The following is an 82,615-nucleotide window of genomic DNA, read 5'->3' on the forward strand; positions in this document are numbered from 1 at the left end:
AGAAGAACTATGGAAACACGTTTTTCTGAACTGTATTGCCTATTTGATATTGAACATACATTTACAAGAAGGCTAACTAGTCTACAATCACGACTGGACCAAATTATTCTTACCCACAATTTACACTATTTTGAAATTAACTAGTACCACGGGTAACTACATTATAAAGTGAAACTCAATTTCTATAATTTTGTTATCTTGAAAAATCGGCAAACAACTGAAAGTAATATTGGTTTGAGAAAATAAATTGGACAATATTATTACGGTCTCTAAAAGATAATCTGTTATATTCACAAAATAATGATTTTTTTTGCTAGTTATATCAATAAAAGAAACATCAATATCTTTGCCATGAATATTCGACAAATGTTGTTTTACTTGCTCTAACAATGTATCAAGAAATATATTTTTTTCCATAAAAACGCTTCCCTTTATTCAGAAATTATAGTATAATTATACCATACAATCAATAAAAAGGAGTTTTCTATTATGAAGAAATGGATTTTCTCATTTATCTCAATATTAATTATTATTCTTCCATCAATGTCTGTACAAGCTATTACATTGGGTTCGGACAATATCAGCCCTTACAGCACCTCCTATGGAAATGGCGGGGTATCTAAAATAGAAATAACAGGAAATAGAAATAACGTTTGGTGGTATGTCAAACCGTCTACTTCTCACGCATACACTTTCAATGGGGGTATCAGCGTTTTATTTACAAATGGAACATCCGCTTATTATCCAATAACAAAATCTGGAAGAGGCGGCCAATCAGTAAGCGACATTATTTATCTAAACAAAAAAATCAAAAGAGTATCTCTGAATGGAATAGCCTATGGGTTAGGAGGTATCCAAATAACACTTCCTAATTCAGAAACAAATAGTTATGCCGGTGGAGGATCAGGTATGTCAAAACCTAATGACACAATAATTGCCGTTGAATAATTAATTACAAAATACTAAACACCAAACAAATTATAGTACATATACAAACCGAAATCAGTAAAAAAGTTCCATATTCCAAGGGACTTTTTTTTACTGGTTTCAGACCAGCTTCAGCGCTTGTCCTTTCTATCTGGCCACTTTCTCATTACCATCCCGAATGTTCGCAATCAGTTGCGCCTTCTTTGGAAAATTCTCCATGTAGGAATGCATATCATTGGTATGGAGAATGCTGATATCTGTAAAATTCATACTATTTCTTCTTATTTTTTGCTTGTTTGAGCAATTCCTGCACACGCGCTTTTTTATCCTGCTTCACATTAGAATTCTTCTCATGATAGCGTGTCACCAGGGCCTTCCCCTTATCGTCTAATTGATATTTTCCCATTGTTTTCTCCTCTTTTTTTATCTCTTATTTGTTTATAATAAACTTCCACAGCTAACTGGAACTGTGGAAGCTCTACATAGTCTGTTTATTACTTATAAGCTCGACCCATTCATGTGTTTCACACGCGCCGAAATTTCCTTGTGACGGCCTTTTACCATCGGACGGGCCTGTGGATTGCCTAGATAACCACAAGTTCGTTTAACAACATCCACCGACTTAGGATCGCTATTCCCGCAATTTGGACACTTGAAGCCACGCTCCGTCGGCTCAAAATCACCTTCAAAATCGCAAGCGTAACAATGGTCAATCGGAGTATTGGTTCCCAAGTAACCAACACGGTCATAAGCATAGTCCCAAACAGCTTCCAAGGCCTTTGGATTTTGTTGCAGCACAGGGTATTCACAGTAATGGATAAATCCACCACTGGCACCTACAGCAGGATAAATTTTCTCAAAGTCCAGTTTTTCAAACGGTGTTGGATTTTTGCGTACATCATAATGGAAACTGTTAGTGTAATATTCTTTATCTGTAATGTCCTTAACGATGCCAAATTTCTCTGTATCCATACGGCAGAAGCGGTCTGTCAGGCTTTCAGATGGTGTCGAATAAACTGAGAAATGATAACCATATTCATCCGACCAATCTTCAACCAAGTTTTTCATTTTCTTGATAATATCCACCGTGAAATCTTTTGCCTCTGGGTTGTTCTCCCATTCGCCACCGTAAAATACGGTTGCGACTTCATACAAACCAATGTACCCCAAAGATACGGTTGCTCGACGATTTTTAAAGACTTCATCTACTGCGTCTGTCTTAGCCAAGCGTTTGCCGAATGCTCCATACTGATAGAGAATTGGTGCATTGGCAGGTGTCGCCTCTTTCACTCGTTCCACACGATAGATCAGGGCATCCTTGGCAATGGCCATGCGTTCTGCAAAGATTTCCCAGAACTTATCCATATCTCCTGCAGACTCCATAGCAATCCGTGGCAGATTGACGGTCACGACACCCAAGTTCATCCGACCAGATGTCACATCCTGCCCATTTTCATCCTTCCAGCCTTGAAGGAAAGAACGGCAGCCCATTGGCACCTTGAAAGAACCTGTCAACTCAACAATCTTATCATAAGAAAGCATATCTGGATACATACGCTTGGTTGCACATTCAATCGCCAATTGCTTGATGTCATAGTTTGGAGAATCTGGCTCCAAGTTCAAGCCACGCTTAACTGTGAAAATCAGCTTAGGAAAGATAGCTGTCCGACCTTCGCGTCCCAGACCCTTGATACGAATGTTCAAAATCGCTTTTTGAATTTCTCGCTCAAACCAGGATGTTCCTAGGCCAAAACCGAGTGAGGTAAAGGGTGTTTGTCCATTGGAAGTAAAAAGGGTGTTAATTTCATACTCCAAAGACTGCATAGCGTCATAGATGTCTTTTTGCGTTTTAGCACGCGCATATTCTTCTTGCTTGTCTGCTAACACCCAATCCTTGGCGTCTTTCAAATGCTTTTGGTAGTTAAGTTCCGCATAGGGCGCCAAAACTTCATCAATACGGTCAGCTGAGCAACCACCATATTGACTAGAAGCCACATTGGCAATGATTTGTGAAATCTGAGCCGTAGCTGTTTGAATTGATTTTGGACTTTCTACATCCGCATTTCCTATCTTGAAGCCCTGTGCCAACATCCCTTTAAAATCAATCAAACAACAATTAGTCATTGGTGTATAAGGGCTGTAATCCAAGTCATGATAATGGATGTCCCCCTTTTGATGGGCATTGGCCACATGAGCTGGCAATAATTTGAGACCGATTGACTTGCCAACAATCCCCGCTGTCAAATCCCGCTGGGTGTTGAAAACATCCGCATCTTTATTAGCGTTTTCATTGACCACAGACTGGTCCTTGCTCAACAGCTTATGAATTTCAAAATTAATATCGGTAGCCTGATGAAGGCGAAAATCACGGCGTGTTCGGTATTGAATATAAAGCTCCGCCAAATCATATAAATGAGCCTTTAACAATTCCTGTTCAACGACCGTTTGAATTTCGTAAATTTGAATATCTTTCTCAAATCGGCGACCAATTTCAGCCAAAACAGCTTCTAATACTATTTTCAAACCTGCTTCTGAAACAGGATGTTCTAATTCTTGGTTTGCCCGCCGAAGAGCAGAAAAAATCTTATCCTGGTCAAAGGATACTGTCCGTCCATCACGTTTCAAAACCAATAATTCTATACTCGGTAAGACATTTTCTTGCACATTCATCTGACAAACCTCCAAAATTCTTCACTTCTATTAGTGTAGCACTTCACAAAACAAAAATCAATATCTTGTGTAAAAAAATATAAAAATAGAAAAATTACACTAAATATAGACTTCGTTTCTGAAAAACAAATGAAAACAAGAGCCTATTCTGACTCTTGTTTTCTAGTCCATAAAAAGTACAGGTTAATAGCACAGGCCACTAAAATCACAGCAGGCCAAAGCAAATTTAACAAAGGAAGTTTACCGACATTGTAGGCAATATAGAGAGTATTCCACACTCCAACAAAATGATAGTGCTATTATACTACAAACGACCATTGATGTCCTTTATCTGCCGCTCCATTTTCCGATGGTTTAGGAAAAATAGCAGAGCGTAAATCAAGACAAAGATAAACCAGAAAAAGAGAAGGGCCCCAAGTTTCACGGGAAACCAACCAGCCAAAATGCCCAGCGGTGTGAAGCCTAAAGCTGTGATTCCAAAATGCGTTGCCGTCATTCGTAAAAGGCTCCAGTCCTGTTCAAAAATCTTGTCTGCCAGCTGGAACAAGAGACCGATTGCCGCCCAAATGGCTACACAAATCATCATGACGGTTACTTGACTAAAGTTGCTCAGGTAGTAAGCCCCCATGGTTGAAAAGGGATTGAGAGGGAGGTAGGTTCCCTGTCCGAAGACGGCTGATGTGATAAAAGTGTGGTAAAATGAAACATATAAGACCTCCAATTGAGTGTGGTAATTCCTGTTAGAAGTTGATTGTTTTTTTATTCTAGTGTACAGGTAAATCCACGAATTCTCAACTGGGGGTCTTTACATATTGTCTATACTTTCATATTCTCTCCTTTCTCTTTCCGCCCCTATTAAACACCATTTCTCGAGTGGTTTCAAGGGCTTTTGGCTATGTGGTCGATTTCCTGCACTAAACGGCAAAAAAGCCAGAACAGTTGTCCTGACTTAGTCATTCTTTAGAAATGTTATCCCCGTCACTATCTGCCAAGCTGTGATAGGATAGACGGTTAAGCGTTCATAAATGGCCATTACCGCCACTTGATTTTCTGCGATTGCCGTCTGCAACAATCCTGCAGCGACAAAACCACACAATCCGAGAAAAATACTACTGGAGCGATAAACCATTTTTTGATCGGGCAGGAAAAGACCTGTCAACAGCAAGATGCTATTGCCCATCATAAAGGACAGACGTGCCCCAAATCCATGCAAACCATCCTGACCAGGTACACCGCCTTGGAAGAAACCAACCAAGAGACTTCCTAGACCAAAGAGGGTGACAATTAGCAAGAAAATGATGGCTAAAATCGGATATCTCTGCCTCATTTTTGGGAACATAAGCAGAGCATAGGAGAGGACAAAGCCAATCGCAGTTAGAATAAAGCCGCTATTCATGACAATCGCCCAATTTGAAAAGTTTTCTGGCACACCAGCTACCTGCTGGCCATTGTATACCCCAAGAGCTGAAATAAACTGCCGACCATAGACATAGCTAAGCGGATAGCCCGTTCCAATGGCAGCGATTAATTCGGTTCCTAGGTAAATACTGGCATTTATTAGAAAGCCAATGGCTCCCCATTTTTGTAGATTTTGTACTCTCATCTTTTTCCTTACTTACTTTCTCTTGGCATTTTGCCACTAGACTTATTTAAAATCTGTAATTTTTTCTGCCTCAATACGAACAGAGTCGAATCCTGGTTCTTTGGCTTTTCCAATTGAAACCATCAGAACGGGAATATAACGGTTTGGATCCAATTCAAAAGTCGCCGCCATCTCCTCAGGGTCAAAACCTGACATAGGATTAGTGTCATAACCGTGAGAACGTGCTACTAACATCAACTGCATAGCAGCTAGACTAGCGTCCATTTTGACGACCTCTCTCATCGTAGCTGGTGATAAGGCATCATACATACTCTTAATCGCAGGCACCTGATAGTCTCGGACTTCAGGAGGCATCTTACCTTCCGCTACAGCTCAGTCATAGATAACTTCTGTGCGGTCCTGGGGCTTGATATCTGCAAAGATTAAAATTACCGCTGAAGCAGTGTCGACTTGTTTGGTATTAAAGCGTACCATGGGACGCAACTTGGCCTTAGCAGCTGCGCTTTCCACAACCACAAAACGCCAAGGCTGCAAGTTCACAGAAGATGGAGCTGTAGTGGCTTTGTTCAGCATTTCAAGCATTTCTTCGTGGTCAATCGTCACAGTCTCATCATATACTTTGATAGACTTGCGACCAAATATAATCTCATTAAAATCATTAGTTACCATACACGATTATCTTCCTTACATTAGCGCTGTTTTTACATGGGAAAGTAGAGCATAGGTTGTTGCGGGGAAAGCAAAAATCATGCGATTTAAATCTGTTGCTGTCAACCGTTGATTGATAATCAAGGTCAGCAAATTAATCATCTCTCCTGCTTCATGCCCAATCAAGGCCGCACCCTTCAAGGTCTTATCACTTCCTACAATCAGCGTAAAGTGAGCTTCTGTCTCCAACTTAGTTTGGAATTTTAATTGTTGTCCAAAGGGAATCTCTACAATCTTGTACTGTTCAGGATTTGCTTGGGCCTCTGCAACCGTAACACCAACTTGAGCCAGACGTGGTAGCGTGAAAACGACATTTGGAACAACTGGATAGGCAATCGGAGCTGGATTGCCCAAAATATGCTCCGCAATGTAGCTAGACTCAAAGCTAGCAGTCGGTGTCAAGCGTGGAATTGTTTTAGAAACCACATCACCAGACGCGTAGATATTGGATAGAGATGTCTGCATGAACTCATTCACCTTGATGCCAGTGCGATCAAAATCCACTCCAACCTCTTCTAAGCCTAGACCTTCTACATTTGAGACACGGCCTGTGGCGTCAATAATGGTGTCTGTCTCGATTTCTAAGCCCTGAGCTGTTTTGACAAGAAGACCACTTGCTGTTTTTTCAGCTGAAACAACCGCTTGATTGAAATGGAAGCTAACACCATCGGCGATCATTTTATCAATGACACTAGCTACCATTTGTTCAGGATAGGCTGCTAAAGCACGATCTGCAAACTCGATGATGTGAACTTCTGAACCCAGTAGCGAAGCCATTGTCGCAAACTCTAGCGAAATAATCCCAGCACCGATAAAGACGATTCTTTCTGGCATATGGTCCATATCAAGAAAGGCACGGCTGTCTTGGAACCATTCATTCCCAGGGACATTTAGTCGAGCAGGGCGTTGACCTGTTCCAATCACGATAAAGTCTGTGGTAATTTCCTTATCATCAACCATCACTGTGTGAAGATCTTTTAACTGCCCGTGTCCTTTTAAAAGATCAATTGACAGGCTGGCAAACATACCTTCTAACATAGGAGAGTAGGTTGGAATTTCCTCTTTTTTATACGCCATCAATTTTTCCCAGGAAATCTCACCTGTTTTGGCAATCCCTGCTTTTTCATACCGTGCCAAACCATCCATAAATTCAAATGGACTTTCTAATAAAAACTTGGCATTACAACCGTAGTTTGTGCAAGTTCCTGCTGTGATATCTTTTTCGACAATGGCTACTTTCTTGCCAGCCTTTGCTAAATCAACCGCAGCATGCCAGTTGGCATGTCCTGAACCGATAAAGGTGACATCGTATTGATACATCGTTCTTCCTCCTTAATTTGTCAACATAGAAACAACTGTTTGGCCTAGGGTACGAGCAGATTGGGGATTTTGACCTGTCAAGATGCGATCATCCTGACGAACAACTGGTGTAAAGGCTGTCCCAATTTCAACCTTAGCCCCTTTTTCACGAAGGGCTGTCTCCGTTAAAAATGGTACCAAGGTTATGGTGCCGTTTAACTCCTCTTCTTGATTGGTAAAGCCTGTGACAATTTTTCCTGCAATCAAGGGTTGACCAGCCTCATCTTTGATTGGTAAGAGCCCTGCTACACCATGACAAACTGCTGTGACGAGACCTCCGTTTTGGTAAATCTGGCTTGCCAGCTCTGCTATTTCCACAGACTCTGGAAAATCCCACATAACTCCATGACCACCTGTATAGTAAATCAACTCGTAGTCCGTCGCCTTAACCTCTTCTGGTCGTAGCGTCTGACCGAGGGCACGATTGCGAAAATCAGCGTTTTTATAGTAAGTGCGGTCCACATCATCCATCATGGTCAAACTATGTGGGTCTAGGGGTACGTAGCCACCTTTTGGGCTGACAAAATCCGCTTCATAACCCGCTTTGACCAACTCATCATAAAAGTGGGTCAGCTCACTGATCCACAAGCCTGTCAACCGTTCATGCTCACCATATTGTTCTGTATTGGTTAGGACAATCAGTGCTTTTTTCATGCTTCCTCCTATTTTTAATCGCGCGCGATTGTTTTTTTGTTATGTGTCTAGTCTATCCCTATTCATTTGATTTGTCAAGGTAAAAGAATTTTGATAAGATATTTTTATCGTGCACGATTAGAAAGCGAGAAACCATGTCCGACTATCATTACTCAAAGCAGCTCTGCTATTCCTTCTACCAAGTCAACAAACTCTTTAATCAATTTTATCTGAAAAATCTCAAGGAATTTGACTTGACCTATACCCAGTACCTCGTGCTTGTTGTCCTCTGGGAAAAAGCTCCACTGACACTCAAGGAACTCGGTGAAAAGCTAGATTTGGCCAGCAACACCTTGACGCCACTTCTCAAGCGACTCGAGGCAAAGGGCTACATCCAGCGAAGCATTCCTCTGGGAGACAAACGACAACTCCTTATCCAGCTCACCGAAGACGGTCAAATGCTCCAAACCAGTCTTGAAGATAAGCTACTTTCCTGCTTTCGCCAACTCGATGGCCTGACTATAGAAAAAAAACAATCGTACGTCAAGTACAATCAGGAACTCATCGAGAGTTTACAGAACTATTTGGACTAATATATCCCCTGCTTTTCTCCATGGAAGCAGGATTTTTTGTTGCAAAAAAAGCCAGAACAGTTGTCCTGACTTAGTCTTTTATATCAACTTTTTTTATGTGAGGAAACGAAAACCTCTGGTGCTTTACTATTCAAACTCATCTAGCCCATCGAAGGCTCCGCTTGCCTTCAACTGCTCCAAATCTTCTAAGGACAGACTTGCATCCGACCTGTCAACTGCCCGTGTGACTTCTTCATAGTAGCGATGAGCCATCTTCTCAATAAAATCACGAGGATAAGGGTAACGATTGGTCGCAACCCACTCTTCCAACCAAGCCGTTAGTTCCTCAAGAGACTTATCCTGTTGAAAGAGAAAATACTGCATGAGTTCGCTAGCCTGTTCATCGTCCAAACCCAGATGATACACATACCAGCTAATCGGGGCAAATTGCGGATTTTGTCTTTCTAGTTCAGCATATATATCCAAAACCAATTGTTCCAATTGAAACAGTTTCGCACGCACGTCCTGATGATTTTGCATAGCCTGTCATCTCCCATTCTTTACTTTTTTCTTTCATCAGTATAGCTATGCACATCAAAAAAACAAGATTTTTACAAAAAAGGATTCAAACGTTCGTTCTTTGCTCAAAAAAGCCAGAACGTTTGTCCTGACTTTCATTGTCTTATATTTTTTTCTTCAACTCCGCCACTGCCATCATGACTTCCATTGGGGTCATATTGTAGATGTCCAGTTTTTCTAATTCTTTGAGGACTGGGTGAGAAGGTGTGTCTGCAAAGAGGTCGATTTGACCAGACGGTTCTGCCACCACTGATGGAGCTGGTTTTGCTGGTGCAGTAGGGGCTTGGTTTTCAAGCGTCTGCAAAATCCTATCCGCCCGCTGCAATAGCTCCTCTGGCATTCCCGCAATCTTAGCCACATGAATCCCGTAGGACTTGTCAGCTGGGCCTTGTGCAATCTTGTGGAGGAAGGTGACTTGACCGTCCTTCTCCAAGGTCGACACATGGACATTCTCTAAGTGTTCCAAGGTCTGGCTAAGGTCTGTCAACTCATGGTAGTGGGTGGCAAAGAGGGTCTTGGCTCCAATCTTGTCGTGGATATACTCGATGATAGACTGGGCCAGAGCCATGCCGTCGTAAGTGGCTGTTCCCCGACCCAGCTCATCAAAGAGAATTAGGGACTGGTCTGTCGCCAAGCGGACTGCCTTGTTGGCCTCCATCATCTCCACCATGAAGGTCGATTGACCGCTGACTAGATCATCTGCCGCACCGATACGGGTGAAGATAGCATCGAAAATCGGTAATTCAGCCTGATCCGCAGGCACATAGGAACCCATCTGCGCCATGATGACGATAACTGCCAACTGCCGCATATAGGTAGACTTACCACTCATGTTTGGACCAGTAATCAGTTGCATATGCGTATCGGTATTCAAGTGAATAGAGTTGGGAATGTAGGTCTGCTTGCCCATGACCTTCTCCACCACCGCATGACGACCACGGTTAATGGTCAGTTCTCTTTGATCTGTAAAGCGTGGACAAACCAAATGTTGCTGCTCCGCCACAACTGCAAAGGCCTGCAAAACATCGATGGTCGCAATGGTCCGAGCCAACTTCTGCAAGCGACCGATATACTTCTCAACCTCTTGGCGAATCCGCATGAAAATCTCGTACTCCAAGTTAGACGACTTATCACGCGCCTCCAACATCTGCCCTTCGATCTTAGCCAACTCTTCCGTTCCATAGCGCTCCGAGTTTTTCAAGGTCGCCTTACGGAAAAAATGACTAGGCACATTGCCCAGATTGGAATTGGTCACATGGAAATAATAGCCGTCTTTTTTGTTGTAATCAATCTTAAGATTGTTGATACCAGACGCTTCACGCTCCTTGGCCTCAACCTCCGCAATCCAGCCCGCCCCCTCACGCATAACCAGACGGTACTGGTCCAAGGTTTCATCAAAGCCCGTGCGGATGATGTTCCCGTCTGTAATAGCCCCTTGGGCTTCTGGGTCAATAGCAGAGCTGATGAGAGCGTGCAGTTCTGGGATTGGGTCCAATCCAGCCACCAGATTGCCTAGAGCAGGCTCATTGATTTGTTGCAAGATATTCTTGATTGCTGGGATATTTCCCAAAGTCTGGGAGAGCTGCAAGAGATCCTTGGGCATGGTTTTTCCAAAAGACACTCGGCTGGCCAAACGTTCGATGTCATAGACACCTTTTAAAGCCTCGACCAAGTCACTCCGTTCAAAGAAGTAATCCAGAAAGACCTGTACGACAGCCTGACGATTCTCAATCCGCTTAAGGTCAATCAATGGACGATCAATCCATGTCCGCAATAGTCGCATACCCATGGCTGTCTTGGTTTCGTCTAACAACCAGTACAAACTACCATGCTTCTTGCCTGTCCGACCGTTTTCAAGCAGATCCAGACTGGACTTGGTTGCATAGTCCATTTGCAGATAGTCCTTGATTTCATAATGGACCACCTTTTGCAAGTGGCTCAGATCTCGCATCTGAGTCCGATGTAGGTAGCTGAGGAGTTTACCTGCCGCAGCCTTTTCCAAGTCTGTCAGCGAATTGTCAATCAGCTGGACGTCTTCCGTCACCTCATCCTCAAAAGAGAGCAGGAGGTTCATCTGATTAGAAAAGACCTGCTCTTCTTCCTCAGATAAAGCATAGCCGATGACCAATTCACGTGCTCGTAAATTGCGGATTTCACCGCAAAGACTAGTAAAATCATCCAAACTAGTCACAAAAAACTGACCTGTTGACACATCCATATAAGAAAGTGCGAACTGCACTCCCTGACGGTCAATCGCAACCAAATAGTTACTGTCTGCTCCCATTTTGGACGAGTCTGTTACCGTACCAGGCGTGATGACCTGCACCACTTCCCGCTTGACCACGCCGACTGCCTGCTTAGGATCTTCCATCTGCTCAGCTATAGCGACCTTATGCCCCAGTTCAACAAGTGTGTCGATATACTGTTGTGCCGCGTGATACGGTACCCCCGCCATAGGAATCGGATTTTCCGCATTCTTATTACGACTGGTCAAGGACAATTCCAAAATCTGTGCCGCTTCTACCGCATCTTCATAAAATAATTCATAAAAGTCTCCCATACGGAAAAGCAAAAAAGCATCTGGATAGTTTGCTTTTATATCCAGATACTGCTGCATTCCCGGAGAAATTTTTTCTGTTGCCATCATCTCTCCTTGTTCTAATTCAAATAGTAGTTAATCTCCGCTTCAACTTGCTGAGCCGCTACATCATCTCGACAAATAACTAAAAGTGTATTAGCTCCCGCCAGCGTTCCCAAAATAGTCTCTGGCTTTTCTGCATCAATGATATTGGCCATCAAGGCCGCTTCTCCCAGTTCTGAATGAAGGACCAGAATAAAACTAGCCCTATCTACTTTATACGCATATTGTGCCAATAATTGGATAAAATTCACGCGCTCTTCTTCAATAGCTAAGGAATAAAATGATTGCCCATTCTCATGAATTTTTATCACTCCCAACTCACGTAAATCACGAGACAAGGTTGTCTGGGTTACCACTACCCCTCGAGCCTCTAAACCTTGCTGAATATCCGTTTGTCGCCCTATTTTTTCTTGACGAATCATGGACTTTATTAAATCATGTCGTCCTGCTTTATTCATCATTTTACCTCAAAATGTATATTTATAGAAATATTATAACACTTTTCCCCGCTATTAGCCTAGAAATGTGTTAAAATAGAATCAATAACTTTGGAGGAAATCCTATATGAATCAAAAACAAGTGATTGCAGAAAGATTGGCTGCCATCCTTCCGAGTTTGGAAGTGGAAGCTATCTACAATCTGCTAGAAAAACCAAAATCATCAGAAATGGGCGATATTGCCTTCCCAGCCTTCTCACTTGCTAAAGTGGAACGCAAGGCTCCACAGGCTATCGCAGCGGACATCGTTGAAAAACACGATACAACTGGCTTTGAGAAGGTTGTAGCTACCGGTCCTTACGTCAACTTCTTCCTGGACAAGGCTGCGATTTCCCACCAAGTCTTGACAGATGTTATTACTGAAAAAGACCAATACGGTAAACTCAACATTGGTCAAGGACGCAATGTAACCATCGACATGTCTAGCCCAAACATTGCTAAACCATTCTCAGTTGGACATTTGCGCTCAACCGTTATCGGTGATGCCCTTGCTAACATCCACGAAAAGCTAGGCTACAAGCCAATCCGCATCAACCACTTGGGTGACTGGGGTAAACAATTTGGTATGTTGATTGTTGCCTACAAACTTTGGGGTGACAAGGCTGCGGTCGAAGCAGACCCAATTTCAGAACTCCTCAAACTCTATGTGCGTATCAATGCTGAGGCGGAAGAGAAGCCTGAGTTGGACGACGAAGCACGTCAATGGTTCAAAAAATTGGAAGATGGCGATCCAGAAGCACACGAGCTATGGCAATGGTTCCGTGATGAAAGCTTGGTCGAATTCAACCGCATTTACGACAAACTCGATGTAACTTTCGACAGCTATAATGGCGAAGCCTTCTACAACGATAAGATGGACGAAGGTATCCAAATCTTAGAAGAAAAAGGACTTCTTCAAGAATCTAAAGGCGCGAGAATCGTTGACCTTGAGAGCTACAATCTGCCACCAGCCCTCATCATGAAAACAGACGAGGCAACACTTTACATCACACGTGACATGGCAACAGCTATGTACCGCAAACGCACTTACGACTTTGTGAAAAGCATCTATGTCGTTGGTCAGGAGCAAATCAACCACTTCAAACAACTAAAGGCTGTCTTGAAAGAAATGGATTTCGACTGGAGCGACGATATGACCCATGTTACCTTCGGTCTGGTTACCAAGGACAAGAAAAAGCTATCCACTCGTAAAGGAAATATCATCCTACTTGAGCCAACTCTAGATGAAGCTATTTCACGCGCCCTTACTCAAATCGAAGCTAAAAACCCTGACCTTGAAAACAAGGAAGAAGTGGCGCACGCAGTCGGTGTCGGCGCTGTTAAGTTCTACGACCTCAAAACCGACCGTGACAACGGCTACGACTTCGACCTAGAAGCTATGGTTTCCTTCGAAGGCGAAACAGGTCCTTATGTACAATACGCATACGCCCGCATCCAGTCTATCTTACGCAAAGCCAACTTTGTACCAAACGCAGAAAATGACTACAAACTGGCTGATGCAGAAAGCTGGGACATCATCAAGCACATCCAAAACTTCTCAAACGTTGTAGAACGTGCTGGTGACAAATTTGACCCATCACTTATCGCCAAATACGCTATCAACCTAGCTCAAGCCTTCAACAAGTACTACGCACACACTCGTATCTTGGATGAAAGCCCAGAGCGTGACAGCCGTCTAGCACTTGCCTACGCAACAGGACTTGTCCTCAAAGAAGCTCTACGTCTTCTCGGCGTAAAAGCACCAGAAAAAATGTAATCAAAGCCTTCGGCCATCAGCCGAGGCTTTTTTTCTACCACATTGCCTACTCTCGTTGCCGATTCCTTATCACAACAACTCCTTATCACAAATGAAAATCAAAAAGATTCATTTCAATTACGAATATATAGATGGGAGGTACACGTGATACCTCTACATCTACTACACAAGGAGAAATAATGAAAACATTCTTGAGAAGAAAAGGAATCGCCTGTCAGCTTCTAGCCGCCATTTTTATTGTCGGTATCAATTTACAATCCCCACCTTCAGCCTCAGCCAATGCAAGAGGAGATGACTATCCCTACACAGCAGTTGATGCAGTCGATCCATGGAGACTCTACACCCGTCAATGTACTTCTTTTGTAGCCTTTCGCCTCAGTAAAGTCAACGGTTTTGAAATCCCACCAGCTTACGGTAATGCGGATGTCTGGGGATACCGAGCGCAGCGTGAAGGGTATCGCGTGGATATGAGCCCTGCCGTGGGATCAGTAGCTTGGTGGACCTCCCCTATGCACGTTGCCTGGGTATCTAGCATCCAAGGTGACATGGTCGAAATCGAAGAATACAACTACGGTACTCGATACACCTACAATCGCCGTCTGATCCATAAGAACTCTGTCAGTGGCTATATTCACTTCAAGGACCTAGCTGGCTCTCCTGTCAGTCAGACCAGTCCTGCACCTACTCAGACGCACACATCTGGCTTAGCAAACAGTGGTACCTATACCTTTACCCAGCAAGCACCAATTAAAAATGAAGCCAAACAATCTAGCACAACCTTGGATTACTATTATGCTGGTGAGAGCGTACGCTACGACCAGGTTCTAACAGCTGACGGCTACCAGTGGATTAGCTACCTCAGCTACAGTGGACAAAGACGCTACATTCCTATCAAACAGGTACAGTCCTCCCCTGCACCACAGCAGCCAATTGTATCAACTCCTACAAAACCTCAAGGAACAATCCACATTACAAATATCAATCAAGCAGAGGGTAGTTTTGAAGTTATCGTCACCAATGTAAAATCTCCCAAGACTATCAAATCAGTATCTATTCCAATTTGGTCAGATAATAATGGGCAAGATGATATCATCTGGTATCCTGCTCAGCGACAAAGCGATGGCAGCTACAAGGTAAACGTTCAAGCAAGTAAACATAAAAATGACCGAGGACTCTACCACATCCATGTCTATTACACAGATTCCTCAAACCAACTCGAATTCATTACTGGAACTACAACTCAACTAACAGCAATATCTCAACAAACCAATCAAACAAACAGTAATTTACCAGCATCGGGTACCTATTATTTCAAGAGCAAAGCCATTGTCCGCAATAGCCCTAGTCAGTCCGCCAGTGAAATCACCTACTACGGTGCTGGTTCTTCTGTCCGCTATGACCGAGTTGTCACATCCGAAGGACGCCAGTGGATCAGCTATATCAGCTATTCAGGAGCCCGTCGCTACATCGCCATCCCATAAAACAAAAGAAACTGCAGGTTCACTATGCACCATGCAGTTTTTTAGATGATTAAATATCAGTAGAATTGATAGCTGTACTTGGTTTCTCTTTTGGCTTACGCAGATGGAAGAAAATAGTTACCCCAAAATAGATGGCAAATAGGACAACTCGAATAATATAATTCATCATTGCCTGCGCCTCTACTGACTGACGCATAACTGAAACCGTATAAATTTGCCCCAACCCTTTCTCACCAATAAAAGCGTAGGTCGAAAATAGGAGAGTTACAAAAAGATAACCCAGGTAGGTATAAGAAGCCTGCTCATTTTTCTTGAGGAAAAGCAGCACAATCGTCGCAATCACAGCAAGTAATAACACAACTGCAAATGCCTTATTGACAAGATTCGTCTGGAAATTGATAGACTCTCTCATGTAGGTAAAATATGCCTCATCAATCCCCTCAACATTAAAATTCTGCAACAATTGACGCATAACCGCCTCATCGTACTTCGCAAAAAATATATTAAAGCCACGCAATACGCTCGCAATAGATGACAGTACAACAAAAATATACAAATGAATCGGTCTTTTCATAATAGCCTCCTTTTTTCTATATTTTATACTCATATTTTTGTATTGTCAATCATATATTTCATTTGACTACAAATATAATTTTGTTATACTAAATTCAAAGGAGGAAAACTCATGAAGAAATTACCCACCTATATCGGAGTGATTATTTTTGTAGTTACGCTACTGATTAACTGGTTATTGCCAAGTCTTGCTAAAGTGCTGAATACATTTTTCATTTGGACTATCGTAGCCTGCCTACTCTACACCAGCTACTACTGGATTCGCTACTGGCTCTATGTCCGTAAACAGAGATAACAAAGGCTCCTCTAAGTTATACTTAGAGGAGTTCATTTTATTCTGACTTTTTATCAACCAAATGCACATTAACCCGACGATAAGTTTCTGTAAGGTCTAGCAATTCCGCTTCAATCTCTGGTGTCAATTGATCCGCCGTCATTCTCCAAGTCCAGTTACCACCAAGCGTATTTGGCAAGTTCATGCGAGCCGAACCATCCAAACCAAGTAGGTCCTGCATAGTAGCCACCGCCATAAAGGCAGGTGAACCAAAGAGCAGGCGGAAAAGAGCATGACTGACCGTTTCGCCCTCACGACGATTGCTGTACTTATCTAAGAATGCACGCGATTCTTTCGTTGTTTCATTTTCGTACCAGCCAAGAATCGTATCATTGTCATGGGTTCCCGTATATGCCACCACATTATCAGGATGGTTATGCGGCATTTCAATGCTGTCTCCTTCTGGATCAAAGGCAAATTGCAAGACTTTCATGCCTGGGAAACCAGTCCTTTCACGCAATTGAATGACCTTATCTGTCACAGTTCCCAAATCTTCCGCGATAATATTCAAGTCACCCAAGTGGTACTTGATGGTTTCAAAGAGTTCGAAACCTGGTGCTTCGACACGATAGCCATTTACAGCTGTTTCTTCCCCTGCTGGAATTTCCCAGAAAGAGGCAAAGCCGATAAAGTGGTCGATACGTACCATATCGTATATCTTAAAGGATTCACGTAAACGAGCAACCCACCAAGTAAATCCGTCATGCTTCATCGATTCCCAATCATAAATCGGATTGCCCCAAAGCTGACCAATTTCCGAAAAGGCATCTGGTGGGCAGCCTGCAACCACACTCGGCTTGCCTTCTTCATCCGTTTTAAAGAAATGTGGATTAGCCCACATATCGGCAGAATCAGCCGCGATATAAATCGGCATATCCCCAACAAACTCAACACCTTTGGCATTGGCATAAGCCTTTAAAGCCTTCCATTGTGAAAAGAATAAATATTGTGTAATGCGGTGATAATCGATTCGATCTGCCAACAAGTGACGATAATATTCCAAGGTATCGTGGTAACGTAAGCGAGCTCCTTGATCCTCCCAATCAATCCAGGGCTTATTATCAAAATGCTCTTTAATGGCCATGTACTCTGCAAACGTGTGCAACCAAAAGCCATTTTCCTCAGCAAAAGACCAGTAATCCTCTGGCACCCCCTCTGCCTTTATCGCTTTCACAGCCTTTTCCAAGACAGGACGTCGACCATAAAAAACCTTGGCATAATCCACTTCTGTATCCTTGTCGCCAAAGTCAATCCCAGCTACATCTTCCTCGGTCAACCAACCCTTTTCAATCAGAAAATCAAAGTCGATAAAATGAGTATTCCCTGCAAAAGCTGAAAATGACTGGTAAGGAGAATCTCCATAACTGGTTGTTCCCAAAGGTAAGATTTGCCAATAGCGCTGCTTAGTTCTTACCAAAAAATCAACAAATTCGTAGGCCGATTGTCCCATGGAACCAATTCCATATTTTCCTGGTAATGATGAAATGTGCATCAGCACTCCACTCTGTCTTACTTTCATAAGCTCTCCTATCTAATCCGCTTACAAGACGCAAACGTTTTCTCTTTTCATTATATACTGAAAACGGTAACAAATCAAGGGATTTTCCTTTAATTCTGTTCGTTCCTATACCATTTCATATTTCTCTTCATTAATATATACAAAAAAATTCTTATGTTTTTTAAAACTCAAAAAAAATTTTAAATTTTTTTATAAAAACGCTTGCAAACGGATTCAATCTGGTGTATAATGAAGTCAACTTAGGAAAACGTTTGCGCTATGCGGACGTCACACAAAACTATTTATCTTCGGAGGGAAGAAAATGAAACACAATCTCCTTAAGAGCGTTGCTCTTCTTGCTGCATCAACTGCTGTTTTAGCTGCTTGCTCAAACTCAGGTTCATCAACAGAGGCATCTAAGTCTGCTGAAGGTAGCAAAGAATTGACTGTCTACGTTGACCAAGGTTATGAATCTTATATCAACGACGTCAAAGCTGACTTCGAAAATGAAAATGGTGTGACTGTTACAGTTAAAACTGGTGATGCTTTGACTGGTTTGGATAACTTGTCATTGGACAACCAATCTGGTTCAGCTCCAGACGTTATGATGGCACCATACGACCGTGTAGGTAGCCTTGGTTCTGAAGGTCAATTATCTGAATTGACACTTGCAGATGATAGCAAAGCAGATGACACAACAACTGCTCTTGTAACAAACGGTGGTAAAGTTTACGGTTCACCAGCAGTTATCGAAACACTTGTTCTTTACTACAACAAAGACTTGTTGACTGAAGCTCCTAAGACATTTGCAGAACTTGAAACACTTGCTAAAGATAGCAAATACGCCTTCGAAGGAGAAGCTGGTAAAACAACTGCCTTCCTTGCTGACTGGACAAACTTCTACTACACTTACGGACTTCTAGCTGGTTACGGTGGCTACGTATTTGGCGAAAACGGTACTGATCCAAAAGACATCGGACTTGCTAATGAAGGTGCCATCAAAGCGATTGAATACGCTAAAACTTGGTATGAAAAATGGCCTCAAGGTCTTCAAGACGGTACTGCTGCAAACAACTTGATTAACACTCAATTTACAGATGGTAAAGCAGCTGCTATTATCGAAGGACCTTGGAAAGCAGCTTCATATAAAGAAGCTGGCGTAAACTATGGTGTAGCAACAATCCCAACTCTTGTAAACGGTAAAAACTACTCAGCATTCGGTGGTGGTAAAGCGTGGGTTGTTCCTACAGGCGCTAAAAACCAAGAAATGGCTCAAAAATTTGTTGACTTCTTGACTGCTACAGACCAACAAAAAGCACTTTACGACGCTACAAACGAAGTTCCAGCTAACACTGAGGCTCGTGAATATGCTGTAAGCAAAAACGACGAATTGACAACTGCAGTTATCAACCAGTTCGCTTCAGCTCAACCAATGCCAAACATCTCAGAAATGGGTTCAGTTTGGACACCAGCTGGTAACATGCTCTTCGAAGCTGCAAGTGGTGCAAAAGACGCTAAAACTGCTGCAACAGACGCTGTGAAAGCTATTGCAGACGAAATTGCTCAAAAACACAGCAACTAGTCAAGTTTAAAGTTGGACTGGGAGTTCCTCCCAGTCTACTTTATTACTTAACGATAAACTGAATAGATAAAATCGACCATCTATTCAGAAACTATATAAGGAGACTATGACTATGAAACAAAATCCAGGTAAGGCACTCCTTTTGTCCCTGATCCCTGGTCTCGGACAAATCTACAATAAACAAAAAGCCAAAGGATACATCTTTTTGGGTGTTACCCTTGCCTTCCTTGTTTATTTTATTGCAATTGCAGCTGGTGAATTAGGCAACTTGATTACCCTCGGTAGTGTTCGTGGACAAGATAATTCACTATTCATGCTGATTCGCGGTTCTTTCCATTTGATTATCACGGTTGTCTATCTCGCTTTCTATGCACTCAACCTAAAAGATGCACGTGATACCGCGAAACGATGGAATTCAGGGATGTCAGTGGCTACCACATTAAAAGAAATGGTAAAAGGTATCTATGAGAATGGTTTCCCATATCTCTTGATTATCCCATCATATATTGCGATGACCTTTGCTATCATCTTCCCAGTTGTCGTTACATTGTTTATCGCCTTTACAAACTACGACTTCAAACACCTGCCACCAGGTGCCTTGTTGGATTGGATTGGTATTACTAACTTTACAAACATCTGGAAACTAAGCACATTCCGTACAGCATTTGGCTCAGTACTTGGCTGGACAATTATCTGGGCACTCTGCGCTTCAACAGCTCAAATTGTTATCGGTATCTTAACAGCCATCATCGCAAATCAGCCATTCATCAAAGGAAAACGCATCTTCGGTGTTATCTTCTTGCTCCCATGGGCTGTTCCTGCCTTCGTAACTATCTTGACTTTTAGTAACATGTTCAACGATAGTGTCGGCGCTATTAACACACAGGTATTGCCATTCCTGAGCAAATTCCTACCATTCATCGATAATTTCCTTATCCCTTGGAAGACCGACCCGTTCTGGACTAAAGTTGCTCTCATTATGATGCAGGCTTGGCTTGGTTTCCCTTATATCTATGTTTTGACCTTAGGTATTTTGCAATCCATTCCAAACGACTTGTATGAAGCTGCTTACATTGATGGTGCAAGTGCCATTCAAAAATTCCGTAACATCACCCTTCCGATGATTTTAGCAGTAGCAGCTCCAACACTAATCAGTCAATACACCTTCAACTTCAACAACTTCTCTATCATCTACCTCTTCAACAATGGTGGTCCTGGTAGCGTCGGTGGTGGAGCAGGTTCAACTGACATCTTGATTTCATGGATTTATAAATTAACCACAGGTACATCACCTCAATACTCAATGGCGGCAGCAGTTACATTGATTATCTCAATGATTGTCATCAGTATTTCCATGATTGCCTTCAAAAAACTAAATGCTTTTGAAATGGAGGATGTATAAGATGAAAGTATCTGTAAAAACTAGACGCATACTCAATCAGACCTTAACCTATCTCTATCTGATTGTTCTGTCTGTTATCATCATCTATCCTCTCTTGATTACAATCATGTCCGCCTTCAAGTCTGGTAACGTGGTTGCCTTCAAATTGGATAGCAATATCAACTTTACACTAGATAATTTCAGTAAGCTCTTTAGCGAGACTCTATACGGAACCTGGTACCTCAATACGCTTATCATTGCTCTCTTGACAATGGTTATTCAAACAAGTATAGTGGTACTAGCGGGTTACGCTTATAGTCGCTATAACTTCATCGCTCGTAAGCAGAGTTTGGTCTTCTTCTTGATTATCCAAATGGTACCAACCATGGCTGCTCTTACCGCCTTCTTCGTTATGGCCCTCATGCTCAATGCGCTCAACCAAAGCTGGTTCCTCATCTTCCTTTATGTCGGTGGTGGTATCCCAATGAACGCTTGGCTCATGAAAGGCTACTTCGATACGGTGCCAATCTCACTTGATGAATCTGCAAAACTAGACGGTGCCGGTCACTTCAGACGTTTCTGGCAAATCGTCCTCCCACTCGTTCGTCCAATGATTGCTGTACAAGCGCTCTGGGCCTTTATGGGACCTTTTGGAGATTACATCCTATCCAAATTCTTGCTTCGTGAAAAAGAATTCTATACTGTAGCTGTCGGCCTTCAAACCTTCATCAGTGATGTGAAGAATATGAAGATTGCCTACTTTGCGGCAGGTGCCATTCTTATTGCCCTCCCTATCAGTATCCTATTCTTCTTCCTACAAAAGAACTTTGTATCTGGTTTAACAAGCGGTGGCGACAAGGGATAACCCTGTCCCACCTTTTCCCTTTTTAGGGAAAACATTGATATTTATGAAAGGTCCAACGAATGCTCCCATATCCTTTTTCCTATTTTTCTAGTATCTTCTCTCCAAGAAATATGTTTGCCAATCGTAGACTAATGAACCTTTGGCAACGGTTGTTTACAACGCTTTTTTTAGTGGCGCTCTTGCTCATTCCGAGCTCCCTACAGACTGTCAATCTCGAAACTTATCCTTTAGAAAATTTCGTAGAAGGTATCTATGCACCTCTGACAGATCAGGTCGTAGATGACCTCCGTCAACATGCAGTCATTGAAAACAACCACCTAACCTATACTGGAAATACTAACTGGGAGCAAGTGACATTTGGTGATACCGTTAGCTCTAGTTCTGACTTTACTTATCAATTCACCAATCAGTCTCTGACTATTCGTAAAGGAAGTGATATTCTAAGCGAATTGACTTATGAAGGTTTGAATACTGACGATTTTGCTAGTAAGGAGACCTTGACTGCAACCATCTCTAAAAAATGGTATCAAGCCAACCGAGCAGCTGTCGGACTGTCCATCACTCTTATTTCGACCTTTATTTTAATAACAAACCTACTCTTCATCCTACTAGGAGCCAGCTTCTTCCTCTTTTTGACTAAAAAGTCTCGTTTCTTCCATTTTGAAACGTTTGCAGAGTGCTATAATTTTGCTCTCAACTGTCTGGACCTGCCTACTCTTATAGCCTGTCTAATTGGACTATTTGGTCAACCTGTGACTACCCTTCTGACCATACAAAATATCCTATTTGTGCTATGCTTGTCATGGGTATTTTTCAAAACAAAATTCAGAGATGAAATCTAGGAGGTCTATATGCGTGCAACCATCAAAGATGTGGCTAAATTAGCTGGTGTCTCGCCATCTACCGTTACCCGCGTCATTCAAAACAGCTCTGCTATTAGTCAAAAAACAAAAGACCTAGTTAGAAAGGCTATGGCGGACCTCAACTACCATCCAAACCTCAACGCTCGAAGCCTAGTTTCTAGCTATACACAGGTTATCGGACTGGTTTTGCCAGATGACTCGGATGTTTTCTATCAAAACCCCTTCTTCCCTACTGCCTTACGAGGAATTTCTCAAGTTGCGGCAGATCATAATTATGCCATCCAAATCTCCACAGGAAAGAATGAAGAACAACGTCTAGAAGCGATTTCTCAGATGGTCTACGGCAAACGAGTGGACGGCCTCATCTTCCTCTATTCCAAGCCCGACGATCCATTGGTACAATTAGCTATCCAACACAAATTCCCCTTCCTCATTCTTGGTAAGGCGGATTCTCCATTCATATCACTAGTTGATAATGATAATATCCAGGCCGGCTTTGAAGCTACCAACTACTTCATCAATAAAGGTTACAAAAACATTGCCTTCGTCGCTGGTAACAAAGAGTTAGTCGTATCTCAAGACCGTTATACTGGTTACAAGAACGCCCTTAAATCGCACAATATTCCCCTGGATGAAAACAAGGTCAAGTTTGTGTCTGGCTTCCTTCTCGAAGACAGTGCCTATAAAATTTCTAAGAAATTACTCAAACAAGACCTGGATGCAATCGTCACAACCGACACTTCCGTTGCCGAAGGTGTTGTCAAATATCTCAACGAAGTCGGAGTCAAACTTCCTATCATTTCTTTTGACTCCGTCAAGCCAAAACTAGATATTGAAGCCTACGTTGACGTCCACGCTATTAAGCTAGGACGCGTCGCATTCAATACTCTGCACCAAATCATCAATGACAACAAGGAAGACAAGCAAGTCTGCTACCGACGTGTCATTCCACATACCATCACCGAACTCTAACTTAGAAAGGAGCCTTTTGGCTCATGGCATTACGACAATTCCAAGCATTCCTTGATGATGTAGCAACTATTCGCTTGGTCATGGAAAAACGATTCGACTCCGAACATATGAGCTTCTCACTCGAATCAAATGATGCTACGTCTCAACTTTCTATCCATTCCTGTCTAGAAGTAGACAATCTCGTTATCTATTATCTAACCAGCCTCCATGCATTGACATTGGATAAGGACTATACCATCTACGACCAGGACCGTAATAAAGCTGAACTCGGCTATGGTCATATCGTTCGCTCTACACTTTTTGAACAAAGTTATACATACAATGGCCAAGACTTGGGAGCAACCTATCGACCAGAGGCAACAACCTTTAAGTTATGGGCACCTATTTCTAAGCAAGTTTTTCTTGTTCTAGAAGGAAACCCACATGCAATGACTAAGGGAGCAAAAGGAGTTTGGGAAATTACTGTTGGAGGAGACCTAGAAGCGCACAGCTATCACTATCTCCACAAAGTAAACGGTGAATGGATTTCCGTTCACGATCCCTACGCCCTGTCTTCCACAGCCAACTCAGGTGACAGCTACGTTATCAATCCAGATAAACTTCATAAAACTCGTCGCGCTAAGACCCAACGACCTATCTCTCAGGCCATTCTCTATGAAATGAGCGTCCGAGATTTCTCATGGCAAAAAGAAGCTGGTTTCAAGCATCGCAGTCAATTTCTTGGCTTGACAGAGTCTCCTACCATGGATGGAATGAAGCTAGGAATGGATTACATCAGAGAACTAGGCGTTACCCATATTCAATTATTGCCTGTTTATGATTTTGGTAGTGTGGATGAAAATAAACCCCAAGCTGTTTACAACTGGGGCTACGACCCTATGCAATACAATCTGCCAGAAGGTTCCTATTCTAGCCAACCAAACGATCCTTACGCACGTATTCTAGAGCTACAAGAAGCTATCCAGGCCTACCATGATGCAGATATTTCAGTTATTATGGACGTTGTTTACAACCACGTCTATCATGCTGAAAAGTACGCATTTGAGCTCATCGTTCCAGGCTACTTCTATCGCTATGATGACCACGGCATGCGAACAGACGGGACATTCTGCGGTAACGATGTTGCCAGCGAGCGCAGTATGGTCCGCAACTACATCAAACAATCCCTTCGCCAATGGCTAGAACTCTATGGTTTTGATGGCTTCCGTTTCGACCTTATGGGTATTTTAGATAGCGAAACAATCAACCAGATTCAAACTGAATTATCTGCCATTCACCCAAATGTCTACCTCTATGGTGAAGGATGGAAAATGGCAACAGGCCTCGAATTTGAAAAGCTGGCTCACCAGTACAATGCAGAGCAGTTACCTGAAATCAGTTTCTTCAATGACGATTACCGTGATACCTTTAAGAAACTCTTGCTCAATCCAAACCGTCTAGTAGATAAGCAATTGCACGAAAAGGTACAACATCTCCTGACTGGTAGCCGATTAAGCCATTTCTTAACGCCTCAACAGTCCCTCAACTACATCGAATGCCATGATAATGCTACAGCATTTGACTATTTCCATATTGAGAATCCAAACTGGACACCTCAACAGCAGAAACGTGCTGCAAGTTTTGGTCTCCAGCTCATCTTAATCTCTCAGGGTATGGCCTTCATTCACAGCGGACAGGAATTTTTCCGTACAAAAGATGAAATAGATAATACTTACAATGTCCCTGACCGTATCAACCGTCTGGAGTGGACACGAGCTATTCGTTATAGGGAACATATCGAGTTCATTCAGGAATTAATTACCTTCCGCAAAAATAATCCAATACTCAGCCAGGATAACTACGAAAGTATTCAAGAAACTTGTGATTTCTACTGGTTAACTGAATATGTTCTTCGCTATCAAGTAACAAGTGAAGAAAAGACCGTTCAATTTATCATCAACTTTGCGGATAGCGACTTTACCTATGAACGTGAAAAAGATAAGGTAGTTCTCTACAACTATCCTCCAGTCGAAGAGCGTGATCAGCAAGAAATCACGATTGCAGGACAGAGTATTTGCATTTTAGAAGACAAATAAGACTTTAGACCGATGAAACACGATATAGTCTGAGGTATACTATAGTCAATCCTAAATATTTTTCATAATCTCCTTAAAACTCACTGGTCACTCTGGTGAGTTTTTTTGTGTGACCAAAAAACAACCCAGCATAAAGCTGAGTTGAGGCTCTTTACATCAATCCCATTATCTTCCGACCAATGCGTTCAATGTCATTCTGCATTCCTCTGAGTTCAAAGGTGTCTATAACAGGAAAATCAAATCGCTCAGCATATTGCTTGGCAGTCAGACAATATTGGTTGTTAAAATTGCGGTTACCTGAGCCAACAACACCCAGACAGAGCTCTGCATTGGTCCCCAAAGCGATAAAATCTCCGAGAGGATTGGTCAGAATTTCCACATCTCCGTTGTCCACTCCATTTCCACCTTCTAAGTAGGTTGGCAAAAAGGCGACAAAGGGTGCATCTAGCTGATAGAAAGGAATATCTTGCTTGACCAAATCTTTGACATGAACTAGCTCAATCTCCCAGTCAGTTTGAAATTGGAAAAAGGACTTTAGATGTTTCACAAAACTCTCTGTATTGCCACTCAAACTGATATAAACCAAATATATTTTCTTCTTCATACATTTCCTCTTTATAATAAAAACACTACATGTAGACTGTAAATACTATTTTACTCCTACATGTAGTGTTTGTCAATCAGTCACTTTCCACAAACCGACCAATAATATTGACGTTGTCAGCTACCGATACAAAGGCTTGAGGATCTGCTTTTTTCATAATTTGCTTAAATTCACTAAACTCCGCACGCGTGATAATAGTAATCAGTACCGTTTTTTGCTCATGGTTATAAGCACCCTCAGCACCGTTGATAATGGTCACACCGCGATTGAGCTTCTTATGGATTTTTTTGATAACTCGTTCTGGTTGATTGGTAATAATCATAGCCTGCATCCGCTTTTGCTTGACATAGATTGCATCTGTCATGCGGCTGGAGATAAACAGCGCAACCATTGAATACAGGGCATATTGCCAGCCAAAGGTCATCCCTGCAATCAACATAATCAGGATGTTGACAATCAAGGAAATGGCTCCAACTTGACGTCCCGTCTTCTTGCGAATAATAATAGAGACAATATCAGTACCACCACTGGATACATTGTTCCTAAGCGCAAAGCCAATCCCAGTTCCCAGCATGAGACCACCGAAAATAGCATTGACTAACGGATCCGTCGTCAGGGTAACTGGCGGCATAAATTGGATAAAGAAAGAACTGAAGGATACCGTAATAAAGGTAAAGATAGTAAATTTATAACCAATTTTATACCAAGCTAAGATAAGCAAGGGAATGTTCAGGCCATAGTAGACCACCGCAATCGGTACATTCCAACCAGCGTAAGAAGCTGCCAGAGCAGAAACAATCTGTGCAAGACCAGTAACTCCAGACGAATAGACATTCCCTGGTCGAAAGAAAAAATTGACTGCAATACTAGATAGGAGCCCATAAATAATGGACCCCGATATCCGTTCAGCATATTTTTCCCGAGAAATTCCCAAAATGACCGACCAAAACTTATTCTTTCTGGCCATTCTTATCAAGCGTACACGCTGTTTTCTGAAAAATTTATTCATTTTCAAGTGTAATGTTTAAAGCTAATTCCTCTAATTGTGCTGATACAACCGTACTTGGTGCCTGTGTCATCGGATCAGATGCCTTGTTATTCTTCGGAAAGGCGATAACTTCACGAATGTTATCCTCACCAGCCAATAACATGACAAAGCGGTCCAAACCGATAGCCAATCCACCATGTGGTGGGAAGCCGTAGTCCATAGCTTCTAGCAAGAAACCAAACTGCTCATGCGCATCTTCAGCAGAGAAGCCAAGCGCCTTGAACATCCGTTCCTGCATGTCTTTTTGGTTGATACGAAGGCTACCGCCACCGAGCTCATAACCGTTTAGAACAATGTCATAGGCAACTGCACGCACCTGCGCCAAATCACCATCCAAATGATGAGCTGTTTCTTCCGTCGGCAAGGTGAATGGGTGGTGGGCACTCGTATAGCGACCTTCTTCTTCAGACCACTCAAACATTGGCCAATCCACAATCCAGAGGAAGTTGAACTTACTTTCGTCAATCAAACCTTGCTCTTTTGCCAAGCGATTACGCAAGGCACCCAGGGTATTGTTGGCAACTTCCAATTCATCTGCCACAAAGAGAACCAAGTCCTTGTCTTCAAGTTGTAAACTTGCTGTCAAGTTTGCTGTAATGTCTGTCAAGAACTTGGCAACTGGGCCAGCTAGTTCTCCCTGGTCAACTTTGACCCAAGCAAGTCCCTTAGCACCAAATTGTTTAGCGTATTCTGTTAATTTATCAATATCTTTACGTGAGTAGCTATCCGCCGCACCCTTGACAACAATGGCTTTGACAACTGGTGCTTCTGAGAAGACTTTGAAGTCAACTTCCTTGACAGTATCTGTCAAGTCTTGCAAGAGCATGTCAAAACGAGTATCTGGCTTGTCTGAACCATAGAAGTTCATAGCATGGTCGTAGGCCATACGAGGGAATGGCAAGGTCACATCGATTCCTTTGGTATCTTTCAAGACCTTAGCAATCAAGCCTTCTACGATGTCTTGGATTTCAACCTCATTCAAGAATGAGGTTTCCAAGTCAACCTGTGTAAACTCAGGTTGGCGGTCACCACGCAAATCTTCATCACGGAAACACTTAACGATTTGGTAATAACGGTCGAAACCAGCATTCATTAAAAGCTGCTTAGTAATCTGTGGACTTTGTGGAAGGGCATAGAAGTGACCTTTTGACACACGAGATGGCACCAAGTAATCACGCGCACCTTCTGGCGTTGACTTGGTCAACATTGGTGTTTCCACATCTATAAATTCCAAGTCATCCAAGTAGTTGCGAATGCTGTGGGTTACAGCCGCACGCAATTTGAAGTTGTTAAGCATTTCTGGACGACGAAGATCCAAATAACGGTAACGAAGACGAGTGTCATCGCTGGCTTCAATGCCATCCTTGATTTCAAAAGGTGTTGTCTTAGCTGTATTAAGTACTGTCAAGCTGGTTACTTGCAGTTCAACAACTCCTGTTGGGAGGTTGTCATTAGCTTGCTCACGCTCCACAACCGTTCCTGTTACTTCGATAACAAACTCGGAACGAAGACTCTCCGCTTTTGCCATCACTTCAGCTTCAACTGACTCAGGGTTAATCACCAATTGCATAATGCCTTCACGGTCACGCAAGTCAATGAAAATCAGGCCACCCAAGTCACGACGGCGGCCAACCCAACCTTTCAAAGTAATTTCCTGTCCGACATGTTCCTTACGAACACGTCCAGCGTACATAGAACGTTTCATTTTCTTCCTCTTTTACTGATTTTATACTTATTCATTCTACCATAAAATGGCTGATTTTTGGGGGAAATTGCCGAGAAAAATCGAAAAACCAGCCCTAGTTGACTGGTTTACGGTATAACATATCCAAATGTGGGATATCATCCTCCAAATATACTTCAGAAACTGGCTTAAAGCCAAGCGATTGATAGAATTTTTCCAAATAGGCTTGGGCACCGATTTTAATCTGACTTTCCTTCCACTCGGTTGTTATGTAAGCGATAGCTTGCTCCATCATTGGCCGACCCAATCCTTTACCACGATGGCTTGGCTTGATGACCACACGACCGATGGAAACTTCATCATAACTTAGACCAGTCGGCAATATTCTCAAATAAGCCACTAACTCCCCATTGTCTGTTCCTAAAAGATGAAGACAACTTGGGTCTTTTCCATCTATTTCTGGATAGGGACAGGCTTGTTCCACGACAAACACATCTGTCCGAAGTGTCAAGATGGTGTAAAGTTCTTGTAAACTAAGTTGTTCAAATGTTTTTATTTCCCACGTCATACATTCCTCCTAGGGCAAAATGTTCCCTGCACTTCTGTAAATCTCATACCATTCTGGTCTCGTTAAGGTAATCTGGCTCGCTTGAGCAATCTTTGTCAAGCGTTCTGGGTTCATAGAACCCACAATCGTTTGAATCTTTGCTGGATGACGCAAAATCCAAGCTACGACAATTGTTTCATGTGAAACATTGTATCGCTCTGCTATTTCCCCAATAGTTTGATTTAAAAGAGCATAATCTGGATGGTTGGCAAAAATACCTCGTTGCAAATCAATCAAGAAAGGAGACCAGGCTTGGATAGTGATTTTTTTAAGCTGGCAATAATCAATCAGTCCACCATCACACATAGTCGCAGCATCATCTTTCATATTGACATGTAGTCCAGCATCAATCAAAGGCGTGTGGGCTGGAGAGAGCTGCAATTGATTAACTGCAAGCGGTTGATCGAGATAGGACTGTAATAACTCCATTTGGTAAATGTTTTGGTTGCTGACGCCAAAATGATGAACCCTCCCTGCTTTTTTCAAGAGATAAAAGGCTTCTGCCACTTCCTCTGCCTCCATTAGAGCATCCGGACGGTGTAAGGCGAGAACGTCTAAATATTCCGTATCCAAGCGCTTCAAAATCCCATCCACAGATTCCAAAATATACTCTTTTGAGAAATCAAAATAACCTTTACGAATGCCACATTTTGATTGGAGAAGCAGGTCCTCACGTTTCAATCCCGCCAATTTTGCCCCCTGAGCAAAACGGATTTCTGACTCACCACCACCATAAATATCCGCATGATCAAAAAAGTTAATTCCCTGTCCAACAACTGTATCTAACACTTTAGCAGTTTCCTGCTCGCTCAAACTAGCCATTCGCATACAGCCTAGACCAATTCGTGAAACTTCTAATCCTGTTTGTCCTAATCTTTGCATTTATCTTCTCCCTTGTAAACGCTTTTCATATTTCTTATTATAACAGAAAAACTCAGCCGAAACTGAGTTTTAGTTAAAACCATAAATTCTTTTCGCGATTTTATAGACGGCATTGGAAATTTTTCGACCTGGGTAACCGTAAAGGTTGGTTAATTGTCCGAGTAACCCTTTTCGAACGATTTTAAATAGAGCTGGATTATTATCCCGAATATAGTGCCAGAGTTCCTGCTTCTTCATCATATGCTCAGCAGTACCAGCACGATTGAGAAGAGCACAGGAGATAATGGTGGTAATTTCTACATGATTAAGCAAGTAACTTCGCAAATCAGGATTGTCAATCGCCTCCAAGTCTAAATTATCTACCAAAATTCGATTGACTTTTAACTGCTGGTCAATGCGCTTAATCATGACGGATTCATTGACAGACTGGTCATTTCGCCCAATAAAGTAACGATAAAAATCTACTGGCAGATAGAACATCGTTTTCACAGCCTGCAAAGGAGTAAATACAAAAATATTATCCACATAAAAAGTATGCTCTGGCAGAACAAGACCAACCTCACGCAGTAAATCTGTCCTGTAAATCAAGGAATGCATCATCATGTATTGCCCCTTGGAAAATGCCCCCACATCTTCCCAGCCAAAAATCCGATTTTCTGGTAAAACATCCTGATAAGACATGGATTTTTTGCGAGATTGTCCCTCTTTTTCATAAACAAAGTTGGAGATAAAAGCATCAACTGGCGTATTTTCATCTTCCAAAGCCTGCAAACTCTCTAGGATCTTCAAATAGGCCCTGGTATCGACCCAGTCATCTGAATCTACAACTTTAAAGTACTTCCCCTTGGCCTCACGTATCCCTGTATTAACAGCTCCGCCATGACCCTTATTCTCTTGATAAATAGCTCGTACATTCGAAAATTGATTAGCAAGTTCCTCTGCAATTTCCTGAGTCCGATCGGTCGAACCATCGTTAATAATCAGAATTTCAACCTTGTCCCCACCCATTACAAGGGAATGAACACAGTAATGAAGGTAGGCCTCCGAATTATAGCTCGGAATAGCAATGCTTAGTAAGGTCATCTTTCTCTCCATTTGACACAATTTGTTACTATTTTATCATATTTTTAGGAAAGTTGCAGAGGATAATTATTTTTCAAGGCCAACTTATTCACAACCTGTGGATAAGTTGTGGATTTCTAGAATATTCTGTGGATAACTACTATCAGTTTTTGGTGGTAATTGCTAGTTTTTCCACATCTCGACTTTGACTCCGTTTTATAATCACATCAAGATAATCAGCCAAGAAACTTCTCGGTGATGCTGCTTGCAAGGTCTGATAGGCTTGGCTTGGAAATACCTTCTCATCTAGCCAAGTCTGATCTAATTTTTCTCCTGAAAAATAAGCACGGTTGGCCGGCATGATAAATTGTGAAATAGCATCTGCCGTCTCGCCGTCATACCAACGCTCATCGTTTAACACATTGTGGACCATGATGTCACTGGTATTGTCAAAGACAGTTTGTAAGTAGGTAACGTGATCCTGCAAATTTGGATCACTAGGTTGGTGCTTTTCTGTCCACGAAGCCATATCAAGTTGAGTTTTTTGATAGTGAATGCTTGTATCATCAAGGCTCAATTGGCCGATAATAGCTGGATAAATAGAAAATGCTCCATTGACCACTTCAGTATAGCTGACTTGCCCCAAATCTTCTTCAACAATATTCTGAGAATGCGTGTGTCCAGAAAAACCAAATTGAATGCCATATTGATTGAACAAAGCCTTCAAATCGGCAGCATTATCCAAAGTGTACCCTTTTGTCAGCATAGCATGCTGTTGCAAGACATTGTGATGGACAACAGGTATCAGGCTCACTCCAGCTTCCTTAGCTGACTTAAGTTGTACTTCTATCCAATCCAAGGTCTCTTTTTTGATACGTCCATTGGTTGGAGGAGCTCCTTTTCCGTAGCCGTCAGAGTAGATGTTGCTGTCTATCATCAGAAACCAAGCATTTGAAAATGGCTTGGCTAGATAGCTCAATGAGTCTTTATCACGACTGCTAGCTTGTTGATAACCGTGATTGACAAATAGCTCTGCAAATTGCTGAGCAGTGACCTGATCCGTCACTATCTGCTGGTCTCCCTTAAAGGCCCTAGCCCATCCACTGGCAATATCATGGTTGCCAGGAATCACCAAAACCTCCGTTCCTTTTTCTTCAATCCGGGTAAAATATTGCGCCAACTCAACCATGCTCTGCTTTTCTCCATTAAGAGTCAAATCTCCACTGACTAGTAACAAGGAAGGATGTTCACGCTCAACCTGCTCAACCAAAGCCTCCATCCGCTCTTTTCCATAACGTAAATCCTTGCCAGCAGCTGTTTTTTCTATATAAGAAAATGCCTCTCCATCATCAAATAAATCCTGTGATAAATAATGCAAATCAGTGATAATCCAGATTTTATTCTGGTCTGTTAGTTCAACCTCGATATAGGATTGCTGACGCTGACCAGCAATAGCAGACCAAATCAAAACAATGACTGCAATAGCTCCTAACAATAATACTATTTTCTTCTTCATACCTTAAAAGTATATCATCTTAGAGATAGAGGGACAAGAAAAAGAAGCTCGACCTTCTTTCTGCCGAGCCTCTTGTATCTACAATTTATTTCTTAGCAAATCCTACTGCTTGTTCACCAGCCTGACGACCAAATACGATGATGTCTGCTACTGCATTACCACCAATACGGTTTTGACCATGAACACCACCAGTTACTTCACCAGCAGCATAAAGACCTGAAATTGCTGAACCATCTGTTTTCAATACTTCAGTATTGGTATTGATTTTCACACCACCCATTGTATGGTGAATACCAGGCGCAACTTTAATGGCATGGTAAGAACCAGTATTCAAAGCATGGTCCATACCTGATGTACGACCAAATGCCGCATCATTCTTATCTGCTACAGCCTTGTTCCAAGTATCAAGTGTTGTTTGAAGTGTGTCCGCAGGTAAGTCAATTTCTTTAGCCAAATCTGCAAGAGTAGCACCCGTTTTTACAAGTCCTTTTTCTTCGTATTGAGCAATAGCCTTCACACGATCTTTCAAGGCATCATCAAAGATAACGTAAGCGTAGTTAGGATCTAATGCATTAATCGCTGCTGAAACTTTATCACGAGTTTCCAATTCGTTAACAAAACGCTCACCTTTTGAGTTGACAAGGATAGCACCTTCGCCACGAACTGCTTCTGTAATCAAGTAAGAAGTTTCTTGCTCAACACTTGGGTGAATTTGGATTTGTTCCATATCAACAGTTGCTGCACCTTCTGATTCAGCAAGTGCAATACCGTCACCTGTTGAACCTTCTTGGTTAGTTGTAACATAACCTTTCAATGCTGGATTTAATTTAGCAACCATTTCCAAATCAGCACCGAAACCACCTGTCGCCAATACAACTGCTTTAGCTGAGATTTTCTTCGTTTCACCAGCAATCTTCACTTCAACACCTGTCACAGCTCCATCCTTGTCTTGGAGTTTTGTAACATCTGCATTGACAAAAATTGGTACTTCACGTTCAACAAGATTGTGGTAAAGACCATTTACCAAGTAGCCACCGACAGCTGAACCATCTGCAGGACGGTGTGTACGTTTTTCGCTCATACCACCAGTTGTAGTTAGGTTGCTAAGAGTGATCCCCATTCCATCCAACCAGTCAATTGCACTAGCAGAGTTATCTACAAGATAACGAAGCAATTCAGGATCATTAGTTCCTTTACCACCTTTAAGCGTTTCTTCATAGAATTTATCGTTTGTATCAGCAATGCCCTCCGCTTCTTGGAATTTGGTTTGTGAAGCATTCATACCAGCTGATGATTTAGCCGTATTACCACCGATAACAGGCATTTTCTCCAAGAGAGCAACACTAGCACCAGCGTCTTTAGCTGAGATAGCTGCCGACATACCTGCACCACCTGAACCAACAACGATAACATCGTAGCTATCTTTCAACTCAGATGGATCTGTATAAACTTTCTCAGATGCACCTGAAACAGCTTCTTCTGATGAAGAAGAAGTCGTAGATGATGAAGATGTAGCTGTCTTTTCAGACTTACCTCCACACGCCACTAAAAACAAAACAGCAAGTAGACTCATCAACAAGCCTAACCAAGCTTTCTTTTTCATATAAACCTCCAATTTTTATCTGATATTAGTATTATACAAGATTGTGAAATGTTTTTCAATCTGTTTTGAAATATTTTTCACAAGTCATAACCACCCGTGAAAACGGGTGGCTTGTACACCGGCTATAAGCCGTTTCTCTCCAGCGACGTCTAAAGACGTTCGCTGAACTTCGTTCAGGTTAGTGCTATAATTACTTGACTAATGCCCGTAACAACGGGCTTTTATCTCGTTCTAAAACTACCATCTGAAAATGGATCTTCATACTCTTTGACACTCAATTTATCAAGTGCAATGTCATTTTTCTCCTGCTCGCGAATATATTTCGCAACTGTCTTTTCATTCAGTCCAACGGTACTAACATAGTAGCCTCTGGCCCAAAACTTTCGATTTCCATACTTATATTTTAAATTAGCGTGTTTATCAAATATCATTAGAGCACTTTTGCTTTTCAAATATCCCATAAAATCGGAAATCGAAAGTTTCGGAGGTATCAAAACAAGCATATGAACATGGTCTGGCATCATGTGTCCCTCAATGATTTCCACGCCTTTGTATTGACATAGATGACGGAAAATATCAATTAAGTCCTGTCTAATTTTGTAGTAAATGGATTTTCTTCGGTACTTAGGTGTGAAAACTATGTGATATTTGCACATCCATTTGGTATGTGATAAACTGTAACTGGTTTTAGCCATTTCTTTTTCCTCCTTTATCTAACCTGAACAATTTGATTATAACAGGAAAAAGAAATGGAAGCTCAAAGCCTTGGCAGCCACCAGCATAGCTGGTGGTTTTCTTGTTTTTCTCTACGAGAAAAACTGGCTCGAAGCCATAATATAAAAATGTATGAAATTCACTTCATACATTCTTAAAACTATTTACTGCCCTTGAAGAGCTAAAAAATTCTCTATTTCGGATAGCGTTGCTTGACTCCCTTTACGAAGTATTCCAGATAGTTTACCCGATTTATGATAAGTTAAACTAGGAACCGTAGCAAGACCTTGACTCTGTCGAAATTGTTGTATTTTTCCATTCGGATCCGACTCGCTATCTAAATAGTAGATCGTCGCATGTGATTGCTCTACTGCCTCTGTTAACTTTGGAACAAAATCTCGACAATAAGGGCATGTCTCCCGACCTATGTATAATATAAATTCTTCCTCGTCTTGGACCTTTTGCTCCACTTCGTCTATCGAAATAGCCTGGTAACTCTTTACAGCCTTCACATAGTCTGATTCATTTGGCGTAGCCGCTGATTGAGATAGAAAGAAGGCCCCACCTACGACCAAAATAGCTCATAGCACTAGCAAAAAATACTTACGCCACATAATCCCTCCTCAAATACAGACAAAAAGCCCTTGTAAATAGGGCTTTTAAAATATCGATACAAATCTTAGAGCATTTTGTTGTAGAATTCTACGACAAGAGCTTCGTTGATTTCTGGGTTGATTTCGTCGCGTTCTGGCAAGCGAGTCAATGAACCTTCAAGCTTTTCAGCATCGAATGATACGAAAGCTGGACGGCCAAGAGTTGCTTCAACAGCTTCAAGGATAGCTGGAACTTTGATTGACTTCTCACGAACTGAGATCACTTGACCAACTTCAACGCGGTATGAAGGGATATCAACGCGTTTGCCGTCAACAAGGATGTGACCGTGGTTTACGAATTGACGTGCTTGACGACGAGTAGTTGCCAAACCAAGACGGTAAACAACGTTGTCCAAACGACGCTCCAAAAGAAGCATGAAGTTGAAACCAAGAGTACCTTGTTTGATTTTAGTAGCTTGTACGAACAAGTTACGGAATTGTTTTTCACCCAAACCGTAAGAGAAACGCAATTTTTGTTTCTCAGCCAATTGCAAACCGTATTCTGACAATTTAGAACGGTTGTTTGGTCCGTGTTGACCTGGTACGTAGTTACGACGTGCCAATTCTTTACCTGTACCTGTCAATGACAAGCCAAGACGACGAGCTTGTTTCCAAGATGGTCCTGTATAACGTGACATGTGTTATGTCCTCCTAAAAATAAAAATTTCCGTCATTTCGTTTCTCTTTTATTACGTCGTTAAGTCGGCTTGGCATACCTCGGTATAGCCTGCACCTCCTTGCCTACTACTAAAAGGAAACAAAAAGACTTGTCTGTAGGAAATAACGTTTTAAGCAAACCTGATTCGTGCAGGAGGCCTTCATCGAAACAGCAACGATTACTCTTCTTGCTGACCTTCTGTTGACGAGCTTCATTTTGCTCTGCTGTTATTTCACACAAAATTTAGTATAACACAAAAAAAAGGCTCTGTAAAGCCTTTTTTATCGTTCTTATTGCATTTCTTCCAATAATTCAACCAACTTATCCTTTTGAACCTGTCCTGCAAAAGAAACCTTGAGGGTCCCATCACTATTGATAAGGATATGTGTCGGAAAAGCAGCAATACCAAAATGTGTCATAGCCTGATCTTTGGTATCAAACAAGACTGGATAGGTCGCTCCTAGCTCACTAGCCTTCTCCAAGATCTCATCCTTGCTCACATCCGCAGGATTGGTATTCGCAAACTCAGCATCCTCAGGTGATGTAATTGACAAAAAGACAAAATCTTCCTTATCCTTATACTCTTGATAGACCTCCTCCAATTCTGGGATTTCTCTCTGACAAGGACCACACCAGGTCGCCCAAACATTGATGTAAATCTTTTTTCCCTTGTAATCCGCCAGATTGACATCCTTTCCATCCTTATCCTTTAGGGAAAAATCTAGCGTGACCGGTTGATTTGCCTGTAAAGTCGACTCAGTAGAAGACGGACTGACCAATGGTAAGAGAGAGCAGGCGGTCAAAACAAAGCAAGAAACAAGTAAGCAAACGACAATTGATACCAACTTTTTCATAAATAAATCCTTTCTATCCTACTGGAAAAAACGCACAAGATGTTGGAAGAAACCTGTTAAAATACTCAAGCCTATCAAGAGCAATAAATAGCCTGAAATACGCTTGGTCCAAGCCAAATAGTGCCGATTGTTCTTGAAGAAAGCCAACATTTTCTGAGAAAAGAAGGCAACCAAAATAAAGGGAAGAATAAAGCCAAGACAATAGACCAACAGCAAGATACCGCTCAACCAACCCTGCTGACTGCTAGCATAAATAAAAACAGATGCCAGAATAGGTCCTATACATGGAGTCCAAGAAAAACTAAAGGTAAAACCCATCAGGAAAGCTAGATATGGAGTGACCTGTTTCCCTGCTTGGTACACCTTATTTTTAGCAGAAAATTCACGCTCTAACACGGGAATATTGAACCAACCCAACTGCAAAATTCCCATCAGAACAATCAATAGACCACTAATAATCTGCAAGACTTGAGCATTTGCTTGTAAGACCCTGCTCAGCAAACTAGAGGCAAATCCCAATAAGAAGAAGGTCAGAGCAATCCCAACTACAAAACTTAGCGTATTTACGAGAACCTTCTTCTCTCCCTCTTTCCCCTCAGCTCCACCTGCTAATAAACCAACATAGATGGGTAAAATCGGCAGTACACAGGGTGATAAGAAAGACAAGAGTCCTTCTGCAAACAGAGCCAGAACTGTAAACCATTGAAATTCCATATAAACTCCTTTCTATCTAGCTCAAAAGACAGTATTGAAAACGTTTTTATGTACTAATATTGTAACACACCGCTTTACCTTAGTCAATATATCGTTTTGTTATAGTCGAATGAATTAGCTTTCAGACAAGGAACTGAGGTGCAGGCTGTACTAGAGTACGGCAAGCCGAAAGTGACGATGTATCAAAGTTAATTCAAATGACTGATATGTAAAGCCCTTTGTCAAGTAAAAACAATCGAACTGATTAAAAAATGAAAAGTATCTAGAAAGAGCCTAGTTCTTAGCTTCGGGCATTGGCCACTCTGATATTCGTGGATTGGTTACCTACAGGTCAATGGTTCTGCCGCGAGTCCTACTCTCTATAAGCGTGGATCACAATTGTGCCACTTAGTCGTTTCGTAGATGACTCAAACCTTGAAGTCCTAAACTCCTTCAAGATACTTTCCATTCAAACATGATTTCAATCCTTATTTCTGTCCAAATTCACCCAGTGATTTTGGATAGAAATAGGGATTCCTCATCGCTCTGCGATGATAAAACTTAATGGTCAAAAGTGTACATGAAAACAAGCGCTAACTTCAAGCTATTCTTCCTGTCATCATCCCCCAAATAAAACCAGACAATTCTCGTGCAATAGCTGTTTTAGCAACATTTTGTTTCTTATTTTTTCCTAGAACAAGTGTGCGATAACGTCTTCTTAAGCGTTCATTAGCCTTATCCGCATAAGCAATCACCTCCACTCGGTTTCCACTTTGTCTCCTTTTCAATTCTTTGGATTTATACCCAATCGTCCCCTTAGCCAATGATTGTGCAGCTTCTATCAGAAGTCGTCTCACATGGCTATTCCCAGCTTTGGTGATAGCACCTCTTCTCTCCTTGTCGCCGCTAGAATTTTCGCTAGGAGTTAGCCCAAGATAAGAAGCAAAATGTTGAGCTGTCGCAAAGCGATTAAAATCACCGATTTCTGTCACAATGGAAAGAGCAGTTAGTGTTTTAATGCCAATAAAGCAAGAAAGCCGTGAGACCTTCTCTTGGTAACTGTCGCTTTGACCCAGTTGCTCAATTCGTGCATCATACCGTTCTATTTGATCTACTAATTTCTCATAGGTCAATAGATATTCTGTCAAAATCTCTGCGTAAAGTCCATCAGGATTTAGGGAACGGAGCCAGCGGACATGTTTCTGTGTCCAATTACTGCTTCCCTCGGTATAGCGAAAATCATGTCGGAGACAGAAGGCAAGAATTTGTTGTTTGATTTTCTTCAGAGCCACTTTGTGGTCTGTTCTCATGCGGATATATTCTTTGACTTGTTCATCCTCAACAGTAGGAATATGAACAGGCCGATAGCTACGAAAGGCCAGAGCTTTTGCGAGCTGAGCTGCATCTTTTTTATCAGTCTTAACACGCTTAGATCCTTCCTTCATCACCGTTGTAGGCGCCATCACGATACAGGGAATCCCGTGAGCTTGTAGCTGGTGATATAGGGTAAATCCAAGACATCCGGCTTCGTAGCCACATAACACTTCTGCATCTTGACCATATAAACGACGAAGCTCATTCACATAGTTCACAATATAGCTAACATTTGGACCAACTTTAGTGCTATGTTTGAATTGATTCGCCATCATATCATAATAGCAGAGTGAAAAACTTTCTTTGTGAACATCCATTCCGATGAAAAGTGTGGTAAAATGAAACATATAAGACCTCCAATTGAGTGTGGTAATTCCTGTTAGAAGTTGATTGTTTTTTTATTCTAGTGTACAGGTAAATCCACGAATTCTCAACTGGGGGTCTTTACATATTGTCTATAAATCATACAAAAAAGCCTGCAATCACAGGCTTCCATTCCTAATCCAAATAATGAATCAAAATCTTTTCAGTCAAAATGTCTGAATAAGTATAAGATTCTACAAAGGTATTGTTTGGATCTTCAAATTCAACGATAAAGAGAGACTGATAAACCTCCACAATACGCCCCTGCTTATTCTTCTCACGCTTACGACCATTTTCAAGGGTCAATTCAACGATCTGCCCTTCATGGTCTTTAATATCTTGTTTGATTTGCTTCATTTTAGCAACATCTGTAAATGCATCACTCATTCTCTATCCATCCTCCCTCTTGGAAATACTTGCAAATTTATTGTATTCTTTTTGGAACATCAGTTCCACGGTACCACGCGCACCGGAACGGTTTTTCTCGATGATAACTTCAACCGTATTATTGGGAATACCACCGTCTTCCTGCTCACCGCGCTCATAATAATCATCACGATACAGGAAGGCAACGATATCCGCATCCTGCTCGATAGATCCAGATTCACGAATATCAGACAAAACTGGTCGCTTATCCTGACGCTGTTCCACACCCCGCGACAACTGACTGAGGGCGATAACAGGAACTTTCAATTCCTTGGCCAAAATCTTCAACTGACGGGAAATCTCAGAAACCTCTTGTTGTCGGTTTTCCCGACCTGTTCCCGTAATTAATTGAAGATAGTCAATCAAGATCAAACCCAGATTGCCCGTTTCCTGAGCCAACTTCCGTGAACGCGAACGAATCTCTGTAATCTTGATACCTGGTGTATCATCAATATAGATACTAGCCCGAGCCAGGTTAGCTTGAGCCACCATGTACTTATTCCATTCTTCCTGCGTCAAATGCCCCGTACGAATAGCCCTCGAATTGATAACTCCCTCTGAAGCGAGCATACGGTCAACCAAGCTTTCTGCACCCATCTCCAAAGAAAAGATGGCAACTGTCAAACCCAGTTTTGTACCGATATTTTGAGCAATATTGAGGGCAAAAGCCGTCTTACCAACCGCAGGACGAGCCGCAAGAATAATCAACTCTTCCTCATGCAGACCCGTTGTCATAGCATCAAGAGCAGGATAGCCAGTTGCAATCCCTGTAATATCCGACGTCTGCTTAGCACGAGTTTCAAGGTTGTCAAAGTTGATATTCAAGACATCATCAATCCGCTTGAAACCACTTCGACTGGCTCCCTCACTGACATCAATCAAAGCTTTTTCAGCATTGGCAATAATGTCATCTGAACCATCCGCACCCTCATAAGCCTGATTAACTGCATCCGTCAAACGGGCAATCAGTTTACGGAGATTAGACTTTTCAGCAACAATCTTGGCATAGAATTCAGCATTGGCTGCCGTCGGTACGGAACTAATGATTTCAGCCAAATAGGCCAAGCCACCGATATTTTCCAAATCACCATGGTTCACTAAATAGTTACGCATGGTAGTCGCATCAATTGCCTCATTTCTATCAGAAAGAGCAATCATAGCTTTAAAAATTAGCTTATGAGCATGTTTGAAAAAATCTTCAGCTTCGATGTATTCACGAACGAAGACCAACTTGCCTTCATCAAGGAAAATAGCTCCTAATACCGATTGTTCAGCTAGAATATCCTGCGGTTGCACCCGCAATTCATCCAACTCTGCCAAGATCTCACCTCCTCACTGGCTAGATAAATAATTAAGCTTCCTTAATACTCAAATTAATGATGCCTGTTACATCTTGATAGATTTTGACAGGAACATCAATCAAACCAAGGGCGCGAATTGGGTGGTCTAATTGGATATGACGTTTGTCAATCTTAATACCAAATTGTTTTTCCAATTCTTCAGCAATTTTCTTGCTGGTAATAGAACCAAAGGTACGACCATCTGGACCAACTTTTTCGACAAATTTCACTAAAGTAGCTTCCTCAGCCAACTTAGCCTTGATAGCCTCTGCTTCTGCAATCATCTCTGCATGAGCCTTTTCCTTAGATTTTTCCTGACCACGAAGGGCGCTAATAGCTTGGTTTGTTGCTTCCTTAGCCAAATTTTTCTTAATCAGGAAGTTTTGGGCGTAACCTGTTGGAACTTCCTTAATCTCACCCTTTTTACCTTGACCTTTAACATCTGCTAAAAAGATTACTTTCATATCTGTTCTCCTAATTTCCATTTATTTCTTCGCGGATTTTATCCGTCAACTTTTCACATACTTCTGCGATTGTCTGGTCATATACCTGAGCGGCAGCTAGGTTAAAGTGGCCACCTCCACCCATTTCTTCCATAATGCGTTGAACATTGATTTTACTATGACTCCTTGCAGAAATAGATACATACCCTTTGGTATTTCTTGTTACAACGAATACCGCCTCAATTCCTGCCATGTCCAATATTGTATTGGCAGCCTTACTCGGAATAATATTATCGTATTCTTTAGTATCATCTGCACACGCAATAACAACATTGGACTCAATTCTCTGCCCACTTAAAATCAGTTCATTGATTTGACGATATTCCTCAAAATCTGTCGCTGCAATCTGCTGGATTTCCAAGCTATCGCTACCACGAGTCCGCAAGTAACTAGCCACATCAAAAGTACGACTAGTCACACGAGAGGTGAAATTTTTTGTATCAAGCATAACCCCAGCCATCAATAAACTAGATTGAATGCGATTAAGTTTATGGTGTTTGTCATTCTGGAACTGAATTAATTCCGTTACTAACTCACTCGCAGAACTAGCACCACTCTCTATATAAGTCAAAACTGCATTATTTGGGAAATCTGTATCGCGACGATGATGATCAACCACCACAACCTGAGTAAATTGGTCATAGAAATCCTTATCCAAAGTCAAGCCAATCTTTGAATGATCTACCATGATTAACAACGACTGGAAAGTGACCATCTTCATGGCTTCCTCAACCGTTAGCAAATTAGAACAATTTTCATCACTCAACTTCTTGATAGCACGTGCAATATCTGGTGCCATTTCATCTGGATTATACACCGTATAGGCATTGTTCATAATATTTTGAGCAAAGTACTGCATACCGACCGCGGATCCAAGCGCGTCCATATCTAAATTACGATGTCCCACCACAAAAACAGCATCAACCGATTTGAGTTTATCTGATACAGCAGACATCATAGCACGAGTCCGCGTACGTGTTCGTTTAACGGAAGAAGCCGATCCACCGCCAAAGAAAAGTGGCTGTTTACTCTCATCATTTTCCTTGACCACAACCTGGTCTCCACCACGAACCTCAGCCATATTGAGATTTTGGAGCGCAACCTGTCCGATTTGGTGATGATTTTCATTACCATACGCCAATCCCATACTCAAAGTCAAACCTAAATCTAACTTTTTAGCCTCCTCGCGGAACTTATCAATAACTGAAAATTTATTCTCTATCAATTTTTCCAACACAGCATAATCTGTAAAGAAATAGAATCGATCCATTGTGCCGCGTCGATAGTAGATTCCGTAATCATGGCAAAATTCCGAAACAAATTGAGCCAAGAAGGAATTGACTTGGCTAATCTGTGAATCAGATACCGTGTCCTCGAGTTCATCATAATTATCAACTGAAATAATCCCTATAACAGGACGGCTTCCGATCAAACTATTTGTCGCTGAGTACTCTGATGAAGCATCAAAAAAGTAAAATAACCCTTGATCAAAATCAACGTTAACAGCGTATCTCTTGCCTGAAAAGTTTGCATAAATTCGCTCCTCATCCAGACCAACGTCAATAATTTCACGTAGTTTTTTTTGATCAAACTCACCATTTTCTTGAGCAAAAATCAGCTCAGCAAAGGGATTAAACCATTCTACCTGATTACTATCCGGTCGAACTTTGATAACTCCCACTGGCATTTTATCCAAGAGCATCATCAAACCAGAATTGGCCTGATTATTGAGATATTCAATCTGTTCTATCTCACTAAATTCATAAGAATGTTTTTGATAAATAAACAGCGCAATCAACACCAATAGGCTGATGAGTAGCGCAAAAACTGTACTGGCACCAATTGGAAAAAATCGGTGGACAAGAGCCACCAACCCAAATAAAATGACACCTATCATGACAAAGTGAATTGTCGAAAATCGAAATCTTTTCATCACTAACCTCTGCCTGCCATTCTACCATAAATTCAGTAAAAAAGCTACTTTTCACATGATTTTAAAGTAGTTGACATATAGCTGACATACAGCGAAAAGAACAGCCTTAGTGACTGTCCTTTGATTTGTTTTTAGAAATGGAACGACTGCGTCCTTCCAAGTAGACCATGAGAATGGATATATCCGCTGGATTGACACCGGAAATCCGACTAGCCTGGCCAATGGTTTCTGGTGAAATCAGCTTGAACTTCTGACGAGCCTCGGTCGCAATGGAGTCAATATCATCCCAGTCAATGTCGGCTGGAATGCGTTTTTCTTCCATACGTTTCATCTTCTCCACCTGATCCAAGGCCTTGGCAATGTAGCCCTCGTACTTGACCTCTGTTTCAATCAATTCAATGGTCTTAGCGTCCAAATCCTCTGCCGCAGGACCGATAAAGGCTACCGCATCTGCGTAGGTCACATCTGGACGACGCATGAATTCCTTGGCAGTCAAGGCATCTGTCAGAGGTTTGAAGCCCATAGCTACGACTTTTTCATTGGTTTCCTTGATTGGCTTGAGTTTGATAGACTCCAAGCGTTTCATTTCGTTGTCAAACTGGTTTTTGTGAATCTGGAAAACCTGCCAGCGTTCATCATCCACCAAGCCTACCTGACGACCAATCTCCGTCAGTCGCATATCGGCATTGTCATGACGCAAAATCAAGCGGTACTCTGCCCGACTGGTCAAGAGACGATAAGGTTCCACCGTTCCCTTGGTCACCAAGTCATCAATCATGACGCCGATATAACCGTCGCTTCGTTTCAAAATCAGCTCTGGCTTACCCTGTACCTTGAGAGCGGCATTGATACCAGCAACGATTCCCTGACCAGCTGCTTCTTCATATCCTGATGTTCCGTTGGTCTGACCTGCTGTAAAGAGCCCTGAAATCTTCTTGGTTTCAAGCGTTGCCCGCAACTGATGCGGCATAACCATATCGTACTCGATGGCATATCCCGTCCGCATCATTTGGGCATTTTCCAAGCCTTTAATGGAGTGGATCAAGTCCTGCTGCACATCTTCTGGCAGACTGGTTGACAGCCCCTGAACATAGATTTCATCGGTATTGCGCCCTTCTGGCTCTAGGAAAAGCTGGTGGCGTTCCTTATCCGCAAAACGCACAATCTTGTCCTCAATGGACGGACAATAACGGGGACCAATCCCCTTAACAATCCCTGAAAACATAGGTGCTCGGTGAAGATTGCTGTTGATAATCTCATGACTGGTCGCATTGGTATAGGTCAACCAGCAAGGAATTTGATCCTGCAAATAGTCCTCGTCCTTGGACAAGAATGAAAAGTGATTTGCCTTTTCATCACCTGGTTGAATCTCCGTGTCTTCGTAGTTAATGGTACGAGCATTGACACGCGGTGGTGTCCCTGTCTTGAAACGACCAATTTCAAGTCCCAATTCTTTCAGATTATCCGCCAGCGTGATAGAAGCTAGGCTATTGTTAGGACCTGACGAATACTTGAGATCACCGATGATAATCTCACCACGCAAGGCTGTACCCGTCGTCACCACAACTGCCTTGGCTGAGAATTTCTGGTTGGTAGCCGTACGGATACCGATCACCTTGCCCTCTTCCACCAAAATCTCATCAATCATGGTTTGACGCAGGGTCAGATTTTCCTGACGCTCCACCGTCCGCTTCATCTCTGCTGCATACTCTGCCTTATCTGCCTGAGCCCGCAAGGCACGAACAGCTGGACCCTTGCCCATATTGAGCATCTTCATTTGGATATAGGTCTTGTCAATGTTGCGACCCATTTCGCCACCCAGGGCATCGATTTCCCTTACCACAATCCCCTTGGCAGAGCCACCAATGGAGGGATTACAAGGCATAAAGGCCACCATATCCAAGTTAATGGTTGCAAGCAAGGTCTTACAGCCCATCCGACTGGCTGCCAATCCCGCTTCTACACCCGCATGCCCCGCACCAATCACGATGACATCATAGTTTTCTGCAAATGTGTGTGTCATGTTGTTTTCTCCTTCATCTTCATGATATGTTTAACTTGTCCATTCCAAATTGGTAATTCCTGTGTCAGAAAAGCTGGTACTACATCTAGGTTGACAAGGTTGTCAAGTGCAATCCATTCACAAGGTTGCTTCAACTTCCCTTCAATCATCTCCTCAGGCATTTCTCCAATAGGCTCCATGATAAAATGAAACTCGATATTGTGAAAATCTCTGTCTTCGTGTGTAAACTGATTTTCAACAACAAAAGCCAGTTGGTTGACACGACTGTCAATCCCTAATTCTTCTTTGACTTCTCGAACAACCGCATCTGCTGCTACCTCATTGACCTCAACCGCACCGCCAATGGTATAATAACGGCCCTTAGAGTCCTTCGTGAGAAATATTCTCCCATCTTTTATAATCAATGCAGTCGCCCGAACACCGAAAATCTGGTTGTCAACTTTGGTTCTGAAATCCATTCATCCCTCTCTTTTCTAAAATTTCGTCCAGATATGGAACTAACTTTTTCTTATTTTTATCGCTAGGGGCTAACCAGAGAAAATCTGTATGTTCTTCTGGGTCAAGAAGAATGGTTTTTACCTGTTCTGTAAGTGTTCCTTCATAGACCAACCTTGTAAACACCGTCTGTTTCTCTACATCAAACTGACTATCTTCATGGATAATGGTCAGATTTTCCTTTTCTATCAAAATACCTGTTTCCTCAAAACACTCTCTCACTGCAGCATCACGAGGCAATTCATTCTCCTCGACACGACCGCCTGGAATGTCCCAATATCGAGGAAAAACGTTGGGCTTGCCACGCTTAATTTGCGAACGCTGAATAATCAGGTGACTGTCTGCAACAGTCAGCAAGACATGGGCAATCAATTTAACAGGCATGGTTTCCTCCGCTACTTTAGTTGTCTTTGTTCAGAAAATGCTTTAGTTGTCCGTCCCAGTTGGCTAACTCGGTCTTAAGAAAGGCTGGATTGAGATCTAGTTTCTCTAAGTCCGCAAAAGTAACCCATTCACACTGGCGAACAGAATTCCCTTCTTCCAGATTGGGAGCTGGATTAGACAGTGGGGTAACTATATAGAGAAATTCAATCTGATGATAGGATTTCTCCTGTAAGGTGAACTGATTTTCGACGATAAAAGCCAGTGGTCCAACCTCCACATCAATTCCGATTTCTTCTTTCATTTCCCGTTGCACAGCCTCTTCGGTTGTTTCGCCAAGCTGAATAGCTCCACCCAAAGTGTAGTATATCCCTTCAGGCGACTTAACGAGATAAAGTTTCTCATCTTGTACCACCAAGCCCGTTGCACGAACACCGAAGATTTGATTGTCGTGTCTCGTTCTGAAATCCATCTTCTCTCCCCTATAGCAAAAAACAGCCAAAACTCTCGAAAATTGCAGGACAAAAAAGCCTACAATTCCCATGAGCTTTGACCATCATAGTTCTTGTTAGAAATATTGTATCAAATCTGCTTCTAAAGTTCAAACCTTATAAGCCGTTAACTTTTCTAAAAGGAGTTTATTCGTCCCGTTTTGATAAATATAATCGACAAACGTTTTTCTTCTTAAAATTTTAGTCAATAGATATTCATTAAAGTTTGGTAAAATTTCCAAAAAAGAGCGTGTTGTCAACCGATGAAGATGCACTAACTCAGCTGCTTCCTTCTTTTTACGTTCAGCATCTTGAACTGGATAGCCTGTATTAAATTCTCCATCAAATAGTTTTTCCAAGGTATATCGCAAATTCAACTCGCCAGACCAACCAAAATTTAAGCCTAGTGGTAAAGAAACTACATTGCCGTTGTTAATCCGACCAAACAGATAGGCATCCTGAGGCGTTTGCACAAAGCCACAACGTAAACCTGGCAAACTATTGCAAGCCATCATCATTCCTTGTCCAGAAGAACACCCCGTTACAACAAAATCAGCTGCATTTGTTTCAATCAACAGACTAATCATAACAGCTACTTCCACATAGGTGTAGTTTTCTATTTCTTCTGGAAACACGCCTAGATTAACAACATCATGGTGTCCGTCCACTACCTCACAAACTGTGTCAAACAAGAGCTGGTTGATCTCAGTTCTTGTACTAGCTTGAATAACTACAACACGCATTTTCCCCTCCTTTACACAACTGTCAACTAAATATACTGACAAGCCTCTCCATATTTATAGGCCATGTCGATCATGCCGCCTCCTAGACATTCTTGTCCGTCGTAGAAAACTAAGGCTTGTCCTGGTGTGATTGCTCGTTGTGGCTCTGCAAAGATGACTTCTGCCTTGTCTCCTTTTACCTTGACAGTTACTTGACTGTCTGGTTGACGGTAGCGGAATTTAGCTGTACACTCAAGTGTGAATTCTTCAGGCATATCCCGTGTAAAGTGGACTTGACTAGCCTGTAAAGAAGTTGACATCAAGGACTCATGATAGAAGCCTTGACCGACATAGAGGATATTTTTTGACAGGTCTTTTCCGACAACAAACCAAGGCTCATTGTCCCCACCGATTTGTCCGCCGATACCAAGCCCGCCCCGCTGACCAATCGTATAGTACATGAGACCTGTATGCTCTCCCATATCACGACCATCAACGGTCATCATCCGACCGGGCTGGGCTGGCAAATACTGCCCCAAAAATTCTTTGAAGTTCTTTTCACCGATAAAGCAAATGCCTGTCGAATCTTTCTTTTTAGCGGTCGCCAAGCCTGCTCGCTCTGCTATTTCCCTCACCTGTGGCTTTTGTAAATGGCCGAGCGGAAACATGGTTTTCTGCAGCTGTTCCTGTGAGAGTTGGCTAAGGAAATAGGTCTGGTCCTTACCATTATCTGCCCCACGTAGCATATGGACAGTACCGTCCTCGTCGCGTGACACCTGAGCATAATGCCCCGTCGCCACATAGTCCGCACCCAAGTTCATAGCGTAGTCCAAGAAGGCCTTGAACTTGATTTCCTTGTTACACATGACATCTGGATTTGGGGTGCGTCCTGCCCGATACTCTGCTAGGAAGTACTCAAATACGCGGTCCCAGTACTCTTTTTCAAAGTTGACAGAGTAGTAAGGAATGCCGATCTGGTCTGCCACCGCAGCCACATCCTTGTAATCTTCTGTTGCTGTACAGAAGCCATTTTCATCCGTGTCATCCCAGTTTTTCATGAAGATACCGATCACATCGTAGCCCTGCTCCTTGAGCAAGAGAGCCGTAACCGATGAATCCACACCGCCACTCATACCGACAACAACACGGGTTTTAGAATTGTCAATTGACATAATCTTCTCCCATCTTTTCGTAGAAATAACGATTTGAAGGTCGTATTCCAAAATTTTTTCAAAAAACGATTTGAAGGTCGATTTTGAACAACTTGTATTATACCACACAAAAGGTGAGATCGACAGGAATTTGACATGGGAAAGCCCATTCATTTAGGCATATTCCCTGACTAGAAAATTTGGTATAATAAGGATAAGAAAAAAATACGAGGCAAATTATGAGCAACTTAAAATTTCAATCGATCTTTGATATTATCGGGCCTGTTATGATTGGACCTTCTTCCAGCCATACAGCTGGGGCAGTCCGCATTGGAAAAATAGTGTCTTCCATCTTCGGCGATGAGCCGACAGAGGTGGAATTTCAACTCTACAATTCCTTTGCCAAGACCTATCGTGGTCACGGTACGGATGTAGCCTTGGTAGCAGGTATTCTGGGCATGGATACGGATGACCCTCGTATCCCAGACTCTCTGGATATTGCTCGGGAGCGTGGTATTAAGGTTTACTGGCGTGTCAACAAGGACAGTAATACCCCACATCCCAATACCACCAGAATCATCATAAAAAACGATAAAAAATCCATCTCAGCCACAGGCGTTTCCATCGGCGGGGGAAACATTCAAGTAACAGAGCTCAACGGCTTCTCTGTCAATCTCAATATGAATACGCCAACTATTATTATTGTTCACCAAGATGTCCCTGGTATGATTGCGAAAGTGACCGATGTTCTTTCTAAGTATGACATCAATATCGCCCAAATGAACGTGACACGTGAACAAGCTGGCGAAAAAGCCATTATGATTATCGAAGTGGATGCTCGCCAGTGTGAAAATTCTATTGCAGAAATTGAAAAAATTCCCCACTTGCACAATGTTACCTTCTTCAACTAGAAAGAGAAAGACATGTTTTATACTATCGAAGAATTAGTTCAGCAAGCAGACAACTTTTCTGGTAATGTAGCTGAACTCATGATCGCTACTGAAATTGAATTGACCGGTCGTAGTCGCGAAGAAATCTTGACAATTATGTCAAGAAACTTGACAGTTATGAAAGCCTCCATCGTGGATGGACTAACTGAAAGCAAATCCGTATCTGGTTTAACAGGAGGCGATGCTGCCAAGTTAGATGCCTATATGAAATCTGGTAAAACCCTGTCAGATTCCGCTGTCCTATCCGCCGCAAGAAATGCTATGGCTGTCAACGAGTTGAACGCCAAAATGGGCTTGGTCTGTGCCACCCCAACTGCTGGTTCTGCTGGTTGTTTGCCTGCCGTTCTTGGTGTTGCTATTGACAAGTTAAACTTGACAGAAGAGCAGCAACTTGACTTCCTCTTTACAGCTGGGGCCTTTGGTCTAGTTATCGCCAACAACGCCTCCATCTCAGGTGCAGAAGGAGGCTGTCAGGCAGAAGTCGGATCTGCCTCTGCTATGTCTGCCGCAGCCCTGACACTGGCAGCAGGTGGAACTCCCTACCAAGCCAGCCAAGCCATCTGCTTTGTCATCAAAAATATGCTGGGTCTGATTTGCGATCCCGTCGCTGGTCTGGTAGAAGTCCCTTGTGTCAAACGTAATGCCATGGGAGCAAGCTACGCCATGGTAGCTGCCGACATGGCACTGGCAGGAATTGAATCAAAAATTCCTGTAGATGAAGTCATCAACGCTATGTACCAAGTGGGGTCTGCCCTCCCAACTGCCTTCCGTGAAACTGCCGAAGGAGGCCTGGCTGCCACACCAACTGGTCGCCGACTGGCACAAGAAATCTTCGGCGAAAATTGACAAGGTTGTAAACGAAAGAGGCTGGGCAAAAAGCCCAGCACCGTTTCTCAATGTTAGTGTCAACATCTCATCGCAGTGGTTGATTGGCAGATTTGTTCGTGTTTTACACTCCAAATCTGACCATTACGACTGTTGCGAACAAAGTTCGCTCTATTTCCAACCTCAAAAGGTTCACTGAACCTTTTGAGCTGTGCGGGGGTGGGAGTGAACCAGTCTGGGGATAGACTGTTTCAGCTCAACAACTGGAAATAAGGACTTGTTGACGAACTCTTCTATGAATGGTCGAGTTCTTTCCCACTCCCTTTTCTTATTGTTTGGTGAAAGTGAGTTTATCTAGAGTTGTATCATTGGCATCAATTTCTGTCAAAGTAAGAGTTGGACCATTCAGGGAATATGTATCTGCTTCACCGTCAATATAGGCAAGTTTTTTATCTAAGTCAAAAATCACTTGTTCTATATCCTGGTCCCCATCATTGTCAACTTCTGTCAATGTAGCTTGATTTCCTTTTACAGTCAATGTGTAGGCATCATTGCCAGATGTAGCTGTATAAGTGCCATCTAATTCAGAAGTGTCAACTAACTTTACACCGTAACTTGTTGCTAGTTGACTAGCAGAAGTTGTATTTACTGATGAGGCTGATGATGCATTAGCTTGTGCTATTTCCTGTTGATTGTCATCATCATCTGCAATTCCAACTTGTCGCTCAATTTGATCTCCTAATGCCTCTAGTTTATTTTCATACACCTCTGCAGCGACAAAGCCAATCGTAGTAAGTGCCAAGGCACCAACTGACAATAAGATAATCGATTTCTTACTCATGCCTGTAACCTTCTGTTTGACTGATTCCCAGACACCTGTTTTCTTATTTTCTGCCACTTCAATAATTTCTTGTTGTTGATTGTTATTTTCCATTTTGTCCTCTTTTTAACTTGTTTTCTTCAGCTCTTGCTGATAAGTCTATTATAGAGGATAGTTTTTAACACTTTAGATAAACTTTCTAAACAAATTCTAAACACTTATAAATTAATCATTAAGACGATAGCCTGCTCCCCAGACAGTCTCAATCAAATCGGCTCCCAATTTATCTCGGAGCCGATTGACATGAACAGCAACTGTCGCACTATCTCCAACATAGTCATATCCCCAAATGGTTTCAAACAAGTGATCTTTAGAGAATACTCGGTTGGGGTGTTTTGCTAGATAAACCAGCAATTCAAATTCACGATTGGGCAATTTGATTTCCTGACCATCCAAAGTCACTTTCCAATTATCCAAGAAAATAGTCATATTCCCAACTGTTAATTCATTCTGATCATTATCCTTTTGAAAACGCTGGTAACGAGCCAAATGAGCCTTTACACGCGCCACCAACTCCATGGGATCAAAAGGTTTGCTGATGTAATCATCCGCTCCCAAGCCTAGCCCTCTCACCACGTCCATAGTTTCTTGCTTGGATGTAACCATCAAAATAGGGAAATCCACCTTATCCCGTAAATCACGACAAAGATCGTAGCCAGTTTTATTTGGGAGCATGACATCCAGCATTAAAAGAGCATAATCCTCTTTTTTGAGTTGGTCCTCTACAAGACCACCGTCATGTACTAAATCTACTTGGTAGCCCTGCATTTCCAGATAATCTCGCTCCAAATAAGCAATCTCTACATCGTCTTCTGCGATTAAAATCCGTGTCATTTCATATCCTTTCTAGGTAGTCTGAAGATAAATCGAAGTCCTGGAGTTGCCTCAACAGACACTCGACCTCCCAAGCGTTCGATAATATTTTTTACAATGGCTAGACCCAGACCATGGCCTTCTACTTGCTGTCTGGTATCGTCTGCCCTGTAAAATTCTTCAAAAATCAAGTCAAGTCTATTCTTTTCTACACCTTTTCCGTTATCTGTAAAAGTCCAAACAACTTCTTGCTCCTGCATTTGTCCAGTAATACTGATTATCAGGGACTTTACAGCGGCATATTTTCGTGCATTGTCCACCAAATTATCTAGAATTCTACGAAATTGAATTGGATCAATCTCAACTGGCAATCCATCCGATACTTCCAAACTAAACCGAATGTCCTCATCTACTAATTCCTCAGTTTTCTCTCTTACATAGGACTGTAAAAAGATAGCCAAATCAAGCTTGACTTTATCAAATGGCATTTTATCTGTCTGCAATTGTGAAAAAGCAAATAATTTTTCCAGTAATTTCTCCATCACCTGAGATTTTTGATAGATAACAGTCAAATACTGATTACGTTTTTCATCCGTATTGGCAATACCATCCAAAATTCCCTTGGCATAACCTTTGATAGAAGTCAAGGGAGTCCGCAAATCATGCGAAATATCTGCGACCATCTGGGTTCGATTTTGTTCATACAGTCGATTTTTCTCACGGGCATCTAACAAAGAAGTCTGCATTTGATTGAACCCTTGGGTCAATTCTTCAAATTCCTTATCACCTTGATAGGTCAGAGGTACTGTATAATCTCCCTGCTGGATACGTTCTACACCGCTGTGCAATTCCTCCAGAGGACGCATGATAACCCCTAGGAGACGGCGAGTAAAGAAGAAGTTAAGCACCACTACGACCACGATACCTATTCCACCAACTAACAAAAGCTGTATCAGGAAGGCTTGAAATTCTTGGCTTTCTTGCTGGTCTTCCAAATCTTCTAGCAAGGCATATAAATAATAAACTTGCCCATCCGTGGCGAGTTTACGGCTAATCACAATTTCTCCATCTACATAGGAGGTGTGAGTGGTTGATGATACTGTCACTCCCAATATCTCATCCGCATCATCTTTCAGATTTGAAAAGACAGCCTCACCATTACTTTCTACATAGAGTCGTGCATCATTCGATGCTAACTCATCTGCCAATACTGCAAAATCTGATCCCGAAAACTTTTCCAAACTCTGTTGACTACTTGCTGTCTTCTGGCTAGTGGACTGCCATGTTTCTTGGTTACGATAAATGCTATTAACCACATAAACACTTACCCCCAGCATCGCAACCAAGGAAAAAATAAGCATGATCATATTTAATCGAAAAATTCGTTTTTGTAATTTCATAGTTCTTCTTTTCTAGTCAATTTTTTCACAATTATAAACAAAACAACCCTATCTGTAAAGCTAGACAACTTTCAACAATAGAAAAAAGTCGGCTCTATAATTTCTGTAGTGGGTAAATCCACCATAGAGATTATGGAGCCTTTTTGAGTATATACAAAAAGTCCCATATGACCTGATATGTAAAGCCCTTTGTCAAGTAAAAACAATCGAACTGATTAAAAAATGAAAAGTATCTAGAAAGAGCCTAGTTCTTAGCTTCGGGCATTGGCCACTCTGATATTCGTGGATTGGTTACCTACAGGTCAATGGTTCTGCCGCGAGTCCTACTCTCTATAAGCGTGGATCACAATTGTGCCACTTAGTCGTTTCGTAGATGACTCAAACCTTGAAGTCCTAAACTCCTTCAAGATACTTTCCATTCAAACATGATTTCAATCCTTATTTCTGTCCAAATTCACCCAGTGATTTTGGATAGAAATAGGGATTCCTCATCGCTCTGCGATGATAAAACTTAATGGTCAAAAGTGTACATGAAAACAAGCGCTAACTTCAAGCTATTCTTCCTGTCATCATCCCCCAAATAAAACCAGACAATTCTCGTGCAATAGCTGTTTTAGCAACATTTTGTTTCTTATTTTTTCCTAGAACAAGTGTGCGATAACGTCTTCTTAAGCGTTCATTAGCCTTATCCGCATAAGCAATCACCTCCACTCGGTTTCCACTTTGTCTCCTTTTCAATTCTTTGGATTTATACCCAATCGTCCCCTTAGCCAATGATTGTGCAGCTTCTATCAGAAGTCGTCTCACATGGCTATTCCCAGCTTTGGTGATAGCACCTCTTCTCTCCTTGTCGCCGCTAGAATTTTCGCTAGGAGTTAGCCCAAGATAAGAAGCAAAATGTTGAGCTGTCGCAAAGCGATTAAAATCACCGATTTCTGTCACAATGGAAAGAGCAGTTAGTGTTTTAATGCCAATAAAGCAAGAAAGCCGTGAGACCTTCTCTTGGTAACTGTCGCTTTGACCCAGTTGCTCAATTCGTGCATCATACCGTTCTATTTGATCTACTAATTTCTCATAGGTCAATAGATATTCTGTCAAAATCTCTGCGTAAAGTCCATCAGGATTTAGGGAACGGAGCCAGCGGACATGTTTCTGTGTCCAATTACTGCTTCCCTCGGTATAGCGAAAATCATGTCGGAGACAGAAGGCAAGAATTTGTTGTTTGATTTTCTTCAGAGCCACTTTGTGGTCTGTTCTCATGCGGATATATTCTTTGACTTGTTCATCCTCAACAGTAGGAATATGAACAGGCCGATAGCTACGAAAGGCCAGAGCTTTTGCGAGCTGAGCTGCATCTTTTTTATCAGTCTTAACACGCTTAGATCCTTCCTTCATCACCGTTGTAGGCGCCATCACGATACAGGGAATCCCGTGAGCTTGTAGCTGGTGATATAGGGTAAATCCAAGACATCCGGCTTCGTAGCCACATAACACTTCTGCATCTTGACCATATAAACGACGAAGCTCATTCACATAGTTCACAATATAGCTAACATTTGGACCAACTTTAGTGCTATGTTTGAATTGATTCGCCATCATATCATAATAGCAGAGTGAAAAACTTTCTTTGTGAACATCCATTCCGATGAAAAGTGTGGTAAAATGAAACATATAAGACCTCCAATTGAGTGTGGTAATTCCTGTTAGAAGTTGATTGTTTTTTTATTCTAGTGTACAGGTAAATCCACGAATTCTCAACTGGGGGTCTTTACATATTGTCTATAATGAAAAGCAACCACACTCACATTAGAAAGACTCATATGGAATAAATCCAGAGTCAGGGAAGTGACTCTGGATTCCTGAGCCTAGAAATAAAAAAGCGAAGATCATACCACAGAACTAATCGGAATCAAAGACAAAAACATCAAAATTCTCTTTGTTTTGAAACATCAGACCCATCTAGAAATCAGGGCAAAGCTAGATTACGACAGCCCTAGTTGTCCTCATTGCCAAGGAAAGTGTATCAAGTACGACTTTCAAAAGCCGTCAAAGATTCCGATTTTGGATTGTCAGGGCTTTCCGACCCTCCTCGTGCTTAAGAAACGGCGGTTTCAATGCAAATCTTGCCAAAAAGTGACTGTAGCTGAGACAGCTCTAGTCAAGAAAAACTGTCAGATTTCCCTACCTATTTGGGAGAAAGTGACACAACTCCATACAGAAAACATGACCAATATAGCCATCGCTAGGAGATTATATATCTCCGTATCGGTCGTCCAGAGGAAACTGGCTCAGTTTCAATTTGAGCATGATTTTACGAAATTACCAAAAGTCTTGAGCTGGGATGAATTTAGTCGGAACAAGGGAAAACTCGCCTTTATTGCTCAGAATTTTGAGACGAGATCGATTGTGACCATTCTTGACAACAACCGCCAAACCACCATCAAGAACTATTTCTACAAGTATCCTAGGGCAGTCAGAGAAACTGTCGAGGTCGTAACAGTGGACATGTCGGGTAGCTATATTCCCATCATCAAAAAACTATTTCCAAGAGCTAAAATTGTCCTTGATAGATTTCACATTATCCAACACCTGAGCCGTGCTATGATGACGACTAGAATTGATATTATGAAGACTTTCGATACGCGTTCCCTACCTTATCGATCCATGAAAAATCACTGGCGTATTCTCCAAAAAGATAGTCGAAAACTGTCTCGAAATCGCTTCTTTTCTCGCACTTTTGGGCAAACGGTAACACCGAGAGAGGTTGTCCAGAAGACATTGAATTTCTCTGAGGAACTGAAATTCTATTACGAACTCTATCAGATCCTACTCTTCCATTTCCAAGAGATGAACTCGAAATATTTCTTCGAGCTTCTAGAAGATAATCTGGATTTTGTCAATCCTGCCTTTAAAACTGTTTTTAAAACTTTTCTAAAGTATAAAACGTACATCACGAACGCCATGGAGCTTCCATATTCCAACGCTAAGCTGGAAGCGACCAATAAACTCATCAAAGACATCAAGAGGCAAGCGTTCGGCTTTAGGAACTTTACGAACTTTAAAACCAAGATATATATTGCTTTGAACATCAAAAATGAGAGAACGAATTTCGTCCTCTCTAGGTGTTAGCTTTTCGTCTACCCACTACAGTTGACAATGAGCCAAAAAAGTCTAGCATCGTGCTAGACCTCTTCTAATTTATCTTAGTACCAACCATTTACCAACCAGAAAGCCTTGGCTGCAGACCATGAACCATAGCGACTAGCAACATAAGCATCTGCTACACGCTCTTGGTTTTCTGGTGAGTAGTCACCATTCAAGTAAGTATTTGTCAACTGGTAACGACCAATGTAGATACCGTTACGGGCATCATAGCTACCGCTTGATTCCTTCATTGCAATCCATTCTTTTGCTGCTGCATCTTCAGCACTCAAGTTTGAAGAATAGGTGCTAGTTGTTGCTGTTGCAGTAGAAGTTGATGTTGATTGAGTTTGTTCAACTGAACTCTCTACTGCCTTCACTGTCACATCTCCCAATTCGATAACTTGACCGACATGGATAAAATCTAAGTTGGTAATCTTATTCTGCTCTGCTAATTTTTCAACAGTAGTATTGTGTGTTTCAGCAATTTCAGACAGGGTATCACCAGACTTTACAGTATAGGTTTCTGCACTGACTACACCCGCAGTCAAAAGGGAGATTCCCGCTACCAAACCAGCAATAGTTGTTTTTAAGTTTTTCTTTAATGTAATGTTCATAATAGTCACATTCCTTTCTGTCATGTGTCTATCATACCCTCTAACTATTACTTAGACTTTGTGAAATTGTTACAAATATTACAGACAAATTGAGATTAGACGATAAAAACGCTATTTCTAGCGTTTTTTACTCATTTTTTCAATATAAATAAGAGTCCAGCTAAAGCTAACATAACTAAAATTGCTAACGTATCTGCTAACTTCCATTCCAAAATCCGATACTTTGTTCTCCCATCGCCGCCTTGATACCCACGCGCCTCCATCGCCGTTGCAAGAGCATCTGCCCTCTTAAAACTTGATGCGAATAACGGAATCAAAATAGGAATAACTGATTTTACCTTCTGAATAAGATTTCCCTCATTAAAGTCCACTCCACGAGCTCTCTGAGCATTCATAATCCGAGTGGTATCATCCATCAAGGTCGGTACAAAACGCAAGCTCATGGATAACATCAAACCAATTTCATGCACAGGAACCCTAAATCGCTTCAAAGGTGCAAGCCCCGACTCAATACCATCAGCCAAGCTAAGGGGTGTCGTCGTCAAGGTCAATAGGGTTGAGAAGAAAATAATCAAAACAAAGCGAACAAAAATAATCGCCGCCTGTTGCAACCCTTCTACAGATAATTTAAAAATCCAAAATTCCCATAGAATGGTCGCTCCAGGTGTAAAGAAAACCTGGAAGAAAGTTGTAAATAGAATAATTCCTATCATCGGTTTCAAACCATTAATAAAAAATGATAAGCGAATACGAGATAAAACAACCATTCCTAAAACAAATGCTATCAACAAGGCATTGGTGACCAAATTATTGGCCCAAAAAATCATCAATAGAAATCCAAACATTGCTAAAAGCTTACTTCTTGGATCCAAGCGATGAATAATTGAATCCCCAGGAATATAGCGACCTAAAATTAATTTATCCATGTGTCACCATCCCCGTAAATTCTTCAATTGTAATAGGAAGACGTTCAAATACAAAACCTCTTCTCTCCAAATTAGCTGCAAACTTAGTAATCTTAGGCACTCCCAACTGAATACTCTCTAAAAAATCTACCTCTTGAAAAATATCGATTGGTTTTCCAGAACGGACCAGCTTTCCCTTTTCCATAATGTAAACAAAATCAGCATAGTTAGCCACATCGTCCATCAAATGAGTTACCAAAACGATTGTCATGCCTGATTCATGAAGCTTTTTGAAAATATCCATCAATTCCTGACGACCCGCAGGATCCAATCCAGCCGTTGGTTCATCCAAAACTAAGATACTTGGTTCCATTGCCAGAATCCCAGCAATAGCTACCCGACGCATTTGACCACCAGATAGTTCAAAAGGACTACGCTCAAACAAGCTTTCATCAATTCCAACCAAGGCCAACTTTTCACGCGCAATCGTTTCAGCCTCTTCCTGAGAAACTCCGAAATTTTGTGGACCAAAAGCAACATCTTTTAAGACCGTTTCATCAAACACTTGACTTTCAGGAAATTGGAACACCAACCCCACTTTCTTCCTGACTTGCTTAATATCCTTATTTTCAGACGTCGCTGTAATCACAACATCATCAATGACTACTCTTCCTTCTGTTGGTACATTTAATCCATTCAAAAGTTGTAAAATCGTTGATTTGCCCGAACCCGTATGCCCAATAAGAGCCGTGTAAGAGCCATCAACAATCTCCAAATCCACACCAAAAAGCGCACGCCCCTCAAAAGGAGTGCCAGCTTGATAGGTATAGCTTACTTCTTGGAGATCAATTCCCATAAAGTTTCCTCTAATTCTTCCTCTGTAAAATAGCGGAGCGGTAAATCAAGTCCAGTCTGGCGCAAAGATGAAGCCAGTTCTGTCGTAAACGGTCTATCCAAGTCTAAATCTACCAAATCTTCTCGCATAAATAATTCATTTGGAGTGCTAATTGATTCAACCTGTCCATTTTTCATCACGATAACTCGGTCACTCAATGCAACCTCATCCAAATCATGTGTTATAGAGATAACCGTCATACCATGACGCTCCTTAATTTCACGGACAATCTTAATCAAGTCGAGACGACCTTCTGGATCCAACATAGACGTAGCCTCATCCAAAATAATAATTTTTGGACGCAAGGCAACCACTCCAGCAATCGCCACCCTCTGCTTCTGACCACCAGATAAACGAGCAGGCTCACGAGTTTTAAAATCAGCCATTCCAACCAATTCCAAGGCCTCATTTACTCGACTTCGCATCTCCTCCAAAGGGATTCCCTGGTTCTCTAAACCAAATGCAACATCATCTTCAACTGTAGCACCCACAAATTGATTATCTGGATTTTGAAAAACCATGCCAATCAAGCGTCGCTTATCCCATACATTATCAATGGTTAAGGCATCACCATCGATATAAATATCTCCGGATTCAGCTTCCAGTAGTCCATCAATCAATCGAACGGTTGTCGATTTCCCGGAACCATTATGACCAATAATAGATAGCCACTCTCCCTGTTTCACGTGAAACGAAACATCATTTAGAGTATATTGCTCATCCTCTTGGTTGTATTTATATTTTAAATTTTTTACTTCAATAATATTCATCATTTAAATGTATCTTTAAACAAGAAGGACGCACCCTTGAAATAATCATAACCTGAATATAGGGTGAAGAAAAGTGCAATATAGAGTGTTATTTGCCCCACGATGTTCCAGTGTAAGAGCAGGAAAATCACTGCAAACATCTGTGAAAATGTTTTGATTTTTCCTGGCATAGCCGCAGCTAGAACTGTTCCTCCATTTTCCACCAAGAGTAGACGAAGACCTGTCACTGCCAATTCACGACAAATAATAATTGCAACTACCCAAGCTGGAGCAAAGCCAAGCTCTACAAGCATGATAAATGCTGTCATCACCAAAATCTTATCTGCCATCGGATCCGCAAATTTTCCAAAGTTCGTTACAACCTGCCATTTACGAGCCAAGTAGCCGTCTAGATAATCCGTAATACTTGCCAAAGCAAAGATTAGTGCTGCTAAGACATGACTAATTGTTGAATTCCAAACGGTCAGTAACAAGATAAAAATTGGAATTACCAAGATCCTACCTATCGTCAATGCATTGGGAATATTTTCTTTTTTCATATAAAACCTTTATTGTTCAAAATTTATTGTAATTGAGCCTGTATCTGCTGTCAAGGCTGATAGATCTAGCTTTTTGCCACCTACAGTTACCTCTACTCCTTTGACAACACCAAGAACAAGTGTAGTAGAAGTCACTCCTTCTTCAATAGTAGTAGTTACTGTTGGATTATCAGGTGTTAGTGTAACGCCCCCCTCTAACAAGGTGTCAGAAAGGCTGATCCAACTCGTTGTATTTTTTGCTGTTACAGTTACTTCTACTGGATAAGTCACTGTTTTAAGGGTCGCAACAATGTTAGAACCTGATCCTGAAATAGTCACATTTTCTGTAGCGGAACTACTTGAACTCGTTGAATTTGACTGCACCTGCTCAGTAGAACTCGTCTCTGTGCCACTACTTGCTTCAGATACAGATTGCTCAACTATACTATATGATGTTGTAGTAGGCGTAATAGATGCTCTATTTTGGAGCCTGCTATGAACAATATAAGTCACAAAAATAATAATCAAACCCGTCGCAAGTAATAAGTAAATCAACGGAAGATAAGAGTTCTTTTTACGTTTACGAACCTTATAGCTTCTTTTCAATTCTGAAGAGCGTAGTTCTTCTTCTCCATCTTCATAATATTTCACTAAACCATTGGTCTCGTAAGCATCCAGTAGAACATCTGCATCTAATTCCAAAGCCTCAGCATATGCTTTTAAAATAGACTGAACATCATCTGAGTTTGCAATAAAATCAAAATCATTGTACTCAAGTGCCTGCAAATATTTAGCTTGGATTTTTGTTATCCGTTGCAAGTCAACAAATGTCCAACCCCGTCCTTCTCTGGCTGTTCTAAGTACTTCCCCTATACTCTTTTGTCTCATAATACTCTCTCTCTATCGCTCATCATGTACAGTATACTATTCTAACAAAATTCCAAGGAAATTTCGACGGGTTGCGCCCACTTATTTTGGAAAAATCGTGAAATCTGTCATATCACAGTGATCAATAAAGCGACGACCTGCCTCTCTGATGTCATCTAACTGAAGACTTTGTATCATTTGAGGTATATCAAAAACATTTTCATATTCTGAATACTGAGAAACAAAGTGACTAGCTGTAAACTCAAGAGAATTTAAGCTACGAATAAAATCTCCATACATCTCGTTTTTCAACAATTGTAAATGATCCTCTGTCACATCTGCATCATCCTCAAATTTCCTAAGTGCTTTCATCAGGATACTAGAAAGCGTAATAGGTTCTTGAGTATCTCCCGAGATAATCAAATAGTGGTATTCAGGTGTAACCTCTAATTGGAACTGGAAAGAAGAATCAATTTTTCCCTGCTCGTATAACTGTTGATATCGTTTTGAAGTCCAACCAAACAACATGGCAAATAAAAATTGTAAACTGATCCGATATTTCTGAATAGTCTCCTTATCAACCTCGTCATTTCCCCGTAAACCAACGGCCAATTTTGGGGTAGATACTTCAAATTGCTCTGAGAGATGTTCCTGTATCGGCAACTTTTGGACACCTGCCAATTCAAACGACTGAGCTGGATTATCCATCTGAGCTACTTGATAACTTGAAATTTGTTTCCAAACTGCCTCTAAATCAAAATTACCAATAACGAATAAATTCATGTTACTTGGATGATAGAACACTTCAAAATTCTCATGTAAATCATCCGCAGTAATTGCAGCAATTGATTCAACTGTCCCTGCTATATCATAGGCCAAAGGACTTTCTGGATAAAGCGATGATAGAATTCCCGTAAACAAGCGATAATCTGCATCATCTTGATACATCTCGATTTCTTGTTCAATAATCCCCTGTTCTCTTTCTACATTGTCTTCTGTAAAATACGGTTCTCGAACAAAAGATTGTAAAAGTGATAGAGACTCCAATACTTTCTGAGTCGTTGAAAATAAGTAACTAGTCTGTCTAAAACTGGTATAAGCATTTGCGCTTGCTCCCAATTTAGCAAACTCATTCATAATATCCTCTTCATTCTCAGTTTCAAACAGCTTATGTTCTAAAAAATGTGCAATCCCTGCAGGATAAACAACACTATTACCATTAGCCAATGTAAATCGAGTATGAATACCCCCAAAATTTGTCGTTAGAATTCCATACGTCTCATGGAAATCTACTTTAGGAAGTAAAATAACTGTCAACCCATTGTCAACTTTCCCATAAAAGACAGATTCTTTCATGTAAGGATACTTCTTCTCAACTAACTTCATTCTTCTGTCCCCTCCATAAAGTAAACAGCCTGTAAATTAATCATCTGTCCTACTCGAATGACATCGTCTATTGATACCGATTTGATAGCCTCAATCCAATCTAACCAACTTAAATTTCTATTTCCTAAGGTAACTTGATTATATACTTGTTCTATCAAATTATTCTGCCTATCTTGAGCCAAGGTTGCTGAATGAATCAACATGTTTTTTGTCAACTCTAATTCTTCTTCTGTAAACTTACCACATTTTAAATCAAGTAGTTGTTTACTAATTAACTTCATTACCCTGAGTCTATTTTCACGGCTAATTCCAGCATAGACCTTCAGCATTCCTGAAAAAATAGAGACCTGACTGCCAATTGTATAAGCCAAACTTTCTTTCTCACGAACATTCATAAATAACTTCGAATGGGAAAAAGCACCCAGTAGACCATTAAATACCATCAAAGCCGGATAGTTTACATCGTTGTAAATCACTTGTAAATGATATGCCAATTCCAAAATGGACTGCCTTGCCTGTTTACGCTCGATTTTTTCTTGCGTGATATTTGAATATTCCTGATGATATTCTAACTCTAATTTGGGATTTCTATAAGTAAAACCAAAATCTTCAAGTTTTCTTTTGACTTGTTCTCTGTCAACCTTCCCTAAGACAAATATATCAATTTTATCCATACGCAACATATTCCGATAAATCTGAAAGGTTGATTCTGCTGTTTCTTTTTCAACCAAATCAAGCCTACCGACGCGTGGAATTTGAAGAGAGGGATCTTTATAAAAAAGCTTACTCATTTCAACATCTGCATGATAAAAATTATCTTCTATCTCTGACTGAAGAAAATTGATTAAATTCGTTTTTTCAACCTCAAAAATCTGGCTATCAAATCCTCGCCCCTTTTTCAGTGGTCTAAATATACATGTGTATAAAAAATCAAGAATCTCTACTGTAATATCCTCATTTTCTGGCAAGTGACGAGGACTGACATATGAAATTGTCACATCTATACAGTGCACCCTACCACGTTTCGAAACTGAGGTCGAGAACTGAGCACCATACAATTCTGCCAATCTTCTCCGAACAGCCTGAGCAGTCTGAAATTCTTGGTTACCCATTTCAAAAATATTTGCAACTAACACACGACCAGCAACTGTAGCCTCACTCATTTCAGCTGCAAAGCGAATACGTATACGATTTGTCGTAAACTGATCTGTATCAATAAAATGAAGATCTACTCCCTCTTGTAATTTCATCGTCTTCCTCTTTCAAACATTGTACCTTCCATTATACCATTTTGTGATATAATATTCTGTAACGAGGTGACTTATGGAATTTAAATTATTTGATGACTACATCACATTACAAGCATTACTAAAAATGACTGGTATTCTCCATTCAGGAGGTGCCATTAAAGGTTTCTTAGAAGAAAATACCATTCTTTTCAATGGAGAGGATGAAAAAAGACGCGGTAAAAAAATCCGTGTCGGAGATGTTATCACACTCCCAGACCACAACACCAGCATCACAATCGTCGCTCCTAGTGCAGAGGAAATCAAACAGCACCAAGAGGATCAAGCTGAAAAAGAACGTGTGGCTGCAATCGTTAAAAAGTTAAATCAAGAAAATAAAAAGAATAAGAAACAGGTAAAAACTCCTAAAAAAGCAACTAAAAATACTGAAAGAAAACCTGTTCGTTTCCCTGGTATGTAGACATGTGGCTAGAACGATTAGAGTTACAACATTTTCGCAATTACAACCAATTAGATATTGAGTTCCACAAAGGGCTCAATGTCTTTTTAGGCGAAAACGCCCAAGGAAAAACCAATATTCTAGAATCTATCTATGTTTTAGCCTTAACACGAAGTCATCGAACACGGACAGATAAGGACCTACTACAGTTTCAAGAAAAGGAATTATCTATTTCTGGTTTACTCCATCGCACAAGCGGTAAAGTTCCCCTTGACATTCACTTGACAGACAAGGGGCGAGTGACCAAGGTCAACCATCTCAAACAAGCCAAGCTTTCCAACTATATCGGCCACATGAATGTTGTTCTCTTCGCCCCTGAAGATTTACAGCTGATAAAAGGTGCGCCTGCTTTGAGAAGAAAGTTCATCGATGTCGAGCTAGGGCAAATCAAACCACTCTATCTCTCTGACCTATCGAATTATAACCACGTTTTAAAACAAAGAAATACTTACCTCAAATCTACAGATAAGATTGATGAGAACTTCCTATCCGTGTTAGATCAGCAACTTGCTGAATATGGTAGTCGTGTTATCCAACATCGTATTGACTTTCTAAAGAAATTAGAGGAATTTGGAAATAGAAAAGTTCAAGAAATATCTGGCAATCGGGAAGAATTGACAATCGAATACAAAACCTCAATCGAATTGACAGATGATGTCAATTTAATTGACAAATTCTTGACAGAATTGGAAAGGTGTCGCAAACGTGATTTATTTAAGAAAAATACAGGAGTTGGACCACATCGAGATGATGTAGCTTTCTTTATAAATGGAATGAATGCCCATTATGGTAGCCAAGGTCAGCACCGCAGTCTCGTTCTGTCACTCAAACTGGCTGAAATTGAGCTGATGAAGGAGGTCACACGAGAATACCCAATTCTACTCTTAGATGATGTTATGAGTGAGCTGGATAATAATCGTCAAATCAAACTACTAGAAACTATTACAGATACGATTCAAACATTTATTACAACGACATCTTTAGACCATTTACATAAGCTACCTGATAATTTAAAAATCTTCCATATTGAGTCTGGTAAGGTTACTGAGTCAGAATAAGATTGTTTACACTGTTGTCAATAAAGTTTACAAAAAAGTAAAGACCCTGTCAAGAGCAATGTCATTAAGTTAACTAACCTATCACATTTTGTGGTGGGTTAGTTTTTATGTTACACTAAAAATAAAAGGGGAAAAGTCATGCTAGATCAGATTAAAGCTCATTTACTTGATAGTATTAACGACATCGTTTCTAGTGCCAATCAGTTTGTGCTTCATCCTGAAAAAGATTTTAGTCGGCAAAGTCAGCTAACTATGAAAACCATGATTCAAGCCATACTGACCATGGGAGGCAATACCTTATCTAAAGAGTTACTTGACTTACATTTACCAGTTACCCAATCTGCCTTTGTTCAACGACGGTATCAGATTAAACACCAAGCTTTTAAAACACTTTTTAGGGATATTACTTCTAAAATTCCAATCTCTGATAATCTCCCTATCCTGGCTGTTGATGGCAGTGATGTGATTCTACCAAGAAATCGTTTTGATAAAACGACCTCTTTTCAAACTGGACCACATCACACTCCTTACAATCTTATTCATATCAATGCTCTCTACAATCTTGAACAAGAGATATATCATGATTTACGGATCCAAGATAATCGAGAGGTTGATGAACGTGCAGCTTTTATTGACATGATGAAGAACTCTTCTTTCAAACAAGCTCTGGTAATAATGGATAGGGGGTATGAATCCTACAATGTCATGGCTCACTGCCAAGAAAGAAATTGGTCCTATATTATTCGTATTCGTGACGGGAATCATTCTATGAAATCAGGATTTAACCTCCCTGACACCCCTTGTTTTGATGAAAAATTTGACCTAAACATCTGTCGGAAACAGACCAATGAGATGAAGCAACAGTATCAAAATTTTCCTAATCACTATCGCTGTTTACCTAATCACACATCCTTTGACTTTCTACCAAGCTCTAGCCGAAAAAGCGACCCAGTTCAGTTTTACGAACTTCATTTTCGAATGGTGCGTCTCGAAATCAAGCCAGGTTTCTTTGAAACTTTGGTGACAAACACCGATTATTCTCCAGAAAAATTAAAAGATCTCTATGCCTACAGATGGGGCATAGAGACTAGTTTTCGTGACCTAAAATATAGTATCGGTCTAACTCATTTTCATGCAAAAAAGAAGGAAGGGATTCTCCAAGAAATCTACGCTCGCTTTATCAATTTTAATGTTTGTAAATGGCTAACCTCACACGTTGCTATTAAAACATCAAAGTTAAAACAGACTTATAAAATTTGTTTTTCAGACGCTGTTTATGCCTGTCGAAAATTTCTTAGAGAAGAACTTACTTCCTTCCAATTGGAAACCTACATTGCCAAACATTTATCCATCATCCGACCCAATCGAACGTTCCAAAGAAAGATAAAAAGCAAGGCACCTGTAAGCTTCACTTATAGAGTAACATAATAGTTGAAAAATTGGGTTAAAAAACATCCTTTTTGTGCGCCCTAAATACAAAAACTATTCCCGTTTGGTCATCAATTGCTCGGACGGGAATAGTTCCTTTAATTGTTTAAATGCTTAACTTAATGACATTGCCTGTCAAGAGGGTCTTGTTTTTGTTTTACTGAACTGAATAGTTTGGAGCTTCGTTTGTGATTTGAACATCGTGTGGATGGCTTTCTTTCAAACCAGCACCTGACATTTCGATGAATTGAGCATTTTCATGCAATTCAGTCAAGTTACCAGCACCTACATAGCCCATACCTGAGCGAAGTCCACCAACCATTTGGAAAATCATATCTGCAACTGAACCTTTATAGGCTACACGACCTTCAATTCCTTCTGGAACCAACTTGTTAGCTTCATTGACAGATGCTTGGAAGTAACGGTCTTTTGAACCTTGTTTCATGGCAGCGATAGAGCCCATACCGCGATAGGTCTTGAACTTACGACCTTGGAAGATTTCTGTCTCACCTGGTGCCTCATCAGTTCCTGCAAACATAGAACCAAGCATAACGGCATGACCACCAGCTGCAAGAGCCTTGACAATGTCACCTGAATACTTGATACCACCATCAGCGATAATCGTTTTACCATATTCACGCGCAACACCAACGGCATCATAGATAGCTGTCACTTGTGGTACACCGACACCTGCGATGACACGTGTTGTACAGATTGAACCTGGTCCAATACCGACCTTCACAACATCAACACCAGCTTCATAAAGAGCACGAGCTCCTTCAGCTGTGGCAATATTACCTGCAATCAAGGTACGAGTTGGGAAGTGTTCACGAATTTCTTTAATCTTGCGAAGAACGCCTGCTGAGTGACCGTGAGCTGTATCGATGACAATCGCGTCTGCACCCGCTTCAAAAAGGGCTTCTGCACGTTCAAAAGTATCAGATGTAACACCAACAGCACCCGCAACCAAGAGACGACCAAATTCATCCTTCGCAGCATTTGGGAACTCAATCACTTTCTCAATATCTTTGATGGTAATCAAGCCTGACAAACGACCATTTTCATCAACCAATGGCAATTTTTCAATACGATGCTTGTGAAGAATAGCCTCCGCAGTCGCAAGATCTGTTCCAACTGGCGCTGTCACCAATTCATCGCTTGTCATGTTGGTCGAAATTGGCTGTGAATAGTCAGAAATGAAACGCATATCACGGTTGGTAATAATGCCGACCAACTTACGATTTTCCAATGTTTCAACGATTGGCACACCGGAAATACGATAAGTAGCCATCAATTTCTCAGCTTCAGCAATGGTGTGCTCTGGTGTTAAGAAGAATGGATCAATAATGACACCATTTTCAGAACGTTTTACCTTACGCACCTCATCAGCCTGCTCCGCGATAGACATGTTCTTATGGATGACGCCCAAACCACCTGCACGCGCCATAGCAATGGCCATTTTGCTATCCGTTACTGTATCCATGGCAGCAGAAATAATCGGAAGATTAAGGGTCAAATTTGGTGCTAATTGTGTTTTTAAATCAATATCATGTGGTAATACATGACTTTCAGCCGGAATAAGTAATACATCGTCGAAAGTAAAGCCTTTTTTCAAAAATTTAGTGTCCCAGTTTGACATTTTCTTCCTCTTTTCTTATTTAATATGTAGCATGATTGCTATTTGTATTTTATTTATGATAACATTTTGAAATCATTTGTCAATCATTATTCGCTTTAATATCATCATTCCTAAAAATTGCTAAATTCCCAAAGTAAGTTCTAGTCTGTCTTAAAAACTGGAAATTAGACTGAGACAAAGAAATAAGGTAGAACTTACTATGGGACAAGTTGGTAACTGACAATGAAAAACAAACACTTAACTCTCTCTGATCGCAACGATATTCAAATAGGAATTGAACAACTTAAGCCCTTCTTATACTGTTCAAAAAACAAAAACTAACGTATAATAGATTTATGAAACTTACTATCGAACAAACAAACGAATTAAAAACTTATTTGAAAGATAAAACCTATTCCCCATTTCATAGACGACTTCAAGTAATCCTGTTCAGAGCAGAAGGGCTTAGTTATAAGGAAATCACTAACCTTATCGGCTATTCAAAGTATACAATCTGGTCCTTACAAGGCAAGTATGAGCTTGGTGGGATTTCAGCTCTAGTAAGAGAAACGCGAGGTGGACGGAACCGTCAATATTTAACCCTTCAAGAAGAGGAAGCATTTCTAAAAGAACAGTTAACAGCTTCACTAAATGGCGAATTTGTGACCATAAACTCTCTCTACGAAACTTATCAGAAACGGGTTGGACACCCTACGACCAAGGAAGGATTCTATGCCCTTCTGAAACGCCATGGTTGGCGCAAAGTGACGCCAAGACCAGAACACCCTAAAAAAGCAGACGCCGAAACGATTCTAGCGTCTAAAAATAAAATCTTCATTCACGAAAATAGGAAAGCGCTTCAAGAATAGTCGTCGCTATCATAAAGTCAGACTAATGTATCAAGATGAGGCGGGTTTCGGTCGGATTAGTAAAATTGGAAAGGCCTGGGCACCAAAAGGGGTGAGACCGCATGTACATAGCCACTATATTCGTGAGTATCGCTATTGCTATGGTGCTATTGATGCCCATACAGGAGAGTCCTTCTTCATTATCGCTGGGGGTTGCAATACAGATTGGATGAATGTTTTTCTCAAACAACTATCTGAAGCTTATCCTGACGATTATATTTTATTAGTGATGGACAATGCCGTTTGGCATAAATCAAGTACCTTAGAGAAACCACATAATATTGGTTTTGAGTTTATTCCTCCCTATACTCCTGAAATGAATCCAATTGAACAAGTTTGGGCTGAGATTCGAAAGAGAGGGTTTAAGAATAAAGCTTTTAAAACACTAGATGATGTGATAAACAAGCTTCAAGAAGTGATACGAGAGTTAGATTGGTCTATTTTAAAACCAATTGTTAGTAGACGATGGTTAAAAAACACTTGATTGGTTTGTTTTTGATTTTTGTTGAGTATTAGCTATAGCAGCTAAGTTAGGTAAAGATCCTTCTACAATCTCAAAAGAAGTTCGGAGAAATCGAGTGGCTAAAGAAAATTCTGTGACATCCAATTGTGATTCTTGCCCTTTACTCAAAAAGGCTCCCTACGTTTGTAATGCCTGTCCGAAAAAGAGAAGCAACTGCGGATACCAGAAACAGTTCTACTACGCAAAAAGAGCTCAGCTTGATTATGAAACTAAGCTCTCAGACTCGAGAACGGGTGTTGCACTAAACAAGGAAGAATTCTATCGCATGGATGAGATTGTTTCTGCTGCCATCCAAAAGGGCCAACACCTCAACCACATCATCGCCTCAAACGAACTTTCGGCATCCAGAGCTTCTATCTACAGATACCTTGAAAAAGGCTATCTGTCCACAAAGCCCATTGATTTCCCCCGTGTCGTGAAATTCAGAAAGCGGAGAACCAGAAACCTACAACCCATTCCTAAAACTGCCAAAGATGGACGGTCTTACGAGGACTTCCAACGCTTTCTCATAGAGAAAGGAATCAGCTATTGGCTGGAAATGGACACCGTTACTGGACGGATCGGTGGAAAGGTACTTCTCACCTTTAACCTCTCCTTCTGTAACTTTATCTTCGCTCGATTACTTGATAATAAAACAGCTAATGAGGTCGCTAAACATCTCTACGCTATCAAGAATGACCTGCATCAGAAAGAGATGGACTTCTGCGAACTATTCCCTGTCATTCTGACCGATAATGGCGGTGAATTCGCTAGAGTGGACGATATCGAAATGGATGTTCGTGGAGAATCTAAGCTATTCTTCTGTGACCCAAATCGTTCTGACCAGAAAGGGAGAATTGAGAAGAATCACACACTTATCAGAGATATTCTTCCTAAAGGAAGTTCGTTTGATAACTTGACACAGGAGGACATCAACCTGGTTTGTTCGCATGTCAACAGCGTCAGACGAGCTTCTTTCAACGGAAAATCCGCCTATGAACTCTTTACATTTACCTACGGTGAGGAATTGGCAACACTTTTGGGAATCTCTAAAATTGACCCTGAGAACGTCATCCAATCACCTCGATTATTGGATAAATAATCGTTAGTTTTTATCAAAAAATAATTTCAAAATAGAAAGGAACTTGTCCCATCCAAAATTCCAGATAGCTAGAACTTACTTTGAGACGTCTCAGAGCCAGTAACTTTAGTGTACTCTTTTTTTCAACATTTTCAACCCTAAAACTCACTATTATCAACATTTTTAGTCAAAAACAGAACTTAGTCTGAGACTAAATTCTGTTGATGTTATGCAGTTTTCTCAAAGTAACTTCTGGAAGGACGGGAACTAGAACTTACTTTGAGAATTTACCATTCCTAAAAATTCAGAAAATTCTATTCAGTTTTATATATAAAATTCGAATGTTTGTTTTTTGCTACGTCGTAAAACAAATGAAAAAAGCAACATTTTCTCAACATTGCTCTTTCATTGTTAGCCTTATTTAAAATAGTTAATTCCCATAGCAGATTTCACTTGGTCAAGAGTTGTCGCAGCAACTTGGCGAGCTTTTTGGCTACCTGCTTCCAACATTGCATAGACCTGTCCCATATCCTGTGCAAACTCCAGACGGCGTTCACGGATTGGTCCTAATTCTCTCTCTAAAATGTCCAGCAAATAACGTTTGGTCTTCACATCGCCCAAACCACCACGTTGATAGTGCTCCTTCATAGCCTCAATCTCAGCCTTATCTTCTTCGCGCCCAAAGACGTCAAGATAGTGGAAAACCATGTTTCCTTCAATCTTACCTGGGTCTTCAACACGGATGTGGTTGGGATCAGTGTACATGGACATGACTTTCTTCTTGAGCGTATCCATGTCATCTGCCAGATAAATACCATTTCCAAGGGACTTGGACATTTTAGCGTTGCCGTCTAGACCTGGTAGGCGACCAGCTGCTTCATTTTCAGGATAAATGCCCTCCGGCTCTACCAAAATATCAGTCTGGTAAGCATGGTTAAAGCTACGAACGATTTCACGAGTCTGTTCAATCATCGGTTTCTGGTCATTTCCTACTGGAACAAAGTTTGCCTTGAAGGCTGTAATATCCGCCGCTTGTGACACAGGATAGACCAAGAAACCAGTTGGAATTCCTTCGCCAAATCCCTTCTGAGCAATCTCGGTTTTTACAGTCGGATTGCGTTCCAAACGAGCCACCGATACCAAGTTCATGTAGTACATGGTCAACTCTGCCAATTCAGGAATTTGACTCTGGATGAAAATCGTTGTCTTAGCTGGATCAAGTCCAGCCGCTAGATAATCTAGTGCTACGTTTCCAACGGATTCAACAATCTTTTGCGGTTCCTTTGCATGATCTGTCAACGCTTGTTGGTCTGCTAAAAAGACAAAAAGTTCATGTTGACCTGCATCCTGTAATAAAACACGGTTTTTCAACGAACCAACATAATGTCCAATATGTAATTTGCCTGTTGGACGGTCTCCTGTTAGGATAATCGGTTTACTCATAAAATGTTCTCCTTTTACATAATAAAAGCCCACGCACAGAAAACTGTGCGAGGGCGTCAAGGACACGGTGCCACCTCACTTATAAGCATTAAATAAGCTTACATCTTTTTGCACATAAGGCCTGCTAGCCGAATCCTTATTTATTCAGATTCTATTCACTCAGTCCATTCATAAGCGACTCTTGTTTGTTTACACCAACCACAAACTCTCTAAAAATTATCCACTTACTACTCTTCTGATTGATTCCTATTATAACCGCAAAAAATTAGAAAGTCAAGCTGACAAATCCTTGACGATACTGTCTAAATTAGGGATAATAGAAATTGCTTTTATAACACTAACCAAGGAGAATATATGAAAGAACGTATAAAGGACTTTATCTCTGTCACACTCGGATCAATTGTCATGGCCATTGGATTTAACAGTTTTTTTCTAGAGAATAGTATCGTATCTGGTGGTGTCGGAGGTTTAGCAATCGCACTCAATGCTCTTCTGGGGTGGAGTCCGTCTGATTTTGTCCTCTACTGTAACATCCCTTTATTAATCATCTGTTGGTTTTTCTTAGGAAAATCTGTATTTATCAAAACTGTCTATGGTGCTATCATTTATCCTCTTTGCATCAAGTTGACAGCAGTTTTACCCAACTTGACAGATAATCCTTTACTTGCTGCTATTTTTGGGGGGATTATCCTTGGTTTTGGGCTTGGACTTGTCTTCCTTGGAAATTCTTCTACTGGTGGTACAGGTATCCTTATTCAATTTATTCACAAGTACACCCCTTTATCATTAGGTCTGACAATGGCTATTATTGATGGTATTATCGTTGGTCTTGGATTTGTTGCCTTCGATACTGATACTGTTATGTACTCGATTATTGCCCTAATGACCATTACTTATATTGTCAACCGCATGATGTCTGGTACCCAATCTTCTCGAAATGTCATGATCATTTCTCAAAAATCAGAAGAAATTAAAGACTATATTACTAAAGTTGCTGATCGCGGTGTAACAGAACTTCCAATTATCGGTGGCTTCACAGGGGTTGACAAGCGCATGTTGATGACTACCATCTCTATTCCAGAAATGCAGAAACTGGAGACAGCGGTATTAGAAATTGATGAAACTGCCTTTATAGTTGTTATGCCTGCGAGTCAGGTGCGTGGACGTGGCTTCAGTCTTCAAAAAGACCATAAACATTATGATGAAGATATTTTGATTCCAATGTAATTCATTGAAAATTCAAGTTCTTTCTAGTACAATAAAACTAATAGACAGAAATAGAGGAGAAACTATGCTTACAGTATCAGACGTGTCGCTTCGCTTTAGCGACCGTAAATTATTTGACGATGTCAATATCAAATTTACAGCAGGAAATACCTACGGTTTGATTGGTGCAAACGGGGCCGGTAAATCTACATTTTTGAAAATTCTTGCTGGTGACATCGAGCCATCAACAGGTCATATTTCACTTGGACCAGACGAACGCCTTTCTGTGTTACGTCAGAACCATTTCGACTATGAAGATGAGCGCGTGATTGACGTTGTTATCATGGGGAATGAACAACTTTACAGCATCATGAAAGAAAAAGATGCTATTTACATGAAAGAAGATTTTTCTGATGAAGATGGTGTTCGTGCTGCTGAATTAGAAGGTGAGTTTGCTGAACTTGGTGGCTGGGAAGCTGAAAGTGAAGCGTCACAATTGCTCCAAAACCTCAATATCTCAGAAGACCTGCACTACCAAAACATGAGCGAATTGACCAACGGTGAGAAGGTTAAGGTCCTCTTGGCTAAGGCCCTCTTTGGTAAGCCTGATGTTCTTCTTTTGGACGAGCCAACCAACGGTCTGGACATCCAATCTATCAACTGGCTCGAAGATTTCTTGATTGATTTCGAAAATACGGTTATCGTCGTGTCCCACGACCGCCACTTCTTGAACAAGGTATGTACCCACATGGCCGACCTTGACTTCGGTAAAATCAAGATTTTCGTTGGTAACTATGACTTCTGGAAACAATCCAGTGAACTAGCAGCTAAACTACAAGCTGACCGTAATGCCAAAGCAGAAGAAAAAATCAAGGAATTACAAGAATTCGTTGCCCGTTTCTCTGCTAATGCTTCTAAGTCTAAGCAAGCTACTTCACGTAAGAAAATGTTGGACAAAATCGAGTTGGAGGAAATTATTCCTTCTAGCCGTAAGTACCCATTTATCAATTTCAAATCAGAACGTGAAATCGGTAATGACCTCCTAACAGTTGAAAACTTAAAAGTTGTCATCGATGGTGAAACGATTCTTGACAATATCAGCTTTATCCTGCGTCCAGGTGACAAGACTGCTCTTATTGGTCAAAACGACATCCAAACAACTGCTCTCATTCGTGCTCTTATGGGCGATATTGAATATGAAGGTACTGTCAAGTGGGGTGTCACTACTAGTCAATCCTACTTACCAAAAGACACTACTCGTGATTTTGATACAAACGAATCTATCCTTGATTGGCTCCGTCAATTTGCCAGCAAGGAAGAAGATGACAATACCTTCTTGCGCGGTTTCTTGGGACGTATGCTCTTCTCGGGTGATGAGGTTAACAAGCCTGTAAACGTCTTGTCAGGGGGCGAAAAAGTGCGCGTGATGTTGTCAAAACTCATGCTCCTCAAGTCAAATGTCTTGGTCTTAGATGATCCAACCAACCACTTGGACTTGGAGTCAATTTCCAGTCTGAACGATGGTCTAAAAGCCTTCAAAGAGTCCATCATCTTTGCTAGCCATGACCATGAATTTATTCAAACTTTAGCAAACCACATTATTGTTATCTCTAAAAATGGTGTGATTGACCGCATTGACGAAACCTACGATGAATTCTTGGAAAATGCTGAAGTACAAGCGAAAGTACAAGAACTTTGGAAAGCATAATAAAAAGGCGATTTATTCGCCTTTTCTTTTAAATCTATGAAAAAAATATTTACAAAAACATCCATTTATTATCTCTTATCTTTCCTTATTCCGCTGACTATTATTTCTATCGTCTTAGCATTTCAAGGAATCTGGTGGGGAAGTGATACAACAATATTGGCCAGTGATGGTTTCCATCAGTATGTTATTTTTAATCAAACATTACGAAATACTTTACACGGAGACGGCTCTTTTTTTTACACCTTTACAAGTGGTCTAGGACTCAATTTTTATGCTCTATCCTCCTATTACCTAGGCTCATTCCTATCTCCAATTGTCTCTTTCTTTGATTTACAATCCATGCCTGATGCTATCTACCTTGTCACTATTGTCAAATTTGGATTGACTGGGTTGTCAACTTATTTCAGTCTAAAGGGTATCCATAAAAATTTGAAAGAAGAATGGGCACTATTACTCGCTACTAGTTTTTCTCTGATGAGTTTTAGTACAAGTCAGTTAGAAATAAACAACTGGCTAGACGTTTTTTTACTCCTCCCACTCGTTCTTCTTGGATTGCATCGATTATTAAAAAAACAGGGTCCGATTCTCTACTACATAACATTAACATGCTTGTTTATCCAAAACTATTACTTCGGTTATATGGTGGCTATTTTTCTAACATTATGGACATTGGTTCAATTATCATGGATAGATAGTCAGAGAATCAAAAGATTTATCAACTTTACAATAGTGTCAATTTTATCTGCTTTAAGTAGCATGTTCATGTTGTTACCAACCTACTTGGATTTAAAAACTCATGGTGAGACATTTACAAAAATTGTCAACCTAAAAACCGAAGACTCTTGGTATCTGGACTTCTTTGTAAAAAACTTAGTTGGTAGCTTTGATACAACAAAATTTGGTTCTATTCCCATGATCTCTGTTGGTCTCGTTCCATTAATACTCGCTTTATTATTCTTTACATTAAAAGAAATAAAACCAACTGTCAAACTCTCCTATGCTCTATTCTTTACATTCATTATTTCAAGTTTCTACCTACAACCACTCAATCTTTTTTGGCAAGGTATGCATGCGCCAAACATGTTCCTCTATCGTTATGCATGGGCTCTATCAATAACCGTTATCTATTTAGCAGCAGAGACATTGGCACGACTACATCAAGTAAGTATTAAAAATTTTACTCTGATTGTTTCATTTTTTCTCATTTGCTTTACTTCTACCTTTATTTTTAGAGATCATTATGAGTTTCTAACGGATGTAAATTTCCTACTCACACTAGAATTTCTAATAGCCTACTTCATTCTTTTTGTAGCAATGATTCGCTATAAATCATCCTTAAAATGGATTAATATTGTTTTATTGTTCTTCACTTTCTTAGAACTTGGATTACATAGTCATTATCAGGTTCAGGGGATTTCTGATGAATGGCATTTTCCTAGCCGATCAAACTATGAAGAAAAATTGACAGACATTGACAGTATTGTAAAGTCTACAAAGACTACAACTGATTCATTTTATCGTATAGAACGTCTATTACCACAAACTGGCAACGATAGCATGAAATTCAATTACAACGGTATTTCTCAATTCTCCTCCATTCGAAATCGTGCTTCCAGCTCAGTACTAGATAAGCTCGGTTTCCGTTCAGACGGTACCAATTTGAATCTTCGTTATCAGAATAATACAATCATTGCTGATAGCCTATTCGGAGTCAAATATAATTTAGCTACTACGGACCCAAATAAGTTTGGTTTCACACTGAATCAGAGTCAGTCTACTATTAATCTTTACGAAAATAGTTTTAATCTAGGGTTAGCCCTATTGACTGAAGGGATTTACAAAGATGTCAATTTTACAAATCTGACTCTCGATAATCAAACAAATTTTCTTAATCAACTAACAGGGCTATCTCAAAAATACTACCACACTTTATCAGATGTTGTTTCACAAAATACAGTTGAGTTGAGCAATCGAATGACTGTCAATAAAGTTGACAATGAGGATGCTGCAAAGGCAACTTTCTTAGTAAATATACCTGCAAATAGCCAAGTATACTTAAATTTGCCAAATTTAACATTCTCAAATGAGAATCAAAAAAAGGTTGTCATTACTGTCAACAATCAGTCAAGTGAGTTTACACTAGATAATGCTTTCTCTTTCTTCAATGTGGGGAGCTTTACTACAGATGTACAAGTTCAAGTCGATGTATATTTTCCTGAAAATAATCAAGTTTCTTTTGATAAACCACAATTTTATCGATTGGACTTATTAGCTTTCCAACAGGCTATTTCCATTCTCCAAGAAAAACAAGTAGTAACAAAAACTGATGGTAATAAAGTAACCGTTGATTTTGTAACCGATAAAGAAGCCTCACTCCTCCTTACTTTACCCTATGATAAAGGATGGAATGCAACCATTGATGGTAAACCTATCAAAATCCAAAAAGCGCAAGAGGGTTTTATGAAAGTGGATGTAAGTCCAGGTCAAACTAAACTAGTTTTAACCTTTGTACCAAATGGTTTCTATCTAGGTTTACTGATTTCTTTTGGTGCAGTTTTTGTATTTTTCTCCTATCAATTCATTGGATACTATTATTCTAAGAACCGAGAATACTAAACTTTCTCGGTTTTTTCTTGTAAAAAGCAAAAAACCTTGATTTCTCAAGGTTTCCTATGCTTTATCTACTCCGCCAACAGGGCTCGAACCTGTGACATCATGATTAACAGTCATGCGCTCTACCAACTGAGCTATGGCGGAAGAAATAGTCCGTACGGGATTCGAACCCGTGTTACCGCCGTGAAAAGGCGGTGTCTTAACCCCTTGACCAACGGACCATTTTTAGAACAATAACTAGTATAATACATGTGACTTTGTTTGTCAATACATTTTTTGATTTTTTATTGTATTGACAGAGTGCTTTGTTTAATGTAAAATAAAATGGTTAAGGTTCCATAGCTCAGCTGGATAGAGCATTCGCCTTCTAAGCGAACGGTCGCAGGTTCGAATCCTGCTGGAATCATTTAGACCTACCTCGAGTAGGTCTTTTTTCTTGCCATAATTCATAATTAATATATAAAACTGGCAAAATCAGACCAATAAGGGCATATTCTTTAAATTTGAAGGATAGATGAGTAGATATGATGACACCTAGCATAAACCCTATAATGGTCAATAAGATGTTCCTACCTGTTTTTCTAAGTTCTGAATCTTTTTCAATAACTCCTTTAAACCAGAGATAAGCAGCATTTTTGACATTCCCTGTCATCATCACATTGGCATACGGAGCACCTCGTAACCTTCTAAATGTTTCTACTTGAATAGAGGCTACGAAGGCTAGACTAGCAATTGTAAAAGATGCAGGCATAATAGGTGAGAGAATGATAGTTAGTAAAATAAGAACTAACATCATTACACTACTACCAAAGTGCCAAGACCATGTTTGTTTTTCAAAATACCTTCTTGCTAAGTAGGTAAAAAATTGTCCGAATACAAAAAATAAAATGGGAATAGAAAAATTAACTACCTGCGCAAAATCACCTTTAGCTAAAAAATAAGCTAGAGAAATAACATTTCCAGATTGTACGCCAGCAAAGCGACCACCCTGAGTCACAAAAGTAAAGGCATTTAAATAACCACTGATAAACGTTAATGAACAAGCAATTCTCAATCCCTCAAAAACACGATAATCTTTTTGATTCATTTTCACTCCTTGTTTCACGTGAAACTACTTATGATATGGGCTTCCCTGCTGAATCATAAATGCACGATAAATCTGCTCGATGAGAACTAATTTCATTAGTTGATGGGGAAGTGTCAACTGTCCAAAACTCATCAACAAATTAGCTCTTTTTTTAATACAAGAATCGAGACCCAAACTACCACCGATGATAAAAGTTATATCTGAATACCCATTTACTGCAATGTCAGATATCTTTTGACTAAATTCTTCCGATGGAAATTGTTTGCCTTCTATCGCTAAGGCAATGACAAAATCTCGCTCTCCAATTTTAGACATAATTCTATCGGCTTCTTTTTTTAATATTTGTTCATTCTCTGCCTGACTGGCTTTATCTGGTGTTTTTTCATCAGGAAGCTCAATCATATCCAACTTAGCAAATCGTCCCAATCGTTTACTATATTCTGCAATACCTTCTTTGAGGTACTTTTCTTTCAATTTTCCAACGGTAATCAATTTTATTTTCATAAAATAATTGTAACATATCCACAAGCGTACGACAGAAAATATTTTTAGAAAATCAGGATATGGCTACAGTTTTTCACATAATTCACAGAGTTATCCACAGGTTGTGGATTGATTTTTGAAAACTTTAAGCTATAATTAAGAAAGCAAGAGTAATCTTAAAGAAAATTAAAGAAATGGAAAGGATTCCTTATATGAAAAAATATTTGAAATTTGCGATTTTATTTGTAATTGGATTTTTGGGTGGTCTTATCGGGGCCTTATCAGCCTCTTTCTTCCAACCACAGATTCAACAAGCAAATTCTGCTATCACTAGTGTCAGCAATGTTCAATATAATAATGAAACTTCCACCACAAAAGCTGTAGAGAAAGTACAAAATGCTGTTGTGTCTGTTATTAATTACCAAAAGTCAGCCAACAATAGTCTTGGTGCTATCTTTGGAAATATTGAATCATCTGACGAACTAGCTGTTGCTGGAGAGGGGTCTGGGGTTATCTATAAAAAAGATGGTCAATATGCCTATGTTGTGACAAATACGCATGTTATTAATAACGCAGAAAAGATTGATATTCTTTTAGCATCTGGAGAAAAAATCAGCGGTGAACTCGTTGGTTCCGATACCTATTCTGATATAGCTGTTATAAAAATATCAGCAGATAAAGTCACTGCTGTTGCTGAATTTGCTGATTCCGATACAATTAAAGTTGGAGAAACTGCTATCGCAATTGGTAGTCCTCTAGGTAGCGTCTACGCCAATACAGTTACTCAAGGTATTATTTCTAGCCTAAGTCGGACAGTTACTTCACAATCAGAAGATGGTCAAACAATCTCAACCAACGCTATTCAAACCGATACAGCTATCAACCCTGGAAACTCTGGAGGACCATTGATTAATATCCAAGGACAAGTTATTGGTATCACCTCTAGCAAAATCACCTCAAGTTCTGTAAGTAGCTCAGGTGTGGCTGTGGAAGGGATGGGATTCGCTATTCCTGCAAATGATGCCGTAGCCATTATCAATCAACTAGAGAAAGCTGGAAAAGTTAGCCGACCTGCTCTTGGAGTTCATATGGTTAACTTGACGACCTTGTCAACTAGTCAATTAGAAAAGGCTGGATTATCAAATACAGAATTAACATCCGGTGTCGTAATTGTCTCTACACAAAGTGGACTACCTGCAGATGGAAAATTAGAAACTTTTGATGTTATTACTGAGATTGACGGAGAAGCTATTCAAAATAAGAGTGACCTCCAGAGCGCTCTCTACAAACATCAAATTGGAGATACAATCACTGTAACTTATTACCGCAATAATCAGAAACAAACTGTTGACATTAAGTTGACACATTCTACAGAAGAACTTAGCGAATAATTGACAAATGAGACTTTACACAATTGTAAAGTCTCATTTTTTTTGCTAGAATAAGGATATATGGAAGAATTACGTACACTAAATATTTCAGAAATCCATCCCAATCCCTATCAGCCAAGAATTCATTTTGATGAAAAGGAGCTACTTGAGCTCGCTCAATCTATTAAGGAAAATGGCTTAATTCAACCGATTATTGTAAGAAAATCTTCTATTATCGGATACGAATTATTAGCTGGAGAAAGAAGGTTGCGAGCCAGTCAATTAGCTGGACTGACTACAATACCAGCAGTGGTAAAGGAACTAACTGATGATGATTTACTCTATCAGGCTATCATAGAGAATCTACAGCGTTCTAACTTAAATCCGATAGAAGAAGCAGCCTCTTATCAAAAATTGATTAGTAGAGGGTTAACGCATGATGAAGTTGCTCAAATCATGGGAAAATCAAGACCATATATCAGTAATTTATTGCGCCTACTAAATCTATCATCTCAGACTAAACAAGCTGTAGAAGAAGGAAAAATTTCACAAGGGCACGCGCGACAATTGGTGTCATTTTCAGAAGAAAAGCAAGCCGAATGGGTTCAACTCATTTTATCAAAGGATTTAAGTGTGCGTACGCTTGAAAAATTAATGGCTGTAAATAAGAAAAAACACACTAAGCTTAAACAACGCGACCAATTTTTAAAAGAACAGGAAGATTCACTCAGTAAAACTCTTGGAACAGCTACAAAAATTATCAAGAAGAAAAACGGGAGCGGAGAAATTCGGATTAGCTTTAATGACCTCGATGAATTCGAAAGAATTATCAACAATTTTAAATAGACTTGTTTACAATTTATTTTTATAAACACTCTTTTCCACACTAAAATCATTACAAAAAGTCAGGACCAGCAAAGGTTCTGACTTTTATTCACATCTTGTGGAAAACTTTTCTTAACAGTGTGGATTTTTAAAATTATCTGTGGAAAACTTTTGTTTTTTATGGTACACTATTCTAACGAATATAATGTGAAAGGGGGAAAAT

At 40.7% G+C, this 82,615-nt stretch carries 74 protein-coding genes, 3 tRNA genes, 5 pseudogenes and 1 other annotated feature (1 of these 83 only partly in view); of the genes and pseudogenes, 27 read left to right on the top strand and 55 right to left on the bottom strand.

The annotated features are described in order from the left end of the window. Positions 1-144 (top strand): annotated as a pseudogene (locus tag K6969_RS11910) (IS982 family transposase); its annotated part reaches 6 nt to the left of the window's first position; the annotation flags it as partial. A gap of 12 nt (positions 145-156) precedes the next feature. On the opposite strand, the gene K6969_RS11915 reads toward K6969_RS11910, so the two are convergent. Continuing rightward, a complete protein-coding gene (locus K6969_RS11915; protein ID WP_029173656.1) occupies positions 157-417 on the bottom strand; it encodes a hypothetical protein in 261 nt (86 codons plus the stop codon). A gap of 72 nt (positions 418-489) precedes the next feature. Between K6969_RS11915 and K6969_RS11920 the strand changes: the two genes are divergently transcribed. Beyond that, positions 490-948, top strand: coding sequence for a hypothetical protein (locus tag K6969_RS11920; RefSeq protein ID WP_029173657.1), 459 nt, complete (start codon positions 490-492; stop codon positions 946-948). Between the two features lie 250 nt (positions 949-1,198). Here K6969_RS11920 and K6969_RS11925 read toward each other — a convergent pair whose 3' ends face one another. The 7 genes and pseudogenes from K6969_RS11925 to K6969_RS11955 form a co-directional block, all read right to left on the bottom strand. Continuing rightward, positions 1,199-1,333, bottom strand: a complete 135-nt coding sequence (locus tag K6969_RS11925; RefSeq protein WP_002939130.1) for a hypothetical protein — start codon at positions 1,331-1,333, stop codon at positions 1,199-1,201. Positions 1,334-1,425: 92 nt separating this feature from the next. Further along, complete coding sequence (gene nrdD / locus K6969_RS11930; RefSeq protein WP_171942801.1) at positions 1,426-3,597, bottom strand: anaerobic ribonucleoside-triphosphate reductase; 2,172 nt, start codon at positions 3,595-3,597, stop codon at positions 1,426-1,428. A gap of 304 nt (positions 3,598-3,901) precedes the next feature. Next, positions 3,902-4,318 (bottom strand): DUF3021 domain-containing protein, encoded by a 417-nt coding sequence (locus K6969_RS11935; protein ID WP_171942800.1) that lies wholly within the window; start codon positions 4,316-4,318, stop codon positions 3,902-3,904. A gap of 228 nt (positions 4,319-4,546) precedes the next feature. Continuing rightward, on the bottom strand, positions 4,547-5,200 hold the full coding sequence (locus tag K6969_RS11940) for a DUF998 domain-containing protein (protein ID WP_029173748.1): 654 nt from the start codon (positions 5,198-5,200) through the stop codon (positions 4,547-4,549). A 42-nt stretch (positions 5,201-5,242) separates the two neighbouring features. Beyond that, positions 5,243-5,869, bottom strand: a pseudogene (locus tag K6969_RS11945) (nitroreductase family protein). A gap of 15 nt (positions 5,870-5,884) precedes the next feature. Continuing rightward, positions 5,885-7,228: a dihydrolipoyl dehydrogenase family protein gene (locus K6969_RS11950; protein WP_029173749.1), complete on the bottom strand. Its 1,344-nt coding sequence runs from the start codon at positions 7,226-7,228 to the stop codon at positions 5,885-5,887. Positions 7,229-7,240: 12 nt separating this feature from the next. Next, complete coding sequence (locus K6969_RS11955; protein WP_029173750.1) at positions 7,241-7,921, bottom strand: type 1 glutamine amidotransferase domain-containing protein; 681 nt, start codon at positions 7,919-7,921, stop codon at positions 7,241-7,243. 134 nt (positions 7,922-8,055) lie between these two features. On the opposite strand from K6969_RS11955, the gene K6969_RS11960 reads away from it, so the two are divergent. After that, positions 8,056-8,493, top strand: coding sequence for a MarR family winged helix-turn-helix transcriptional regulator (locus K6969_RS11960; protein WP_029173751.1), 438 nt, complete (start codon positions 8,056-8,058; stop codon positions 8,491-8,493). Positions 8,494-8,619: 126 nt separating this feature from the next. Here the strand turns inward: K6969_RS11960 and K6969_RS11965 are convergent, their stop codons facing one another. The 3 genes from K6969_RS11965 to argR form a co-directional block, all read right to left on the bottom strand. Next, positions 8,620-9,012 carry a hypothetical protein gene (locus K6969_RS11965; protein WP_029173752.1) on the bottom strand — a complete coding sequence of 131 codons (393 nt, stop codon included), beginning with the start codon at positions 9,010-9,012 and terminating at the stop codon, positions 8,620-8,622. A gap of 142 nt (positions 9,013-9,154) precedes the next feature. Beyond that, on the bottom strand, positions 9,155-11,695 hold the full coding sequence (gene mutS, locus K6969_RS11970; RefSeq protein WP_029988907.1) for a DNA mismatch repair protein MutS: 2,541 nt from the start codon (positions 11,693-11,695) through the stop codon (positions 9,155-9,157). A gap of 14 nt (positions 11,696-11,709) precedes the next feature. After that, positions 11,710-12,150, bottom strand: a complete 441-nt coding sequence (gene argR, locus K6969_RS11975; protein ID WP_032512697.1) for an arginine repressor — start codon at positions 12,148-12,150, stop codon at positions 11,710-11,712. A 106-nt stretch (positions 12,151-12,256) separates the two neighbouring features. Between argR and argS the strand changes: the two genes are divergently transcribed. Continuing rightward, the gene (gene argS, locus K6969_RS11980; RefSeq protein WP_321537423.1) at positions 12,257-13,945 is read left to right on the top strand and encodes an arginine--tRNA ligase; all 1,689 of its coding nucleotides are present in this window, start codon (positions 12,257-12,259) and stop codon (positions 13,943-13,945) included. Between the two features lie 179 nt (positions 13,946-14,124). Next, positions 14,125-15,426 carry an SH3 domain-containing protein gene (locus tag K6969_RS12415; protein WP_153992078.1) on the top strand — a complete coding sequence of 434 codons (1,302 nt, stop codon included), beginning with the start codon at positions 14,125-14,127 and terminating at the stop codon, positions 15,424-15,426. Positions 15,427-15,475: 49 nt separating this feature from the next. On the opposite strand, the gene K6969_RS11995 is transcribed toward K6969_RS12415, so the two are convergent. After that, complete coding sequence (locus K6969_RS11995) at positions 15,476-16,000, bottom strand: hypothetical protein (protein WP_171942798.1); 525 nt, start codon at positions 15,998-16,000, stop codon at positions 15,476-15,478. A gap of 111 nt (positions 16,001-16,111) precedes the next feature. On the opposite strand from K6969_RS11995, the gene K6969_RS12000 reads away from it, so the two are divergent. Continuing rightward, complete coding sequence (locus tag K6969_RS12000) at positions 16,112-16,294, top strand: hypothetical protein (protein WP_044667445.1); 183 nt, start codon at positions 16,112-16,114, stop codon at positions 16,292-16,294. Between the two features lie 37 nt (positions 16,295-16,331). Here K6969_RS12000 and malQ read toward each other — a convergent pair whose 3' ends face one another. Further along, on the bottom strand, positions 16,332-17,852 hold the full coding sequence (gene malQ / locus K6969_RS12005) for a 4-alpha-glucanotransferase (RefSeq protein ID WP_171942797.1): 1,521 nt from the start codon (positions 17,850-17,852) through the stop codon (positions 16,332-16,334). Positions 17,853-18,153: 301 nt separating this feature from the next. Here malQ and K6969_RS12010 point away from each other — a divergent pair, with 301 nt between their 5' ends. The 6 genes from K6969_RS12010 to pulA all read left to right on the top strand — a co-directional run bounded on the left by K6969_RS12010 (position 18,154) and on the right by pulA (position 25,569). Then, on the top strand, positions 18,154-19,413 hold the full coding sequence (locus K6969_RS12010; RefSeq protein WP_171942796.1) for an extracellular solute-binding protein: 1,260 nt from the start codon (positions 18,154-18,156) through the stop codon (positions 19,411-19,413). Positions 19,414-19,519: 106 nt separating this feature from the next. Then, complete coding sequence (locus K6969_RS12015; RefSeq protein WP_029173760.1) at positions 19,520-20,815, top strand: sugar ABC transporter permease; 1,296 nt, start codon at positions 19,520-19,522, stop codon at positions 20,813-20,815. A gap of 1 nt (position 20,816) precedes the next feature. Further along, a complete protein-coding gene (locus K6969_RS12020; RefSeq protein ID WP_002941891.1) occupies positions 20,817-21,659 on the top strand; it encodes a sugar ABC transporter permease in 843 nt (280 codons plus the stop codon). A 131-nt stretch (positions 21,660-21,790) separates the two neighbouring features. Further along, entirely contained in the window at positions 21,791-22,501 is a 711-nt protein-coding gene (locus K6969_RS12025; protein ID WP_253911809.1) for a hypothetical protein, read from the top strand. Between the two features lie 9 nt (positions 22,502-22,510). Then, positions 22,511-23,494, top strand: coding sequence for a LacI family DNA-binding transcriptional regulator (locus K6969_RS12030; protein ID WP_002936122.1), 984 nt, complete (start codon positions 22,511-22,513; stop codon positions 23,492-23,494). 23 nt (positions 23,495-23,517) lie between these two features. Next, positions 23,518-25,569 carry a type I pullulanase gene (gene pulA / locus K6969_RS12035; RefSeq protein WP_171942794.1) on the top strand — a complete coding sequence of 684 codons (2,052 nt, stop codon included), beginning with the start codon at positions 23,518-23,520 and terminating at the stop codon, positions 25,567-25,569. Positions 25,570-25,720: 151 nt separating this feature from the next. Here the strand turns inward: pulA and nrdI are convergent, their stop codons facing one another. From nrdI to mnmA, 24 genes are all read right to left on the bottom strand, one after another. Continuing rightward, positions 25,721-26,173, bottom strand: a complete 453-nt coding sequence (gene nrdI, locus K6969_RS12040) for a class Ib ribonucleoside-diphosphate reductase assembly flavoprotein NrdI (RefSeq protein WP_171942793.1) — start codon at positions 26,171-26,173, stop codon at positions 25,721-25,723. Positions 26,174-26,249: 76 nt separating this feature from the next. Next, positions 26,250-27,188, bottom strand: coding sequence for a YitT family protein (locus tag K6969_RS12045; RefSeq protein ID WP_414820582.1), 939 nt, complete (start codon positions 27,186-27,188; stop codon positions 26,250-26,252). Continuing rightward, positions 27,175-28,926, bottom strand: a complete 1,752-nt coding sequence (gene aspS / locus K6969_RS12050; protein WP_321537424.1) for an aspartate--tRNA ligase — start codon at positions 28,924-28,926, stop codon at positions 27,175-27,177. Before aspS ends, K6969_RS12045 begins: the two co-directional genes overlap by 14 nt. A gap of 94 nt (positions 28,927-29,020) precedes the next feature. Then, entirely contained in the window at positions 29,021-29,473 is a 453-nt protein-coding gene (locus tag K6969_RS12055) for a GNAT family N-acetyltransferase (protein ID WP_171942790.1), read from the bottom strand. Positions 29,474-29,482: 9 nt separating this feature from the next. Then, the gene (locus tag K6969_RS12060) at positions 29,483-30,394 is read right to left on the bottom strand and encodes an aldo/keto reductase (RefSeq protein ID WP_171942789.1); all 912 of its coding nucleotides are present in this window, start codon (positions 30,392-30,394) and stop codon (positions 29,483-29,485) included. 69 nt (positions 30,395-30,463) lie between these two features. Then, positions 30,464-31,477 carry a glycosyltransferase family 2 protein gene (locus K6969_RS12065; RefSeq protein WP_029173768.1) on the bottom strand — a complete coding sequence of 338 codons (1,014 nt, stop codon included), beginning with the start codon at positions 31,475-31,477 and terminating at the stop codon, positions 30,464-30,466. 142 nt (positions 31,478-31,619) lie between these two features. Then, entirely contained in the window at positions 31,620-32,972 is a 1,353-nt protein-coding gene (locus K6969_RS12070; protein WP_029173769.1) for a metallophosphoesterase, read from the bottom strand. 85 nt (positions 32,973-33,057) lie between these two features. Then, the gene (locus K6969_RS12075; protein ID WP_171942788.1) at positions 33,058-34,575 is read right to left on the bottom strand and encodes a flavocytochrome c; all 1,518 of its coding nucleotides are present in this window, start codon (positions 34,573-34,575) and stop codon (positions 33,058-33,060) included. A 221-nt stretch (positions 34,576-34,796) separates the two neighbouring features. Beyond that, positions 34,797-35,270: an IS200/IS605 family transposase gene (gene tnpA / locus K6969_RS12080; protein ID WP_024378560.1), complete on the bottom strand. Its 474-nt coding sequence runs from the start codon at positions 35,268-35,270 to the stop codon at positions 34,797-34,799. A gap of 183 nt (positions 35,271-35,453) precedes the next feature. Further along, positions 35,454-35,864: a thioredoxin gene (locus tag K6969_RS12085; protein ID WP_253911850.1), complete on the bottom strand. Its 411-nt coding sequence runs from the start codon at positions 35,862-35,864 to the stop codon at positions 35,454-35,456. A 104-nt stretch (positions 35,865-35,968) separates the two neighbouring features. Further along, positions 35,969-36,580: a 30S ribosomal protein S4 gene (gene rpsD, locus K6969_RS12090; RefSeq protein WP_002938227.1), complete on the bottom strand. Its 612-nt coding sequence runs from the start codon at positions 36,578-36,580 to the stop codon at positions 35,969-35,971. A 310-nt stretch (positions 36,581-36,890) separates the two neighbouring features. Next, complete coding sequence (locus K6969_RS12095; RefSeq protein ID WP_171943241.1) at positions 36,891-37,454, bottom strand: TlpA family protein disulfide reductase; 564 nt, start codon at positions 37,452-37,454, stop codon at positions 36,891-36,893. Between the two features lie 18 nt (positions 37,455-37,472). Then, on the bottom strand, positions 37,473-38,168 hold the full coding sequence (locus tag K6969_RS12100; RefSeq protein WP_029176237.1) for a cytochrome c biogenesis CcdA family protein: 696 nt from the start codon (positions 38,166-38,168) through the stop codon (positions 37,473-37,475). Between the two features lie 578 nt (positions 38,169-38,746). Next, complete coding sequence (locus K6969_RS12105) at positions 38,747-39,868, bottom strand: IS110 family transposase (RefSeq protein ID WP_015445098.1); 1,122 nt, start codon at positions 39,866-39,868, stop codon at positions 38,747-38,749. Between the two features lie 151 nt (positions 39,869-40,019). Next, the gene (locus tag K6969_RS12110) at positions 40,020-40,271 is read right to left on the bottom strand and encodes a Veg family protein (protein WP_002938218.1); all 252 of its coding nucleotides are present in this window, start codon (positions 40,269-40,271) and stop codon (positions 40,020-40,022) included. A gap of 3 nt (positions 40,272-40,274) precedes the next feature. Continuing rightward, positions 40,275-41,630, bottom strand: coding sequence for a replicative DNA helicase (gene dnaB / locus K6969_RS12115; RefSeq protein WP_002938217.1), 1,356 nt, complete (start codon positions 41,628-41,630; stop codon positions 40,275-40,277). Positions 41,631-41,661: 31 nt separating this feature from the next. Continuing rightward, positions 41,662-42,114, bottom strand: a complete 453-nt coding sequence (gene rplI / locus K6969_RS12120) for a 50S ribosomal protein L9 (protein ID WP_029179683.1) — start codon at positions 42,112-42,114, stop codon at positions 41,662-41,664. A 10-nt stretch (positions 42,115-42,124) separates the two neighbouring features. Next, the gene (locus K6969_RS12125) at positions 42,125-44,086 is read right to left on the bottom strand and encodes a DHH family phosphoesterase (RefSeq protein ID WP_002941864.1); all 1,962 of its coding nucleotides are present in this window, start codon (positions 44,084-44,086) and stop codon (positions 42,125-42,127) included. A gap of 106 nt (positions 44,087-44,192) precedes the next feature. Continuing rightward, a complete protein-coding gene (gene mnmG, locus K6969_RS12130; protein WP_171943091.1) occupies positions 44,193-46,109 on the bottom strand; it encodes a tRNA uridine-5-carboxymethylaminomethyl(34) synthesis enzyme MnmG in 1,917 nt (638 codons plus the stop codon). Beyond that, positions 46,106-46,567: an NUDIX hydrolase gene (locus K6969_RS12135; protein ID WP_171943090.1), complete on the bottom strand. Its 462-nt coding sequence runs from the start codon at positions 46,565-46,567 to the stop codon at positions 46,106-46,108. Before K6969_RS12135 ends, mnmG begins: the two co-directional genes overlap by 4 nt. Then, positions 46,545-46,988 (bottom strand): NUDIX hydrolase, encoded by a 444-nt coding sequence (locus tag K6969_RS12140; protein ID WP_171943089.1) that lies wholly within the window; start codon positions 46,986-46,988, stop codon positions 46,545-46,547. Before K6969_RS12140 ends, K6969_RS12135 begins: the two co-directional genes overlap by 23 nt. A gap of 16 nt (positions 46,989-47,004) precedes the next feature. Further along, on the bottom strand, positions 47,005-47,457 hold the full coding sequence (locus tag K6969_RS12145; protein WP_171943088.1) for an NUDIX hydrolase: 453 nt from the start codon (positions 47,455-47,457) through the stop codon (positions 47,005-47,007). Between the two features lie 129 nt (positions 47,458-47,586). Then, on the bottom strand, positions 47,587-48,219 hold the full coding sequence (locus K6969_RS12150) for an RpiB/LacA/LacB family sugar-phosphate isomerase (protein ID WP_171943087.1): 633 nt from the start codon (positions 48,217-48,219) through the stop codon (positions 47,587-47,589). 26 nt (positions 48,220-48,245) lie between these two features. Continuing rightward, a complete protein-coding gene (mnmA, locus tag K6969_RS12155; RefSeq protein WP_171943086.1) occupies positions 48,246-49,370 on the bottom strand; it encodes a tRNA 2-thiouridine(34) synthase MnmA in 1,125 nt (374 codons plus the stop codon). A 218-nt stretch (positions 49,371-49,588) separates the two neighbouring features. On the opposite strand from mnmA, the gene sdaAB reads away from it, so the two are divergent. Together sdaAB and sdaAA are read left to right on the top strand one after the other, a co-directional pair. Beyond that, on the top strand, positions 49,589-50,260 hold the full coding sequence (gene sdaAB / locus K6969_RS12160) for an L-serine ammonia-lyase, iron-sulfur-dependent subunit beta (protein ID WP_029173414.1): 672 nt from the start codon (positions 49,589-49,591) through the stop codon (positions 50,258-50,260). Between the two features lie 12 nt (positions 50,261-50,272). Further along, positions 50,273-51,145: an L-serine ammonia-lyase, iron-sulfur-dependent, subunit alpha gene (gene sdaAA, locus K6969_RS12165; RefSeq protein WP_044760163.1), complete on the top strand. Its 873-nt coding sequence runs from the start codon at positions 50,273-50,275 to the stop codon at positions 51,143-51,145. Positions 51,146-51,452: 307 nt separating this feature from the next. Here the strand turns inward: sdaAA and K6969_RS12170 are convergent, their stop codons facing one another. The 4 genes from K6969_RS12170 to K6969_RS12185 form a co-directional block, all read right to left on the bottom strand. After that, positions 51,453-52,058: a DUF3642 domain-containing protein gene (locus tag K6969_RS12170; RefSeq protein WP_024377565.1), complete on the bottom strand. Its 606-nt coding sequence runs from the start codon at positions 52,056-52,058 to the stop codon at positions 51,453-51,455. A gap of 111 nt (positions 52,059-52,169) precedes the next feature. Then, on the bottom strand, positions 52,170-52,838 hold the full coding sequence (locus K6969_RS12175; protein ID WP_002941832.1) for a response regulator transcription factor: 669 nt from the start codon (positions 52,836-52,838) through the stop codon (positions 52,170-52,172). After that, on the bottom strand, positions 52,835-54,217 hold the full coding sequence (locus tag K6969_RS12180; RefSeq protein ID WP_171943085.1) for a sensor histidine kinase: 1,383 nt from the start codon (positions 54,215-54,217) through the stop codon (positions 52,835-52,837). Before K6969_RS12180 ends, K6969_RS12175 begins: the two co-directional genes overlap by 4 nt. 549 nt (positions 54,218-54,766) lie before the next feature. After that, a complete protein-coding gene (locus tag K6969_RS12185) occupies positions 54,767-55,888 on the bottom strand; it encodes an IS110 family transposase (protein WP_015445098.1) in 1,122 nt (373 codons plus the stop codon). Positions 55,889-56,119: 231 nt separating this feature from the next. Between K6969_RS12185 and K6969_RS12190 the strand changes: the two genes are divergently transcribed. Then, positions 56,120-57,346, top strand: coding sequence for an ISL3 family transposase (locus K6969_RS12190; protein WP_321537512.1), 1,227 nt, complete (start codon positions 56,120-56,122; stop codon positions 57,344-57,346). Between the two features lie 74 nt (positions 57,347-57,420). On the opposite strand, the gene K6969_RS12195 is transcribed toward K6969_RS12190, so the two are convergent. The 8 genes from K6969_RS12195 to yfmF form a co-directional block, all read right to left on the bottom strand. Beyond that, positions 57,421-57,975: a LysM peptidoglycan-binding domain-containing protein gene (locus K6969_RS12195; RefSeq protein ID WP_029174207.1), complete on the bottom strand. Its 555-nt coding sequence runs from the start codon at positions 57,973-57,975 to the stop codon at positions 57,421-57,423. A gap of 131 nt (positions 57,976-58,106) precedes the next feature. Continuing rightward, positions 58,107-58,901, bottom strand: a complete 795-nt coding sequence (locus K6969_RS12200) for an energy-coupling factor transporter transmembrane component T family protein (protein ID WP_024379550.1) — start codon at positions 58,899-58,901, stop codon at positions 58,107-58,109. Next, positions 58,894-59,736 carry an energy-coupling factor transporter ATPase gene (locus tag K6969_RS12205; RefSeq protein WP_024379549.1) on the bottom strand — a complete coding sequence of 281 codons (843 nt, stop codon included), beginning with the start codon at positions 59,734-59,736 and terminating at the stop codon, positions 58,894-58,896. The genes K6969_RS12200 and K6969_RS12205 overlap by 8 nt, the downstream gene beginning before the upstream one ends. Continuing rightward, positions 59,712-60,548 carry an energy-coupling factor ABC transporter ATP-binding protein gene (locus K6969_RS12210; protein ID WP_024418400.1) on the bottom strand — a complete coding sequence of 279 codons (837 nt, stop codon included), beginning with the start codon at positions 60,546-60,548 and terminating at the stop codon, positions 59,712-59,714. The genes K6969_RS12205 and K6969_RS12210 overlap by 25 nt, the downstream gene beginning before the upstream one ends. Further along, positions 60,545-61,084 (bottom strand): CDP-diacylglycerol--glycerol-3-phosphate 3-phosphatidyltransferase, encoded by a 540-nt coding sequence (pgsA, locus tag K6969_RS12215; RefSeq protein ID WP_024379547.1) that lies wholly within the window; start codon positions 61,082-61,084, stop codon positions 60,545-60,547. The genes K6969_RS12210 and pgsA overlap by 4 nt, the downstream gene beginning before the upstream one ends. 9 nt (positions 61,085-61,093) lie before the next feature. Next, positions 61,094-61,951: a cytoskeleton protein RodZ gene (gene rodZ, locus K6969_RS12220; RefSeq protein ID WP_053863641.1), complete on the bottom strand. Its 858-nt coding sequence runs from the start codon at positions 61,949-61,951 to the stop codon at positions 61,094-61,096. A gap of 81 nt (positions 61,952-62,032) precedes the next feature. After that, entirely contained in the window at positions 62,033-63,316 is a 1,284-nt protein-coding gene (yfmH, locus tag K6969_RS12225) for an EF-P 5-aminopentanol modification-associated protein YfmH (protein ID WP_029174211.1), read from the bottom strand. Beyond that, positions 63,313-64,566: an EF-P 5-aminopentanol modification-associated protein YfmF gene (gene yfmF, locus K6969_RS12230; protein WP_029179667.1), complete on the bottom strand. Its 1,254-nt coding sequence runs from the start codon at positions 64,564-64,566 to the stop codon at positions 63,313-63,315. Before yfmF ends, yfmH begins: the two co-directional genes overlap by 4 nt. A 73-nt stretch (positions 64,567-64,639) precedes the next feature. Here yfmF and yaaA point away from each other — a divergent pair, with 73 nt between their 5' ends. The 3 genes from yaaA to K6969_RS12245 all read left to right on the top strand — a co-directional run bounded on the left by yaaA (position 64,640) and on the right by K6969_RS12245 (position 67,548). Then, positions 64,640-65,023, top strand: coding sequence for a S4 domain-containing protein YaaA (yaaA, locus tag K6969_RS12235; protein WP_024375815.1), 384 nt, complete (start codon positions 64,640-64,642; stop codon positions 65,021-65,023). Between the two features lie 2 nt (positions 65,024-65,025). Beyond that, positions 65,026-66,120, top strand: a complete 1,095-nt coding sequence (recF, locus tag K6969_RS12240) for a DNA replication/repair protein RecF (RefSeq protein WP_044687286.1) — start codon at positions 65,026-65,028, stop codon at positions 66,118-66,120. 138 nt (positions 66,121-66,258) lie between these two features. Then, positions 66,259-67,548, top strand: a complete 1,290-nt coding sequence (locus tag K6969_RS12245) for an IS4 family transposase (RefSeq protein ID WP_321537425.1) — start codon at positions 66,259-66,261, stop codon at positions 67,546-67,548. A 157-nt stretch (positions 67,549-67,705) separates the two neighbouring features. Here K6969_RS12245 and guaB read toward each other — a convergent pair whose 3' ends face one another. Beyond that, positions 67,706-69,187 carry an IMP dehydrogenase gene (gene guaB, locus K6969_RS12250; protein ID WP_171943258.1) on the bottom strand — a complete coding sequence of 494 codons (1,482 nt, stop codon included), beginning with the start codon at positions 69,185-69,187 and terminating at the stop codon, positions 67,706-67,708. A gap of 222 nt (positions 69,188-69,409) precedes the next feature. Here guaB and K6969_RS12420 point away from each other — a divergent pair. The 3 pseudogenes from K6969_RS12420 to K6969_RS12260 form a co-directional block, all read left to right on the top strand. After that, positions 69,410-69,481, top strand: a pseudogene (locus K6969_RS12420) (helix-turn-helix domain-containing protein); the annotation flags it as partial. Between the two features lie 218 nt (positions 69,482-69,699). Then, a pseudogene (locus tag K6969_RS12255) lies at positions 69,700-70,558 on the top strand (IS630 family transposase); the annotation flags it as partial. A gap of 31 nt (positions 70,559-70,589) precedes the next feature. Then, positions 70,590-71,678, top strand: a pseudogene (locus K6969_RS12260) (IS30 family transposase); the annotation flags it as partial. Between the two features lie 396 nt (positions 71,679-72,074). Here K6969_RS12260 and trpS read toward each other — a convergent pair. Beyond that, on the bottom strand, positions 72,075-73,100 hold the full coding sequence (gene trpS, locus K6969_RS12265; protein WP_029173857.1) for a tryptophan--tRNA ligase: 1,026 nt from the start codon (positions 73,098-73,100) through the stop codon (positions 72,075-72,077). Between the two features lie 46 nt (positions 73,101-73,146). After that, positions 73,147-73,353, bottom strand: a binding site (T-box leader). A gap of 101 nt (positions 73,354-73,454) precedes the next feature. Here trpS and K6969_RS12270 point away from each other — a divergent pair. The 3 genes from K6969_RS12270 (at position 73,455) to K6969_RS12280 (ending at position 78,630) form a co-directional block, all read left to right on the top strand. Next, complete coding sequence (locus tag K6969_RS12270; RefSeq protein ID WP_029173856.1) at positions 73,455-74,327, top strand: YitT family protein; 873 nt, start codon at positions 73,455-73,457, stop codon at positions 74,325-74,327. A gap of 64 nt (positions 74,328-74,391) precedes the next feature. After that, on the top strand, positions 74,392-76,014 hold the full coding sequence (locus K6969_RS12275) for an ABC-F family ATP-binding cassette domain-containing protein (RefSeq protein ID WP_029173855.1): 1,623 nt from the start codon (positions 74,392-74,394) through the stop codon (positions 76,012-76,014). Positions 76,015-76,050: 36 nt separating this feature from the next. Beyond that, positions 76,051-78,630, top strand: a complete 2,580-nt coding sequence (locus K6969_RS12280) for a YfhO family protein (RefSeq protein WP_029173854.1) — start codon at positions 76,051-76,053, stop codon at positions 78,628-78,630. Positions 78,631-78,698: 68 nt separating this feature from the next. Here the strand turns inward: K6969_RS12280 and K6969_RS12285 are convergent. Continuing rightward, positions 78,699-78,771 (bottom strand) — tRNA-Asn (locus K6969_RS12285). 5 nt (positions 78,772-78,776) lie between these two features. Continuing rightward, positions 78,777-78,848: transfer RNA gene (locus tag K6969_RS12290), tRNA-Glu, on the bottom strand. Positions 78,849-78,959: 111 nt separating this feature from the next. Between K6969_RS12290 and K6969_RS12295 the strand changes: the two genes are divergently transcribed. Further along, positions 78,960-79,033: transfer RNA gene (locus K6969_RS12295), tRNA-Arg, on the top strand. Here the strand turns inward: K6969_RS12295 and K6969_RS12300 are convergent. Beyond that, positions 79,031-79,714 (bottom strand): YoaK family protein, encoded by a 684-nt coding sequence (locus K6969_RS12300; RefSeq protein ID WP_171942918.1) that lies wholly within the window; start codon positions 79,712-79,714, stop codon positions 79,031-79,033. The genes K6969_RS12295 and K6969_RS12300 overlap by 3 nt on opposite strands. Positions 79,715-79,738: 24 nt before the next feature. After that, the gene (gene rlmH, locus K6969_RS12305; protein WP_023371894.1) at positions 79,739-80,218 is read right to left on the bottom strand and encodes a 23S rRNA (pseudouridine(1915)-N(3))-methyltransferase RlmH; all 480 of its coding nucleotides are present in this window, start codon (positions 80,216-80,218) and stop codon (positions 79,739-79,741) included. A 173-nt stretch (positions 80,219-80,391) separates the two neighbouring features. Here rlmH and K6969_RS12310 point away from each other — a divergent pair, with 173 nt between their 5' ends. After that, positions 80,392-81,588, top strand: a complete 1,197-nt coding sequence (locus K6969_RS12310; RefSeq protein ID WP_004195348.1) for a S1C family serine protease — start codon at positions 80,392-80,394, stop codon at positions 81,586-81,588. A 60-nt stretch (positions 81,589-81,648) separates the two neighbouring features. Next, positions 81,649-82,413 carry a ParB/RepB/Spo0J family partition protein gene (locus tag K6969_RS12315; RefSeq protein WP_171942917.1) on the top strand — a complete coding sequence of 255 codons (765 nt, stop codon included), beginning with the start codon at positions 81,649-81,651 and terminating at the stop codon, positions 82,411-82,413. Positions 82,414-82,615: the final 202 nt, after the last annotated feature.

Origin of the sequence: Streptococcus suis (genome assembly GCF_019856455.1) — a bacterium.
Classification (GTDB): Bacteria; Bacillota; Bacilli; order Lactobacillales; family Streptococcaceae; genus Streptococcus; species Streptococcus suis_AE.

What these genes read in the sequence shown, in the direction of transcription:
- K6969_RS11915 (WP_029173656.1), bottom strand. Translation starts at nt 417, where the DNA reads ATGGAAAAAAATATATTTCTTGATACATTGTTAGAGCAAGTAAAACAA.
- K6969_RS11920 (WP_029173657.1), top strand. Translation starts at nt 490, where the DNA reads ATGAAGAAATGGATTTTCTCATTTATCTCAATATTAATTATTATTCTT.
- K6969_RS11925 (WP_002939130.1), bottom strand. Translation starts at nt 1,333, where the DNA reads ATGGGAAAATATCAATTAGACGATAAGGGGAAGGCCCTGGTGACACGC.
- nrdD (WP_171942801.1), bottom strand. Translation starts at nt 3,597, where the DNA reads ATGAATGTGCAAGAAAATGTCTTACCGAGTATAGAATTATTGGTTTTG.
- K6969_RS11940 (WP_029173748.1), bottom strand. Translation starts at nt 5,200, where the DNA reads ATGAGAGTACAAAATCTACAAAAATGGGGAGCCATTGGCTTTCTAATA.
- K6969_RS11950 (WP_029173749.1), bottom strand. Translation starts at nt 7,228, where the DNA reads ATGTATCAATACGATGTCACCTTTATCGGTTCAGGACATGCCAACTGG.
- K6969_RS11955 (WP_029173750.1), bottom strand. Translation starts at nt 7,921, where the DNA reads ATGAAAAAAGCACTGATTGTCCTAACCAATACAGAACAATATGGTGAG.
- K6969_RS11960 (WP_029173751.1), top strand. Translation starts at nt 8,056, where the DNA reads ATGTCCGACTATCATTACTCAAAGCAGCTCTGCTATTCCTTCTACCAA.
- K6969_RS11965 (WP_029173752.1), bottom strand. Translation starts at nt 9,012, where the DNA reads ATGCAAAATCATCAGGACGTGCGTGCGAAACTGTTTCAATTGGAACAA.
- mutS (WP_029988907.1), bottom strand. Translation starts at nt 11,695, where the DNA reads ATGGCAACAGAAAAAATTTCTCCGGGAATGCAGCAGTATCTGGATATA.
- argR (WP_032512697.1), bottom strand. Translation starts at nt 12,150, where the DNA reads ATGAATAAAGCAGGACGACATGATTTAATAAAGTCCATGATTCGTCAA.
- argS (WP_321537423.1), top strand. Translation starts at nt 12,257, where the DNA reads ATGAATCAAAAACAAGTGATTGCAGAAAGATTGGCTGCCATCCTTCCG.
- K6969_RS12415 (WP_153992078.1), top strand. Translation starts at nt 14,125, where the DNA reads ATGAAAACATTCTTGAGAAGAAAAGGAATCGCCTGTCAGCTTCTAGCC.
- K6969_RS11995 (WP_171942798.1), bottom strand. Translation starts at nt 16,000, where the DNA reads ATGAAAAGACCGATTCATTTGTATATTTTTGTTGTACTGTCATCTATT.
- K6969_RS12000 (WP_044667445.1), top strand. Translation starts at nt 16,112, where the DNA reads ATGAAGAAATTACCCACCTATATCGGAGTGATTATTTTTGTAGTTACG.
- malQ (WP_171942797.1), bottom strand. Translation starts at nt 17,852, where the DNA reads ATGAAAGTAAGACAGAGTGGAGTGCTGATGCACATTTCATCATTACCA.
- K6969_RS12010 (WP_171942796.1), top strand. Translation starts at nt 18,154, where the DNA reads ATGAAACACAATCTCCTTAAGAGCGTTGCTCTTCTTGCTGCATCAACT.
- K6969_RS12015 (WP_029173760.1), top strand. Translation starts at nt 19,520, where the DNA reads ATGACTATGAAACAAAATCCAGGTAAGGCACTCCTTTTGTCCCTGATC.
- K6969_RS12020 (WP_002941891.1), top strand. Translation starts at nt 20,817, where the DNA reads ATGAAAGTATCTGTAAAAACTAGACGCATACTCAATCAGACCTTAACC.
- K6969_RS12025 (WP_253911809.1), top strand. Translation starts at nt 21,791, where the DNA reads ATGAACCTTTGGCAACGGTTGTTTACAACGCTTTTTTTAGTGGCGCTC.
- K6969_RS12030 (WP_002936122.1), top strand. Translation starts at nt 22,511, where the DNA reads ATGCGTGCAACCATCAAAGATGTGGCTAAATTAGCTGGTGTCTCGCCA.
- pulA (WP_171942794.1), top strand. Translation starts at nt 23,518, where the DNA reads ATGGCATTACGACAATTCCAAGCATTCCTTGATGATGTAGCAACTATT.
- nrdI (WP_171942793.1), bottom strand. Translation starts at nt 26,173, where the DNA reads ATGAAGAAGAAAATATATTTGGTTTATATCAGTTTGAGTGGCAATACA.
- aspS (WP_321537424.1), bottom strand. Translation starts at nt 28,926, where the DNA reads ATGAAACGTTCTATGTACGCTGGACGTGTTCGTAAGGAACATGTCGGA.
- K6969_RS12055 (WP_171942790.1), bottom strand. Translation starts at nt 29,473, where the DNA reads ATGACGTGGGAAATAAAAACATTTGAACAACTTAGTTTACAAGAACTT.
- K6969_RS12060 (WP_171942789.1), bottom strand. Translation starts at nt 30,394, where the DNA reads ATGCAAAGATTAGGACAAACAGGATTAGAAGTTTCACGAATTGGTCTA.
- K6969_RS12065 (WP_029173768.1), bottom strand. Translation starts at nt 31,477, where the DNA reads ATGACCTTACTAAGCATTGCTATTCCGAGCTATAATTCGGAGGCCTAC.
- K6969_RS12070 (WP_029173769.1), bottom strand. Translation starts at nt 32,972, where the DNA reads ATGAAGAAGAAAATAGTATTATTGTTAGGAGCTATTGCAGTCATTGTT.
- K6969_RS12075 (WP_171942788.1), bottom strand. Translation starts at nt 34,575, where the DNA reads ATGAAAAAGAAAGCTTGGTTAGGCTTGTTGATGAGTCTACTTGCTGTT.
- tnpA (WP_024378560.1), bottom strand. Translation starts at nt 35,270, where the DNA reads ATGGCTAAAACCAGTTACAGTTTATCACATACCAAATGGATGTGCAAA.
- rpsD (WP_002938227.1), bottom strand. Translation starts at nt 36,580, where the DNA reads ATGTCACGTTATACAGGACCATCTTGGAAACAAGCTCGTCGTCTTGGC.
- K6969_RS12095 (WP_171943241.1), bottom strand. Translation starts at nt 37,454, where the DNA reads ATGAAAAAGTTGGTATCAATTGTCGTTTGCTTACTTGTTTCTTGCTTT.
- K6969_RS12100 (WP_029176237.1), bottom strand. Translation starts at nt 38,168, where the DNA reads ATGGAATTTCAATGGTTTACAGTTCTGGCTCTGTTTGCAGAAGGACTC.
- K6969_RS12105 (WP_015445098.1), bottom strand. Translation starts at nt 39,868, where the DNA reads ATGTTTCATTTTACCACACTTTTCATCGGAATGGATGTTCACAAAGAA.
- K6969_RS12110 (WP_002938218.1), bottom strand. Translation starts at nt 40,271, where the DNA reads ATGAGTGATGCATTTACAGATGTTGCTAAAATGAAGCAAATCAAACAA.
- rplI (WP_029179683.1), bottom strand. Translation starts at nt 42,114, where the DNA reads ATGAAAGTAATCTTTTTAGCAGATGTTAAAGGTCAAGGTAAAAAGGGT.
- K6969_RS12125 (WP_002941864.1), bottom strand. Translation starts at nt 44,086, where the DNA reads ATGAAAAGATTTCGATTTTCGACAATTCACTTTGTCATGATAGGTGTC.
- mnmG (WP_171943091.1), bottom strand. Translation starts at nt 46,109, where the DNA reads ATGACACACACATTTGCAGAAAACTATGATGTCATCGTGATTGGTGCG.
- K6969_RS12135 (WP_171943090.1), bottom strand. Translation starts at nt 46,567, where the DNA reads ATGGATTTCAGAACCAAAGTTGACAACCAGATTTTCGGTGTTCGGGCG.
- K6969_RS12140 (WP_171943089.1), bottom strand. Translation starts at nt 46,988, where the DNA reads ATGCCTGTTAAATTGATTGCCCATGTCTTGCTGACTGTTGCAGACAGT.
- K6969_RS12145 (WP_171943088.1), bottom strand. Translation starts at nt 47,457, where the DNA reads ATGGATTTCAGAACGAGACACGACAATCAAATCTTCGGTGTTCGTGCA.
- K6969_RS12150 (WP_171943087.1), bottom strand. Translation starts at nt 48,219, where the DNA reads ATGCGTGTTGTAGTTATTCAAGCTAGTACAAGAACTGAGATCAACCAG.
- mnmA (WP_171943086.1), bottom strand. Translation starts at nt 49,370, where the DNA reads ATGTCAATTGACAATTCTAAAACCCGTGTTGTTGTCGGTATGAGTGGC.
- sdaAB (WP_029173414.1), top strand. Translation starts at nt 49,589, where the DNA reads ATGAGCAACTTAAAATTTCAATCGATCTTTGATATTATCGGGCCTGTT.
- sdaAA (WP_044760163.1), top strand. Translation starts at nt 50,273, where the DNA reads ATGTTTTATACTATCGAAGAATTAGTTCAGCAAGCAGACAACTTTTCT.
- K6969_RS12170 (WP_024377565.1), bottom strand. Translation starts at nt 52,058, where the DNA reads ATGGAAAATAACAATCAACAACAAGAAATTATTGAAGTGGCAGAAAAT.
- K6969_RS12175 (WP_002941832.1), bottom strand. Translation starts at nt 52,838, where the DNA reads ATGACACGGATTTTAATCGCAGAAGACGATGTAGAGATTGCTTATTTG.
- K6969_RS12180 (WP_171943085.1), bottom strand. Translation starts at nt 54,217, where the DNA reads ATGAAATTACAAAAACGAATTTTTCGATTAAATATGATCATGCTTATT.
- K6969_RS12185 (WP_015445098.1), bottom strand. Translation starts at nt 55,888, where the DNA reads ATGTTTCATTTTACCACACTTTTCATCGGAATGGATGTTCACAAAGAA.
- K6969_RS12195 (WP_029174207.1), bottom strand. Translation starts at nt 57,975, where the DNA reads ATGAACATTACATTAAAGAAAAACTTAAAAACAACTATTGCTGGTTTG.
- K6969_RS12200 (WP_024379550.1), bottom strand. Translation starts at nt 58,901, where the DNA reads ATGGATAAATTAATTTTAGGTCGCTATATTCCTGGGGATTCAATTATT.
- K6969_RS12205 (WP_024379549.1), bottom strand. Translation starts at nt 59,736, where the DNA reads ATGGGAATTGATCTCCAAGAAGTAAGCTATACCTATCAAGCTGGCACT.
- K6969_RS12210 (WP_024418400.1), bottom strand. Translation starts at nt 60,548, where the DNA reads ATGATGAATATTATTGAAGTAAAAAATTTAAAATATAAATACAACCAA.
- pgsA (WP_024379547.1), bottom strand. Translation starts at nt 61,084, where the DNA reads ATGAAAAAAGAAAATATTCCCAATGCATTGACGATAGGTAGGATCTTG.
- rodZ (WP_053863641.1), bottom strand. Translation starts at nt 61,951, where the DNA reads ATGAGACAAAAGAGTATAGGGGAAGTACTTAGAACAGCCAGAGAAGGA.
- yfmH (WP_029174211.1), bottom strand. Translation starts at nt 63,316, where the DNA reads ATGAAGTTAGTTGAGAAGAAGTATCCTTACATGAAAGAATCTGTCTTT.
- yfmF (WP_029179667.1), bottom strand. Translation starts at nt 64,566, where the DNA reads ATGAAATTACAAGAGGGAGTAGATCTTCATTTTATTGATACAGATCAG.
- yaaA (WP_024375815.1), top strand. Translation starts at nt 64,640, where the DNA reads ATGGAATTTAAATTATTTGATGACTACATCACATTACAAGCATTACTA.
- recF (WP_044687286.1), top strand. Translation starts at nt 65,026, where the DNA reads ATGTGGCTAGAACGATTAGAGTTACAACATTTTCGCAATTACAACCAA.
- K6969_RS12245 (WP_321537425.1), top strand. Translation starts at nt 66,259, where the DNA reads ATGCTAGATCAGATTAAAGCTCATTTACTTGATAGTATTAACGACATC.
- guaB (WP_171943258.1), bottom strand. Translation starts at nt 69,187, where the DNA reads ATGTCAAACTGGGACACTAAATTTTTGAAAAAAGGCTTTACTTTCGAC.
- trpS (WP_029173857.1), bottom strand. Translation starts at nt 73,100, where the DNA reads ATGAGTAAACCGATTATCCTAACAGGAGACCGTCCAACAGGCAAATTA.
- K6969_RS12270 (WP_029173856.1), top strand. Translation starts at nt 73,455, where the DNA reads ATGAAAGAACGTATAAAGGACTTTATCTCTGTCACACTCGGATCAATT.
- K6969_RS12275 (WP_029173855.1), top strand. Translation starts at nt 74,392, where the DNA reads ATGCTTACAGTATCAGACGTGTCGCTTCGCTTTAGCGACCGTAAATTA.
- K6969_RS12280 (WP_029173854.1), top strand. Translation starts at nt 76,051, where the DNA reads ATGAAAAAAATATTTACAAAAACATCCATTTATTATCTCTTATCTTTC.
- K6969_RS12300 (WP_171942918.1), bottom strand. Translation starts at nt 79,714, where the DNA reads ATGAATCAAAAAGATTATCGTGTTTTTGAGGGATTGAGAATTGCTTGT.
- rlmH (WP_023371894.1), bottom strand. Translation starts at nt 80,218, where the DNA reads ATGAAAATAAAATTGATTACCGTTGGAAAATTGAAAGAAAAGTACCTC.
- K6969_RS12310 (WP_004195348.1), top strand. Translation starts at nt 80,392, where the DNA reads ATGGAAAGGATTCCTTATATGAAAAAATATTTGAAATTTGCGATTTTA.
- K6969_RS12315 (WP_171942917.1), top strand. Translation starts at nt 81,649, where the DNA reads ATGGAAGAATTACGTACACTAAATATTTCAGAAATCCATCCCAATCCC.